The sequence below is a fragment of the Flavobacterium sp. genome, assembly GCF_046293665.1.
In the GTDB taxonomy this organism is placed as follows: domain Bacteria; phylum Bacteroidota; class Bacteroidia; order Flavobacteriales; family Flavobacteriaceae; genus Flavobacterium.
Map to the genome: position 1 here is coordinate 1 of NZ_JBKBOL010000011.1, position 114,331 is coordinate 114,331.

Genomic DNA, 114,331 nt, shown 5'->3' on the forward strand with positions numbered 1-114,331 from the left:
CCCGGCTCTAAACCGGGTTTTATTATTTTATAGAAATTGTATTTTTTATTTCAAACTCCCAACCATATCTTCAGGTTTTACCCAGGCGTCAAAGTCTTCCGAAGAAACATAGCCTAAGCGGACGGCTTCCTCTTTTAGAGTGGTGCCATTTTTATGTGCAGTTTGTGCAATTTCTGCCGCTTTGTAATATCCTATTTTAGTATTTAGCGCCGTAACCAACATTAATGAATTGTCTACTAATTCTTTGATACGCTTATGGTTTGGCTCTATACCTTGTGCACAATGTTCGTCAAAAGAAACACAAGCATCACCAATTAAACGAGCCGATTGTAAAAAATTCGCCGCCATTAACGGTTTGAAAACATTCAATTCATAATGGCCTTGCATGCCTCCAACGGAAATCGCTACATCATTACCCATTACTTGAGCACAAACCATAGTTAAAGCTTCACATTGGGTTGGATTTACTTTTCCGGGCATGATGGATGAACCCGGTTCGTTTTCAGGAATTAGGATTTCACCGATTCCGGAGCGCGGACCTGAAGCCAACATTCTGATGTCGTTGGCAATTTTATTTAAAGAAACGGCCAATTGTTTTAAAGCACCATGTGATTCAACAATAGCGTCATGTGAAGCTAAAGCTTCAAATTTATTTGGAGCTGTTACAAAAGGATGACCGGTGAATTCTGCAATGTATTCCGCTACTTTAACATCATAACCGGCCGGTGTATTTAAACCTGTACCAACGGCAGTTCCGCCTAATGCTACTTCGGATAAATGAGATAAAGTATTTTTTAAAGCCTTTAAACCGTAGTTTAATTGGGCAACATAACCCGAAAGTTCTTGTCCTAAGGTTAATGGCGTTGCATCCATCAAATGTGTTCTTCCTATTTTGACCACATTCATGTATTCTTTTGCTTTGGCCTCTAAAGTATCACGTAGTTTTTCAACACCCGGAATGGTGATTTCTACAACAGATTTATAACAAGCAATGTGCATTCCTGTTGGAAAGGTATCATTTGAGGATTGCGATTTGTTGACATCATCGTTGGCTTTAACCAATTGTTCACCTTCACCGATTTTGAAGCCGGCTAAAACTTGAGCGCGATTGGCAATCACTTCGTTTACATTCATATTGCTTTGCGTTCCTGAACCGGTTTGCCAGATGACTAAAGGAAACTCATCGGTTAATTTTCCGGCCAAAATTTCGTCACAAACTGCTGCAATGGCATCTCTTTTTTCGGTAGATAAAACCCCTAAATCACAGTTGGCATAAGCGGCAGCTTTTTTCAAGTAAGCAAATCCTTCTACTATTTCTTTGGGCATAGAAGCCGATGGGCCAATTTTAAAATTGTTTCTTGAACGTTCGGTTTGTGCGCCCCAATATTTATTGGCAGGCACTTTAACTTCACCCATAGTATCCTTTTCTATTCTGTATTCCATTCTGTTTATTGTTTGTTGTTTATAGTTTTGTGTATTGTTTATGATTATTCTAGCCCCGATAGTAGTGGAAATCCTTTTTATTGTTTTAAAGAAAAGCCCTTTCCCGAAACTTCGGGACGCTCAGGGTGACAAAACAATAAAAATATTGCAACGAATAGCGGGAAACAGCTCCTAAAAAGCCTTGCAAAATTAGTGATAAAAACTATTTAATAAAAATTGATTTTGTTTTTTGGTTAGCTTAAATATTCCGCTTACATTTGCGTATAATTCAAAAAAATTCCGGAAAACATGTTTGAATTTCAACAGTATTTAGGGTTCTTAGCTTTCTTGACCATTTTAACCATTGGTTTTTGGTTGATGATATTTTTAATCACTTTCATTGTTCCTTATTGGATTTTTGGTGGTGTTAAAGAATTATTAGCGGAAAGAAAAGCACAAAAAGAAGCCGAACAAACAGCCTAGTTTTAAACTAGATGTTCATAAAAAAGCCCCGAATTTCGGGGCTTTTTTAATTTATGATCCAGGGAAATCTCCACCGTCATCTTGTTGGCCACCATTTCGTGGTTTTCTTTCTTTTTCGTTTTTCTGAACGTTGAAACGGTAAGTAAATGAGAAATTAATTTGTCTTACTCGCCATTGCATTTCACTATAAGAATCTACTTCGCCGGGAAGATAGGTTTCTGAAATTCTTTTTCTGGAATTGAATACATCACTAACATTTAAAGAAACAGTTCCTTTTTCTTTTAGAATATCTTTACTGAAACCAAGATTCATGCTAAAAATCCCTAAACTTTTTCCTTGGGCTTGTTTCTGAGCGCCATTATAAGTGGCGTTAGTTTGCCAATCAATTTTATATGGTAAAGTTATTTTTGAGGTTAATCGGGTAAACCATGAAGTGGCACTAAAATCAAAATTTTGCACTACTAGGTTGTCATTTAAATCGGTATAAGCATAATCACCATCGGTTTCGTTGTAGAAAAAGTTGAAATTACTGTTCAATTTCCACCATTTGTAGGGAGAATAATTTAAAGTAAATTCAAAACCAACTCTATATTGTGTTGCCAAATTAATAGGAGTAGTGATTATGACAGGAATATCATTTTGTAATGCTCCGTTTGGTCTTCTTACCCATTGAAATGAATCTGAAGTTTTGTTGCCGTAAAGTGACGTGTTGAATGTTAATTTGTTCCAACGTTTGATATATCCTAAATCAATAGCATCAGTAAAAGCAGGATCTAAATCGGGATTACCTTGAAAGATATTTACATTACTGGATAAGTTATTAAACGGATTCAATTGTCTTCCTCTTGGTCGTTGAATTCTTCTACTATAGCTTATAGAAGCGCTGGTTTGTTCTCCAATCTCGTAAGTGAAGAAGGCACTTGGGAAAAAGTTGTCATATTTTTTATTGTTAAAGTCATCGGTTGCCAATTGGTTAACATGAATATTCGAATCTTCCCAACGAGCTCCAAAAAGGAAAGAGAACTTACTGACTTTAAAGCCATAACTGGTATAAAATGCACTAACGTATTCTTTGTACTCTAAAGTATTGGTAAACTGTGGCGCCGGAATACCATCATTAATTACGCTGAAATCAGAAACATTTTTTGAGTAATCTCCTTTGTAGCCGAATTCAAACTGACTTCCTTTTCCGATTGGATAAATATAATCGAGTTGGAATAAATTTCTGCTTTGCTTTTGATTGTTTGTTGTTTCATCCAAGCCCACAATTGAAGTATTGGTAGCGGTATCAGAAATTAAAGCCAAATTTTTATCTGAATTAGATGAGAATGAACCGTCTATCGTCAGTTTGTGACCTTCTTTTTTGAAATTTTTAGTAAAGTTGGTTGAAAATTCTAAATTTTTACTTTTACTGTTTTCGTAATTGATACGGTTTCTGGTGTAATCAAAAACTCGATTGGCATCGTAGTAATTTTGGAATACATTGTCAACGTTATCACCTAAACTTCTTCTGTAATTAACAATGTTGGTCCAAGTCAATGACTTTGATAAGAACCAATCAAAGCCAAAATTACCGTTGAAAGATTCATTTAAACGATCATTTTCACGGGTTTCAAATAAATAATTTCTTGTTGTATTGTCATCATTTAAATACCTTGAATCGGTTTTACCATTTCCTGGACTGTTTCTATTGCTATAGCCTTGAGTCGTAAAAAGATTAAACTCTTTTTCTTTGTAGTTTATCGTTCCGCTCAAACTATTGTTTTTTGGATCTCCAATTCCACCGATAAAAGTTCCGTTGATACCTTGATTTTTGCCTTTTTTCAGAATAATATTTAATAATCCACCACCACCTTCTGCATCGTAACGTGCTGATGGATTGGTGATTACTTCTACTTTATCTATAGCATCTGCCGGAATTAATCGCAAAGCTTCGGTAATATTAATGGCATTTGATGGTCTGCCATCAATAAGAATTCTAACATTGTCATTTCCTCTTAAACTGACATTTCCATCTACATCTACAGAAACTGAAGGAATGTTGTCTAACACATCACTAACGGTTCCGCCTTTTACCATGAGGTCGTTACCAACATTATATACTTTTTTATCAAGTTTAATCTCAACGGTAGTTTTTTCAGCTCTAACCACAACTTCGTTTAACTGAGTTGCGTCTTCTTCTAGAGCAATCGTGCCTAAATTAGTAGTTTCAGTTAGTTTTTTGGCTTTGATTTCGGTTGGTTTAAAAGAAATGAATTCGATGATAATATCAAATTCACCAGCAGCGCCATCAACAGCAAAGTTTCCTTTATTATCGGTAATTCCACCAAAAATTTGTTTTGGGTTTTTAGTGTTTTTTAAGGTGACAGTCGCATACTCGAGAGGCAATTTACTCGTTTTATCTACTACATTACCTGTAATGGTGATTTTTATACGTTCAGGTCTTTGCTGAGAAAATGCAAAAAATGAGCAACAAATTAGTAGTAGGGTTGAGATAATTTTAATTTTTTTCATCTAAAAAGTTTTGATACTTGCTTAAGAATGCAAAAGTACACTTTGGTTTAAGCGACAATTCACAAATCTTTGTTAAAAATATACTGCTGTTTTTTTAGATAAAATTTTCTACTTTTTCAATTGCTCTGCCAATGATAGCCACGTTTCCTTTAATTACGATTGGTCTTTCCATTAAAATTGGGTATTGGGCTATGGCTTTGATGATTTTGCTATCAGACATCGTTTTGTTTTTAAAATGGTCAATCCAAATGGATTCTTTAATACGAACCAATTCTATAGGCTTGATATTTAATTTCTTGACTAGTATTTTTAATTCTTCTTCTGAAAGAGGGTTTTGAATGTAGTTTCTAATTTCGTATTCTGCTTTAGAATTGTCTAAAAAAGTCAAGCAATTTCGCGATTTTCCGCATCTCGGATTGTGAAGTATTTGTAACATCTTTTTTTTGACAAAGTAATAGATATTAATCAAAAAAAGTTAATTTAGGCGAAACAAAAATTTAAAACATATGTTTTTAGAAAACGGATTTTTACCTGAAAATAAATTTTGGAAATATATAATAGGATCAGTGATTATTATTCTGGCTTCGGTTATCGGACAAATACCCTTTGGTATAGCTGTAGCGGTCAAAGCCTTTTCCTCTGGAGAAAGTTATCCGACAACTAATGAAGAAGTAATGGTTTTTTTGGCACCAAACACAACTTTGTTTTTATTATTGTTGTCTTTTGTTTTTGGTTTTGCAGCTGTAATCTTGGTGGTTAAGTATATTCACAAACAAACCCTTTTAGCTGTAACAACTTCAAGGGCAAAGATTGATTGGGGAAGGATATTTTTTTCATTCTTTTTGTGGGCGATTTTTACAGTTGTTTCAACAGTAGTAATGTATTATGCAACGCCTGAAAACTTTGAGTGGAATTTCAAACCCATTCCGTTTTTGATATTAGCGGTAATCGGAATTATTTTGATTCCTATTCAAACCAGCACTGAGGAATATGTTTTTAGAGGATATTTGATGCAAGGTTTTGCGGTTTTGTCGAAGAACAGATGGTTTCCATTGGTATTGACTTCGGTTATTTTTGGCACAATGCACATCGCTAATCCTGAAGTGGAGAAAATGGGTTACATTGTCATGGTTTATTACATTGGTACCGGTTTTTTCTTGGGTATAATTACTTTGATGGATGAAGGAATGGAATTAGCGCTGGGATTTCATGCAGCAAACAATTTAGTTACCGCTTTGTTAGTGACATCTGATTGGTCTGCTTTTCAAACAGATTCGATTTTAAAAGATGTTTCGACACCATCGGTTGGGTTTGAAATTTTGACTCCTATTGTGATTATTTTCCCAATACTATTATTTATCTTTAGTAAAAAATACAAATGGACGAACTGGAAAGAAAAACTAACCGGTAATGTTCTCATTGTAAATGATGAACCCATTCAAAATAACGAAAGTCATGAATAGTCCAACTTACGAAAACGTACACAATCAATTTAAGTTGAATGGATTTCATCTCGACCGAGAAGATTTGTGTCGTGTGGCTTATAGTTTTATCAAAGAAGGTGAAGATTTTGAAAAGCCAGTTGGAGACTTTCTTCTCGATTGGTTTGATGGAAGGGATTATATAGAAATGCAAACTTCCGGGACTACAGGAACCCCAAAAGTAATTTCGGTAAGCAAACAAGCTATGGTTCATTCTGCTTTGGCAACCGGAGATTTTTTCGATTTACAACCCGGAAATTCTGCCTTACATTGTTTACCAGTAAAATATGTAGCCGGTAAAATGATGTTGGTTCGCGCCATGATTTTAGGCTTAGACTTAGAATTTGTTGCGCCTAGTTCACATCCATTGCGCAATAATGAAATCGATTATGATTTTGTTGCGATGGTTCCTTTACAAGCTCAAAATTCAATATCGGAATTAAAAAAAGTAAAGAAAATGATTGTTGGTGGCGCTGCTATCAATAAAACATTGGAAAAACAATTGATAAAATTGCCAACTCATGTCTTTGAAACCTATGGGATGACTGAGACAATCACTCATATTGCTGCCCGAAAATTAGGCGAAAAAGCTTTTACAGTTTTGCCTGGCGTAACCATTTCTTATGACGATAGAAATTGTTTGGTCATTCATGCGCCAAGAATTTCGGATGACGTAATTGTAACGAATGATATTGTTGAACTGGTAAACGAAAATCAATTTGTTTTTTTAGGTCGAATGGATAACATAATCAACAGTGGCGGAATAAAATTGATTCCGGAGCAAATAGAGGAGAAGTTGGCCAATAAAATTCAGCAACGTTTCTTTATTGCTTCCAAACCTGATGTGGAATTAGGTGAAAAAGTGGTTTTGGTTGTTGAAGGCGAAAAACAAAATTTAGGGGATAATTTGTATGAAGAGCTTGATAGATATGAAAAACCCAAAGAGATAATCTTCATTCCGAAATTTAAAGAAACAGATACTGGAAAAGTTATTCGGAAAGAGACTTTAAAATAAAAAAAAAACGCACTAAAATATCAAACTTTAGTGCGTTTTTTTTAGGAGAATTGAAACATTTATTTTTGCATTTTAAAATAGTAATCTGCAGAATGTTTACCACTTCCATAGATAGTATAAAAAACACTTAAGGCTAAGGTTACGGTAGCCAATAATAAATTCATTGCATTCATTTCCCCAATAAAATTGATTAAAACTGCGCCTAGTAAAATAGGCAACTGCGCTATTAAAGCCCAACGGGTTAACAATCCGAAAATAATCATTATGCCACCCATGATATGCGCTGATGCGATGTAATGAAAAGTTAACATACCACCGAGAAAATTACTTACCGGAGCAATCAAATCTTCAAAATCTCTACTGTTACCGATGAAATAAGCGCCTTTATAAATTAAAAATACACCTAGAAGTACTCTGAAAGCGTCAAACCAAATTGTTGAATGAGCATTAGCCCATTTGTTCAAACCTTTTACTGAAGTATCCATAATAAATGAGTTTAAAGTTTAGTCTAATTTACTATTTATTAATGAGATACGAAATAGGTCATCCTATTTTTTTCGTATGCTTATTCAGTCAAAATATAAAAATTATTAGATAATACTTGAATTTGTTTGGTATTATCTACTTTTATATTCGTTGAAGTCCAATCGTTTTTAGGGTAAATTCTGATGGTTTTTTCGTTTAAAGTAATATCAATAGGCATATTAAAGTCTTTATCAACATTGCTCCATTTCGCCTCTAATTTACCTTTTCGGGTCTTCAGTTCTAGTTTAGGAATTGCAGTTTTAGTCAAATAGTGATTAAATATTGGAGTTAAATTCATACCGCTTTCTTTATTAAAGAAGCCGGTCACGATTTTTGTATCAATAATTTTATGTTTGAAAGTATTGGAATAGTCTAAAATCAATTTCCACCATTTTGCATCGTCATTGATGACGTGTCTCAAAGTATTCAAAAGTAAAGCTCCTTTTGGATACATATCGCCTGAGCCTTCACAATTCACCCCAAAATAGCCAATAATAGGTTTGTCGTTTTTAACATTACTTTTCAGTCCGTTGGCATATTGCATGGCTTTTTCATAGCCTAATGTGCATTCAACAAAAACAATTTCGGTGTATTGAGTGAAACCTTCATGAATCCACATGTCGGCAATATCATTCGAAGTGATGCTATTGCCAAACCATTCGTGACCGCTTTCATGAATGGTAATGTAGTCAAAAGTTAAACCAATTCCGGTTCCGGACAAATCCATTCCAAGATAACCTTTAAAATACTTATTTCCATAAGCTACAGCACTTTGGTGTTCCATACCTAAATAAGAAGTTTCTACTAATTTATAACCATCTTCTTTGAAAGGGTATTCGCCAAATTTGCTTTGAAAACAATCCATCATTGGCTTTACTTCTTCAAAATGAGTTTTGGCTTTGGCTTCGTTTTGGCGTAAAACATAATAATCTAAATCCAATCCTTTGTAGTTCTCGTGAAGATGAACATAATCACCAACATTCACCGTAATGTTATAGGTATTGATAGGATTTATAACTTCCCAATCCCAACGAGTAAAGCCATCTTTCAAATCTTCCGAACCTAAAAATCTACCGTTAGAGACGTTCATTAAACCATTTGGCACCGCTACTTTGATACTTGCCCCTCTATCTGGTTCGTCAGTTTGAGAATCTTTGACAGGATACCACAAACTGGCTCCGGTTCCTTGCACTGCCACACCAATCCAATCTTTTCCATTGCTGTCTTTGGAAAATACAAATCCACCATCCCATGGTGCTCGACGGGCAATTATGGGTTTGCCTGAATAATAAAACCTAATTGATTGTTCCGACATGTCTGTCGACAATACAGAAGGAAAATTGACAAAAACTGCATTGAAATCTCTAATGTAATTCAGTCTGCTTTTATTGTAAATTATACTGTCAATAGTCATATTTTCAAATAAATCGACTTGAATTTTTGACGTATTTTCAACAACTTTGAAAGTGATTTCATTGAAGCCTACAATCGATTTTGATTTAGGGTCAATCTTGATATTCAAGTCATATCGCAAAACATCATATGAAGTTCGTTCTGCACGCAATCCGCCTTGAAGCGAGTCTTTGCGGGTAAAATTTTGAGCAGATAGCAATTGAAAACTCAACAAGAATAAGGTATAGTAAATCAATTTTTTCATATAGCAAGTGTTTCAAAATGAGTCTGAAAACCAATTTTTTGTTACAAAATCAAAAATCGACACCAACGCTAATGGTCAATGGCTCTTTTGAAAAAGGATGATTAAAAGTAATGCTTTCTGCATGCAAATGCAAACGATTGGATTTAGTGCCATACAAATCATCACCTACAATTGGTGTGTTTAGTCCCAAATTATGAGCGGCATGCACACGAAGTTGGTGAGTTCTTCCGGTAATCGGGTAGAAGTATACTAAAGTTTGATTTTCTCGGCGTTCAATAACTTCCCAAAGGGTTTGTGCCGGCTTACCGTGTTCGTAGCACACGATTTGATTTGGGCGGTTGTCTAAATCGACACGCAAAGGTAAATCGATTATACCTTTGTCTTCTTTTAAAAAACCATCAAGCAAGGCCACATATCGCTTTTTGACTTTTCTCTTAATAAATTGAGATTGAAGATTTTTATGAATTTCACTTGACTTGGCAATCAAAATTAGTCCCGAGGTCGACATGTCTAAGCGGTGAACCACTAATGGACCGGTTGCCTTTGGATATAAATTTTTAATGCGAGTAAAAACCGAATCTGTAACTTGTTTACCGGGAACTGATAGGAATTCGGCAGGTTTATTCACCAAGGCTAAATACTCATCTTCAAATACAATTTCCAGTTTCTTACCTTCCGCCGAATTCACTTGAAACGGATTATCTTCCATTGGTATGTCTTTGAGCATATGAGAAAGGATAGGTTCGCATTTTCCGGTGCAAGCCGGATAAAATTGCTTGTGTTTTCTAACCTCTGACTTTGGTGATTTTCCCCACCAAAATTCTGCCATTGCAATAGGTCTCAAATTATGTTGGAAAGCATAGTGTAGTAGTTTTGGTGCTGCACATTCTCCGGCACCGGCAGGTGGATTTCCGTTAAAAATTTCACCTAAACTTTTCGATTCTTGATAGCGATTGAAAAAAGCGTATTCGGCAAACAGTTGTTGTTGTAAGGCGGCTGATTTTTGCCTACGTTCTTCTTTGAGTTGGTTGATTTTATTGTTGAAAACAGTCAAAGAGTCATTTACCGCTTGAAGTCGATGATTCCAATATTGGGTCATTTTCTTAAGTAAGATTCCTTCTTCTTGGCTTTCTTTATTGAGTTTTTCCAATGCTTCTTGAGGAAGTGATTTTCGTTTTTCAGCGCGGATTTTTTTACCGAGTTTTATCTTTTCTTTTTGTGCTTGTATTTCTTGTGCTGCTTGTTGTTTGGTTTGCTCTAATTGTTGAATAGCCACTAAAAATTCAGCATCATTTTCAAGCTTCTCAATTTTTTGGTTGTACTGATTGAGGTTAGTTTCTTCTCTTTTAAAGAAACTGTTTTCTTCGAGCATATCGAATACCGTTGGAACAAATAATGGATGGTGATTTTTTTCGGCTAATTTGCCTGAAAAAGCCCAAAGGTAGCCCAATTTACCATCTATGTCTTGCACTACCAGAACACCAAACATTTTACCAATTACCAAACCTTCTTGTCCTGAATCTAAACCAAAATTGTGTTCAAAATCGTTTTGGTTTTCGAGGTAGTTTTGCAACTCATTAGCGGCAATAACACTTAACTCATGCGGTTCATAATAAAATGGAAAAGTGAATTTTTCCGGTAAAGCAATACCAGAGATGTTTTGTTGGAAAGCGATAAAATGAGTTTTAGTTTTCATCGCAGTAAAGCTAAAAAAGGAAATGGAAATGTTCGATGATTTATGATTTATTCCTTCAACAAAAATTTCAAATTTTCTATGGTACGAATTTCAGATTTGTAAAATTGAAGTACTGTTGGTATAACCTTGTCGGAAGTATCTCGAGGCGATTTTTTCACAATTCGGGCGGTTGTTCCATTGAAATTTAGCGTGTAATCTTGGTTTAAGTCGATTGGTTCTGTAGTGAATTTTATAATTTTATTTTCCACTTTCCAAGTACCTTTTCCCTTTTGATTAGTATCATGATTGCCACGGATGTCAACTACTCGGTTAAAACTCGTAAAAACAAAGGTTTGGTCAGGATTGAGTTGTATTTTATAGTCAAGAATAGTACCATCTTTGCCCTCAATTAAGAAGAAATAGCTTCCTGAACAATCTTCAGTTTGAGCATTAATGCAAAGGCTTGACATCATAAGGAGAATAAGTAGCAATGGTTTCATTTTAAATATCTTTAAACTTGTATTACTCCCAAATTGAACTTCTTTTCAATCGGTGCATGATTCGCAGCTTCTATTCCCATTGAAATCCAAGTGCGAGTTTCTAACGGATCGATAATCGCATCTGTCCATAATCTGGCAGCGGCGTAATAAGGAGAAACTTGGGCGTCGTAACGCGCTTTGATTTTATCGAATAACTCTTGTTCTACTTTTTCATCAACCGTTTCGCCTTTGGCTTTTAGTGATGAAGCTTCAATTTGTGCCAATACTTTTGCGGCCTGTGTTCCGCCCATAACGGCGAGTTCAGCACTTGGCCAAGCAAAAATTAATCTTGGATCATAAGCTTTGCCGCACATGGCATAATTTCCGGCACCGTAGGAGTTTCCAACTACAACAGTGAATTTCGGTACAACCGAGTTTGAAACGGCATTCACCATTTTAGCACCATCTTTAATGATTCCGCCGTGTTCACTTTTGGAACCGACCATAAAACCTGTTACGTCTTGCACAAAGACTAACGGAATTTTCTTTTGATTACAATTGGCTATAAAACGTGTCGCTTTGTCTGCCGAATCGGAATAGATTACGCCCCCAAATTGAATTTCACCTTTTTTAGTTTTGGAGACCGTGCGTTGATTGGCAACAATTCCGACTGCCCAACCGTCAATTCTCGCATAACAAGTAATGATAGATTTACCGTAATCTGGTTTGTACATGTCCATTTCAGAGTTGTCGACCAAACGCTTAATGATCTCCATCATATCATATTGTTCGGCTCTTGATTTTGGCAATATGCCGTAAATTTCTTTTTCGTCTAAAGCCGGTTTTTCTGCTTTTTCCCGATTGAATCCTGCTTTTTCATAATCGCCAATTTTCCCGACGATACTTTTAATTCGGTCTAAAGCATCTTTATCGTCTTTGGCTTTATAATCGGTTACACCTGAGATTTCGCAGTGAGTTGTGGCTCCGCCAAGCGTTTCATTGTCTATGTTTTCACCAATGGCAGCTTTCACCAAATAACTTCCGGCTAAGAAAATACTTCCGGTTTTATCCACTATCATCGCCTCATCACTCATAATCGGAAGATACGCGCCACCGGCAACACAACTGCCCATTACGGCGGCAATTTGGGTAATGCCCATACTGCTCATGATGGCGTTGTTTCTGAAGATGCGTCCAAAGTGTTCTTTATCGGGGAAGATTTCGTCTTGCATTGGTAAATATACTCCGGCAGAATCGACTAAATAGATAATTGGTAAGCGATTTTCCATAGCAATTTCCTGAGCACGTAAATTCTTTTTTGCGGTAATGGGAAACCAAGCACCGGCTTTTACGGTAGCATCATTGGCTACAACGATACATTGTTTTCCTTTGATGTAACCCATTTTTACCACAACACCACCCGATGGGCATCCGCCATGTTCAGTATACATACCATCACCAACAAAAGCTCCGATTTCAATGCTGTTTGATTTCGCGTCAAGCAAATAATCAATACGTTCACGAGCGGTCATTTTGCCTTCAGAATGTAATTTTTCGATGCGTTTTTCGCCGCCGCCAACTCTGACTTTGGCAAAGCGAGACTTTAAATCGGTAAGTAAAAGCTTATTGTGATCTTCGTTTTTATTGAAGTTAATGTCCATGTTGTGATGAGTGTAAAAGTGTATTTTTATTCGGATGCTAAACTACGAAAACGTTTTCAATAAGAGAAATTTGGGTTGCATTTGCTTAAATCTTTATGTTAACAAATTGTAAACTTTAATAACGTCTTAATTATGATTTATTAATATTCACTTAACATTGTTCAATTACATTTGCATCAAATTTTAACACCATGTCAATAAATAGTATTTTTCAGTTTTTAGTTCCAAAAGATAAAAAATTCTTTCCACTTTTTGAACAAGCCACAGCAAATTTAGTCTTATTAGCAGAGACGCTTCATGACGCAGTAAATGCACCAAAAGCGGAACGTGAAGATTATTTCAGAAAAATAGAAGAGCTTGAGGCTACTATAGAAGAAATCACGCATAAGACACATTTGGAATTAAGCCGAAATTTTATCACTCCTTTTGATAGAGAAGATATTCACTCATTGATCAAAGCAATTGATAACGTAGCCGATTACATGCATGGTGCCGCGAGTAGAATGCGTTTGTATCAAGTAGAGAAAATCACCAAATCGATTCGTAAATTGACCGAAATTAATTTAGAAGCTTGTCAACTGATTAACCTTGGCGTTAAAGAGTTGAAGGATATGAAAGACCATAAGTCTATCAAAGAGACTTGTAAAAAAATCAACAAATTAGAAAGCAAAGCGGATTCAGTTTTTGATAAAGCGGTAGCAGATATTTTCGAAAACGAAACCGATGTTAAAAACATCATCAAATATAAAGAAGTACTTTCTGCCTTAGAATCAGCTTCGGATAAATGTAAAAGTGTTTCCAATGTAATGGAACAAATTTCAGTAAAACATTCATAAATAGTTTCTAACCAATAACAACGTTTATGGATTTTACTTTATTATTAATTATCATTTTCCTTGCTTTAGTTTTTGACTATATCAATGGTTTTCATGATGCAGCAAACTCTATTGCAACGATAGTAGCGACTAAGGTATTGACGCCTTTTCAGGCCGTACTTTGGGCCGCGCTTTTCAATTTCATGGCCTATTGGGTTTTTGGATTTGGAGTAGCTGATACAGTAGCCAAAACCGCTCATACCAGTAGTATTGATTTAACGGTTATTTTGGCCGGAGTAATTGCTGCAATTATTTGGAACTTAATCACTTGGTGGAAAGGAATTCCATCCTCATCATCACACACCTTAATTGGAGGATTTGCCGGAGCTGCTATTGCTCATGGTTTCAGAGATGTAACTGATCCTGAACATGCCGGATTTAAAATTGTAAACTGGTTAAAAGAGGCCAAAGAAGGAGAATTATTACCTTCAGGTGTATTTATAGTAATCTTGTTTATTGTATTTGCTCCTTTACTAGGGATGTTGATTTCCTATTTTATTTCACTTTGGTTAATGTATTCTTCTAAGAAAAACCTTTGGCCAAAAGTATTGACTGTAGTTTTAATGCTTTTAGTATTATGGTTTTTAGCCTCGGTAATGGTTCCTTATGAGGACATTAAAAAACCAAGATTTGACAGTCATTTTTGGAGTGTAATAACAGAGCCTCATAATATTAAATGGTTCTTGGTGGCTATTATATTCTACAGTTTAGCCATTTTTAACTTGTTGTTCAGTAGTTTTTCTACTGCTAAAGCTGAAAAAGTTTTAAAGAAAATGCAGTTATTATCTTCTGCCGCATTCAGTTTAGGACACGGTGGAAACGACTCTCAAAAAGTAATGGGGATAATCGCAGCAGCAGTTGCGGTTTATATAAAATCTAATCCAAACATTGATATGTCTGCCGGTTGGCTTGACTTAAATGTTGTTTTACCTTCCGAAAAGGACGGTGTTAAAATCGAGGGTGTAATGCCGGGTTGGATTCCATTAACATGTTATACTGTAATTGCTTTAGGAACTTTAAGCGGTGGATGGAAAATTGTGAAAACAATGGGTTCTAAAATTACTAAAGTAACTGCTTTTGAAGGCGTTGTAGCAGAATCTGCCGGTGCATTAACCTTATTTTCCACAGAGCATTTTAAAATTCCGGTATCGACTACACATACTATTACGGGTTCGATTATTGGAGTAGGTGTAACCAAAAGGGTTTCTGCTGTTCGTTGGGGCGTAACTGTGAAGTTGCTATGGGCTTGGATTTTGACTATACCGGTTTCTGCCGTTTTAGCAGCATTGGTTTATTATTTACTAAAATTATTTATCTAAACTTTTAATACATAGAAAAGCCGACTGTCATGGTTGGCTTTTTTTATAACTAGTTCTTATTTGTTATCAAATCATTTCGATAACATCAAATTATTGTAAAACATCAATAAAATAAAGTACTAACAAGTTGCGACTTGTCGGTAATACAACACACAACTTTACATGAAAAAATTACTACTGATTGTTACTTTACTCGTATCAATTTCAACTTTTGCCCAAATCACCATTGAGCAAACCAAACATGATAATGATATCAAATTATCAGCCTTACCTTATTACAGTTTTGGAAAAGGGATCGGAATGACTTCACCCGATAGTTTGTTCCAAATGAACATTCGTTTCCGAATGCAAAATCGTGTCTCTTATATTGAGAATGAAGGAGAAAATGGCGCTTATGATGGACAAATTCGTCGTTTGAGATTGCGTTTAGATGGTTATGTTGGTAATCCAAAATTTTTATATGCCATTCAATTGTCTTTTGCTCCCGGAGATGTAGGCGAAGTAAAAGAAGGAGAAAACATCAATATCATCAGAGATGCAGTAGTTTTTTATCGTCCAAATAAAAATTGGAACATCAGTTTTGGTCAAACCAAATTACCGGGAAATCGTCAACGGGTCAATTCTTCGGGAGGTTTACAATTAACAGATCGAACGATAAATAACGCCAAATTCACTATTGACAGGGATTTTGGATTCCAAGTTCACAATATGAATGAATACAAAGATAAATTCTCCTATAACTTAAAGGCTGCATTATCTACAGGTGAAGGAAGAAATCAAACCGATAATGCCGATGATGGTGTTGCTGTTACCGGAAAAGTCGAATTATTTCCTCTTGGTGCTTTTGCTAAAGACGGAACTTATTTTGAAGGTGATGTCATTAGAGAGAGCAAACCAAAATTATTATTGTCAGGCGCTTTTCACCAAAATAATCATGCCCAACGTACTCAAGGGCAATTGGGTAATGATTTATTCGAAACCAGAACAATGAAATCGGTTTTACTTGATGCGATGTTTAAATACAACGGTTGGTCTGCTATGATGAGTTATATGTCGAGAACTACCAATGAGAATGCCATCACTTTCAATCCGGAGGATATTACTGAAAGTAATTATGTTTATGTTGGTAACGGATTTGATTATCAAGCTAGTTACATCACCAAATCGAATTATGAATTCATTGCCAGATATTCTACTCAAAATGTTGGAAAAGATATTGAAACTTTAACACCAGATACCAGACAATATTCAGTTGGTATTACCCGATATATTTGGGAACACTCTTTTAAATTGCAAGCCGAACTTAATTATGATACGTTAAAATACTTTGATGGTAGTACTAAAAACAATTGGTACTTGCGCTTTCAAGTCGAAATCGGAATCTAATACACCTTAGTATTTAAACTCTTTATTTATTTCCCAATGTTAAGTTTTTGCCTAAAACGAAAACTTAACATTGGGCTATCTTTTTATACACTACTTTTGTTTACGATAAATTAACAAATAAATTACATTAAGTTTAATTTTAAACATAAAACAATGATAGAAAGAAATCTAACGGCTAAAGAAACTACTCCGGAAGTTAATTCAGATTCAGCTAATCAAACTCCAGCCGAAAAGGTTACCAATGTAACAGTGCCAAAACCAGCTACCAGACGAAGAGCTACTACAACTACTAATGCAACGGTTACTAAAACTACAACTCCAAAAAAAGTTGCGACACCAAGAAAAGTTGCTACAACACCAAAAGCTACAACAGCTAAGGTTACAACACCAAGAAAAACAACAGCTCCCAGAAAGGTTACCGTTGCAACTGCTAACAATGACATAATCTCAGAGCCTATTATTAACCAAGAAACACCGGTAATTATGAAAGATTCTGATAAAGAAAAAGCAAAAAAAGCTAAGGCTAAAGAAAAAGAGAAGAAAGAGAAAGCAAAACAAAAAGCCAAAGCTAAAAAAGAAAAACAAAAGGAAAAAGAGAAAAAAGAAAAAGCTAAGAAAAAGGCGAAAGCCAAAAAGGAAAAAGCCAAAGCCAAAGAAAAAGCTAAAAAAGCCAAGGCTAAAGCAAAAGCAAAAAAGAATAAAGACAAAAAGAAGTCTAAAAAGAAAAAATAGTCATTACAAAGCATTCGAACATCGGATGCTTTTTTTATTTAATAGCACCTTAACTTTTGTTTTACTATTTAATCGTTAATTTTATGATTTAATAAATTAATCACTATGAACATAAAAACAATTATCATGGCTATTGTATTGCCATTGTCATTTCAAGGCTTTGCCCAACTTAAAGCGGTAGATTACAAAGACGGTCAACAAGTGTTAAGTGGCTTTGGGATTAAGCCTAAAAGTGAATTAAAAGACAAGCCCGGAGTTCTAGTTTTACCTGCTTGGTTTGGTGTAGATGAACATTCTAAAGAAAGTGCTGAGAAATTGGCCGAATTGGGTTATTATTCTTTCGTAGCCGATATTTACGGAAAGGATAACCGTCCGAAAAACAGTAGCGAAGCCGGTAAAAATGCAGGTTATTACAAAAAAAATGTAGCCGAATACCAAAAGAGAATTCAGTTGGCTTTAGATCAATTGATAAAACTTGGAGCCAATCCCGATAAAATTGTTGTTATGGGTTATTGTTTTGGCGGAACAGGAGCAATTGAAGCGGCAAGAGCCAATTTAAAAGTGCAAGGTGTAGTTTCTTTTCACGGTGGTTTAGGTAAAGATGTTACCAGAGCAACCGAAAAAATTACTACAAAAATATTAGTACTTCATGGAGCAGATGACCCATTTGTTCCAAAAGAAGAAGTAGATAGCTTTCAAGCCGAAATGAGAAGTTCAGGCGCCGATTGGCAAATGGTTTATTATGCGAATGCTGTACATGCTTTTACCCATAAAGATGCCGGAAGTGACAATAGCAAAGGCGCAGCTTACAATGAGTTGGCCGATAAACGTTCATGGATAGCCTTTAAAGATTTTCTGAAAGAAGTATTATAAAATAGATCTTATCCTATAAAAAAAGCCCAAAATAGTTGACTATTTTGGGCTTTCGTTTCTCTATAAAAGTACAAAAGCCGATCTGGAGCGATCGACTAATGCGGTGAGGTGTAACTCCCTTTCGGAATCCTCGTGGCAAATATATAGTTTAATTACGAATTACGAATTATAAATTACGAATTCTTTTCTATAGATTTTAAAAAGTAGTTTAACTAGTTCGTAATTCGTAATTATTTATTCGAGTCTCTTACCAATCTCTTCAAAATAGCCCATTGTTTCAAAGCATCGCGCGCATCTATCGCAGGGTAACCCAAAACCGTTTTCCCGGCTTCGATGTCTCCTGCAACTCCCGAACCGGCGCCAACAATAGCACCATCACCAATTGTGGTATGGTCTTTTATCGAAGCACTTCCGCCAATAATTACACCGTTTCCTAAGGTTACTGAACCAGCCAAACCTGAATTTCCGGCCATGATACAGAATCTGCCCAATTTAGAATTGTGCCCAATTTGCACCAAGTTGTCAATCTTACAACCATCGCCTAAAACCGTCGAGCTGAATTTACCCCGGTCAACACAAGAGTTAGCGCCAATTTCAACGCCATTACCCAAAATCACATTCCCGATTTGCGGAATCTTAACCAATCCTCTTTCCGGACAAGGTCTGAATCCGAAACCGTCTGCGCCAATAGTACAGTTTGGATGTAAAATACAATAACTGCCCACATGACAACGTTCGCGGATTACGGTTCCCGACCAAATGATGGTATTTTTGCCAATGGTACATTCGTCCAAAATAGTTACGTTAGGATAAATAGTAGTATTTTCTCCGATAGTAACATTCGGTCCGATATAACATCCGGCGCCGATTCGCACACCATTCCCAATAGAAACAGAGTCATCAATAATAGCCGTTGGATGAATGTCGACTGAAAAAACCGGCGGAGCAGGAGCAAAGAGTTCCAATACTTGAGACATGGCTAAATCAGCATTTTTTACTTTGATAAAAGCGCGATTATCACCAGGTTCAATAGAAATATCTTGATTGACGACAGCAGCACAAGCTTTGGAGGTTGCCCAAAGTTTTTCATATTTTTTGTTGCCGATAAAAGATATTTCAGTCTCCGAAGCAGACTCTAATTGCTCCGGAGCTGTAATTTTTTGAGCAATACTACCGACTATTTCGCCATGTATTACTTCATTTATTTCTTCAATTGAATAAGAACGCATAGTGGTTTGGGTTGGTTATAGATTCCAAATAACTGAAAACAGTTTTGAATTTCCTAATAATCAAAAACAGAAAATGGATTTATTCCTCTTCTTTTTGTCCCATCATCATCAAATAGGCTTTCAAGAATTCATCAATATTGCCATTCATTACACCTTCAACATCACTGGTTTCATAACCCGAACGTACGTCTTTCACCAATTTATAAGGATGCATTACATAATTCCGAATTTGCGAACCCCATTCGATTTTCATCTTGCCGGCTTCGATATCGCTGCGTTGCGCTTGTTGTTTTTTTAACTCAATTTCATACAATTGCGATTTCAACATTTGCATTGCCCGTTGTCTGTTGTCTTGTTGTGAACGCGTTTCCGAACACTGAATTTGAATTCCGGTAGGTTTGTGAAACAATTGTACTTTGGTTTCGACTTTATTCACGTTTTGTCCGCCGGCGCCACTCGAACGAGAAGTGATGATTTCTATATCGGCAGGATTGATTTCAATTTCGATGGTATCATCAACTAAAGGATAGACATAAACCGAAGCAAATGAAGTGTGGCGTTTGGCATTACTGTCAAAAGGCGAAATTCTCACCAAACGATGTACACCGTTTTCTCCTTTCAGGTAACCAAAAGCATAATCGCCTTCTATTTCTAAAGTCACGGTCTTAATTCCGGCCACATCGCCTTCTTGAAAGTTGAGTTCTTTGACTTTATAGCCTTGATTTTCGGCCCACATCAAATACATACGCATTAACATGGAAGCCCAATCGCAGCTTTCTGTTCCGCCGGCTCCGGCTGTGATTTGCAGTACAGCACTCAAACTATCACCTTCGTCAGAAAGCATGTTTTTGAATTCTAAACCTTCAATATGAGTATTGGTCAATTCATACTGTTCGTCGAGTTCAGCTTCGGTTGCATCGCCGTCTTTGAAAAACTCGTACACCATTTGAAGTTCTTCTGCCATAGCATTGCCTTTCTCAAAATCTTCCACCCATTTTTTCTTAGAGCGCAAGTTTCTGACAATGATTTCGGCTTCTTTGGCGTTGTTCCAAAAGTCGGGTGCAAAGGTTTTTTCCTCTTCGTTGGTAATTTCTATAAGCTTGGCGTCAATGTCAAAGATACCTCCTCAACGCACCAAGGCGTTCTACAATACCTTTTATTTGTTCGGTATTTGTCATAAATAATGTAGTTTTGTGGTTTATTATTGGAAGCTATTTCCCGCTTTCCGTTGCAATCTTTTTATTGTTATGGCACCTTGAGAGTAGTCGAAAGGCTTTTTCTGTAACAATAAAAAGGATTTCCACTGCAATCGGGGCTAGAATCCATCACAAAAATAGACTATTATTTTTTATATGGAAATTAATTTAATCAGCGATACCGTAACCAAACCATCTCCCGAAATGCTTCAGGCAATGTTCAACGCCAAAGTCGGTGATGACGTGTTCAAGCAAGACCCAACCGTAAATGCCTTTGAAAAAATGGTGGCGGATTTATTTGGGAAAGAAGCAGCTTTGTTTTTTCCATCGGGAACGATGGCTAACCAAACGGCGATTAAATTAAATACCAATCCGGGAGACCAAATTATTTGCGATAAATGGTCGCACATTCATTTATACGAAGCCGGCGGTGCGTCATTCAACAGTGGCGTGAATTTTAATTTATTAGATGGAAGTCGCGGGATGATTACGGCCGAACAAGTCGCTAACGGGATTAATGATCCTGATTTTTACCACGCGCCATTGTCGAAAATGGTAGCTATTGAAAACACGACCAACAAAGGTGGCGGTGCTTGTTATGATTTGGAGGAATTGAAGAAAATTAAGCAAGTTTGTGTCGATAATAATTTAAAATACCACTTAGACGGAGCGCGTTTGTGGAATGCAATTGTGGAGAAAAAGCAACATCCGAAACAATTCGGGGAATTGTTTGATACGATTTCGGTTTGTTTTTCTAAAGGATTAGGAGCGCCAATAGGCTCGGTTTTATTGTCTGATGCCGAGACCATGCACAAAGCCTTGCGTATTCGAAAAATATTTGGTGGCAATATGCGCCAATCGGGATATTTGGCGGCAGCCGGAATTTATGCGTTGCAAAACAATATCAACCGATTGACTGATGACCACAGAAGAGCTAAGGAATTAGGACAAGCTTTGCAGCAACTGTCTTGGGTGGCTAAAGTAGAACCGGTGGAAACCAATATTATTGTCTTTTCGGTTCAACCACACATTGATGACAAAGTGGTAATGGACAAACTTAAACAAAAAGGAATAGTGATTAGTTTACTTGGCAAAGGTGCGTTGCGTATGGTTACTCATTTAGATTATCGTCAAGTGATGCATGAATATGTTTTGGAATCGTTAGGAAAGATTGAAATTTAAGTGCTCGACTGTTAATTTATAAGTTTATAACTTTCTTTTAAAACTTAAATCACCGTTGATAGTATGGTTATTTTTGTAGTTGATAAAATTGCATCAATGCCTGAAACTAAATTATTACCGCCAAAAGCTGCTATCATTCCACATACGTTGGAAAAACACGGTCATGTTCGTGCCGATAATTATTATTGGTTAAACCAAAGGGAAAATCCTGAAGTAATTGACTATCTCAATCAAGAGAACGAGTATTACCAACAATCGACAGCCCATACCAAAGAGTTTCAAAAGGATTTATTCGAAGAAATGAAAGCCCGAATTAAGGAAGATGATGAGTCGGTGCCTTATTTCTACAATGGCTATTTCTATATCACACGATTTGAAAAAGGCAAAGATTACCCGATTCACTCGCGTAAAAAAGACAGTTTGGAAGCCCAAGAAGAAATCATGTTTGATTGCAACGAAATGGCAAAAGGGTTTAGTTATTTCAACTTAGCCGGATTGAGTGTGAGTGAAGACAATGTTTGGGTGAGTTTTGGAACTGATACCGTTTCGAGAAGACAATATACTATTCAAATCAAAAACCTTCAAACCGGTGAAATTCTTCCGGTAAAGATTGAAAACACTACTGGTGGCGCAACTTGGGCTAGTGATAATAAGACTTTATTTTATACACGAAAAGACGCTCAGACTTTGCGTTCGGATAAGATTTATAAGCATAAAATCGGCACTACTTCCGACAAAGACAAGTTGGTTTATTTTGAAAAAGATGAAACGTTTGATGTTTCGGTTTACAAATCGAAGTCGAAGAAATACATCATCATTAATTCTAATAGTACGCTAACGACAGAATACCGAACCGTTTTATCGGCTACGCCTGATGCTAAGTTTACTGTTTTTCAGAAAAGAACCCGCGGATTAGAGTATTCGATGTCGCATTTTGGAGACCATTTTTATATTGTAACCAATAAAGACAAGGCTACCAACTTTAAGTTGATGAAAACACCTGAGAATGCAACTGCTAAGGAAAATTGGGTAGATGTGATTGCGCATCGCGAGGATGTTTTATTGGAAGATATTGATATTTTCAAAGATTACTTGGTGGTGGCCGAACGCGCTAATGGTTTGAACCAAATTCGAATCATGCCGTGGAGTGGGAAAGGGGAATACTATTTGCCTTTTGACAGTGAAACCTATACCGCTTATACTACAACCAACCTCGATTTTGACACCGAAATTCTTCGCTATAGCTTTCAATCATTGGCAACGCCATCTTCGGTGTTTGACTTTAATATGAAGACGAAAGTAAAAACCTTATTGAAGGAGCATGAAGTTTTAGGAGGCCAATTCGATAAAAACAATTACAAAGAAGAAAGACTTTGGGCGAAAGCCAAAGACGGAACGCAAGTGCCAATCTCAATGGTCTATCGCAAAGGGATTCAAAAAGACGGCAATAATCCAACGCTTTTGTATGCTTATGGATCTTATGGCGCTACGATGGATTGTTATTTCTCTTCGGTACGATTGACTTTGTTAGACCGAGGTTTCATTTTTGCCATCGCGCACATTCGTGGTGGTGAAGATTTAGGTCGGCAATGGTATGAAGACGGCAAACTGTTGAAAAAGAAAAATACCTTTACGGATTTTGTAGATTGTTCGCAATTTTTGATTGACAATAGGTATACATCACCACAACATTTGTATGCCGAAGGCGGTTCTGCCGGTGGACTTCTAATGGGTGCAATAGTCAACATGGCTCCATCTTTGTACCACGGCGTCATCGCACAAGTGCCGTTTGTGGATGTTGTAACTACGATGTTAGATGATACCATTCCACTAACGACAGGCGAATATGACGAATGGGGCAATCCGAATGTGAAGAAATATTACAATTATATGCTTTCGTATTCACCTTATGACAATGTAGTAGCGCAAGACTATCCGAATATGTATGTGTCGACCGGATTGCACGATTCTCAGGTACAATATTGGGAACCAGCGAAATGGGTGGCCAAATTAAGAGTTATGAAAACAGATAATAACCTGTTGTATTTGGATACCAACATGGAAGCAGGTCACGGAGGTGCTTCGGGAAGGTTTGAAGCCATTAAGGAAATCGCCAAAGAATACAGTTTTTTGTTAGATTTAGAAGGAATAAAAAGATAGTTAAAAATATTTTATTAAATTTGCAACGTTTAGAAGTGTGTAAAACGGCTTCATAAATACGCCTTGACTAATTTATTTTATGAAAGAAAATATAAAAGCTCACGATAATGTGTTAAGTTTAATAGGAAATACTCCTCTTGTTAGACTAAACAAAATCACAGAATCTTTACCGGGAAATTTCTACGCTAAGGTTGAAGCTTTCAACCCTGGTCATTCCACCAAAGACAGAATTGCATTATATATTATTGAAGAAGCAGAAAGACAAGGCATTTTAACGCCTGGTGATACTATCATTGAAACGACTTCGGGTAACACCGGATTTAGTTTGGCCATGGTTAGCATCATCAAAGGATACAATTGTATTTTGGCGGTGAGTTCTAAATCTTCGAAAGATAAAATAGACATGTTGCGCACTTTAGGGGCTAAAGTATATGTTTGTCCGGCTCATGTTTCTGCCGATGACGAGCGTTCTTATTACAATGTGGCCAAGCGTTTACACGAAGAAACTAAAGGTTCAATTTATATCAATCAGTATTTTAACCAATTGAATATTGATGCGCATTACAAATCAACCGGTCCGGAAATTTGGGAACAAACCAACGGAAAAATTACTCACTTGATTGCTTGTAGTGGCACCGGTGGAACTATTTCCGGAGCAGCAAAGTTCTTGAAAGAACAAAATCCAAACATTAGAATTTTAGGGGTTGATGCTTTTGGTTCGGTATTGAAAAAATACCACGAAACTAAAGAGTTTGATGCCGATGAAATTTACCCATACAGAATAGAAGGTTTAGGGAAAAACTTAATCCCGACTGCGACCGATTTCGACGCTATCGATCATTTTATGAAAGTTACCGATGAGGAAAGTGCGCACACCACTCGTGAGATTGCAAAAAAAGAAGGATTGTTTGTTGGTTACACTTCAGGAGCCGTGATGCAAGCTATTAAGCAATATGCCGCTGAAGGTGAGTTTGATGAAAACAGTAATGTAATTGCGATTTTCCCGGATCACGGTTCTCGTTATATGAGCAAAGTATTCAGCGATGACTGGATGAATGAGCAAGGTTTCTTTGACAGCGTTAATGCGGAAGAAGTGCAGAAGGTAGAGTTTATTAAATAGTATGTAGCATTAAAATTTAAGTATTAAGATAAAGAAAACGCGGAGCATTGCTTGGCGTTTTTTTATGAATTTATCTAAAAATAAAGTTTCGTCATTCTAGCCCCGATAGGAGCAAGCTACCGTGTAGCGCGGATAGCGGGAGCAGAGTTCTAAGAAACCCAAAACGTTCTGCTCCTAAAAACAAAAAACGCCTAGCAATGCCCAGCGTTTATTTGTATTCTTAAATCTGCGTTCTGCAGTGTGAAAACTGTGACTGCGACTGCAAACTATTCCTCCATCGTATGATACACGTTCATCACGTCGTCATCTTCTTCTATTTTTTCGATTAGTTTTTCTACGTCGGCCATTTCGGCTTCGGTGAGTTTTTTGGTGATTTGCGGAATTCTTTCGAATCCTGAAGACAAGATTTCTATGCCGCGGCTTTCCAATTCTTTTTGGATGGCTCCAAAACTTCCGAAAGGTGCGTAGATTAAGATTCCGTCTTCATCGGCAAAAATTTCTTCGGCACCGAAATCAATGAATTCTAATTCCATTTCCTCAATATCAATATTGTTGTTTGGGATTCTGAAATTACAAGTATGGTCGAACATAAATTCAACCGAACCTTGTGTTCCCAATGTTCCGTTGCATTTGTTGAAGTAGCTTCTGATGTTGGCCACGGTTCTGTTGTTATTGTCGGTGGCTGTTTCAATTAAAAGCGCGATTCCGTGCGGTGCATATCCTTCAAAAAGTTGCTCTTTATAGTTGGCGGTATCTTTATCGGTGGCTTTTTTAATGGCGCGTTCTACGTTTTCTTTCGGCATGTTCGCCGCTTTGGCGTTTTGTATTACTGCTCTTAAACGAGAATTGGCTTCCGGGTTTGGTCCGCCTTCTTTCACCGCCATTACGATGTCTTTTCCGATACGTGTAAAGGCTTTGGCCATGGCTGACCAACGCTTCATTTTTCTTCCTTTTCTAAATTCAAATGCTCTTCCCATTGCTGATAGAATGTTTTAATTTTTGTGCAAAAATAAAGGTTTATTCGGTTATTGCAAACGATAAAATCTACAAATTGACAACCAATAGTTATTCACTAAGATTTTAATTTCTTGGTATCGGCTAAAATATTTACCGCTTCCAAAATGTGATAGTTTTGCTTGATATTTTTGACTCTTTCGGTGGTAAAACTCTTTAAGTAGTCATCATATTTTTGGCCTTCAATATCAATTGAGTTTTGTTCAACAGTAATATTCAATTCTTTTTCGTTAAGGATTTTGATGTCTTTCCAAAGTTTGTTCATTTTGGTAACTTCTTCAAAAACATGGTCAAAATTCAACTCAATCGGTGGCAAATCATTGTCGTAAAGTGGATTGATTTTGTTGTTTAAAGCTTTAATTTCATTGGCTTCTTTACTTTGCTCTATGCGTTTTTGACTTAACGCAATCAAATCGTCTTTATGGTCATTTTTAAGTCGATTGTACTTGGCAACAACACTAATTTCATCATTAGGTAGAGCCGTTTTGTTGCTGTCTTCTCTTGGCATTTGTTTGTCAAACAACAGTGGAATTTCAATATCAGGAATGATGCCGGTGTATTGATTGCTTTTTCCGGTGATGCGATAAAATTTTTCTAAAGTTAATTTTAGAAACTCTTGATTGTCATCGTCTAAGGGATAAATTCTTTGCATAGAAGCTTTTCCTAAAGTGCGATTGCCAACCAAAATAGCGCGATTGTAATCTTGCATGGCATTAGCAAAAAACTCACTGGCCGAAGCTGAAAACCCATTGACCATGACCAACATTGGTCCGTCATAAATTGTTCCGCGACGCATGTCTTTTAGAATTTCCTTTTTGTTTTTATTGTTGTTCATGACTGCTAATGGTCCGAAATCAATAAACAAACCTGACAATTTAATTGCTTCTTCCATTGAACCACCACCGTTGTTTTGAACATCGATGATGATCCCGTCGATATGGTCTTCTTGGAGTTTGTAGACTTCTTTTGCCACGTCATTACTCGCACTGGATTTTCCGTTTTCGAAAGTAGCATAGAAACTCGGAATTCGGACATAGCCAATAGTTGCATTATCAGTCTTTATTTTGAAACTGAAGACGTTATTTTGGTAATCTTTCATTACTTTTTTATTCAATCGAACACTATAAATCTCACCACTTTTTTTTCTGAAGGTAAAATCGGCGGTTTTGTATTCGTTTGACGTAATGATTTCATCAATTTTTTTCATCGAAGAACAAGCAATTTCATATTCTTCTCCTTTGTGTTTGACCTTTAATAATTGATCGCCTTTATCTATTTTCTCTGTAAAGTAGGCTGAACTTCCGGGCAGTACTTCGTCAACAGTCATTTCGTCTTTTTCGGTCATAGAAATGTAGAGACCAAAAGTCAAATTATCAGAACTCACAGTCGAATAAAAGGAAGATTTATCGCTTTGCGAAAAGTAATCAGTGTGCGGATCAAAATAGGAACAAAAAGCGGAAAGGAAAGAGGAATTGAACTCTTCTTTGGTAAGCTCGTAACTTCTGATTTTGCATTCGCTTTTATCAAAAACTTTTGTTTTACTGTTTGTTGCCAATGTTTCAAAATTGGCCGTAAGTGAATCTTTATTAGTACTCAATTCCGCCACATCACGAAGAATGTTGAATAGGATTCTTTTCTTGTACAAATGCTTTAATTCGGCTTCGTCTTTGGCATACGGAAAAGCATCTTTGGAGAATTGTACTTTTTCAGCACTACTTAAAGGAAAAGGTTCATTTTTGAGGGTTTCTAACAATGTTTTGTAACGCGTTACCGTTTTAGAATAGGCTATGTAGAAATCATCTAAAAAGTTGCAGTTTTTTTCTTTTAGGTAATCGTCAATTTTCAGTTCGTGTTTTTCTAAGGCTTTGATTTCGGGTTCAATAAACAGCCTGTTTTCTTCATCTAATCGACTTAAAAATGTTTTAAAAACATAAACCGATAAACTGTCGTCTATCGGTTTGGCTTTATAATGGTATTCCTGAATGAGTAAGTTGATTCTTGATAAGGTTTCGCAAGTATTTTTTTCCTTCTGACCAAAAAGAAAAAGAGGAAAAAGTCCTATGCACAGTAAGAATCGATTCACTTTAATTATTTTTTATAAAAGGGCAATTTGACCACTTTTGCTTTTACTTTGTTGTTTCTGATTTGGATGTAAATCTCGCTGTCAACCGCTGCAAATTCGGTTTTAACGTAACCCATTCCAATTCCTTTGCCTAAAGATGGCGCCATAGTACCGGAAGTAACTATACCAATATTATTGCCATCAACATCAACGATTTCATAGTCATGACGCGGAATGCCTCTTTCTATTAATTCGAAACCAACTAATTTGCGCGAAACGCCGGCTTCTTTTTGCTTCAAAAGATTTTCCGAATTGGTAAAGGTTTTGGTGAATTTGGTAATCCAACCCAAACCGGCTTCTAATGGAGAAGTTGAATCGTTAATATCGTTACCATATAGACAGAAGCCCATTTCCAAGCGCAAAGTATCCCGTGCAGCTAAACCAATTGGTTTGATGCCAAAAGCAGCACCGGCTTCGAATACTTTGTTCCAAACTTGTTCTGCATCAGCATTTTTACAATAAATTTCAAATCCGCCCGAACCGGTGTAACCTGTAGCAGAAATGATTACGTCTGAAACACCAGCAAAATCAGCCACTTCAAAATGATAATATTTGATTGCAGATAAATCTATAGAAGTTAAAGATTGCATGGCTTCCACGGCTTTTGGTCCTTGAATTGCTAACAAAGAATATTCTTCTGAGATGTTTTTCATGTCAACACCTAAGTCATTGTGCGAGGAAATCCAATTCCAGTCTTTATCAATGTTTGAGGCATTGACTACCAATAAATATTGGTTTTCTTTCATTCGGTAAACGATTAAATCATCTACAATACCGCCGTCATTATTAGGCAAACAAGAATATTGTGCACGACCGATTTCTAAAACCGAGGCGTCATTTGAAGTTACTTTTTGAATTAGCGCCAATGCATTTTCTCCCGTAAGCAAAAATTCACCCATGTGTGAAACGTCAAAAACGCCCACGCCATTTCTTACGGTTTCATGTTCGGCATTTACACCTTCATATTGCACGGGCATGTTGTAACCGGCAAACGGAACCATTTTGGCCCCTAAACTTTCATGAATGTGTGTTAAAGCTGTGTTTTTCATTTTAGATTGTGTTGTAAAGTTTACCGTAAATTATTTAAGCTAATTAATATTTTAATTTGCGAATCTGCGGTTGAATATAATTGTTTAGTTTGTGTTTTATTTTCTAACGAATGGCGGTAATAGTTTTGTAGACACTTCGCCAAAGCCAATTCGCACGGAACTATTTTGACAAAAGCCTTTCATGGTAACGGTATCATTATCGTTGATGAATTTACGTTCGCTACCATCATTCATCACAATTGGATTTTTTCCGCCCCAAGTTAATTCTAACATCGAACCAAAACTATCCGGTGTTGGTCCTGAAATCGTTCCTGAACCCATCATATCTCCTGAATTTACACGACAACCGTTGGAAGTATGATGTGCCAATTGTTGTGACATCGACCAATACATGTATTTAAAGTTGGATTTAGAAACTAAACTTGGTTCTACATTTTCCGGCTCTATGTAAACTTCTAAATTAATATCGAACGCATTCTTTCCTTTTTGTTGTAAATAGGGAAGAGGCATTGGTTCTTGGTTTGGCCCTTTGCATCTGAACGGTTCTAAAGCATCCATAGTAACAATCCAAGGAGAAATTGAGGATGCAAAGTTTTTCGCTAAGAATGGACCAAGTGGTACATATTCCCATTTTTGAATATCTCTTGCACTCCAATCGTTTAATAAAACCATTCCGAAAATATAATCTTCAGCCTCATTCACAGGAATATTTTCTCCCATGATGTTGGCATCAGTAGTAATGAATGCCGTTTCTAATTCGAAATCTACCAATCTTGACGGACCAAAAACAGGAGTGTTTTCGCCATTGGGTAATGTTTGTCCCATTGGTCTGTGTACCGGAATTCCGGATGGAATAATTGTAGAACTTCTTCCGTGATACCCTACCGGAATGTGCAACCAGTTTGGCAACAAAGCGTTTGCCGGATCGCGAAACATTTTACCAACATTAGTGGCGTGCTCTTTACTGGAATAAAAATCGGTGTAATCACCAATTAAAACCGGAAGTTGCATTTCTACATCTTCCATTTTAAAAATGACTATTTCTCTGTGTTCTTCGTTATCTCTTAGTTTTGGATTGTTGCTGTCAAAAATATCTCCAATGCGATTTCGCACTAAACGCCAAGTTTTTTTTCCATCTGAAATAAAATCGTTTAGCGTGTCTTGCATAAACATATCATCCGTCAAATCAATGCCTTCAAAATAATTGAGTTGCTGTAAAGCGCCTAAATCGATAGCATAATCACCAATTCTTGTTCCGATAGTGATGACATCTTCTTTCGTTAAGAAAACACCAAATGGAATATTTTGAATTGGGAAGTCACTGTTTTCAGGGACTGTAAGCCAAGATTTGCGGATGGGATTGTTAGTTGTAATCGGCATGATTGTGTTGATTTAGTTGTTGAAAAATTCGCAATCAAATATATCATTAACTATTAATTTAACAAACGATTTTCGTAATTTTGACCTCAATTTAACGAAATAATTTCAAATGCAACGCGACGAACAAATTTTTGACTTAATTCTTGAAGAACAAGAAAGACAAATTCACGGAATTGAATTGATTGCCTCTGAGAACTTTGTGAGTGATCAGGTAATGGAAGCAGCTGGTTCTGTATTGACTAATAAATATGCCGAAGGCTATCCCGGTAAAAGATATTATGGTGGCTGTGAAGTAGTAGATGTGATTGAACAAATCGCCATCGACAGAGCGAAAGCTTTATTTGGTGCCGAATATGTTAACGTGCAACCACACTCTGGTTCTCAAGCCAATACAGCAGTTTTTGCCGCTTGTTTGAAACCCGGTGATAAAATTTTGGGTTTTGACTTATCTCACGGTGGTCACTTAACTCACGGTTCTCCTGTGAATTTTTCAGGAAAATTGTACTCACCAAGTTTTTATGGTGTTGAACAAGAAACCGGCGTGTTGAATTATGATAAGATTCAAGAAATCGCTACTAAAGAGCAACCCAAAATGATTATCGCAGGTGCTTCTGCGTATTCTCGTGATATGGATTTCAAACGTTTCAGAGAAATTGCGGATAGCGTTGGTGCTTTATTGTTAGCCGATATTTCGCATCCTGCCGGCTTGATTGCTAAAGGTTTGATGAATGATCCAATTCCGCATTGTCATATTGTAACGACTACAACGCATAAAACCTTACGCGGACCAAGAGGCGGAATGATTATGATGGGTAAAGATTTCCCAAATCCATGGGGATTGACTACGCCAAAAGGTGAAATCAGAATGATGTCTCACGTTTTAGACATGTCGGTTTTCCCGGGAAATCAAGGCGGTCCATTAGAACATATTATTGCTGCGAAAGCAGTAGCTTTTGGCGAAGCTTTGTCAGATGAGTTCTTTGCTTATGCGATGCAAGTGCAAAAAAATGCCAAAGCAATGGCGGAAGCTTTCGTAAAAAGAGGTTACCACTTAATCTCAGGCGGAACAGACAATCACATGATGTTAATCGACTTAAGAAATAAAAACATATCCGGTAAAGATGCCGAAATTGCTTTAGGCAAAGCCGAAATCACCGTAAACAAAAACATGGTGCCGTTTGATGACAAATCACCGTTTGTCACTTCTGGAATTCGTGTTGGAACACCAGCCATTACTACTCGTGGATTAGTAGAAAGCGATATGGAAACGATTGTAGATTTAATCGACAGGGTTTTAATGAATTCGACTAATGAGGAATTGTTAGCAGAAATCGGAGACGAAGTAAATGATATGATGAGCGAAAGAGCGATTTTCGTTTATTAATCACTTTCAAATATTTATAGAATTAACCTTCAAAAGTTCGCTTTTGGAGGTTTTTTATTTTACAATGATGTCGTATTTCTGCAACAATCCTTTTAAACCATCACTTGAAAATATAGCTTTTTTAATTTTATTCTTTTCCGGATCAAAAGCATAATCATAACTGGTCGAAAAATCAGCTTTATTGGCGATAGTGTCAATAAATACAGCTCTTCGCAGATTGCAATTGTCGAATAAAACTTCGGTTAAATCACTCGCCATAAAATCGACCGCAATCATACTGCAATTGATGAATTGCATTTTTTTCATTTTTAAAGCGTAGAATTGGGCATAATCCAACAAACAATCTTTGAAGTGAAATTCAAAAATCACTTGGTCGGTCATCGCAAAGTTGACATTGGTAAAATTACATTTGGTAAACCAAACGCCACGTAGCGAAACATAATTGATTTTGGTATCCTTAAAATTACAGTCAAAGAAATTACAATCGACAAAAGTGACAGTTTGAAAAGTGCAATCGGTAAAATCGATGTTGTAAAACGTACAGTTATCAAACTCTTTGAATTTGGTATTGACATCATTAAAAACTTCGTCTCTGAATTCTCTGTCGGTTATATAATCTGAATGCATAAGTGATTTATTGGAGTGTAAAACTACTAAATTTAATGACAATGGCTTACTAACAATTGTTGATAAATTTTAATTACTGAAAATGACTTTTTCGATTACCAAAGGCCGAAAAATGATACATTTGGTTGTACCGAAATATTTGACTTATGAGAATTGAAACCGATCTAAAACTAGGGTTTAAAGATGTAATGATACGACCAAAGCGTTCGACTTTGAACAGTAGAGCGCAAGTGTCTTTAGAAAGAGAATTTAAATTTTTACACAGCACACACGTTTGGACAGGCATTCCAATTATGGCTGCTAACATGGATACAGTCGGAACCTTTGAAATGGCATTGGCTTTAGCCAAAGAAAAACTCTTCACTGCGATTCACAAACATTATAGTGTAGCACAATGGAATGATTTCATAAAAAACGTTTCCTCGGATATTACCGATTATATTGCAGTAAGTACCGGAACAAGTAAAAACGATTTCAAAAAGATTGTAGAAATATTTACTCAAAATCCGCAATTGAATTTTCTTTGTATTGATGTCGCCAATGGTTATTCGGAACATTTTGTAGAATTCCTGCGTCAAGCGCGAAAACAATTCCCTGACAAAGTGATTATTGCCGGAAATGTGGTTACGGGCGAAATGGTCGAGGAACTTTTGTTAGAAGGAGCCGATATTATTAAAGTTGGGATTGGACCGGGTTCAGTTTGTACAACTAGAGTGAAAACCGGTGTTGGCTATCCGCAATTGTCGGCTATTATTGAATGTGCAGATGCTGCTCACGGTTTGGGCGGACACATCATTAGCGATGGTGGTTGCGCAATTCCCGGTGATGTGGCGAAAGCTTTTGGTGCCGGTTCCGATTTTGTTATGTTAGGCGGAATGTTAGCCGGACATACAGAAAGTGGCGGAAAATTAATTGAAATCAATGGTGAAAGGTTTAAACAATTCTACGGTATGAGTTCAGAAACAGCCATGAAAAAACACGTAGGTGGCGTTGCCGAATACAGAGCAAGCGAAGGTAAAACAGTTCAAGTTCCTTTCAAAGGCGATGTGATTGATACCTTGCATGATATTTTGGGAGGCATAAGAAGTACTTGTACTTATGTTGGTGCTTCAAAGTTGAAAGAACTGACCAAAAGAACCACATTTATAAGAGTAACAGAACAAGAAAACACTGTTTTTGGAAAATTGTAAATATGACAGACGGAACCACTTTTTTTAAATTTTGTCCCAATTGCAGTTCAGAAGATTTTGATTATACCAATAATTTTAAATTTCACTGCTATAGTTGTGATTTTGTGTTATATCACAATATCGCCGCGGCAGTTGCCATTATTTTTACATATGAAGACAAAGTTTTGTTTACCGTAAGGAATATTGATCCCGACAAAGGCAAACTCGATTTACCCGGTGGCTTTATTGATCCCGGTGAAACAGCGGAAGAAGCGGCTTGCAGAGAAATTAAAGAAGAAATTGGTTTAGAAATTTCATTAACTCAATTGCAATATGTAACATCTTCACCTAATAATTATTTGTATAAAAAGGTAGCTTATCGAACCATGGATATTTTTTATGAATGTTCATTGGATTCAGAAGAGATGGAAATTACTGCCAAAGATGAAATTCAAGACCTGATTTGGATTAAAAGAAGCGAAATTGATTTGAATAAAATTGGTTTTATTTCCATCAAAGAAGTGATAGAAAAACATTATTTTTTGGAAAAGTAATCATGTAAATTGTGTTAGTGTTTTTCTAAAATAGCTATTTTTGAAATCAATAATTATTTTTCAAATGTCGTCTAAACCCAACAAAATAACCACACTTTTTCGGTTAATCAAACAATCGCTCAAAGGAGAAGAACACGATTATACGCAAGGCAATGTAAAAACAGCCATTCTTTTACTTTCGATTCCAATGATTTTGGAGTTGAGTTTAGAATCGGTTTTTGCTGTAGTGGATATTTATTTTGTTGGGCATTTGCCTAATGCTGATGTGGCTGTCGCGACAGTTGGTTTAACGGAAGCCGTAATTTCTTTGGTTTATACACTCGGAATTGGTTTAAGTGTTGGTGCAACAGCCATTGTAGCTCGACGTGTTGGTGAAAAAGATTTTACTGAAGCTTCTAAATCTGGTGCGCAGGCCATTACGGTTTCTTTACTTGTGGCCATTTTGGTAGCTATTTTAGGTGTTGCATTTGCTTCAGATATTTTGGCTTTAATGGGTGCCAAACCCGAAGTTATAAAGGAAGGAACATCTTTTGCCCAAATTATTTTTGCCAGTAGCCCGGCGATTATTCTATTGTTTTTGATTAACGGAATATTCCGAGGCGCCGGTGATGCTGCCATGGCGATGCGAAGTCTTTGGTTGGCGAGTATAATCAATATTATTTTGTGTCCGCTATTAATTTATGGTTACGGACCGTTTCCCGAACTTGGTTTGACAGGTGCCGCCATTGCCACCGCTATCGGAAGAACGATAGGAGTTTTATACCAATGCTACCATTTGTTCCTTAAAAGTAGATCGATTAAAATATATAAGACTTATTTTAAACCCAATTTGGAGATTGTCAAATCCTTATTGACTATTTCCACGCCGGCAATGTTGCAGTTTTTTATCCAAAGCGGCAGTTGGATTGTTTTGACTTATATTGTTTCAATAACCGGAAGTACTGATGCAAGTGCGGGTTACCAGATTGCTATTCGAAATGTAGTGTTCTTTATTTTACCGGCTTGGGGATTGAGTAATGCTGCGGCAACATTAGTAGGGCAAAATTTAGGAGCAAAACAACCGGAGCGTGCGCAACAAAGTGTTTTATTAACTACCAAGTACAATATTATTTTCATGAGTTTCGTGACTTTACTGTTTGTGTGCTTTTCAGAATTAATCATTAGTTTTTATACAGAAGACAAAGTAATTCTGGCTTATGGAAGTCAGGCACTTCGAATTATAGGATTAGGTTATGTTTTTTATGGTATCGGAATGGTGATGATACAAGCATTGAATGGTGCAGGCGATACTAAAACGCCAACCTGGATTAACATCATTTGCTTTTGGATGATTCAAATTCCATTGGCTTGGTTTCTTGCGGTTTATCTAAATTTTGGTCCACTTGGTGCTTTTATAGCAATTCCTTCAGCAGAAACAGTTTTGGCTTTATTGGCTTTTTATTATTTCAAAAAAGGGAAGTGGAAGACGATACAGGTTTAAGGATTACTTGATTTTTTTAGGTTTTAAATCAAATTTGATTTGCAAGTTTATCAAATATAACTATATTTGCACCCACAAAAAGGCCTCGTGGCGCAACTGAATAGCGCATCTGATTACGGCTCAGAAGGTTACTGGTTTGAATCCAGTCGAGGTCACGAATGAATTCATTCAAACAGAAAAAATGACAAGTTTACTTGATCATTTTTTTGTTTTAAGGGATTATCAAAGCGGAGCTTTGATGGATGTTGCGAAGCAAAATCCAGTCGAGGTCACTAAAAAAATAAAAAGTCTACATGAAAATGTAGACTTTTTTGCTTTATAAAATATTGAAATTGGTTTATTTCAATGCCTTCGTAGTAACATAATACCGCCAAGCAATAATAGCCATTTGCCACTTTTTGGCTTTTGCCAAATCTAAGCCGCGTTTTGTAAAGCTTGGTAAAAGGAGTTTGTTGAGTTTGGCTAAAAATGTATACATGCTCTTTTCTTTGTTGTAAAGATAAAAAAAACCGCCAATTGACGGTTTAATTTTAAATAGGGGATGAAACTAACTTCTCACTCTATTCTTCTCGCTCTCGGCACCATTGGCATCATATTGTTTTTTAGGAGCGAATGATTTCCCGAAACTGTAAGTGAAAGTTAACGCAACAAAACGGGTGTCGAGTTTGTTTCTCCAATTGGCTTCCGTGTTTTGTAGGTTTCTTATAATTCCGTTGTTCAAATTGGAATAGAAAATATCATTACCCGATAGTTTAATCGTGCCTTTGTCTTTGAGTATTTTTTTCTGAACACCAATATTAATGCTTGATCTTGATAAGATGACAAACTGTGCCGAAACAACATCGGTGTGATAGTTTCCGCTTAATTCGGCTGACCAACCTTTTTGAAATTTAAAACTATTGTTGACATTAATACTCCAAAATGTTCCTGACGATTCTAAATCTTCTGTGTATAATTTACTTTTAAAACGCATATGTGTCACTTCGTTATAAATATTACTCGACCACCATTTGTTTAATTCTAATTGCAAGTTTGCGTTAAGACTAAAGAACTGACTTTTTCCTATGTTTCCGGGACGACTGTAATAAATTCCGTTGTTAATTTCGATAGTTTCATTGATATCATCTTTAGAAGCACCATAACTCAAAGTGGTTGAGAAAATGCCTTTGTAGCGATAGGAAAGTTCATAATTATTAGCAAATGACGGATTCAAGAAAGGATTACCCGAATAAAAAGTGAATCGGTCTAACGGACTCACAAAAGGATTCAAATCCTGAAAATAAGGTCGGTTGATTCTTCTGCCATAATTGATAACCAAAGAATTATCGCCTAAAGAATCTAATTTATATTGTACATAAACCGTCGGGAAAAGATTGGTGTAATTTCTCTTAAATTTAGAAGCGGGCTGTTCGATGTTGCCCAATTGATTTCCTCTAGATTCGGTGTTTTCGACACGCAAACCCGTTTGGAAACTGAAACGTTTGTAATTGGTATTGAAATTAACATAAGCCGCATTGATAATCTCGTCGTATTTAAAGTGATTACTGGTAGCGTAATTTGGGATTTCTTGGCCATTAATAACATCCCGGTAATCGGCTATGTTATCGGTTTTGGTATAGCTGACTTTGTATCCGGCTTCAAAAGTACTACCGTTTTTAAAAGGCAAAGTATAATCCGATTTTAAGGAATAAATATCGATATCTGAGGGCAAATCGCCTCTTAATTCATCTTGACTTGAAAGTGTATTGTCAGGTTGATAGATATAATTATTGAACGTTTGCTTGGCAGAAGTGTCATATTTTAAATAATCGACATCAACAGTCAAGCGTTGACCAAGGCTGTCTAATTCATGTCGGAAATTAAAATTAACGCCACCGTTTTTGAATTTTTGCTTTTGTCTGTTATAAGCGATGATGGAAGAATCTAAAACCGAACTAGCATCCGTGATTTCACTCGCAACATCTGAGTTTTGATTGTTATTTCTCAAAATACCACTCAATCCAATGCCAATCGTTGTTTTGTCGGAAACATAATAATCTAAACCGACTCTAGCATTTTTAGATTGTACTTTGGTGTCAATGAAACTATTTTGGTAAAACAAACTGGTAGTGTTTCCGGAATCGTCTTTGAACTTTCTGAAAATGAATAAATCGTTAATTGGATTTTGTTCGGCATAGCCAATGTTACCAAAAACACGCACTTTTTCATTCATATAATTGAAATTGAACCCTTGACGATTGCCGCTTCTTTTTCCTTGAGAAACTCTCGAAGTAAGATTGGCATTAAAACCTCTGGCTTTCGACCTTTTGGAAACAATATTAATAATTCCGGCACCGCCTGCAGCATCGTATTTTGCCGGTGGATTGGTCATCAATTCAATTTTGTCTAATGTGCTTGCCGGTAATGATTTTAAGTAGGCTTCGAGTTCGGCTCCGGATAAATAAGTAGGTTTGTCATCGATAAAAACCTGAACACCCGATTTGCCTTTAAAAGTAATTGTACCGTTTTGGTCTACTGAAATTCCGGGAGATTTTTCTAAAATATCCATTGCATCACCGCCTGCCGCAGTAATAAAGGCATCTACATTCACAACCGTTTTGTCTATTTTGTTTTCTACAAAAGGTTTCTTCTTGGTGATTACTACTTCATCTAATTTATTGAGATCATTGACAACTAATGAAATAGGAGGTAAGTTCCGATTTGGATTAGCAGCGTTAACATTGATAGTTTCGCTTTGGTAGCTTTTGAAACCGATGTCTTCAACTAACAATTTATAGTCGTTTTCTTTTAGATTGGTAAAAGCAAAATTACCGTCATTGTCACTGATTTCTATTTTGGTAACCGAATTGTCTTTGGCTAAAAGTAAAGTAATTTGAATTCCGATTCCTGGCTTTTGGTCTTTGTCAATTAATTTTCCGGTTATGCTGAAACCGTTTTGGGCATTGCTGATTCCCGTGAAAAAAAAGAGCACAATTAGGGCTTTGATTTGATTTTTCATAGATGATTAATTAATGATTGATGATGATTGATGACAAAAAAAAACCGCATTTAACGCGGTTTCTTATTGTTTTAGTTTGATTTGTCGAGTAAACGTTTTATTTGTTTCACTATTTAATCAATTTATTATGCTTTTTATTATTTGCTCAGCCAAATCGCTATCGCCATTGAAACTGAAGTGATAAAAGTCATCATAATAAAATTACTTTACTTTGATTTTTTGAGTTCTTCTCTGGCTTTATCCAGCTCAGCTTTGGCTTTTTGAAGTTCCTCTTTGGCCTTAATCATTTCGGCTTTGGCTTTTTCCATCTCAGCTTTAGCTTTCTCTATTTCAGGTTTAGAAAGATCCATTTCTCTTTTTGCACGTTCTATTTCAGGTCTGGCTCTTTCTATTTCTTCTCTTGCGCGTGCCATTTCTTTACGAATCATTTCTTTGTTTTTCCCCATTTGTACTTTGACATTCGCCATAGCTTCCGCTCTGAATTTTGATACATCTTTGCCGTTTATGGTAACTTTACTTTCGCCTCCATTGTCATCACTGTCAACAGTTATGCTGTATTGTCCTTTTACACCGGCATCATTTAAAGCTTTTTCAATTTCGGCATCATCAGAAAGTACTTTACCGTTAACAATAACCGTTGCCTTTTTGTTATTTCCCTTTTTGATGATAATTTTTGCATTGTCTTTATTCCAGCCGATTGCTTGCGGTGTATCAGGGAGTTCAGGTGTTTCAGGCGCTTCAGGTGCTTCTACATCAATATCGAAATCAAAATTGAAGTTTTTCAAATTCGGTAAACTATCATTGAAGTTGAAAACAAAATTTTCTCCAGATACTACTTTAACTCCGGGAGCGTTGGCATATACTTTAAAGTTTTTGGGTTTGCCAAATCCTATGGATTTATTGTTTTTAAAAAAATGAATTGGAGCAATTGGTTCGTTACTGTCTACATGAGAAACGCCTTTATTGCCATTTTTATCTTTAAATTCAACTTTGATTCCGGTAATTTCTCCTTTGGTATTTCGCTTAATTTTTGAACATTTTAAAGTAATACCATGTTCCTCTTTTAATCTTTTGGTTTCTCTTTTTAGGTCGGCCTCAGTAGCATCTTTGTCGATGATCAATCTAACTTCTTCACGATGTTGCAGTGATTGAGCAATTTCTGTGTCGGATTCCTTTTCTTGTGCAATGGTTTTGATTTGGAATAAAAACACAAAACTGATTAAAACCGGAATTACAAGTGTGTATTTCCATGAATTTCTTTTGTGGGACTGATTGGTGTTTAACATAACGATTCGTTTTTTGATTAATGATTGATAAAAATTATTAGTAATTGATAAGCAGTTTTGATGAGAAATTGCTTTTAAAAGTGCTCTTTGATACACTTTTGGATCCTGTAATTGTTGTACCGCTTTTTGGTCGGCGATGTATTCTAAGTTCTGAATGATGGCTTTTTTGTAGAGCCAAATAAACGGATTAAACCAAAATAATATGCAGAAAATTTTAGCCACCATAACATCAAAAGAATGTTTTTCTTGGCTGTGTACTTTTTCATGTAAAAGGATGCTTTGCAATTCTTCTTCGGTATACAAAGCCGAATTGAAAACAATATAATTAAAGAATGAAAATGGCGCAATGTCATGGTTCAAGTCGACTAACGTAAACTGTTCATTTTTAATTTTTTGCTGTTGGTAAAGCATTTGAAATAGAGACATAAAATTGATCACAATTTTGAGAAGTAAAAGTAAAGCAATTAGGAAGTAACTAACCCAAATAAACTGCATCCAATCAAATGCTTCAACAGCGGTAATTTCTTGAACATGAGGATTTGCATTGGCATAAGCCACCAAATCATCGAGGTTGATTTTTGGTCTTTCAACATAAACAATTTTTTTAATAGAAAACAACGGTAGTAGAAGAGAAGTGAATAGTCCGGCAATCAAAAACCAACGGTTACTATTGAAAAATGTTTCTTTACGCACTAGGAAATGATAGGCTAAATAAAACATAGCCATCAAACCGCTTGATTTTAAAAGATATATAAAAATCGTTTCCATATTACTGTTTTTTCTCGATGATAGCTAAAATCTCTCTTAATTCTTCTGCTGAAATCTTTTCTTCTTCGGCAAAAAAGGACACCAAATTTTTATACGAACTATTGAAGTAATTATCAATTGCTGTATTCATAAAGCGTTTTCTATAATCTTCCATTTTAACAATAGGGAAGTATTGGTGAGTGTTTCCAAAGGCATTGTGACCAACGAATCCTTTTTCTTCTAAGTTTCTTATAATGGTTGAAAGTGTATTGTAATGTGGTTGCTCTTCAGTGATTTCGGCTAAAACTTCTTTAACGAAAGCTTTTTTAAGCTTCCATAATATTTGCATAATCTCTTCTTCCTTGTTGGTTAACTTTTGCATGATTATAGTGTTTAAATCGGTTTATCTAATTTGACAAAACAAACGTATAACTATTTTTATAGTTACGCAACTATATTTATAGTTATTTAACTAAATTTTAAGATTTGAAATTAAAAGAAGGACGACAAATGGGCTTGAGGTAGATAAACTTTAGTTGGCAATCAATAGAATAAACGATAAAAAAGCCTTAAACCATCTTAGTGGATTTGTGTTCATTTTGAATCAAACGGTAAACCCAATAACCACAAATTGTTCCAATAAGTCCGAGTGAGCCCATGAAGAACCAATTTATTTGATACCCAAAATATTGAATGACTTCCATACCCATTTTGGCACTTAGTATATGTGCCAAGCTGAAACTCATAGTGTAAATTGCCATATAACGACCTTCGTGACCTTTTGGTGCCCGACTCAAGGCAACCGCATTTGAAAACGGAAACGCAAACATTTCGGCAAAAGTCATGAATACCATCATGATAGTTAAAATGCCAACCCAAGTATTGAATAGCATCAGAAACATACTTATAGCCATTAGAAGACAACCAAAAGCAACGACTTTTACTTTATTGATTTTCTTTCTTTCAACATAACTTACTATGGGCATTTCGCAGAAGAAGACCAAAACACCGTTCATTGTTAGTAATAATCCGGTTTGGAATTCAGTTAGGCCAAACTGTTCTCTGTGGTACAAAGGAATAGTAGTAAACACTTGAAAAAACAAGATACCCGAAACCAAACAAGTAAATAAAAAAATCCAAAACGGTTTGTCTTTAAAAACGGAATGCGTCAATACTTCGCCCGGATGTTCTTTGTCAGTGAAAGCCGATTTTTTCTTTTCTTTTACTTTAAGCCAAAAAATCAGAATCGCGACGATACAGGTAATACCATCTGCCCAAAATAATCCACGATAGCCAATGTTCATTATGATCAATCCACCCAATGCCGGTCCGGCTGCAAAACCAAGGTTAATGGCTAAACGAACTAAAGTCAGTGCTCGGGTTCTGTTTTCGGGTTTGGCATACGCGCCAATAGAAACAAACATAGCCGGTCTATACATATCAGCCACCGACATAATAGCAAACATACTAATGCAAAGTCCAATAAAACTGGTGATGTATTGAATGACGAAGAACATCAAACCACTAGTGAGCAAACTAAAAATCATGATTTTGTAGAAACCAATTTTATCGGAAAGTTTTCCACCAAGCCAAGAACCTAACATGGAACCAACGCCAAAACAAACCATAATCCAACCAACTTCGCTATAACTGAAATTTAAATCTTCTTTTAAATATTTTGAAAGAAAGGGCAAAACCATAGTTCCGGCACGATTGATAAAGGTGATAATCGTCAGTATCCAAATCTCTCTGGAAAAGCCTTTGAAGTTATCGATATAGCGTTGGAATGCGGTTTTAAGCATGATGGATGAATGACGATGTAAAGTTACAAAGTTACTGAGTTACTGAGTAGCTAAGTTTTTGAGATTACAAACAATTTTTATGCTATTTTTGTTAAAAAGAGTTCTATGAAAAAAATACTTTTCTTTTTGTTATTATTCAATGTTTGTCTGCTATCCGCACAAGAAACGGCAAAAGAATTCCAAGAAACACTCAACAAAGAATATGGAAGTCGTGAGGAAAGTCCGTTGACTGAGGAAGATTTTAAAGTTTTTAAAGGCTTGGATTTTTATCCGATTACCGATAAGTATATAGTAGAAGCCAAGTTTACCAGAACATCGAACGAGAAAGTATTCAAAATGAAAACCACAGGAGCGCGTTTGCCGGAATATGTAAAATATGGCGAATTGGCTTTCAGTATTGATGGAAAAGTCTTCAAATTGAACTTGTACCAAAACATCGATTTAACCAAAAAAGAAGGCTACGAAGATTATCTATTCTTGCCTTTTTCCGATTTGACTTGTGGTAAAGAAAGTTACATTGGCGGACGCTACATCGATATGAGAATTCCTAAGAGTGAAACAGTTATTATCGATTTTAATAAAGCTTATAATCCGTATTGTGCTTATAATCATAAATATTCTTGTCCGATTGTGCCTCTGGAAAATGATTTGGATGTCGAAATTTTAGCCGGTGTAAAGAAGTTTCACGACTAATGCCTTTTTACAACTTACATACACATATGTTTACAAACGACGCCAATACAATTGAATTGGTCAATCAATACCCTTGGGAATTTATTAGTGATATTCCGTTTTATTCTATTGGCATTCACCCTTGGTATATTGATGAAAGTCGTTTGAAAAGTGATTTACAAATCATTGAAACTAAATTACAATTTCCCGAGTGTTTGGCTTTGGGTGAATGTGGTTTAGACAAGCGCATCGAAATCCCAATGGCTTTGCAAATAACAGTTTTTGAAAAGCAAATTGCCTTAGCTGAAAAGTACCAAAAGCCATTGGTACTGCATTTGGTTGCCGCTTATCAGGAATTGGTAGAAATCAAAAACCGATTAAATATTTCTGTCCCAATTATACTCCACGGATTTTCAAAGAATGAGCAAATCGCCAAACAAATGATTGACAATGGTTTCTATTTGTCTTTTGGAAAATATTTATTGCGCAATCCTGAGTTAAAAAAAGTATTTCTTTCGGTACCAAATGATCGATTCTTTCTCGAAACCGACACTATTGACGAAACACTGGAAGAAGTATACACTTTAGCTGCAACATATAAAGAAATGAGTATTGAAGCACTGCAAAATCAAGTAAGAGCCAATTGGGATAAGGTTTTTAAATCATAAAAAGACTGCAAACGCAAGCCTACAGTCTTTCTTAAAATAGAAACTTAAGTTTTCTAATTGAAATGTTTTGCAATAAATTGAGTCAAATTTTCATCACTCATTCTATTCGAAGTACTTTCACTCGAAACAACATTTTTGTATTGAGGTGTTTCGGCTAAAAATTTCATGAACTGCTCTTGAATTTGTCCGGTTCCTGTTAGGTGAATTTCGTCAATATTAGGCATCGTATGCGCTATTTCCTTAAAGAACTTTTGCGTTAAAGAAATTTCTTGGTTGTTTGAAGTACGTTCATTTGAGTTCGCATCGGGACCGCTATTTTTTACATGTCCGATGACTATAAAATCTCCTTCGTTAACTTCTTCTTTTCCTACGATAGTTGCAGTGTGGGAATCCATCCAAACACCAAACTGTTTTTTGTTTTTATCTGACATATTTTACTTTTTCTTAAAGGTAAGTCCTTTTAAGTGTATTGATTTGATTTTGGGTTAAGATTGTGATATGTTTGCAAACATCCATTCTAATTTTACTTATTTTTGCACCTTATTTTTTTAGTCTAAAAAATTTAAACATCTAATTATCTAAGTATCTAAAAATGGCAAAGTGGCAGGAAAGAGCAGAGCTTTTATTTAAAACAGAAGGATTAAACAATTTAAAAAATGCAAATGTACTAGTAGTTGGACTTGGTGGTGTCGGTTCGTTTGCCGCTGAGTTTTTAGCGCGTGCCGGTGTGGGTAACATGACCATTGTTGATGGTGATGTAGTAGATATTACTAATGTGAACAGACAATTACCGGCTTTGCACTCGACTGTTGGGATGCCGAAAGTCCATGTAGTAGGTGATAGGTTGATGGATATTAATCCGGAACTAAACTTGACCCGTTTGGAAGAATTTCTTTCTCCGGAAAGGGCTTTTGAATTGGTTACACCCGAATTTGATTATGTATTAGATTGCATTGACAGCATTACACCAAAACTAAATTTATTGATTGCTTCCAAACGCAAAAAGGTAAAAGTTATCAGCAGTATGGGTGCCGGCGGAAAGTATGAAGCGAGCAAAGTAAAAGTCCGTGACATCAGTAGAACCGAATATTGTCCGTTGGCCAAAAACATGCGCAAACGTTTGAAAGAAGCCAAAATTTCTAAAGGTATCAAGGCAGTTTTCTCGACTGAAATGCCGGATGAAAGCAGTGTAAAGTTGACCGATGGTAAAAACTACAAGAAGTCATTTTATGGCACGAATAGTTGGATGCCGTGTCTTTTTGGATTACACGCGGCGGAAACCGTTGTAAAACATTTGCTAAAAAAATAATTTTAGTTGTCGGTTATGAACTCGTCAACAAGAGAAAACAGATAACTGACAACAGACAACAGATAAAATGATACAAACCGTAATATTCGATATGGATGGCGTAATTGTAGATACCGAACCGGTTCACCATTATGCTTATAATCAACATTTCAAACAATTAGGCATTGAAATTTCACCGGAAATGTATGCTTCGTTTACCGGTAATTCGACCAAAAATATCTTTGAGCGTTTGAAAACGGAATTCGATTTAACTCAAGATGTGGAAACATTGGTGCAAACCAAACGCAATCTATTCAATGACGCTTTTGACAATAAAGAAGATTTGTTTTTGCTGGAAGGTGTTGAAGATTTAATTAAAGACTTGCATGCTAATGGGATGCAGTTGGTTTTAGCTTCTTCGTCGGCTACAGTCACTATCAATAGAATTTTCAACCGATTTAATTTAGACCAATATTTTACCCATAAGGTTTCGGGAGAAGATTTTCCTAAGTCGAAACCGCATCCGGCTATATTTCAGCACGCTGCATTTTTGGCACAAACTCCGGTAGAAAACTGTATCATTATTGAAGACAGTACCAATGGGGTTTTAGCAGCTAAAGCTGCCGGAATTTATTGTGTTGGTTATGATAGTTTTCATTCAAAAATGCAAGATTATTCGAAAGCGGACAAAATTATTACTAATTTTAATGAGTTGAGTTACAATAGTATTCGCCAAATTAAAATTTCATGAAAAAATACTTAATCGCCTTATTGATTCTTTTTATTTCTTTCAGTGTTACAGCGCAACAAAAACCTTTTTGGGATGAAATAAAAGCATTCAGAACTCAAGATAGTATTCAGAAACCGGAAGACGGAATGATTTTGTTTATTGGAAGTTCTTCGTTTAGATTATGGAAAACGGCTAAGGAAGATTTTCAAAATGAAACTATTGTAAATAGAGCTTTTGGTGGTGCCACTTTAGAAGATTTGATTTATTGGCAAAACGACGTAGTATTAAAATACAAACCAAAAAAAATATTCATCTATTGTGGAGAAAACGACATTGCCAGTTCAGATAAAGTAACTCCGGAAATAGTTTTTGATAGATATAAAAAGTTACATACTACATTAAGAAATCATTTTCCCGAAATACCAATCGTTTTTGTTTCGATAAAGCCAAGTATTTTGCGATGGTCTATGAAAGACAGAATGATGGCAGCAAATGTCTTAATAAGTAATTATTTAAAACAAGACCAGAACACTGTTTATGTCAATATTTGGGATAAAATGTTAGAAAATGGCGAACCAATGAAAGACATCTTTATCGAAGACAAGTTGCACATGAATTCAAAAGGTTATGCTATTTGGAAGAAGGAATTATATCCATTGATAAACGAATAGAGCTACTTAAAATCATAAAAAAAGCCAGTTCAAACTGGCTTTTACTTTTCTGTATGGTAGAGATCTTTATTTTTTGATTTCTACATCTACGTCTTTACTGTCAACTTCAACACCATCGCCACTAACTTTTACTGAAGTGCCATCTTTTTCTTGAACAGTATCTTTTACAATTACGGTTTCTTTTTCGATAGTGTTTGTTTCAATTGTTTCCGTGGTTTTTTCTTCTTTTTTATCACAAGACATTACCAATACCATTGACAACATACTTAAGCAAATACCAATATTTTTCATAAATTTAGTTTTAAATTATGTTGAAAGATAGTCAATTAATCCCGGTTAAACTATTAATCATCAATCAATTTGCTTGTGAGACTATTATCCAACCGCTATTTTGTAGGTTCGCAAGCACTTTTCTCTGGCTTCTTTGTGGTCAACAATCGGTTGTGGATATTCCATTGAGTTCAACTCGGGTATCCATTTTTTGATGTACACCAAATCTTTGTCAAACTTCTTGATTTGTTCTGTTGGATTAAAAATTCTGAAGTATGGTGCTGCATCAACACCGCTTCCGGCTGCCCATTGCCAATTGCCTACATTGCTGGCTTGCTCGTAATCCAATAGTTTTTGCGCAAAATATGTTTCACCCCAACGCCAATCGATTAACAGGTGTTTGCATAAAAAACTAGCCACTATCATTCTCACTCGGTTGTGCATATGACCGGTTTCATTTAATTCACGCATTCCGGCATCTACAAAAGGATAACCGGTTTTTCCTTCACACCATTTTTGAAATAAAGTTTCGTTATTCTCCCATTGAATTTCATCGTATTTGGCTTTGAAACTCTTATTAACCGTGTGTGGAAAATGCCATAGAATTTGCATAAAAAACTCACGCCAAATAAGTTCCTTTAGAAAGGTTTCATTTTTACTCTCTAAAGCTTTTGCTACCATTTTTCGGATGGATACAGCACCAAAACGAAGATAGATTCCCAAATAGGAAGTTTTGTTCAACGCTGGAAAATTGCGTGTTGCTTCATAATTATCGATTAAAGAATTTGAAATATCATATGGCGTAACATTTATATTCGACTTCACAAATCCAATATCTTTTAAACTTAAAAAAGGATAGGAGTGAAGTATTATTTTCTCAAGATAATCTTCTGAATTATAGTTGGGTAAATGAATCTTCTTAAAGTGTTCTTTCCATTTATTCGAATAGGGTGTGTAGACTACATAAGGAGTTCCGTCATCTTTAACCACTTCACTTTTTTCGAATATAACTTGATCTTTACTCGTTTTAAACTCGATGTTGTATTCTTTGAATAGATGATACAATTCTAAATCACGTTTGCGTGCGTAAGGTTCGTAATCGTGATTTGTATAAACCGTTGTGATTTGGTTTTCTGTTAGAATTTTATTGTAAATTTCAAATGGATCTCCATGAAATACCGCTAATGATTTGCCAATCTTTTTTAATTGACTTTGAATTGTTTCCAATTGTTGGTGAATAAAAGTCACACGAGCATCATTTTTAGGCAATTGGTCAAGGATATTTTCATCAAAAATAAAGATAGGCAACACTTCTTTACCACTTTGAAGTGCATGAAAAAGGCCGGCATTGTCTTCTAAGCGTAAATCGCGTCTAAACCAGAATATGTTCATAAGTTTAAAAAATCAATATCAATATTTAATTGTTTAAAGGTAGGTTATTGTTCAATTATTTTTATTGTCCTTGACATTACAATTATTATTGATTTACCAATAAAGTAGACATGCCACCATCAACATGAAATATTTGACCTGAAATCCAACTGCTTTTTTCGCTTAGCAGAAAACTAGCCATTTGGGCCATGTCTTGAGAAGATCCGACTCTTTTTAATGGATGACGCTGTGCTGATTTTTCTCTTTTCTCATCGTTACTTAAAAATTTTTCTGCCAAAGGTGTATCGGTTAAAGACGGCGCAATAACATTTACTCTGATTTTTGGAGCATATTCGGCAGCCAAAGCTTTAGCAAAACCTTCGATTGCTCCTTTTGAAGCGGCAACACTGGTATGAAATGGCATTCCCATACTAGCTGCAACCGAACTAAACAATACTATACTTGATTGCTCAGTTGCGGTTAAATTAGGTAAAAGAGTTTGAATAACTTTGACCAAACTGATAAAATTGATTTGTAGATCACTTTCAAAAGCTTCTATTTTTAATCCGCGAAATGGTCGCAAATTGATACTTCCGGGGCAGTAAACCAAGCCGTGAATGATTTCAGGTAATTTTGTATTATCTAAAGTGTCAGTTGTAGCATCAAACGGAATGTGAGTCGCGTTTATCTCTGCCAAACTTTCATTAGTTCTTGAAGCAATATATATGTTCGTTTCGAATTGTAATTCTTTGGCTATGGCTAACCCAATTCCGTAAGAGCCGCCAATCAATAGTATATTTTTCATGTTATGTTGTTTTAAATTCTCCAAATAATTCTATTAATTTTTCTCTCCGATAATCAAATATCTCTTTGAGCTTTGGCTCTACTAAAAATGGATGAACCATTTGTCCCAAAATTCCCATCGGTACTTTATAATCAACAATATCTTCCATTTCAACACCGCCCGGAATTTCTTTTAAGAAGTGTTTGTGATGCCATAGTGCATAAGGCCCGAAGCGTTGTTCATCGACAAAATATTTTTTATCGACAACATGTGTAATTTCCGTAACCCATTTCATTGGGATACCTAAAACCGGCGTGACTATATATTGTATAATTTGTCCCGCAAACATTGGTCTGTCATCACCTGAAAGTGTTTTGAAACCCATATAATTTGGCGTTATGGTCTTTAGGTTTTTCGGATTTGATAAAAACGCCCAAGCTTCTTCAATGGATATGGGTAGATTCTGTTTGGTGTTTAAGGTGTAAACTTTCATCAGATTAATTTTTGGTAAAGATACAAATTGTTTAAGATATCTGTAAAAAGATTAAACAGTATTATTTTCATTTAAGTTTAAATTAACATTTGAAAGCTGAACAATTTGTAATTTTGGGCAAACTAAAATAAACATTATGAGAAAAATTATTTTTATGTTGGCTGTTTTGATTGCCAACTTTACAATTGAAGCTCAAGTAAAAACACCAGCACCAAGTCCGAAATCAACTATAAATCAAACGGTTGGTTTAACTGATGTAACGGTAGAATATTCACGCCCAAGTGCTAAAGGAAGGCCTGTTTTTGGTGATTTAGTCCCTTTTGGTAAATTATGGAGAACCGGAGCCAATCAAAACTCGATGGTTACTTTCAGCGAAGATGTCGTGATAAAAGGAGCAACTTTAAAAAAAGGAAAATACGCTATTTTCACCACACCAAAAGCAGATATGTGGGAAATAATTTTCTACACTGATACTGAAAATTGGGGAACTCCTGAAAAATGGGATGAAAACAAAGTAGCTTATAAAACAAATGTTGATCCTATAACTTTAGGTAACAACGTTGAAACTTTTACCATTGCCATTAATAATTTGACTAATGATAGCGCAACTTTAGATATTTCATGGGAAAAAACTATGGCTTCAATCAAGTTTGAAGTTCCAACCCAAAAAGCCGCTCTAGCAAGTATTAATAAGGTATTAGCCGGTCCAACAGCCTCAGATTATTTTTCTTCTGCACAATATTTTTATCAATCTGAGGGCGATTTAAATAAAGCTTTAGAATATGTAAATAAAGCTATTTCTATGGCAAAAGCGGATAATGTTCCATTTTGGCATTTGAGATTAAAATCCTTAATCCAAGCCAAATTAGGAAATAAAGCCGGTGCAATTGAAACAGCTAGATTATCACTGGCTGGTGCCGAAAAAGAAAACAATGGTGACTATGTTAAAATGAACAATGACAGCATCAAAGAATGGAGTAAAAAATAAATTTAACTTCAAAAATATTCCAGCCACGAATTCAATTTGAGTTCGTGGTTTTTTTATGCCATCACTTTCCGCTTTCCTTTTGCCCCTAATTGCATTAACATTGACAATACTACCGTTAAAGAAGCACCAATGAAATTCAACCATAAATAACCTAATTTTTCTTGTCCGTTTGGATAGATATGAATAGTGTAATAGTAGATAAAGAATATGGTTGTTTGACTGATTACAGCGCTATAGAAGATCGCATTTGCTTTGACAAATTTGATATAGAATCCAACCAAGAAGACTCCTAAAACTGTTCCGTAAAAGATGGAACCAACAATGTTAACCAACTGGATTAAGTTTTCAAACAATGTACCTACGCAAGCAAAAAGAATGGCAATTACACCCCAAAGTAACGTGAAAGCTTTAGTCGCATTCACAAAATGTTTTTCTGATTTTTCGCCTTTTACATTTCGCTTATAAATGTCAATTGCTGTGGTTGAAGCCAAAGCTGTTAATCCTGAAGCAGAAGACGACATGGCAGCTGATAGAATTACGGCTAACAAAAGTCCAATTAAACCTGAAGGTAAATAGTTTAAAATAAAGTAAATGAATACATAATCTTTATCGTTGGTTTCGGCTTTACTGTCGACTTTGGTGATGATTTCTTTGGCTTGATCGTGCAAGTCCTTTTCTTTCCCTGAAAGCGAAATCAGTTTTTGGCGTAGAATTGGATTGTCGAAATTTTGATTCAAATGGTCAATATACAATAAATTGTATTCTTTTTTTTCTTCTGATAATTGGGCTAACTGGGTTTCCAATGAATTGTATTGTTGGGCATAAGCTGATTTTTCGACAGCATCTCGATTTACCGGATTAAAATGCAAAGGCACCGGATTGAATTGAAAAAACACAAAAACCATTACACCGGTCAATAAAATGAAGAACTGCATCGGCACTTTTAAAAAACCGTTCATAATTAATCCCATTTGGCTTTCTCGATCTGACTTTCCGGACAAATAACGGCCAACTTGTGATTGGTCAGTTCCGAAGTAAGAAAGCATTAAGAAGAAACCTCCTGTAATACCGCTCCAAAACGTATAACGGTTTTCAGGATCGACTGAAAAATCAAGAATATTCATTTTGTCATTGGCACCTGCAATATGCATGGCATTAGAAAATGTCATGTCATTGGGTAACAAATGTAAAATCAAGAAAAATGTAATAAACATACCACTCATGATAATAAACATTTGTTGTTTTTGGGTTACGTTTACGGCTTTGGTACCACCGGCAAAAGTGTAAATGATAACTAAAATTCCGATAATAATGTTGAGTAAAGTCAGATTCCATCCCAAAATAGATGACAAAATAATCGCCGGGGCATAAATGGTTAAACCGGTTCCTAATCCGCGTTGGATTAAAAACAAAATGGCTGTAAATGATCGCGTTTTTAAGTCAAATCGCTGTTCTAAATATTCATAAGCTGTGAAAACTTTTAAGCGATGATAGATAGGAATAAACGTCATGGAAATCACGACCATCGCTATGGGCAAACCAAAATAGAACTGCACGAATCCCATTCCGTCATGATAAGCTTGTCCGGGTGTAGAAAGAAAAGTAATCGCACTGGCTTGGGTGGCCATCACTGATAAACCAACGGTCCACCAAGGCGTTTCTTTGTTGCCTAAAATATAATCTTCAACGTTCTTGCTTCCTTTGGTTTTGTAAACACCATACGAAACTATGAAAAGTAAGGTAACCGATAAAATTATCCAGTCGAGTTGTTGCATATCAAAAGAATAATTGCATTAATAAGAAGAAGATTAAAATATAAATAGCATTGGCAATCAAAACCCACGTATAGCTATTCTTCCAAGATGATTTTTTTTCTATTTCCATAATTATTTTCCAATGGCTATCATATTCGCTAATAATCTAAAAGCACCCGAAACACCTTCGGGCAATTCTCTGAAGAAACTCAAACCGGTATAAATATAATTTCCTTTGCCGTATTTGGCTACTAATAAAGCACCATTTTTAGGTTTTTCGCCTTTGTCATTGGCGGAAAGGATAGGAGTGAAGTTGGCATCCCATTCGCTAGGATAATATAACCCTTGTTCTTGTTTCCAGCCTTTGAAATCTTCTGCAGTAATTTTATTCGGATAATTTAGAACAGGATGATTTGGTGCTAAAAATCGAACTTCAGCATCTTCTTCGGTTACTCTGTCACGGGATAATTTTAAGGAATAAGGCGCCATTTGTTTGGTTACCAAATCGTCTAAAGTATTGTATTGTACAATCATCGTTTTACCGTTTTTAACAAAATCCAACAAAATATTTTGTTTGTATGCCAAAATATTTACAACATTATAAGCTCTGATTCCGGTCATAACGACGTCAAAATTCTGTAATCTTTCAGTTGATATTTCCTCAGGCTTTAGGATTTGTACTTCGTAACCCATTTGGGTTAAACTTTTCGGTACTTCATCACCTGCGCCCATGATATAAGCTATTTTTTCATTCTTAGTTTTAATTTTTAAGCGAATACCTTTGGCTTCAGCCGATTTTAAAACCATTTGCTTGTAAATATGTGAATAGTTGATGTCGATTTTTTCTTTGTCGAAGGTTTGTCCGTTAACGGTTACTATGCTTTTAATGTCAATTTCACTGGCTTCATCAGATGGAGAAACGGTAAATACAGCCAGAACTTCTTGTCCTTTTTTGTCAATTGTAAACGGAATTTCCGAAGGAGAAACTTTCCAATTTTGTGGTAGTTCTAATTTAGTGTTGCCTGTTATATTGTCTCTTCCTGCTTTGACTTTAACGACAATGGTTTTGCTTCGGTTATTATTGAAAATATATACTTTTTCAGCAATAGAAGAGGTTGCAACCGGAATAACATCCAGCGGTTGGTATACTTCGCCTTTTACATCGTCATTGTATTTGTAAATGACATAGCGTTCAAAAGGTATGGTGATATCGTTAATACCAATCAGAAAAATAACTTTTACCTGACGCAAAACATCTGGAACTCCAATGTTTTCCTGATTATCTACGCTATACATGCCAACGGTTCCTTTTTGGTTTAACCAATAAGCATTAGTGTAATCAAGGTCATTTGGTAATTCTAATTCAATGGTTCTTGAAACCGATTTATTATTGACAAGCTCAGTTATTTCTTGGGTAATCATGGAATTTGGATAAGTTAAAATTGTATTCCAACTAATTTTAATGGGGCTTCTATTTATTGCTTCTAATTTAACTTTTAACAAACTACCCGGAGTTGCTTCCTGATTATCAGCAACGGCTTCTAAATACAAACCGGCACAAGCAGCGATAATTTTTTTTATTTCTTCTGATTTGATGGTTTTCCAATGCTTGTCTTCTAAATTTTCGATTAAACTGTAGGCTTTCACTAATTCAGGAATACTTGCCGAAGGATTTTTAAAATCGAAGTTCTTTTCTACAGCATATAAAATATCTCCAATAACTTTTCCGTTTTTTACGCGATTCCAAGTGGTATCGATGCCTTCGAACAGATTGGCCTTGTCTTTGGGCATATCGCCTTTAAGGAATTCCAAATATTCATCTTCTACGCCACGTGTTCCGGTTGAACCAAAACCTTGTGACTGATGGCGACTTCTGCTTAGCGCTGCTATTTCCTGATTGGATTTTCCAACGGATTGGTAATAAGTTCCAATTTTTAGATTGATTAAATTGGTTTTGTCTGCGGCTTCAAATTTCTCCCGACTTCCATAAAACCACCAAGAAGTATTGAAAAATAAACGCTTGGGTTGCCAAGTACTGACATATTGTAACTGATTAGGATAAACTGTTGCATCGTTAACTTTCTCAAAAGCTTCAAGTCCTAACATGGCTGAAGCTGTATGATGTCCGTGAGTTGTCCCAGGTGAACGATGATCAAAACGGTTGATGATGACATCGGGTTGGAATTTTCGTATCGCCCAAATTACATCACTTAGCACTTGTTCTTTGTCCCAAATCTCTAGAGTTTCATCAGGGTTTTTAGAAAATCCAAAATCATTAGCTCTCGTGAAAAATTGTTCCCCACCATCAATTTTTCGAGCCTCGATAAGTTCTTGTGTTCTGATTACGCCTAATAACTCTCTTAGTTCTGGACCAATTAAATTTTGTCCGCCATCGCCACGAGTTAACGACAAATAGGCTGTTCTTGCTTTTTTATCATTCGCTAAATAAGAAATCAAGCGTGTATTTTCATCATCAGGATGCGCAGCGATGTAAAGCACAGAGCCTAGAAAATTTAGTTTTTGAATATGATTATAAATTTCAACCGCATTAAGTTTGGCAGGTTGTTGCGCCAAAATAAATTGTGAGGTAAGGAGTAAAAAGGTAATAAATAAGGAGTAAAGCTTTTGCATTAGTTTGACTTTATGGCAATAGCTTCAAATATAAACATTAAATAAAAAGCATCGTTTTATTTAATTAGTTTTTAACAAATAACACGTTATTCAGCACCAACAGTAGCATTGGCAAAACGGCCTTTGGAATTATACGGATACATTTTTTTGTGAACCGATAAATATTCATACGGATTGTCATCATCGTAATCATTGATTGTAACACGGGCTTTGTTGTATAAGGAATAGCCACCATAATTTTTGGGTAATTCAGGTGCAGTTTGCCATTCACCATTTTCCTTATAGTAATAAACCATTTTGAGGTTATCAAAATACGCTTGAATGTTTGGAAAATAGAAATAGCGAATATAACAGTTGGTTTTCTTATCTATTGGCAAGCTTTGTATTTTAGCGGTAGTGTCTTGTGAATAAGAAATACTGGAAACCAATACAATAGCTAAAACGAGCATTACTTTCAGTGTTTTCATGATTTTGTAAATTTGGGGTTAACAAAAACTGATTCAATAATCAGAAACAAATATAATTATTATTTATCCTTTAAAAGTATTTTTTAACGCTGAAATGCATTATTTATATTAAAATTTAAGAATAATACTAATTTAAAGTGTTGGTATTTAAAATATTACGAAAAAAAAGCAAAGAAATTAATCTTTGCTTTTAAAATATAATAATTATGCTGTTTATCTTTTGCCTTTCCCGTGTCCACCTTTACCATTTCCTTTTCCTGGATGGCCTTGGGCTTTGAATTTGGCTTTTCCGGGACTGCTTTTGTAATGTCCTTTGTTCTTCCAATGTCCGTTTCCTTTGTATTTAACTTTATGGGTTTTATATAAAGTATATGGAGCATTTCCTCTGTAATCAGTTAAATAAATTGTGCGTCCACCTCTTAAATCATAACCTCTATAATGAGCGGGTAGCGCGGCTGAACGATGCCATTTTCCGTTTCTTAAATAAATATATCTACTGGCTGGAACATCATAATAAACTTCTATATCCGGAATGTAGTAGTAGCGTACTTCTACTGGTGCTGCCGGTGCCCAAACTGGCGGAGTTCCAACATTGACATTGACTGATACTTGAGCTTGGCTACTTACTGTGACCATTAATACTGCCATCAGTAAAATAAAATTTCTTGTTTTCATGATTCTTCTTTTAAATTAATAATTCTTGTTCTTACCTAACTAATTTTATAGATTATAGCTTAGGTTTGGTGTAGCGGAAATATTAAATTGCCCTTGCACGCTTCAGTATTATATATGCCAAAATTAGTGCCAGAAAGAAGATAGCTCGTTATATGATTTTTGTTAAAATTTATAGAATTAAGTTTTAATCCATAAATTCTTTGTCTTCAAATTTGGGTTTAACAATGGAGATTCCTTTTTGAAGCAATAGATTGTTTGGATAGACAATTCGTTCTCCATCTAACGTTAATAAATCGGTGTGAAAGGCATTGATGTCAATAATTTCACCTTCAATATTAAAATCTTTATCGTGTACTTTAATAATGTCACCAATTTTAAACGGAAAAGAAAAGAATAGAATAATGCCTGAAGTAATATTGCTGAGAATAGACCATTGAGCAAACATGGCAACACCAACAACAGTAGCAATAGAGGAAAGTGTAATTAAGATATCATTTTTTTGTACACCCCAAATTACAATTAGCGAAATCACGGCTAAAATACTAATCAATAAATGAATATATTTGATGACCAAGTTGGTTCTTTTTTCAATACCGGTATGTGATCTTGAATAACTTTTTACCGCTTTGGTGACAATTAATCTCAGAAAAACAACCACTAGAATTACCAATCCTGTAGCAATCGCCTCTTTAATATAGAAATCGAAAAAACTCATAATCTTATAAATGGGTTAAATAAGCATAAACTTTATCAGTTGGCAAACCTACCACATTGGTGTAAGAACCCTCAATTTTTGAAATACCAACCAAACCAATCCATTCCTGAATACCATAAGCTCCGGCTTTGTCAAAAGGTTTGTAATTGTCTAAATAATAACGAATGGCTTCTTCTGAAAGCTTGTTGAAAGTCACTTTAGTCACTTCAAAAATGGTTTCTGTCTTTTCAATGGTTTTAAAACAAACTGAGGTAATGACTTCATGGGTTTTACCCGACATCGATTGTAACATTTGAAACGCATCCTCATAATCTTTAGGTTTGCCCAAAGCTTTATTGTCAAACCAAACTATCGTATCGCTCGTGATTAAAATTTCATTTTCGGCAATTTCTCCTTCGAAAGCATTGGCTTTTAGTATGGCTAAAAAATTAGTAATCTCAACGCCTTGAAGGTTTTCGGGATAAATTTCTTCAATATCTTTTAGTCTGATTTCAAAATCGGTGTCTAAATCTTTCAAAAACTGTTGTCTTCGCGGCGAACCCGAAGCTAAGATGACTTTGTATTTTTTATTCAGCAAATTAAGCATTGTTTTTAATATTGAAATTGATTACTAAAATAGACAATATTCCAAAGAAGATTACCCATTTTAACACCTGACTTAACAAATGAAAATCCTTTTTAGATTTAGCACTCCAAACTTTAACCAGAAAGAAAATCATTGGACTAACAACAAATACTAAACCATAAATTACGGCATAATATAAGTTGTTATTCATCAAATAAGTATTGAGGTACCAGAGTAAAACAACTGTCGCAACAATACCCAATCCGAAAACCACTTTTGCGGTTCGACTTACACCAAGAACAATTGGTAATGTATTCATTCCTTGATTGTAATCGCCATTTACATCTTCCATGTCTTTAACAATTTCCCGAATGAAATTAATGATAAAAGCAAATAAAGCATAATCCAATAGTAATGAAAAATAGATACCCATTTCTTTTTGATTGCTTTCAAAAGTAAGCGGTAATAAATCGTAAACACCTATGATTAAAATACTAATGGCTAACAGAAATGCGACTATAATATTTCCAATCAACAACATTCTTTTAAAAGTCGTAGCATATAAATACAACAGTGTTACTATGATGATAAAAATACCGGCAAATGTTGGTTTCTGAATAATATTAGATAAGTAAAAGCCTATGCCGACTCCGGTTACATTCAAGGCAAAATAGATATTGTAAGCCATAGCTTCTGATATGCTTTTGCCAATAATTACGTTGTTGGGTTTATTGTCATTATCCGTTTCTTGATCCATGACATCATTAATGATATATCCGGCTGCAGCTATCAATACAGTTGATAAAATCAATAATAAATATTGAAAATCACTCAAAAACAAATAAATAGCTTCATGTTTTAGAAATCCATATCTGAAAACAATTTGCATAAAAGCGAGTAGGAGTAAGTTTTGGTATCTTATTAATCTTAAAAAGTTCATTGGATTGTATTTTTATAAATCTGAAATCTGGGTTCTTGAATCTGTGCTCTTAAATCAATCGTGTTTCCCGTTATAATACATATGCCATTTGCCTTGCACTTTCATCACTTGTTCAATCACTTCACGAACTGCACCTTTTCCGCCATTTTTATGTGAAATATATTTAGAAATCGCTTTGATTTCGGCTACGGCATCTTGCGGACAAGTTGGTAATCCTACCAATTGCATCACATGGAAATCGGGAATATCATCGCCCATGTATAAAACTTGTTCGGGTTTAATGTTGTACAATTCGGTGTATTGTTTGAAAGTAGTCACTTTATCCGGCGAAGCCAAATGAATATCAGTAATTCCAAGGTTTTTTAATCGAATGCGAACACCTTCATTATTACCGCCCGAAATGATGCAAACATGATAACCGCTTTCGATAGCCGCTTTCATCGCAAAACCATCTCGAATATTCATAATACGAAGCATTTCGCCGTTTTCAGTAACGTGAACAGAACTGTCGGTTAAAACGCCGTCTACATCAAAAATAAATGTAGTAATCTCGTTCATGATTTCTTTATAACTTTTTCCCATGATCAATAATAGATTTGGTTAGCAATTTATACATTTCTTTTTGGTTGTCATCCGTTAAAAAAGACAGATGACTATTGATGGTTTGTGTGTCGTTTCTTTTGGCCGGACCGGTTTGTGCTTCAGTTGGCGAAAGCGTTAAAATTTTATTCGCAGTTTCTTGAATCAGCGGTTTTAAAATATCAAAAGATAAATTGTTTTCGGTACAAATATCACTTCCTATTTCGTACAAATGATTGACAAAATTCGACACAAAAACCGCCGCAACATGCAACGCCTTTCTTTGTTCTGAATTGACTTGGTAAATTACATTGAAAAGTGATTTGGCCACTGTTTCAAGCGTTTGGTAGTCAGTGTCGTTTTCGGCTTCTAAACAAATCGGAATATTTTTAAAATCGACTTCTTTCGACTTAGAAAAGGTTTGCAACGGATAAAAAACACCTTTGCGATTTTTACTATCTAAGGTAGTCATAGCAACACTTCCGGAAGTATGAGCCACCAATTGATTTTTTAGAGGAATTTGATTGGAAACTTCGGCAATCGCATTATCAGAAACTGCAATAATGGTTAAATCAACAGATTGTAATTGGCTGTAATCGGATACAATTTTATTCGAATTTACAAGGTCATTAACTGCTTCAGGCTTTCGTGAAAACACTTGAACCAACTCAATTTCAGCCTTTTCACTAAACGCTTTAATGAGATGACGGGCAACATTTCCTGAACCAATAATAGTGACTTGAATCATGCGGCTAAATTATCGAAAATTAATTTCATTTTTTATTTTAAATCTAAGAAATACACAAGTCTTAAAAATGTATTAAAACACTAATCAAATGAAGTGTAAATCTATTTATTTAGCCTATTTTTGTACGACTTTTTTAAAAATAATTCCAACTCATGGAAAAAAAATTATACTCTTTTTTATTCTCCACACGTTTAATGGCTGTTTTGTTTCTTGGTTTTGCTGCGGCAATGGCAGTCGGAACCTTTATTGAAAGCGAATACAACACCGATACCGCTCGAATTTTAGTTTACAATGCTTGGTGGTTTGAAGCCATAATGTTGTTTTTTATGATCAATTTCATCGGAAACATCAAACGATATCAATTGTACAAAAAAGAAAAATGGGCAACACTTTTGTTGCATTTGTCTTTCATCTTTATCATTGCCGGTGCTTTTATTACGCGTTACATCAGTTATGAAGGCATGATGCCTATTCGTGAAGGAGAAACTTCTAAACAAGTTTACTCAGACAAATGTTATTTGACGGTTTTTGTAGATGGCGTTTATGATGGTGAAATCAGACGTAGAACTTTTGAAAAACCTTTGTTGCTTTCTCCAATCACCAATAATCATTTTTCGCTTAACGAAAAGTTTGCCGAAATTCCGTTTGAAATAGAATACAAAGACTTTGTTTTTGATGCTAAAGAAAGTATTAAAGAAGACCCAAAAGGCGATACTTATCTCAAACTAGTCGAATCAGGCGATGGTACAAGACACGAACACATGCTCAAAGGCGGCGAAGTACAAAACATACACAATGTTTTATTTGCCTTAGACAAACCTACCAAAGGCGCGATTAATATTGATTCTAAAGCCAATACCATTACATCACCTTTTGATGGACAATTTATGCGAATGGCTGATAAAATGGAAGGTCAAGTGACTAAAGATGTGGTGCAACCCTTGATGTATCGTTCGTTATACAATATCGGCGGAAGCCAATTTGTAATTCCGGAATTGCCTAAAAAAGGAGTGAAGTCATTTGAATCCAGTGGTGATTATAAAGCTAAAAATGGTGAAGATGCGCTCACACTTGTGGTCAAAACTGACGGAAAAGAAGAAGTAGTAACACTTGTTGGTTCAAAAGGGAAACAAGGCGAACCGAAATCTTTTAAATTAGGTAAGTTGGAATTTACGCTGACTTATGGCAGTAAAATATACGTATTGCCCTTTAGCCTAAAATTGAATGATTTCATCGCTGCAAAATACCCCGGAACTGAAAAAAGATATTCTTCCTTTGAAAGTAAAGTTACAGTTATAGATTCTACCGATAAATTTGACGCTCATATTTACATGAATAACATTTTAGATTATAGAGGATTCAGATTCTTTCAAGCCAATTTTGATCCGGATGAAAAAGGAACGGTGCTTTCAGTTAACCACGACTTTTGGGGAACAACTGTAACTTATATTGGCTACTTTTTATTGTTTTTCTGTATGATGGCGATATTGTTTGTTAAAAACACACGCTTTGCAGATTTGAAGCGAAAATTAGAAAATGTAAAAAAGAAGAAATCTAAGTTAATCACTGCTTTAGTTTTGTTGTTTTCCCTAAACGGATTAGCTCAAGAGCACACTGATACGCACAAAAAAGCAATGCCAACGCAGAAGCAAATTGATTCAATCATCAATAAATATAAAGTTTCTGAAAAGCATGCGGCTCAATTTGGTCGTTTGGTAATACAAGACGAAGGCGGAAGAATGAAACCTATCAATACTTTTTCTTCTGAATTGTTGCGTAAAGTGAGTAAGAGTGATACTTACAAGGATATGAATTCTGACCAAGTATTTCTCTCGATGACGCAATTTCCGACCGTTTGGTTTGAAACACCATTGATTTACATAAAAAAAGGGAACGACAGCATTCGCAAAATAATAGGGATCAAACCGGATGAAAAATATGCTTCCTTCCATGCTTTCTTTGACGAAAATTGGAACTATAAATTGTCACCTTATTTAGAAACTGCTTATAAAGCTACGATTCCCAATCAGTTTGAAAAGGATTTTATCGAAACTGATAAAAAAGTAAATCTGCTAAATTCAGCCTTAAGCGGAAAAATATTAAAAATCTTCCCGGTACCAAATGACCCAAACAATAAATGGCTATCTTTTTTGGAAATCAATCACGCAACAGGAAATGCTTTAGACACCATTAAAGGCGCTTTGCCGGTTTATTTAGATGCTTTGATGAAAGCTTCTGACAGTAAAGATTATACTCGTGCCAATACTTTTTTAGTGGGTATGGAAGATTACCAAAAAGTTTATGGTAAAGCCGTTCGACCATCGGATGATAAAATCGATTCAGAGATATTGTATAACAAATACGATGTTTTTAAAAACCTATTTTGGTTGTACATGTTAACCGGTTGTTTGATGTTGATTTTAGTTATTGTGAACATCTTCTTCGAAACTAAAGTTTTAAGAATTGCGGTCAACGGATTCCATATCCTTATCGGATTGTTATTCGGAATTCACACGCTTGGATTGATTGCGCGTTGGTATATTTCGGGACATGCACCTTGGAGTGATGCTTATGAAAGTATGATTTATGTGGCTTGGGCGACGATGTTCTTTACTTTGGCCTTTGACCGAAAATCTAAATTAACAGTAGCTTCGGGAACGTTCGTAGCTTCGATGATTTTGATGATTGCCCATTGGAATTGGATGGATCCGGCGATTGCTAACTTACAACCGGTACTAAATTCTTATTGGTTGATGATTCACGTTGCTGTAATTGTAGCCAGTTATGGACCATTTACTTTAGCGATGGTTTTAGGCGTTGTGTCATTACTATTGATGTTGTTCATCAATGAAAAGAACAAAACCAAAATGGAACTCAATATCAAAGAAATCACTTATATTAACGAAATGGCTTTGACTATTGGTTTAGTTATGTTAACCATTGGTAACTTTTTAGGAGGTCAATGGGCGAATGAGAGTTGGGGAAGATATTGGGGTTGGGATCCAAAAGAAACTTGGGCTTTGATCAGTATCATGATTTATGCGTTTGTAATTCACGCCCGATTTGTTCCGGCATTGCGTAATAAATGGGTTTACAATGTATTGGCGATTTTTGCTTTCTATTCCATTATGATGACGTATTTCGGGGTGAATTTCTACCTAACAGGATTGCATTCTTATGCCAGCGGCGATAAAGTCGTTACGCCTTCGTTTGTTTATTATTCTGTTGCCTTTGTAGTTATTTTGGCTACTTTGTCTTACTTCAAATACAGAAAGTATTTAAGAAAATAAATTGAAAAAATCACCGCAGATTCGCAGATTAAAATAATTCGTGAATTTGCGTGAAATTTTATATTGTGATTGACCTGTAAATAATTAAAAATGAATCACCGCAAATTCGCAAATAAAAAATCTGTGAATTTGCGGTGAAATTTTTTAAGTCACCTTAAATAAATTAAATTACACTTTTCCCAAAGTATACAATTTCTCTAATGTTGGCGATTTGCTTCCGCCTGCAGGTTCTAAGGTGATTCCGAAAGCTTCAGCGCCGGCATTATTTTCTACTTTAAAGATAGAATTGTCAGCCGTAAAGTTTTCTAATAAACCAACGCTTGTTGGTGTTAATGGTTCTAATTTCAAAGCCCAAACTTGATAAACCATGCCTTCCGGTGGTTCCGGTAATCCGGATGCGTCAACATAAACCACTTGTTGTTCTTTGTTCCAGTAAACTTTAGCAGATGCCGTTGGGTCAATGGCCTGTCCACCAAGTTGAATTACAGAGGTTTTAGTATCTCTAATTACATTTAAAACCGTTGTAGTTTCTTTATTTTTCAATTCTAAATCAACTACAGTTTCTTGTAATTTATTTTTCTCTACTTTGATAGTTTCAATCTGTTGGTTGCTTTCATTCAATTTTGAATATTGAAAACCAATTCCAATTAACAAGGCAATAGAAGCGGCCCAACCAATATAAGTTGCCGTATTACTTCTTGATTTGAAGTCGACAACTCTACCGTGTTTCAGTTCGAGTTGTGCTTTAATTTTCTCAAATTGGCTATGTGAAATAAAAGGCGAGAAGCTACTCGAAAGATTAATAATTGCTTTTTCTATCGAGAGAATTTCCGCTTTAACTTCGGGATTCTTATTCGCCATAGCGTTTACTTCATCGTTCTCCGACTCGGTAAGCAAACCATACACATATAGTTCTAATATACCTGATTCTATATAGTCTTTAGTTTCCATTATACATTTAAAAATTTACGTAGGTCGTTCATACACATTCGATTTTGGGTTTTAACCGTACCCAATGGGATTTCTAATTCTTCAGAAGCTTCTTGTTGGGTATATCCTTTAAAAAACAGTAAATCGATAATTTGAATACATTTTGGTTTTAGCTTTTTCACAAAATCTAAAATTCCGATGGTATCGATTCTATTGGTTAGTTTGTTACTGTCATCCAACAGATGTACGAAATTATCAGAAGATAGGTTTTTTTGACTATTGTTAAAACCTTTAGAACGCAACTTGTCGATTGAAGTATTCCTAGTGATGTTAAGCATCCAAGTGTACAATCTCCCTTTGCTTTGATTGTAGGTTTCGATGTTCTTCCAAATTTTCACAAATACTTCCTGAAGCACATCTTCGGCTTCTTCACGATCTTTAATTAGATTGGTGATAATACTAAAAAGACTTTTAGAATACATGTCATATAGTATTGTAAAAGCTTTTTCTTCCTTCCTCAGAAGCAACGGTAATAATTCTTCTTGTGTCATACCTAATATTTTATAATCGTAAAAATAACGAAACTTATTTCACATTAACAAATAATTAAAATAATATCTAACAAATCAATCTTTGTAGAGAACCTAATCAACTGCATTTTCGTAAATGTATTCAGGGAAAATCTGCTATGATTTTTGTTTTGGTTTTTTGTTTTGTGATAGAAATATATTTCTGTCATGTTTGTTGGAAGCCCAATGTTTGCAGAATCATTGGGCTTTTTTTATTTAACATAAACTTTAGCAGTTGTATAACACCAATCGTATTGAATAATGACTAATTTTATCAAAAAATAAAGATGAAAAAAATACTTCTACTGAGTTGCGGCCTATTGCTACTATGGAGTTGCCAAAACAATGCACAAACAAAACCAGTTTTAAATACCTCTGAAAAAAGTAAAACAATGAACACAGAAACAGTGTACCAATTTAAGGTAACCGATTTATATGGCCAAGAATTTGATTTCGCCTCTTTAAAAGGTAAAAAGATATTAATTGTCAACACCGCTTCTGAATGTGGTTTAACACCGCAATACAAAGATTTAGAAGCAATATATAAGAAATATAAAGATAAAAATTTTGTAATCGTTGGATTTCCGGCTAATAATTTTGGTTCTCAAGAACCGGGATCTAATCAAGAAATCGCTAAGTTTTGCGAAATGAACTATGGTGTTACTTTTCCTATGATGAGTAAAGTTTCGGTCAAAGGAAATGACAAATGCGAATTGTATCAGTTCTTAACCCAAAAAAGTAAAAACGGATTACAAGACAGCGAAGTTGAATGGAATTTTCAAAAATACTTAATCAATGAAAAAGGCGAATTGGTCAAAGTATTATCGCCAAGAGTACTGCCAACTGATGCAGAAATCGTAGGTTGGATTAACGAAAAGTAAAATAATAGTTTACAAAAAGTAAAACCTGATGAAGTCATTCGTCAGGTTTTTTGCTTTAAAAATATCGACAAACGTCACTACGCTCGTGATTTAAAGAGTTTTTTATCCGTTCAACGATTTTTGAATACTTGTTGTGTGAATTGTTCATAGCTTTGAATTACGAAATCAACTACCACAATGATCATTATATGAAGAATATTTTTAACCCTGTATACAGAGAGGATTATTTAGAAGGTTATTCAAACGGACTAAATCCTTACCTGAAAACTTCTGAAAACAAAAATGAAGCCTATAATCTTGGTTTCAAACAAGGACGATTAGATTATGAAAGAATGAACGGAAAAGTCGCTTACGGTATTCCACAATTGATAGTCACCAACAAAGTTTTAGAAGATTTCCTTTTAGCCGGAATGTTGGGAATGGATATCGATTCTGATGGTTATACGGCTTTTCAAATTGATGTCATTCAGAAATGGTACCAAAGCGGTGTAGAGAAATACAATGCCAATCAGAGTAATTATTTACTCTCTATTTTAGAAGAAAACGGCATTGAATTGGCCTAACAAATACCCCTGACTTTTTTAAAAACTGATGTAACCCACATCAGTTTTTTTTATTTTGTTTTAAGGCAGTTACCTCAATTTCGATTTTCATTCGATCATCGGCTAATCCCGCAGAAATCATGGTTGCAGCAGGTCGGCTTTCGCCAAAATATTTTCTGAGAATTGGCCAACACTTTTTAAACTCATCTGCTTGAGGAACAATATAAAGCACGCGAACTACATCAGTTATTTCAGCATCGGCGTTAGCTAAAGCAGCAATTATATTTTTAAAACATTGCTCTGTTTGTTCTTCAATGTGCTCCGAAATCGTCATCTTATCATAATCAAATCCTGTAGTTCCGGAAACAAAAACCCAATCGCCTTGAACAACAGCACGGGAATAACCAATTTCTGCTTCAAAAGTCGAACCTGAACTGATTAGTTTTTTTTTCATAAAAAATATTTTAAAGGTTATTCCAACATCAACTGCATAATCTGAGAATGCAGCCAACGGTCAAATTTGAATCCGGTTTCTCTAATCACGGCTACCGTTTCGAAACCAAATTGCTCATGAAAGGTTACACTGCTCTGGTTTTCTGAGTCAATCACAGCTATCATCGTATGTAACTTTTGTTTTTTAGCCAAATCAATAAGATGGGTCATAATCACTTTTCCAATGCCTTTTCCGTGAAAATCATTGGCTACATAAACCGAATGCTCAACAGTAAATCGATACGCATCACGAAAACGAAACTCGCTATAATACCCAAAACCAACTACTTTTTCATCAACAACTGCAACAATCACCGGAAAACCTTTTGCTCGTTTTTCTTCAAAAATGGCGATTTGTTGTTTTAAAGTTCTAGGATTATAATCATATAAAGCCGTTGAGTTTAAAATGTTGTAATTCAGAATCTCAACAATAGCTTGTGTGTCTTCTTTTCTGTAAGGTTTGATGCTAATTTCCATGGAATAAAAAAGTGAACTCAAAAGTAATAAAACTATTCAATAGTATTGAAAAACCTACACAACTTTGTACCTTTGTAGTCCATAAAAAACAACAATGATTTATCCTAAAATACCGTTGGCACAAAGCATTATTGAGATTTGTAATGCCAAAGGAGTTCACGATATTATTATTTCACCCGGTTCCAGAAATGCACCATTGACTATTGGGTTTACCAATAATCCGAATTTTCGTTGCTATAGTATTGCGGACGAACGTTGTGCGGCATTTTTTGCCTTGGGAATTGCCCAACAAACACACAAGCCCGTGGCCGTAGTTTGTACATCGGGTTCGGCATTGCTAAATTATTATCCTGCATTGGCAGAAGCTTTTTACAGTCAGATTCCTTTTATAGTAATTTCGGCCGATAGACCTTTTGATAAAATTGACATAGGCGATGGACAAACCATTCGTCAGGAAAATGTTTTCTTAAATCATTCGCTTTATAACGCCAATTTACGTGAAGAAGCTTCAGAAGAAAACGATGTGTTTATCAATGAAGCCATTAACGTAGCCATTGCGCACAAAGGCCCGGTGCATATAAACGTTCCGTTTGAAGAACCATTATACCAAACGACTAATAAGCTGACAGTTGATGTGAATGTAACGCATTTATTCAAAGCGCATCGTTCAGTTAGAGTGGAAGATATTATCGCTTTTTCGACTTTGTGGAATCACAGCCAGAAGATATTGGTTTTAGTAGGCGAGTGTGCTCCGAATTCAGTAGAACAGAAATGGATAGATCAATTAGCGTCATTTCCATCGGTTGTAGTAATGACTGAAACTACGTCAAATCTGCATCATCCTAGTTTTATCAATAATATAGACACATTGATAACACCTTTTACGGATAAAGAATTCACTGAATTACAACCAAGAATTCTCATCACTTTTGGCGGAATGATTGTTTCCAAAAGAGTCAAAGCTTTCTTGAGAAAATACAAACCAAGACACCATTGGCACATTGATGAGCTCAGGGCTTATGATACTTTTGGCATTTTGACCAAGCATTTTCATGCAAGTCCGAATCAGTTTTTTTTGCAGTTTATGCCGCATTTAAAAGAAGTCAAAAGCGATTATAAAACTACTTTTGAAACCATCCACCAAGACCGAAAAAACAAACACTGCGACTATCTTTCGAAAGCTAAATTCTCTGATTTAAAAGCGTTTGAAGATATTTTATCAACTTTACCAAAAAATATTCAGTTGCAAATTAGCAACAGCGCTGCCATTCGTTACGCACAGTTATTTGATATTGACAGTTCAATACAAGTATTTTGTAATCGAGGAACAAGCGGTATAGACGGCAGTACATCAACCGCGATCGGAGCGGCAGTTGGTAGTGGAAAGCCAACCGTTTTAATCACCGGAGATGTTAGCTTTTTATACGACAGCAACGCGCTTTGGAACAATTATATTCCGAAGAATTTTAAAATTATTTTGATGAATAACGGCGGCGGTGGTATTTTCAGAATTCTGCCCGGTCATCAGGAAAATGAAACATTTAATACTTATTTTGAAACTTCTCATTGTTTGACCGCAGAACATTTGGCTAAAATGTACCAATTCAATTATTTGACGGCAAGCGATAAAACTACTTTATCAAGTGGTTTGAAACAATTATTTCAAAACAACGACAAACCAGCAATATTAGAAGTTTTTACACCAACACGCGAGAACAATAAAGTGTTATCGGGCTATTTTAAAGCTTTGGTCTAAATTTATATCTTTACTAAATGAGCCAAACCAATAAACTAAAAATATTCAACGATCCGATTTACGGGTTTATTACCATTCCCAATTCGTTGGTGTATGATTTAATCCAACACCCTTATTTTCAACGGTTGCGTCGCATTTCCCAAATGGGTTTGTCTTATTTGGTTTATCCCGGTGCACATCATACCCGTTTTCACCATGCGCTTGGCGCGATGCACATGATGCAAAAAGCGGTAGAAGTGCTTCGTTTTAAGGAAGTTTCAATTTCTAAAGACGAAGAAAACGCACTGCTAATAGCCATTCTTTTACATGATATTGGTCACGGACCATTTTCGCATGCGATGGAACACAGCATCGTAGAAGAAGTCAACCACGAAGCGATTTCACTATTGTTCATGAATAAATTGAATGAAGAATTTGGTGGACAATTAAGTTTAGCTATCCAAGTGTTCAAAGGCGAATACCATCGAAAATTCATGCTGCAATTGATTTCAAGTCAGTTAGATATGGATCGAATGGATTATTTAAAACGCGACAGTTTTTACTCAGGCGTTGCTGAAGGAAACATCAATTCCGACCGTTTAATCCAAATGATGAACGTAGTCGATGATGTTTTGGTCATGGAAGAAAAAGGGATTTATTCGATAGAAAAATTCTTAATGGCACGCCGACTAATGTATTGGCAAGCCTATTTGCACAAGACGAGCTTGGTGGCCGAATTGACATTGACCAAAACCTTGCAAAGAGCCAAAGAACTACTTCACAAAGGCGTTGAAATAGAATGTAGCCGTCCGTTAAAGTACTTTATGGAGCACAAAGTTACCCTCGAAAATTTTTCAACTCATGATTTAGATACTTTCTCACAACTCGATGATTTTGATATTATTAGCGCTCTTAAAGTTTGGCAATTACATGAAGATTTTATACTAAGTAGTTTGAGCAAAATGATAATCAATCGCGACTTATCTAAAATCAAACTCAACAGCGAAAAATTTCCTGTAGAAGTGTTGCAAGAAATGTCTAGCCGATTTGCGAAAGAAAATAATATCACCATTCAAGAAGCCAAATATTTCATCTTCAAAGGCAAAATTAAAAATCAGGCTTATAGTAAAGAAGCAGAACCGATTCGCATTTTGAAGAAAGACCGAACAATTGAGGATGTTGTGGAAGCTTCAGACCAATTGAATTTAAAAGCCTTGTCTAAACCGGTGACCAAGTATTTCATCTGTTATCCTAAACTTTTGGACAATATTTAACATTGATTTTTTTTTTATACTTTTGTATCGATGAAACGAACTACCAACATTTTGATCCATTCAATACAAATTACCCCAGGTAAGTTCCATCTTATACCTATAAAAAATAAAAATAGCTAAGATGAAATTTACAGCAGCTCAAATAGCAGGTATTCTTGAGGGTGTAGTCGTGGGTAATCCGGATGCCGAAGTTTTCAAGTTGTCAAAAATCGAAGAAGGTACTGAAGGTTCGTTAACATTCTTATCCAATCCGAAATACCTCAATTACATCTACTCAACCCAAGCTACGATTACTATTGTCAACAATACTTTTGAGCCTGAGAACGAAATCAAAACCACTTTAATAAAAGTCGAAGACGCCTATCAATCCTTTTCCAAGCTGCTTGAATATTATAACCAAGTAAAGCTAATGAAATCAGGTATTGAACAACCAACGGTGATTTCAGAGAATGTTACTTACGGAGAGAATTTATACTTAGGAAGTTTTAGTTACATTGGTAAAAATGTCATTATTGGTGACAATGTAAAAATTTACCCAAATACCTTTGTAGGCGATAATGTAACCATTGGTGATAACACTATTCTTTTTGCCGGTGTGAAAGTCTATTCAGAATCGGTTATTGGATCTAATTGTGCTATTCATTCCGGAGCTATTATAGGTTCAGACGGTTTCGGTTTTGCACCAACCGAAGATGGAACTTATAGTAAGATTCCTCAAATAGGCAATGTGATTTTAGAAGATTATGTTGACATAGGTGCAAATACTACTATTGATAGAGCAACATTAGGTTCAACAGTTATTCGAAAAGGCGTAAAATTAGACAATCATATCCAAATCGCTCATAATGTTGAAATAGGGGAAAACACCGTAATTGCCGCCCAAACCGGTGTTGCAGGTTCAACCAAAATTGGTAGTAATTGTATGATTGGCGGACAAGTTGGGATTGCCGGTCATTTGGTTATTGGCAATAATGTCCGCGTTCAAGCCCAATCAGGCATAGGAAAAAATATAACCGACGGTGAAACCATTCAAGGTTCTCCGGCATTTAATTATGGCGACTATAGCAAATCGTATGTTCATTTTAGAAATCTACCTAAAATAGTAGCCGATCTTGAAGATTTAAAGAAAAATAATAATACAAACTAATAAATAAGCATACCAATGGTTAAACAGAAAACCATCCAAAACGAAGTTTCCTTGACAGGAGTTGGTCTACATACAGGAAAAGAAGTAAAGATGACTTTTAAACCCGCACCGATTAACAATGGCTATACCTTTGTCAGAGTTGATTTAGAAGGAAGCCCGATTATTGAAGCGGATGCCAATTATGTGGTAAACACCCAAAGAGGTACCAACCTAGAAAAACTAGGCGTTAAAATTCAAACATCAGAACACGTACTTGCGGCTTTTGTAGGCTGTGATGTTGATAATGTTATCATCGAATTAAACGAATCTGAACCGCCAATTATGGATGGTTCATCGAAGTTTTTTGTAGAAGCAATTGAAAAAGCCGGTATAGTAGAACAAGATGCTGAAAGATGTTATTATGTAGTAAAAGAAGTTATCTCTTTTACCGATGAAACCACCGGAAGCGAGATTTTAGTAATGCCTTCAGATGATTACCAAGTAACTGCGATGGTTGATTTTGGCACCAAAGTGTTAGGTACACAAAATGCTACATTAAAGAATATCTCCGATTTCAAAACCGAAATCTCTGATGCCAGAACTTTCAGTTTTCTTCACGAATTGGAGACTTTACTAGACAATGGTTTAATCAAAGGAGGTGATTTAAACAACGCTATTGTTTACGTTGACAAAGAAATTTCAGAGAAAACCATGAACAACCTGAAAGTAGCTTTCGGAAAAGATAAAATTTCGGTCAAGCCAAATGGTATACTCGATAACTTAACTTTGCATTATCCAAATGAAGCAGCACGTCACAAATTACTAGATGTGATTGGTGATTTGGCTTTAATCGGAACCAGAATTAAAGGTAAGGTAATTGCCAACAAACCGGGTCATTTTGTAAATACTCAGTTTGCCAAGAAGCTTTCTAAAATCATTAAAATAGAACAACGCAACCAAGTTCCGGTTTACGATTTGAATTTGGAACCGTTAATGGATATTCATAAAATTATGAATATCTTGCCACACCGTCCGCCATTTTTGTTCATTGACCGAATCATTGAAATGTCAGACCAACACGTAGTTGGAATGAAAAATGTAACAATGAATGAAGGTTTCTTCGTAGGCCATTTCCCAGAAGCACCAGTTATGCCTGGTGTTATCATTGTTGAGGCGATGGCACAAACCGGAGGAATTTTAGTATTAAGTACAGTTCCGGATCCGGAAAATTACCTAACATTCTTTATGAAAATAGACAATGTGAAGTTCAAACACAAAGTACTTCCGGGTGATACTTTAATTTTTAAATGCGAATTAATTACTCCAATAAGAAGAGGAATTTGTCATATGCAAGCCAAAGCCTATGCTAACGGAAAGTTAGTAGCCGAAGCTGAATTAATGGCACAAATAGCCAAAAAACAATAATATATGAACCAACCATTAGCCTATGTACATCCTGGTGCGAAAATCGCTAAGAATGTCGTTATAGAACCATTTACAACTATTCACAATAACGTCATCATTGGTGAAGGAACTTGGATTGGTTCCAATGTTACCATCATGGAAGGCGCTCGAATCGGAAAGAATTGCAATATTTTTCCCGGAGCCGTTATTGCTGCTGTACCGCAAGATTTAAAATTTGGTGGAGAAGATTCACTAGCAATAATCGGCGATAATTCAACCATCAGAGAATGTGTGACCATTAACCGTGGTACCATTGCCTCAGGTCAAACTGTAATCGGAAAAAATTGTTTGGTTATGGCAACTGCCCATATTGCACATGATTGTCATATTGGCGATAATGCCATTATTGTAAATGGAGTAGCTTTGGCCGGACACGTAATTGTTGGAAATTATGCCATCATCGGTGGTTTAGCAGCAATTCATCAGTTTATCCACATTGGCGATCACGCTATGATTTCGGGTGGTTCGTTGGTGCGTAAAGATGTTCCGCCTTATACCAAAGCTGCAAAAGAGCCACTTTCTTATGTCGGAATCAATTCAGTTGGATTGAGAAGAAGAGGATTTACCTCTGACAAGATTAGAGAGATTCAAGATATTTACAGAATATTGTACCAAAAAAACTATAACACTTCACAAGCAATGGCCATCATTGAAGGTGAAATGGAAGCTACACCTGAACGCGACGAGATTTTAGATTTCATCCGAAACTCCTCAAGAGGAATTATGAAAGGTTACTCAGGTTCTTATTAAGAAGAAAGAACAAAGAATAAAGAGAATAGAAAATTAAATAAAATAGACAAAAATGGCATCTACATCAGATATTAGAAACGGATTGTGTATCAAATACAACCACGATATTTATAAAATCATCGAATTCCTTCACGTTAAACCGGGTAAAGGACCGGCTTTCGTAAGAACCAAGTTAAAATCGTTAACCAACGGTAAAGTATTAGACAATACTTTTTCGGCCGGACATAAAATTGATACGGTTAGAGTGGAAACTCAAAATTTCCAATATTTATATGCTGAAGGCAATCAGTTTCATTTTATGAATACGGAGACTTATGAGCAAATTACTTTGGATAAAAATATTTTGGATGCTCCGGATTTATTAAAAGAAGGAACAAACGTAATGGTGCAAATTAATACAGAAACCGATTTGCCATTGTCTGTTGATATGCCGGCTTCAATCGTTTTAGAAGTAACTTATGCCGAACCTGGCGTAAAAGGAAATACTGCTACCAACGCTACTAAACCTGCAAAAGTTGAAACCGGAGCTTCTGTAAACGTTCCTTTATTTATCAATGAAGGAGATAAAATCAAGATTGATACCGCTACGGGTTCTTATATGGAACGTGTGAAGGAGTAATTAATTTGAAGATGAAGCGATTTGAAAATTTGAAGATTATTTACTTCATTTTCAAATTCTCAAATTTTCAAATTTTCAAATTCAAAAAATGAAATTCCCAAGAATACATACCTTAAAAGAAATCGCAACCATCATCGACAGTCAATACGTTGGCGCTGATGATTTTGCAGTTCATGGCATGAACGAAATTCACGTGGTTGAACCGGGTGATATTGTTTTTGTAGATCATCCCAAATATTACGACAAAGCATTGCAATCGGCAGCGACTATTGTTTTAATCAACAAAGAAGTCGATTGCCCTGAAGGTAAAGCGTTGTTGATTTCTGATGATCCTTTTAGAGATTTCAATAAGTTAACCAAGCATTTCAGACCTTTTATAGCGGCTAATGCGAGTGTATCGGATTCTGCTGTAATCGGAGAAGGAACAATAATTCAACCCAATTGTTTTATTGGTCATCACGTAACTATCGGTAAAAACTGTTTGTTGCATGCGAATGTAATTGTGTATGACAACACGGTTATTGGTGACAATGTGATAATTCATTCGGGGACGATTCTAGGGGCTGATGCTTTTTATTACAAAAAACGTCCGGAAGGTTTTGACCAATTGCTTTCGGGTGGAAGAGTTATTATTGAAGATAACGTTGGGATAGGAGCGTTGTGCACTATCGATAAAGGAGTTACAGGCGATACGACTATCGGTGCCGGAACTAAAATTGATAACCAAGTCCACGTTGGACACGATACTGTTATTGGTAAAAAATGTCTGATTGCTGCCCAAACCGGAATTGCCGGTTGCGTAATTATTGAAGATGAAGTAACCCTTTGGGGACAAGTTGGTACAACCAGCGGTATAACAATTGGTGCCAAAGCAGTAGTTTTGGGACAAACCGGAGTGAGTAAATCCATAGAAGGCGGCAAAACCTATTCCGGAACGCCAATTGATGAAGCGCGGGAAAAGATGAAACAGTTTGCTTACATCAAGAAAATACCTGAAATTTTAAATAAACTCAAATAAATTATGGGCGCTAAAGCTATCGTTCAAGAATTTTACAAATCAGATGTACTGTTAGACGCGGATAAAGTAAATGCTTTATTGCATCCTGAAGTGGTTTTAGAATGGCACAGTTCTAAAGGTTTTTTGAAGCTTCATAAAGATCAAATCGTTGAATTGAGTACCGAGTTGAGTAAAGCTTATATTCGATCTAAATGCAGAATCTCTCATATAGTAGCTGATGGCAACACCGTTTCTGTTCGGTATTCACATTACGTAAAAACCATTGAAAACCCAAGAGAAGAAATGATGTTGGCCCATTTTATGGTCGTTTGGGAAGTTAAAAACGATAAACTTTTCCGTGGTTACCAAATGAGTCAACTATAGTAATTTTGCAAAAAAAACTAATCACTAATTACTGATTACTAATTACTATTTTCTACTTTTGCATCACACCCGAGGCCGGTAGGCCGAACGGAATGAAATTAAAAAATAAACACAAATAAACAAACACACACATGAGCGTTTTAGTTAATAAAAATTCAAAAATAATAGTACAAGGATTTACCGGAAGTGAAGGAACATTTCACGCTTCGCAAATGATTGAATACGGCACCAATGTGGTAGGTGGAGTAACCCCTGGTAAAGGTGGTACAAGCCATTTAGACCGCCCTGTTTTTAATACCGTTAAAGATGCTGTAGAACAAGCTGGCGCTGATACCTCTATCATTTTTGTTCCGCCGGCATTTGCTGCCGATGCTATTATGGAAGCTGCTGATGCGGGTATCAAAGTAATCATTGCCATTACAGAAGGTATTCCGGTAGCCGATATGATTAAAGCGTATGATTTTATCAAAGGTAAAAACTGCCGATTAATAGGACCAAACTGTCCGGGTGTAATTACACCGGAAGAAGCTAAAGTTGGTATCATGCCGGGCTTTGTTTTCAAAAAAGGAAAAGTAGGGATTGTTTCTAAATCAGGTACTTTAACTTATGAAGCCGCTGACCAAGTGGTAAAACAAGGTTTAGGTATTACAACCGCAATCGGTATTGGTGGAGATCCAATCATTGGAACAACCACAAAAGAAGCTGTAGAATTATTAATGAACGATCCGGAAACCGAATGTATCATCATGATTGGTGAAATCGGAGGCCAATTAGAAGCTGATGCGGCTTACTGGATTAAAGCTGATGGAAACCGCAAGCCTGTTGTTGGATTTATCGCCGGTGAAACGGCACCAAAAGGAAGAACTATGGGTCACGCCGGAGCTATTGTTGGAGGTTCTGATGATACGGCTGAAGCCAAAAAACGAATCATGAGAGAATGCGGTATCCACGTTGTAGATTCTCCTGCTGAGATTGGTAAAAAAGTAAAAGAAGTAATGGGATAATTGGTTCCTTCAATTGCTATAAATAATAGAAAGCCTCGAGAAATCGGGGCTTTTTTACATTGGCACCTTATTTGTTTTCTATATGTAACAAAAAAACATGTAACAATTAGGGTTGTTACACATAAACTTGTTACAAATGGAAAAAATAAGAGCATACCTCAGAAATGAATTAAATCTGACCCAAGAAGAAATGGCAATACTATTAAAGACTAAACGTTTACAATTGGCACTATACGAGTTGGAATCAAGAGAATTACCAAGGATCGCTTCAAAAAGATTAACAGCAATATCGCTCTACATGGCTAATGCCAAATCACCTGAAGCAGAGGATTTTCCAAAGCTAGAAGAAGAAAAAGAAAAATTTCTCGCGAAAGCCTTAGAAGACTGTAAATATTATCAGTTGGGTATCATTAGAAAGCTACCCAAAATGGAAGAAGCTAGTCAATCGGCATTAAAACTACTCCAACTAATTGAATATTTAAAAGGACAGGCTAATGAAGATGCACTGCATCCCGGAGCTATATCAATCTTAAAAGAAAAAGTCCAAAAGAGCCTTGATAAAAACGGTCCGCTAGAATTGCTGAAACTTCAGTTACAACTGCAATTATTGCAACAGGAAGAAGAGTTACTGTACAAGTTAATAGAAAGTAATAGCGTAGATAAATAAGAGTTGGAATAGCAATTAATTCAATTTTTTAACTGCAATTTCAAAAGATAGGATAGTCTTACAGGTATTTTATATATATTTGAGCATCAAACTATTTTTATGAAAAAACTTTACACTCTATTGGTTTTATTGTTTGCTATTTCTACCGCAAATTCGCAAATTGTAAATATTCCTGATGTGAATTTTAAGGCGAAGTTGTTAGGGGCGAGTTCAACTACAGGAATTGCCAAAAATCAGGCTGGCGTAAACGTAGCCATCGATACCAATGGAGATGGACAAATTCAAGTTAGTGAAGCTTCCTTAATTTATCAATTGATGATTAATGGACCAACCTCTATAACTAGTTTATTAGGTATAGAAAATTTCACTAACCTTACCGTATTATCTACTTCCAATACATCCATCACCTCATTGGATGTGACTGCTCTAACTAACTTAACTAATTTATCCTGCACTTCGAGTACATTGAGTAATTTGAATGCTAGTGGTTTGACCAACTTGACCTATCTAAATTGTCCGAATAATCAACTAACAATGCTCAATGTTTCGGGTGATACTGCTTTAGTAACTTTGCTTTGTAATGGGAACCAAATAAACCAATTGGATTTGACCGGTATGTCACAGTTGGAGGAATTTTATGCCTATTCCAATCAATTGACTTCATTAATAAACTTGTCTCATTGTTCAAGCCTTGAGTATCTTGAAGTTTATACCAATTTGTTGGGCAGTTTAGACGTAAGTGGCTGCCCGCTTTTAATTAGTTTAGATTGTTACAACAACAGCATTACCAGTTTGGATTTGAGCAACAACCCTAATTTACTCTTTGTTGAATGTCAAAATAATTTATTGTCAAGCCTCAACGTGCAAGATTGTGCTCAACTATTGACCTTAAAAGCCTCGGTTAATCTTTTGACTACTCTAGATATCAGTGAAACCAGGATTTCACAGTTGTATGTAGATTCCAACCAGTTGACCAGTTTGTATATTAAAAATGGTAGGTTTGAAACGCCGCTCTATCTTTTTAATAATCCTAATTTGGCTTATATCTGTTGTGATGAAAACCAATTGGTATCGATTCGAAATTCAATAGTCAGTGCCGGAATTCCAAATTGTGAGGTCAATACCTATTGTACCTTAGTGCCGGGAGGTAATTTTAGTACCATACAAGGAAATAACCGATTTGATTTTAACGGTGATGGCTGTGATGTCAATGATGTCAATGATGAATTCATGAGATTAAATATAACCAGCGGAAGCGTTACTTCAACTATTTTCAGCAATCCTTCGGGCTTATACACAGTCTATCTTCCTCAAGGAACTTATACTATAGCACCACAATTGGAAAACCCTTCCTATTATACCATTTTTCCGAGTAATTTTTCAGCTACTGTTCCTTTGGCTGTAAGTCCGTTACAACAGGATTTTTGCCTTTCAGCCAATGGTTCACACCAAGATTTAGAAGTAGTAATTGTTCCTTTGATTCCTGCAAGACCTGGGTTTAATGCTACTTATAAAATTATCTATAGAAATAAAGGCACCATAACACTGTCCGGAAACGTAGCGCTTACGTTCGAGGATAGCAAAATTGATTTTGTTTTGGCTAATCCAATGCCCACTACACAAAATTTTGGGTCGTTCACTTGGGATTATAACAATTTGCAGCCTTTTGAAACGAGACAGATTGCCCTGACTATGAATATCAATTCGCCAATGGAAATTCCGGCAGTAAATATTGGTGATCAATTGGATTTTATAGCCAACATCTATCCGCTACAAAATGACGAATACCCTCTGGACAATGAATCAGGCCTTAAGCAAATTGTAGTGGGTTCATTTGATCCGAATGATAAAACTTGTGTTGAAGGCACTTCCATCACACCAAGTATGGTAGGACAATATGTGCATTATGTGATTCGATTTGAAAACACCGGGACCTTTGCCGCTGAAAATGTTGTGATAAAGGACATGATTGATGTAACTAAGTTCGACATGACTACTTTAGTTCCCCTTTATGGTAGTCATCCATTTGTAACTCGTATGATTAATACCAATCAACTTGAGTTTATTTTCGAAAATATCAACTTACCCTTCGATGATGCCAATAATGATGGCTATGTAGCGTTTAAAATCAAAACCAAACCGACATTGGTTATTGGTAATTCATTCTCAAATAGTGCCAGTATTTATTTTGATTACAATTTCCCAATTATAACTGATACTTATACCACAACGATTCAAGCTTTAAGCAATCAGGATTTTGAGTTTAATAGTGTGTTTAGTTTATCGCCGGTTCCGACGAAAAATGTGTTAACAATTACTGCTAAAGAAAGTGTAGTCATGACTTCGGTTAGCATTTATAATACGCTTGGGCAATTGGTTCAAGTGAATACGAATCCAACAGAAACGATTGATGTTTCAGGATTACAAAGTGGAAGTTACTTTATTAAAATTATTAGTGATAAAGGAAACGCTACTGGTAAGTTTATAAAAGAATAATTTTTAAAAAGAAACTCCCGATCATCACGGGAGTTTTTATTTTAATTGAGAAACGGATTCGACCATTTTATATCTGTATACACATTAGTCCCCGATAATGTTCTAAGGAAAGCTATTACCGCATTCACTTCAGGTCCAGTTAAATGCAATTGTTGCCCAAAACCATTCGGACGCAATCGTTGGTCGAGATTGGTATTTCCGGGAGCCAAATTAATCGTGCCGTAATGACCAATCGCCGCTTGTAAAGTCGTAATGACTCCGGTATGCATCATCGGTCCGTTAGTGGTTCCGTCTAATTTAACCAAATCTCTTAAAGACGGCGCTCTGGTATTGGTTATATCAATTCCGGTTCCGTTAATATTGCCAATAATACCATTATTTGCACTAATCGGATTGATATCAAATTCAGGTGCAGCATGACAACCGGCACAACCTAAACCACCCGCAGTTCTGTTTCCGGTGGCATCAAAAACCGGAGGTGATAAAAATAAATTTTTACCTTGATTTTCTTGAGGAGTGAAGTTTATGAATGGTTGCCCATCATTAGCCGCTTGTGCTCTTCCAATGTCATATTTACTGTCGAATGATTGAATACTTCTAATGAATTGGGCTAAAGCCAATTGGATTTTGCTTTCAGTAATTTCTTCTGAGCCATAAACAAACTGAAACAACTCTCTGTAATAACCAATGTTGCTTAATTTTGTGATTAAACCGCTAAAAGGTTCGTCACCATTGGTACCACTAAAACCCATTTCGCCATGGTCTTTGATAGGCATGGTAGTTTGCGTTTCCAAATTGATGGCACGTTCGTCCCAAAAGAACTTGGCTTCGTTGGCAAAACGAGTATTGATTAAACGCATCGAATGTCTTCCGGTAGTGCCGTTAACGCCATTACTGGCAATACTAGTGTCGCTAAAGGCATTGGCTTGTTGGTGACAACTGGCACAAGAAATGGTATTGTTTGAAGAAAGATTCTTATCGTAAAATAAAACCCTGCCCAACGTAGCACCTTTATCTGTTATTGGGTTTCCGGCAGTGTTATCTTTGGTAATATAATTCGGAATAACCTGATTGGCATAATTAGAAAGACTTTCTGGATTGATATTATTTCCGAAAGTAGCGCTAATATTGGCATAAGGATCAATCTCTTCATAATTTGAACTGTCGTCACTTCCGCAAGAAAAGGTGAGTGCTATGACTAATAAGGTGCTGATTTTTTTATACATGTAAATGTTTATTTATTGACCACAATTTTAAACGTTTTGTCCTCTTTTCCACTAGTGACTTTTACAAAATAAGTACCATTGTAAACCGTTGACAAATCCATAATACAAAGTGTGCTTCCTTGCAGTATTTCATTTGTTTGAATTGTTTTTCCTAAGACATCAATTAAAGTAACTTTTAGGTTGTTTTCTACCATATCCGTTTGAATGGCAATGAATTCCTGCGCCGGATTTGGGTAGATTTTGATGTTGAGCTTTGACAAATTAAAATCGGTATTGTCTAAAGTATATTGCGAAGTGGATTCCGTAATAGAAGCCACTAAAGAAGCCGTTCTGTTGCCATAGAAAGTTGGACCAACAGCATAAGGATAAGCCGAATTGTGATTGGCATCTACCGTAGCAAAGTAACAATAGATTCCTTGTGGATATTCGGGTGTTACACAAAAACGGCCATTGTGAACATCTAAATAATCAGAAGAAGCGTTGGCAATAAATTCATAGTCTTCTCTAAAATAACCTAACGGATAAGTCGTGCTCACCGGCGGTCCATCGGTTACATTGGTTCCGTTAGCATAATGTGTTCTCGTCGTAATATTTCTTAATTGGTAACCCGATTTGATTCTGACAATACCACCGGTTCCATCAGCATTGGCATAACCGTAAGCACCATAAATGGGAAATCCATCATACGCAAAACCAATTAACGGTGAATGTTCAGCCGGATTAATAACATATAAACCATCAGAAGGATAAGTATCGCAAATGTTCGAAAGCACCGCCAAATCCAAATTAAAAGCACTCGGATTTTGATGGTGATGGTAATTGCCCATGGCCGGATGCGCTTTGGCGCAATCAAAACCGGCACGCTCTGCTAAAACAGCATCGCGGTTCCAAACGCCATCTCCGGTGCAACCTTGAATTGGTCCGCCACAAATTTGACTCGTTGCATTTCTCCATGAAACACCATCGCGATAATCAAACAGAGCGACTCCGTTTTTGAACAAACCAATGTTTCCTCCGGTAGTATTGGTTGGTGTTCCTGTATTTTGTGTTGGATTCAAAGGAAATCTGAAAATAGCACCGTTTCTACTCGTTGCCAAAGACGGATTACCATCTAAAAACGGACCAGTAATATAGGCCGGAATGCCATTGGTAGTGACATAAACCCAATTGGTAGAATATTGCACGGTTTGTACATTGGCTAAAACAGCATCAATTATCGGAGTTGGATTTCCGGAAACATAATGACGACCGGTAATTCCCGTTGTATTGCGCAACCAAGAAGTAATGGCCGGATTGGTTTGAGCCAATAGCAAACTATTGGTAAGTAAAAATGATAGTAATACAACTCTTTTCATAAGTGGTAATTTGGTTAGTTATTGGTTTAGACGCCATAACTTTTTAATTCTTGCGTCTGTTTTAAATTTATTCCTTCGGGAAGCTAAATCGCTTGTTATACAAGAATTCTTTATCGGTTAGGGTCTGCAAAAATGCCACTAAATCAACGCGGTCTATATCGGAAAGACTCATTGGCTTGGTTAATGCTACCGGTAAGGCTTTGTCATTTCCTAAGGAATTATAATGTTTAACCACTTCGGTCAAAGTCTTGAATCTCCCGTCGTGCATGTATGGAAAAGTAAACTGAATGTTTCTCAAGGTTGGCACTTTAAAACGAAATTGGTCTTCTTTTCGATTGGTGATTTTTATTCGACCTAAATCATTCAAGGTTTCATCAATGGCTAATCCGTTGTTTTCAAATCGGTCGCTGCTGAATAACGGTTCGATATGACACGAAGCGCAATTGGCTTTGAACAAATCATAGCCTCGTTGCTCTTGTGCTGTGAAAGTTTCGGCTTTGCGCATGACTTTATCGTACTTGGAATTGGTTGATATAAGCGATACGGTAAATTGTGCTAAGGCTTTTAACAATCTTTGACTCGTGATTTTTTCATCGCCAAAAGCTTTGGTAAATAAACCTTTGTATTTTTCACTTCGCTGTAATTTAATAATCACATTTTCCAGTTTTTCATCCATTTCAGTTGGATTTTCAATAGGATTTATCGCTTGTACTTCTAAGTTATTCACACCGCCATCCCAATGGAAATTATTGTTCCATGCCAAGTTGATTAAGGCCAAAGAATTTCGGGTACCGATTCGACCTTCGATGCCGTGACTCAAATCGTGGTCAACATGTGTAAAGCCGGTTTGCTGCAAATGGCAACTCGAACACGAAATCGTACTGTCGCGGGAAATAATCGGGTCGTAGAATAAATGGCGACCAAGTTGAAAACCTTCTTCGGTTAAAGGGTTTTTCTTGAAATCGTATTTGGGTTCTGGCCAACCTTTGGGTACTTCAAAATAAATAGGTGTTGTAAATTGGTTGGAAAAAGCCAAGCAAATTAGAACCGGTAATCCTAATAACGAATAGTATTTCCATTGCTTTTTCATTCCAAATAAAACATTTTAGTACTAACATCAGATAAATCCATAGCGGATTTTCCGGGAATCATAATCGAATTGGTTTGTGCCAAATTGATTTCAGCCAAAAAAACAGCAACATCAATTCCTATATTGACATTGCCATTGCCATTGACATTAATAACTTTTTTCCGCATTGCATAATAAGGTTGCAAATAACCGCCTAAATGAAACTGAAATTCATTCTTGCGTGTTTTACAACTCGGACTTTTACCTTCTATTTTCAGGTTAATATAACCGCTTTGCCAAGCCCAATACATGCCTTTAGTTGGATCTAAATCGCCATCCAAAGCGCCGGAAGTATTGGTTAAACTGTCGATACCGATGTTGAAAGTAACTTTTGAAATTATTCTATCATTCTTTTTGGTAATCGGAATTTGTAGGGAATTCGGGTTTTCTAAATCGAGTAGGTGATGGACATTTTTCTCTTTAAAAACTGTTTTGTCGGCATATTGAATTTCGATATTGGAAATATAGAATTTGAAAGTAGTTATGGCAACCGTATCTTTATTGGATGAAATGTATTGCTTGTTGAGTTCCAACGGAAATTGGTCAAAATTCACCTTAAAATTCACGCGCAACGAATCTTTGCTTTGCCCAAAAGTAGCCAAACACAGCAACCAAAATAGTGTTATCCAACTTGCCTTAGTCATGTCTTGGTCTGCGTGGTTTGTTGGGCGCAAAGATTCTGGCCAATTCTTCGGTTAACGTTTCAAAATCTTCTTGTTGTTCGGGTTTGCATAACTTTTTGATATCTTCAAAATGTTTGAAATGGGTTTCTTCTATTTGTTTTTGGTACAAATTCAAAAGCGTAATCAAACTGTCTTTGGTTTTTACATTGATTTCCTTTTCGGATAAACGGGCATACAAGTCGTTTTTTACTTGTCGAATATTATCATCCAATTGGTTGATTTCACCGCGATGCCATTGAATAAGCTTGTCATATTCCTTTTGTTGATTGGCATCAAAATGCAATCTGTCAATGATAATTTCTCTTGGTTTTGGTCTGTCGTGCGACAATCTGTCCGGCATTGTCCTATTCAAAAACAGAAAACTTAATGTCGCTATATTGAGTAATAATAGTCCAATGACTGTTATCGTTAATAATTTTGTTCTTTCCATGACTATTAGTAAAGCTGGTTGCTTTTGTTTAAAGTATTTTCCAGATAAACCTTGGCGGTATTTTCTTTAGATTTACTATTGAGTAAAGCAAAGTTTATAGTGACCAAAACCGCAATAGAAGCGGCAACCAACCAAACAGTTGTTGGTGATACTTTTTCTTGTTGCTTGATTTTTTGTTGAATTTTGGACAATAAATCAGAACTCGGCGCTACTTGTGTCATTCCGTTGGTGCTGTTTAATACATTTTGTATCCAATGTTCTCTTTCCATATTTACTTAGACGTTGGTTAATTTTATTTCTTGCGGTATTGTTTGAATTTTTCTTTTAATTTTTCTTGAAGCGATGCCTTGGCTCTGAAAACTAAGGATTCCACAGAAGAAATACTCAACTGCATAATTTCTGCAATTTCAGGATTGCTCAAATTATCAAGTTTAGATAGGAGGAAAGCGGTCTTTTGGTTTTCGGTTAACGTATTGATAACGGCAAATAGAATGGTGGCTTCCTCTTGGTTTTCCATCAAAATTCCGGGATGTTCAAACGTAGAAATATTTAAGTATTCTTGCTCGTTTTGACTCTTTTTGCCAAATATAAAAAAGCGCTTCTGACTGTTTTTCTTTTTGGTAAAATCCAAACATTGGTTAATGGTTATGCGGTAAATCCAAGTTTTATAAGATGATTTTTGATTAAAATTTTCTAACGAATGGTAGACTTTGATAAACACATCCTGAGTGACTTCTTCCGCATCTTCAATACTTTGCAAATAATTCAATGCCACATTGTACACGAGTGTTTTATGTTCGTGATAAAGTCTTTCAAAAAGAATTTGATGGTTTGGCATTTGCAATTTTAAGATTTCTTTAGGACACTCAGCAATAACAAAGGTTTAAATGTACTGTAATTTTTTCCAACCTATAAAATATTCCTATATTTGACCTTTCATTAAAATTATCAATAAACTCTTTACAATATGAAATTATTAGAAGGAAAAGTAGCCATTATCACCGGCGCGAGTAGAGGAATCGGAAGCGGCATCGCTAAAGTTTTTGCACAACACGGAGCCAATGTGGCTTTTACTTATAGTTCTTCTGCCGAAAGTGCTTTGGCATTGGAAAATGAATTAACCGCTTTGGGGATCAAAGCTAAAGGATACAAATCAAACGCAGCCGATTTCAACGAAGCACAAAAATTAGTAGATGATGTAATGGCTGATTTCGGAAACGTTGACGTATTAATCAACAACGCCGGAATCACCAAAGACAACCTTTTAATGCGTATGAGCGAAGAGGATTTTGACAAAGTAATCGAAATCAACTTGAAATCAGTTTTCAATATGACCAAAGCTGTTCAGAAAATCATGTTGAAAAACCGAAAAGGTTCTATCGTAAATATGAGTTCAGTTGTTGGTGTTAAAGGAAATGCAGGTCAAGCGAATTATGCCGCCTCAAAAGCCGGGATGATTGGATTTACCAAATCGGTAGCTTTAGAATTAGGGTCGAGAAATATCCGTTGCAACGCGATTGCTCCGGGATTTATTGAAACTGAAATGACCGCCAAATTAAACGACGACGTTGTCCAAGGTTGGAGAGATTCTATTCCGTTAAGACGCGGTGGAAGTCCGGAAGATGTAGCCAATGCCTGTTTGTTCTTTGCTTCGGATATGAGTGCTTATGTTTCGGGGCAAGTATTGAATGTTTGCGGAGGAATGCTGACTTAATTAGCAATTACGAATTATAAATTACGAATTACGAATTAGGGATTCTAATCGAGACACTTAAATGACAACAAACACTATTTTATTGATATTGCTTTCTTTAGGAATAGCGTTTGCTGTGTCATTTTACCAATATTTATACAAAGCCAAAAGCCGGTCGAAAGTGACGTTGCTTTTGGCTTTTTTGCGTTTCTTTTCCGTATTCGGATTGTTGTTATTGCTGATTAATCCAATCATTACCCGAAAAACGATTGAAACAGTTAAAACGCCTTTGCCGATTGTGATTGATAATTCTGCTTCTATGGCCGACTTGAAATCGGATAAGCAGGCACTGGAATTATTTGAAAAGCTCAAAGACAATTCAGCCTTAAACGATAAGTTTGAAGTGCAAACCTATCAGTTTGATGAAGACTTTTTGCCTTCGGACGCCATTGATTTTAAAGGAACACAATCGAATATAAATGTCGTAGCGAAAAACTTGAAGAACATCTATAAAAATCAAACCTTTCCGACGATTTTAATCTCTGACGGAAACCAAACTTCTGGTGAAGATTATGTATTTGGGTTTAATCCTTTGAATAAAGTTTATCCTTTGGTTGTTGGCGATACAACAACTTATTTGGATTTAAAAGTTACCCAACTTAACGTTAACAAATACGCTTTTCACAAGAACAAATATCCGGTGGAAGTTTTCTTGAATTATTCGGGAACCAAAAGTATCAATGCTTCTTTTAAAATCACCCAAGGCAATTCGGTTTTAAATGAGCAAACCGTGGCCTTTTCGCCTTCCAAAAAATCAGCCACATTGAATGTTTTATTACCGGCAAATAGCGTTGGTATTCAAATTTTAAAAGCGACTGTTTCTTCGAAAGAACAAGAAAAGAACACTTATAATAACACTAAGAATTTCGCTGTTGAAGTCATCGACCAAAAGACAGAAGTGGCTTTAATTGCTGATATCTCGCATCCTGATTTGGGAGCGATAAAACGTGCTATTGAAACTAATGCACAACGAAAAGTAACTATACTTAAACCTAATCAAGTCAGCAGTTTAGAGAATTACAATATTTTAATTCTTTACCAGCCAACAGTTGCTTTCAAAGCGGTTTTTGAAAAAAATTCCAATGCCAAAATCAACTTGTGGATCATCACAGGAAACGGAACTGATTTTAATTTTTTAAACCAAAATCAGACTCAGTTTGTATTCAAAATGAGTTCGCAGAAAGAAGATTATTTGGCTTCCTATGATTCACAATTCAATCTGTTTGCGTTGGATAATATCGGTTTCGAGCAATTTCCGCCTTTGGAGAATCCATTCGGAACAATTACGGCTAAGAGCAATACCAATACGTTATTATCTTCAACCATTAGAAATATTGCCACCAATCAACCTTTGTTGACTTTTAATGAAGAACAAGGCAAACGTTCGGCTTATTTATTTGGAGAAAATATTTGGAAATGGCGTGCGGATAATTATTTGGCCAAAAAAGACTTTACAGATTTTGATATTTTTTTAGACAAAACCATTCAATTTTTGGCTTCCAACAATGCCAGAAAGTCTTTGGTAGTGAATCATGAGCGTTTTTACAATTCAGGCGAAGGCATTGAAATCACCGCACAATATTTCAATAAAAATTACGAATTAGACGAGAAAGCCAGATTAACCATTGCTGTTACTAATACTAATACGAAGCAAGTCAAAAACTACGATTTGCTAAGAACCTCTAATGCTTTCCAAGTCAACTTAGACGGATTAGCCGCAGGAAATTACAAGTTTACCGTGAAAGAATTGAATTCGAATTCGTCTTATTCCAGCGGATTTGAAGTATTGGATTTTGATATTGAAAAGCAATTCGTCAATCCGGATTGGAATAAGTTAAACCAATTGGCAACACAAACACAAGGAAAAGCTTATCTTCCAAATCAAATTGAGGCGCTAATCAAACAATTGTCTGAAGACGAAAGTTACAAGGCAATTCAGAAAACCATCGTTAAGAAATCTCCTTTGGTGGATTGGGTTTGGTTGTTGGTTTTGTTAGCATTATCGCTTGCTGCCGAATGGTTTATTCGTAAATATAATGGTTTACTGTGATTGTTTTCTAATCCATTTTTCGCCAACAATTACCAGTGCAATTCCGAAGATGTAAGCCAAAATATCTTCCCAAGCAAATGAAGTTCCAATTACCGTTCGGGCCAATCGGTTATCTTGAAGTCCCAAGATTTCTATGATAGCAAAATACTGTAACGTTTCTACCAGAAAGGCAAACAATAAAACACCTATAGCGGTTTTGATTACGGATGCTTTTAAAAATGATTTTACGAAACAATAAATGAGAATAACCACCAAAACATCTCCAAAATAAGGTCTGATGAAATTATCGTGAACAAATAAAGCGATACAAACTTCGATTACAAAAAGAAAAATAGTCAGTAAGAAGTAGGTTTTGTTGAAATGAAGCATAATTATAATTCCATTGTTTTTCGGGTGATGGCAAATAGTTTCAATCGAAGATAATCATAAAAAAGTGCAATAATTAATACTGCCGAGGCTATTAGCAAGGTTTTTATTTGAAGGTAACTGTAAACAAATCCGCCAATGACACATCCTATAAAGAAGAAAGTAATGATTGATAGTCTTAAATAAATATTGGACTTTAACTTCGTTTGTTGTTCCGGTTTTTTATAAAAGAATAACTGCGAAAGTTCAATACCCAAATCAGTGAATAAACCCGTTAAATGAGTAGTTCTAACGGTTGATTGAGACACTTTGGTCACCAATGAATTTTGAATTCCCATGGCAAATAACAACAAGAAAGCTTCCACTTTTCCGTGTAGATTATAAATACTTGACGTTTGGAAGCATAAAGCAATAGAGGTTAGTATTATAATCTCTAGCGCAATAGGAACAACGTGTGCTAATCTTGGTCGCTTTTGCAATACTATTTCAACTATGGTATTCGCTGTAAATGAACCAAACAAAAAGCAAAGTGTAAATACCAAAAACGTTATGGCAATGGCGTAATCCTTGCGCATTATTTCTTCGGCAAAAAAAGCAAAATGTCCTGTGACGTTGGTGGTAAGTATTTTTAAGGCCAAAACTCCTGTAATATTAACTATACCGGCAACCAACGACAATAATGCCGCTAATCGAAGATTGTGAATAAAAGTTCGGGCTTTTCCTTGGTGTCTAAACATAGATTAAAAGTAGTTATAATGTTTGTTTAGACCTTATTCATCTGATTAATTTTTTAAGAAAATAAATTTTCCACCGCCTTGTTCTAAAGTCATTTGTTTGTCGGCTACATTAAATCTCAATTTGATTCCGGCTTGTGCAAATTCGAAAACATTTGTCCCTGTTGCTTCTAATGGAAATTCTCCTTGTCCAGTGGCTTGAGCAAAGAGCTTGCTGCCTTTATTAGTCACGCTGATTCTCATCATCAACTCCTGACTATTGTAGTTGCCTAAATATTTTTCTAAATCGGTCGCGTTCAACTCAAGTATTTTGAAAGTCGGAATATTAAAAGGAATTTGAAAATAAGCACTCAAAACGGCTATCATGATATCGTTATTTCGGTAAACACTTCCGTTTGAGGTTAGTGCTATGGCTAATTTGTTTTCAGGAAAGTAAGTTAACACCGAGCTAAATCCGTCGATGCCACCAGTATGTCCGTATCCGGTTTTGTCATTAAAAGGCATTTCAAAAATACCCATACCATAATCATCTTGTAAGGTTTTCATTTGCTCTAAACTCTTTGACGAGATGATTTTTCCGGCAAACAAATTTTCGATAAAAATGGTTAAATCGGTTGGCGTTGAAACCACTGCTCCGGCTCCTAAAGGAATAGACATATCGGTTTCGGTTTCCAAATTCCAAGTTTCGATGAAAGAGTAAGAACGGCTTTCATTGTCATGAATGTTCGTTCTGCCACCCAAATAGGTGTTTTTTAATCCCAATGGTTTAACAATTTTCTCAGCTAACACTTCTTTTAAAGATTTTTTATAAACCTTTTCAATGATATAACTCAGTAATACATAATTAGAATTACTGTATTCCGCTTTACTGTTAGGTTCAAAAACGCTCTTACTTTTGGCGATGATGGCAACCATTTCAGCTTCGGTTTTTGGCTTGGTATTATAACTCATATACTCGCCGCTATTGGTAAGATTGTAAATACCGCTGCGGTGATTAAGTAAATTGCCAATCGTTATTTTGTTTGCATTAGGAACCGAGGGAAAATAAACATCGATGGTTTTGTTTAAGGTCAGTTTGTTTTCTTCTACCGCTTTAAAGATTAAGCAAGAAGTAAACATTTTAGAAATGGAACCAATACGATATTTTGTTGCTGTAGTAGCCGTTTTATTAGCCAATATATCGGCTTTACCAATGGCTTTGCTGTAAATTACTTTACCGTTTTCACTAACCGTTAAACTTCCCATATACTTGTCTTTGGATGCCAAAATGGTAAAAAGACTGTCAAGTTTAACCGTGTTGAACTGTTGGGCAAAAGCAGCAGGAATGAATAGCAAAAAAAAGAAAAAAGGAGCAAGTTTTTTGGTCATGACAAGTATTGTTGATTTGAAGTGTAAATATATTACAAATAATCAAAAGCCAAAAACGATTACTTATTCAACTTTTTTGTCTTTAGTAAATGGGCTGAAGTTTGATAAAAGGCTATAGTCTCTTTTAGTAAATCTTCCTGTAAATGTTTCATTGGAATTTCATCATAGTATGATTGAAACTCTTCTTTTACATTGGGCTTTGCTTTTGAAACTAACTGAAATTGCTTGACTTTTTTAACCGGAGAGATAATAGTTAAAACATGGTCTTTAATCAAACCTAAATCCTGATAAGTAGCGACAAATGCTCTGGGTTGATAATTTGACTTGAAAACATCTTGACCATAAAACTTGCTTTGATAACTAAAATTAAGTATTCCAAAAAGTGTAGGCATCATATCAATCTGTGACATCAAGGTATTTACATGTTTAGGCTGAATAAATCCTGGTGCATAAATCATAGCCGGAATTCTGTATTTATCCAAAGGCAATTCGGTTTTGCCTGAACTAGAAGCGCAATGGTCAGCCAAAATAACAAAAACAGTATTTTTAAACCAAGGCTGATTTTTGGCCATTTTGAAGAATTGCTTTAAAGCATAGTCGGTATATTTGACACCTCCATCTCTAGATTTTGCTGTGCCTGAAATATCAATTTTGCCTTCAGGAAAAGTAAAAGGTCTGTGGTTACTTACTGTCATTATGTGGTTAAAGAAGGGCTTATTATCTTTAGCCTCCGTGTTCATTATTTGAATGGCTTTACGGTACATGTCTTCATCACACACCCCCCAAATATTGGCAAAAGTAATTTCTTCCGGTAGAAAGCTTTTTTGGTCAATAACGTCATAGCCATTGCCTCCAAAAAAATCACCCATATTATCAAAGAAGGCATCGCCACCATATATATATTTAACGGCATATCCTTTTTGTTTAAAGATATTTCCAGTGGTGAATTTGTTTTTATTGTCTTCGCGTTTAACAACGCTTTCTGCAGCAGTTGGTGGCAAGCATAAAGTAACGGCTTCCAATCCGCGAACGGTTCTGTTGCCTACAGCATAAAGATTGGTGAATTGTAAACTCTTGTCTGCTAAAGAATCTAAGAATGGAGTAATATGTTTTTCGTTGCCATACTCAGTCATAAAGTCTTCGCTTAAACTTTCTACGGTAATCAACACTACATTTTTATGAAGTTCAGCAGCGTCACTTTTGATTATTCGCAAAGTACTTTCACCATTAATTTCGGGGATTTGCTTTTGTAAAATTGTTAAAGCTTCAGTATTTGGAATCGTTTTATAGAATTTGTCGAAATCTAATTCACTATTCATGAACGCATTATAAAATTTAAATATTCCATTGGCTTGTAATTCATTGGTAAAAATATTTGAGCTGTTTTCTTGCTTTGCTAACAAGGGAATTACAAACATTGATACTGTAAAGAAGCCCACATAAATAGCTGAGGCTTTTATTTTTTTTTCAAAAGAGGGTAAATCATTCAAGAAAGGTTTTGAGCGATTTATTATAGCATGAGTGATCAAAGAGGTGATTAATCCAACAACGAGAAATAGCGGGATTACGGGATAAGATTCGATAATATTTCCGATTACAGTATTGGTATAAACCAAATAATCTACGGCGATGAAATTGTACCGAACGCCAAACTCGTTCCAAAAGAAAAACTCACTAACAGCGTTTTGTATAATAATCAAAACAAAGATAAAAATGGCTATCGTAAAAAGTATCAATCGGATTGTTTTTCTATACTTAGGCAAAAACAACAATAAACCAAATAAAACTGTTTTTATTGCAATAAAGCCTATACCTATCTCAGGTAATGAGCCACCGTATTCATTGAGAATGGTACTAAAAAAAGATACATATAGTAATAACAAAACCAATCCTCCAAAGACTAGATATCCACAAGGTTTGTCATATTTTGAATTAGATAAAAACAGTAAATAGAGCCATAAAAAAACTCCCACGACAACAAACACAAAGAAATCAGAGACTAGACCGAGTATAAATATTTTAATGAGATCAAACAATTCAAAACCAGATTGTGTAACAGGATGAAAAATAAGGAATAATCGTAGAATTGCATTGACAATGAGGTATAAAAACAGCAAACTTATAATGGGCGAAGACTTTTTGAAATAGTTCATTTATTATTCAATGATAAATTAATTACTACTAAAACAAGCCATAGTTGAAATACCCTAAGCCTATTGTTGATTTATGAACTCTTTGATAGTTTAGATATAAACCAGTACGCTTTTTGTTGACAATTCACAATGGACAAATTAATTTTCCCTTAAAAACAAAAAGGTAACTTCGGGTCGAAAATAAAAAGCATTACTTTAGCACATCAAACACAATAACTTATGAAGCACATACTAATAGTTGAAGACGAAGAAGGTATTGTTCAATTTCTACAACAAGGACTTGAGGAAGAAGGATATCAAATATCATCAGCCAACAACGGAAAGTCAGGATTAGAACTTTTTCAAAATGAAAAGTTTGATTTGGTTTTACTCGATTGGATGTTGCCTAAAATGACCGGAGTAGAAGTCTGCAAAGCCATTAGAATACAAAATACCAAAATCCCGATTATCTTTTTGACGGCCAAAGACACTGTGCAAGAAACCGTAGAAGGACTTAAAAGCGGTGCGAATGACTATATCAAAAAGCCTTTTAGTTTTGACGAATTGGTAGAACGCATTAAAGTACAACTTCGTGACCAACCCGAAAACGAGATCTTAACGCTTGGTCCGGTAGAAATTAATCTGCAAAAACACCAAGTTACAGTTGATAAGAAAGAAGTTTCGCTTACACAAAAGGAATTCGACTTGCTCCATTACTTAGTTAAAAATAAAGGTTCAGTTTGTTCTAGAACCCAAATCATACAAGATGTTTGGGATATTCATTTCGAATATGATACCGGCGTAATTGACGTGTTCATGAACGCCATCAGAAAGAAACTAAACCTTAAAGTAGAAGAAGATTATATTAAAACCATTCGCGGCGTGGGTTATATAGCTAATGACGAATAAACATGCAACAATTTTCATTTAAAAACAGAATCGCTTCCAATTATATTATTACGACTGCCTTATTGATTTTGGTGGTCTTTTTTGCTATCTATTCTATAGTGCGTTTCAGTGTGTATGTTAGGGTAAATAACGAAATTAAAACCGAAGTAGCCGAACATTTAAAAGAAATTGAAGTCATAGAAAACTGTGTTCTACTAATTGAAGAAGAAGAATGGAAAACAAGTCAGTTTAACAAAGTAGAAGTCAGTCCGGCATTCATTCAATTTGTAGACGAATTGGGCGCTATGGTTGAAAAATCACCTAATTTAAAACAAAAACAATTGGCCTATCAAGCCAAAGCACCGGTAAATGAATTGTTTGATACCAAGTTAGAAAACATTTCGGTTAGACAAATTCAAGTGCCGTTATATCAAGGAACCAAGATTATTGGCTATATGATTGTGGCCATGTCACTAGAAGATTCAATAATGGTTTTAAACAACTTGTTTACCGTGATGCTGATTGCGTATCCTATGATTTTATTGGTGCTGTTCTTAATCGCCCGTTTCATAGCCGGAAGAAGTATAAAGCCGATTAGTACCATTATTGAGACTTCAAATATCATTACAAAGGACAACTTGAAATCGAGAATACCTTTGCCCCAAAACAGAGATGAGTTGTTTACTTTATCGCATACCATTAATAATCTATTAGATAGAGTAGAGAACGCCATAGAACGCGAAAAACAGTTTACTTCTGATGCCTCACACGAACTTAGAACACCTTTGGCAGTAATTAAAGGTACTTTAGAAGTATTAGTTCGTAAACCCCGTAATCCTGAGGAATATAAAGAAAAAATTAATTTTTGTATTAGTGAGGTCAATCGTTTGAATCATTTGGTAGATGAGTTGCTGTTATTGGCCCGTTTTGAAAACCAAAAGCAGACTTTAAAAATGGAAAGAGTTTCATTAAACGCCATTTTTTTGGATGTGATTTCAAGAAACTCAACCATCATTGGCGAGAAAAAAATCAAGTGTGTGGCCAACTTCTCTAAAGATTTTTACGTGACTACCGATGCTTATTTACTTTGCATCATCGTTAATAATATTTTGACCAATGCGGTTAAATATTCTAAACCGAACGATACGATTAATTTCGATATTATTGAAACCGAAAAGGAACTGATTTGCTCTGTCTCAGATCACGGCATTGGTATAGCCGAAGAAGATTTGCAAAAGATCTTTGACCAATTCTATCGCTCAAAATCTAACGAACATCCCGAAATTAAAGGAACAGGATTGGGACTGTCTATAGTAAAAAGATTATCGCTTTTACTCCAAATAGAGTTACAAATTGAAAGCGAAGAAAACAAAGGAACCAAAGTTATTTTGCGTTTTAGCAAATGAGCAGTAAAATGATATTTGTCATTTAAGTGATAATAAATATTCACTAGATTTGACCTAATTCTAAACCAACAAAACTATGAACGACGCACATTTACACTTGTTAGTTAACCATTTTCCAATCATCGGGACGATTTTTGGATTGGGAATTTTAATCGCTGGTATTGTAATGAAAAGCAAGTCAGTAAAAAACACCGCTTTTGTTTTATTAATTGTGGCAGCTGTCTTTGGATTTGCCTCAATGTCAACCGGTGAAGGCGCAGAAGAATTAGTAGAAGACATGCCAAGCGTTGGTCATGACATTATTCACGAACACGAAGAGTTGGCAGAAAAATTTGTTTTGGTGCTTTATGTTACCGGAGCTTTTGCATTACTGTCCTTAATTGCAAGTGTAAAAAAACATTCTAAGGCTACCTTGTTTACTTGGATTACTTTATTATTAACTTTAGTTACGGTTGTTTTAGCCAAAGAAGTAGGAACTTCAGGTGGTGAAATTCGCCATATCGAAATTAGAGCTAATGCTGTTAGCCCGGAAATTGCTGCTCCGGAAAATGAAAGTGAACACGAAGAAAAATAATTGATTCAACCATAATTTGAAAGAACCTAACCGTTAATTCTGTTAGGTTTTTTTATTTTAAAGCGATATAAATTAAGATATTTCAATAAAAAATACGCAATACCGAATATCTGCTAATTTTTGAGAAATGCTTTGTCAAGAAGCGTCAATAAAGTATATTTACGTTTTATGTAAAATGACTATTAAGCATGCGCAGAACTGATGACAATGTAGCGGACGATTTAGAAATCAAGAAAATTATTGAACCCCAACTCAATATTATTTTAACTACTGACGAAGATGATGAAAGACCGGTTTTCATCTCCGGTAACTTTAACAACTGGGAAACCCAAGACAAGAATTTTGAGATGGAACGCGTGGGACAAGGTTTGTACCATTACAAATTCGCCCACGATTTTACTTATCCCGACGAACTTTTATACAAATTTACTCGAGGTGATTGGAGCGAAGTAGAGATAGATAAATTCGGAAACAGAACAGAAAACAGAAGCTGTACACAGCATAACGGCGTCCGAAAAGAACACGTAGCCAAATGGCGTCACAATTGGTTGCCCTTCAAATCCAAGTATTTACCAAAAGTCCATTTGATTTCGGAAGAATTCGAGATTCCACAACTGAATAAAACCCGCCGAGTTTGGGCATTGTTACCTCACGATTACGAAAAATCAACCGAAACTTACCCGGTGTTGTACTTGCAAGATGCCCAGAATTTGTTCAATGAAAAGGCCAAATACGGCAATTGGGAAATCGATAAAAAGTTGGCCGTAATGGCAGAATACAAAATTGGTAAAATCATCATCATTGCCGTAGAACATGCCGAAAAAGAGCGCATTAAGGAGTACAATGTAGGGAATACTGTTTTAGGCACCGGCGAAGGCAAAAAGTACATTCGCTTTGTGACCGAAACTTTAAAGCCCTTTGTTGATGCTAACTTTAGAACCAAACCCGAGCGCGAACATACCGGAATCGGAGGCAGTTCTATGGGCGGTTTAGTCAGCATTTTTTCGGGCATTATGTATCCGGAAATCTTTGGCAAACTGATGATATTTTCTCCATCGTTGTGGGTTGTTCCAAAAATTAAATTGTCATTCTTAGATATGGATGAACCGCAAGACACGAGAATTTATCTATATGCCGGAGGCGATGAAAGTGCAACTATGATTGACCACATTAAAAACTTCAAAAAAAGATTATTAAAGAAAGAAGGTTTCGCCGATAAAATGAAAGTGCGTTTAAGCCTCAACATGGAAGGCAAGCACAACGAAAGATATTGGAGTGACGAATTCCCCAAAGCAATCGAATGGCTTTATTTCAGTACCAAAGAAGAATAAATTATGATGAAGACAAAACAAATAAAATCCCTTGACGGTTTTACCGGAACCATTTTAATTCCGGTGTATGAGACCAATGCTAAAAGTATTGTGCCCATTGAATACCACGGTGTTTCGGTCGCTGCAAAAGTTTTTTACGGCAAAAAAGACACCTATTATTTAGTCGAAAAATACGATTGCACTCATGTCTTTATCGGTTTAGGAAAAGACATTGATTACAAATCGATTAAAACCATTTTCAGGAGAATTGCTTCCAAACAAAAAGAGGTTTTCGGTCAAAACGTAGCTTTGGCTTTTCCGGAAAAATTCAATTCAAATGATGTCGAAGCAGCTGTTTCCGGATTGGTTTTAGGAACTTACAACTTAGGGCATTACAAAAAAATCGAGGCACATCCATTTGCAGATGATAATTTTGAATTGCAATATTTAGCCAAAGGCGATGTAGAAGAAGCGGTAAACAAAGGCATCAAAATCGCCAAAGCACAATTAGAAACCTTCAACTTAGTCGATTTACCACCTAATAAAGTCAACCCGAAATACTTAGCCGATTGGGCGACAGCTGCAGGCAAGAAATATGGTTTCGAGGTTACGGTTTTTGGCAAAGCAAAATCTACTGAAATTGGGCTGCATTCTTTCCTATCTGTTGGAAAAGGCAGTGCCAATGAACCACAATTCATCATCATGGAATACAAACCCGTAAAAGCCAAAAAGCACATTGGTTTGGTAGGCAAAGGAATCACTTTCGATACCGGAGGTTTGAACATCAAAACTGCCGGAATGGTTCAAATGAAATGCGATATGGCCGGAGCTGCAGCGGTTTTAGGCGCAATGCAATTGGTGGCTGATTTACAATTACCTTATCGGGTAACTGCGATTGTTCCTGCTTGTGAGAATTCAGTCGACGCGCATTCGTTTATGCCGAGTGATGTCATTCAGAGCTATGCCGGACATTCGATAGAAATCATTGATACCGATGCTGAAGGAAGATTGATTTTGGTAGATGGATTGTCTTATTTAATCAAAAACTACAAACCCGAAACGGTAATCGATTTGGCAACATTAACCGGAAGTGTCGTTGGTACGTTAGGCTACGAATGCGCCGGATTGTTTACCAATAACGAAGAGTTGTCTAAAAAACTTCAACAATCAGGTGATGCAATTGGCGAACGTTTGTGGCAATTACCACTTTGGGATGCTTACAAACCGGATATTGATAGTGAAATTGCCGATGTCAAAAACTATTCAGGGAAACCGGTTGCCGGAGCAATCTCGGCGGCTAAGTTTTTGGAATATTTTACCGAAGACCACAAATCATGGGCACATTTAGATATAGCCGGAGTGGCTTTTGGCGATAGTGAATTTGCCAAGACCAAACATGCAACGGCTTATGGCGTACATTTAATTACTAAATTTATTGAAAATCTATAGCGTATGGAAAATCCAATCAAGAATTTCATCTGTATTTCTAATTATTTTAAAGGGAATGATTTCTTAATTAATTTGAAAAAACAAGGCAATAAAGTCTATTTAATCACTTCCGAGAAATTGCGTGATAAACCTTGGGCTTTTGATTATATAGATGAAATTTATTTTATGCCCGGACAAGATGTGGATTGGAATCTAGAAGAACTATTAGCCGGCGTGGCCAGTTTAATGCGTGAAAGAAAAATTGACGGTATCGTCGCTTTAGATGATTTCGATGTAGAAAAAGCTGCCTATTTACGTGAAAATCTAAGAATCTCAGGAATGGGACAAACCACGGGAAGGTATTTTCGCGACAAATTAGCCATGAGAATGCGCGCTAAAGATGCGGGTATTCCAATACCTGCTTTTAGTCCGCTTTTCAATGATGAAGAAATCAATCAGTTTGCCGATTCGGTTTCGCCACCATGGGTTTTAAAACCACGTTCTGAAGCATCGGCATCCGGAATTATGAAAGTGCATTCTAAAGAAGAACTTTGGGAAAAGATTCACGGATTAGGGGATAACCGAATCAAATATTTGGTAGAACAATTCAAGCCCGGAGCAGTTTACCATTGTGATGGATTGAATTGGCAGGGAAAAACGTTGTTTTCAATCACGTCTCAATATTTGGCGACACCTATGGAAATTTCACAAGGAGGCGGCATTTTCAGAAGTGCCAATATCCCTTACGATTCGAAAGATGACAAAGCTATCAAAAAACAAAACGAACATGTTTTAAAAGCATTTGGTATGCAGCACGGAGCCAATCATACCGAGTTTATCAAATGCAATGACGATGGGAAGATATACTTTTTAGAAACGGCTTCGCGTGTTGGTGGTGCGCATTTAGCCGAAATGGTTGATGCTGCGTCAGGCGTAAATCTTTGGAGCGAATGGGCCAAAATTGAAGATGCTTTAGTCAAAGGAAAAGAATATAAACTACCCACCATAAAAAAAGGGTTTGCCGGAATTGTATTGACCTTATCTAAATTTGATCATCCTGATTTATCCGGTTTTAATGATAGTGAGGTATGCTTCCGAGTGCCTCTAGAATACCATGCAGGATTGATTGTAAAAAGTGATAATCATGCTCGTGTTCGAGAATTACTTGACGATTACGCTGAGCGATTGATTAGAGATTTTGCTACTGTGGCTCAACAAGAAGCGGTTAAGAAATTGCATTAATAAAATCAACCGCAAATTCACGAATTACAATTTGCGAATTTGCGGTAAAAAATATGGCTAATAAAACCTACACCAAACTCAATTTTCACTCGCATACATTTTGTATCTGGAAAGAAGTGCCTTTTGCCGAAATCAAGGATTTAAAAATCAACTATACCAGTCAATCCGGAAGTCAATATATTTTTACACCTGAAGGTTTGTACCGCATTTCTAATCATTGGGGAAGAGTGGCCAATTGTCATTGGAGATTGATTCCAATGACGGAGTTTAAAAACCAAAATGTGACTGTAGCTTTCGCCCATTGGACAGACTTTTATTCCAATGATGATACTTCGAAGTTGTTTTTTGTCAAAGTAAATTCGGAAACCAAAGAAATTAATTTTTACCACAAACTCACTGCGGAAAACCATGAAAAGGTGGTTTTAAGAAACGCTAAAGAAACCGCCAAAATCATCAGAACTATTAAAGAAGTCTTGACTCAAGAAGATTGGGCGAAGTATTTAAAGTATGATAATTTAGAAACTTTGCGAAAGGAAATTGTAAACGAATTGGTAACAACTTCTAAGACATTTTTAGAAGTAAAGAAAGCTTTTTTAGGTTAATTCTAACTAACAATTTTTATACTCTGTGAATCTTTGAGCTTCTCCGTGTATCTCTGTGAAATATTATTTCCCAAACATCCCAACCGTTCCGCCAACCCAATCTTTGTCTTTGTTGAATTTGACACCTATCATTTCCCCACGACTTAATCGAACCAAATTGGTTACTAGAGTAGGCGATGTATCATTTTTTTTCCAAACGGCTAATATTCTAACTTCTGCTTTAACTTTTCCGTCAGGCGATTGGATGATAGGTTTGTAGTTGACTTTTTTCTGGAGAATGTATAAGTCTTTTTCTGTTACGGCTTCAATGTCTTCACGTTTTACATGAAAAATTACGCCGCTTCCTGAAAAAGAAAATAAAGGTTTTAAAACATAATTCTCTAAATCAGTTGGAATTTCTTTTAAGTCGGAAAGCAAAGTCGTTTCGATAAAATATTTCCCTTTTAAATAGGGTAAGATGAACTTACTGATTCTGAAAAACCAATTTGGATGACCAGCCCATTCTACATCGTAATCTTTAGAAAAATCGAAGTTCAACTGCAAATCGGTGCGCAAATCCAATTCGTCAAAAATGACGCGATTGTAAATGCGTTTGACTTGCGTTTCTTCGCCTTGATTGTTTTTGTAGAAAAGTTGATTTTCCTTTTCGTACAATTCGGTAACACAAACTATCGGGATGCCCAAATCTCTTTGACAATAGTAGAAATCAATCTTAGTGTTTTGCTTTTCCGGCTCAATTTCTAAAAGAATTACATTCTCTTTTGGAAAATCATTACAGATAACTTCTTCTATTAGTTTCAAATAACTATCCGAATTCAATCCGTTAAAAAACGGTGTCAACTCAGAAAGAAAAGGGTAGTGGTTGACAAATTTTTGGGACAAATGATTCTGAAAATTGAATAACGAAGGGAAACCTTGTACTTCAATCAGCTTTGGTATAATTTCACCATCTTCTTCACAAATACCAAAATCAATCGCTAAAAAGGTAGTGTGATTGTCTTCATTTGGCACTTTTCTGTTTAACTCTAAAGCTCTATCAGTAAGTATTTTAAAATCGGTCTTTTGAATGAATTTGATAACTTCCTGACAACCTTCCAACAACTGTTCTTTTAACTCGTTCGGAATAAAAAAAGGAGTTTCACCAATTCGGAACGTCACTTTATAGTCGAAATCTGCAGTGATGTCGTTTTGCATAGCCTCATATTTGGCCTCGGTAAAATTGTCGTTAAAAAGATGGCGGTAGTTTGAATTCATTTTACAAATCTAGTTGGAAAGCGATTTTCTGTGTTTCATCAAGTCGTTGATGGCAATGCGCAAGAAATTCGGGATAATGGTTTCGTTGGTTTTATAGATTTTATCTTCGTCTAACAAGTCTTCCAACATATCGCGGAACTTGGTTTTGCCTTTCATGGCAATAATGTGTTCGCGTCTTTCTTTGTTCTTTAAATTAGCGACAAAGCTCAAAGCATCAGCTTCGGGATGGAATTGCAACCCAACAAATTCATCTGAAAAGCGAACGCCCATAATGGCACGCTCGTATTCAACATGAGTTCTCATCTTTTCTAAAGCGATAATCATAGCGCCTTTTTTACTAAAAATGCTCAGTTTAGGTTGAACCACTTGGTAATCTCGACTATCAATCGCGTAAAAAGGATTATTCAAACCTTCTAAAATCGGGTCACTGCTTCCGGCTTCGGTTTTGTGAATGGTCATTACGCCAAAAGAAGTGGCTTTTCTTTTATTAATCGTGGCCAATCCAAAGTGATGACAAGCCATTTGAAACGAATGACAGATGAACAACATGTGTTTTTTTACTTTTTGTTCTTTATTCCAGTTCCATAATTCATCTATAAAATCGTACCATTTCAAGTCCCAACCATCGCCTTCAAGTGGATTTCCCGGTCCGCCGGTAGAAATATAAATGTCAAATTTCTTAATATCCGGAAACTCTGATTTACCTCTGACATCAAAAACTTGAAAAGTAACTATTTGATTAAATCGGTTTACAATATCAATGATACAACGCATTCCTTGATTAGGTTCTCCGTTGTACATGTCTAAAATTGCTATGCGAATTGGGTTGCTCATTATTTTACAATTTGGTAATGCAAAGATAATTTTTTGTTGTCGGTTCTCAGTTGTCGGTTGTCGGTTTTTTAACAATTAAATTTACAACAGACAACAGCTAACTGACAACGGTTTATAATCCTTTTGTAAATTCACTAGTAATCATATCGACGACTTTGGTTAAATCATGGGTTTGGTTAAAAACAGCCAATTGTTTATCGGCTCCGGTTCCTTCATTTAAAATGGTGTGAACATAATTAATTTCGTCACGACTACCTAATTCATCAACAACATCATCAATAAAATCAAGCAATTCAAGGATTAAGCTTTTAGTATTGACTTCTTGTTGTAAACCAAAATCAATCATATTGCCTTCAACTCCGTAGCGAGCCGCTCTGAATTTATTCTCCTTAATCAAGGCAATTCTGTAAATGTTGAAACTCGTATTGGCCATGGTTAGTTTATATAATTTAGCCACAACGGCTTGAATTATAGCAACAATACACATCGCTTCATCAACAGTCAAACTCATGTCAGTTATGCGGAATTCAATCGTGTCATAGAAAGGATGTAAACGCAAATCCCACCAAATTTTTTTCGGATTATCGATACATTTGGTTTTCACCAATGTCTCCAAATAGTTGTCATACGCTTGAACGCTATCAAAATATTCAGGCAAACCTGTTCGAGGAAATTTATCAAATACTTTAGTTCTAAACGATTTATAACCGGTATTTCTACCTTCCCAAAACGGTGAATTTGTGGACAAGGCAAAAATATGGGGTAAAAAATAAGTCGCTTGGTTCATCAATTGCAAACCAATTTCGCGGTTTTCTATACCAACATGACAATGCATCCCGAAAATTAAATTGGAACGCGCCGCATCTTGCAATTCGTTTACAATATGATGGTATCTTGGATCATCAGTTATGGGTTGGTCTTGCCAACGAGAAAACGGATGCGTTCCGGCACCGCCAACTACCAAGTTTTGCTTAGCGGCTAATTCAACTATTTTACTTCTCAGAAAGCAAATTTCATTTTTGGCTTCTTTTACGTTTTTACAAATATTGGTTCCGACTTCTACGACAGATTGGTGCATTTCAGCTTTCACCTGTTCGTTTAAAATGATTTTGGCACCATCAACAATTTTGGACAAATGCGAACGTAAATCGCGGGTTTCGGGATCTATGATTTGGTATTCTTCTTCTACACCTAGGGTAAATACGGGTAATTTCTTCGTCATATTCTTTAGTTTCAGGTTTCAGGTTTCAGGTTTCAGGTTGTCTCCTCAGCAGAACCAACTTGAAACTTTAAACTTGAAACATTTTTTTTACTTCGCTGCATCTTTAATAAAGTCACCCCAAGTTAAGTTGACTTTACCCGGCTTTTGTTTTTTAGCGAATGCTATGGCCATTTTAGCGGCTTCTTCTACAACCCATTCAAAATTCTCAGCACCAACAGAAGTATATTCGGCGTCAGGAGCCGGATTTCCGAAGTCAATGGCGTATGGGATTCCATCACGCACAGCAAATTCAACGGTATTAAAATCATAGCCCAAACCTTTGCAAAGGCGAAGTGTATAATCTTTAATGGTCGCCATTAGTTTTTTATCTGTATTCGGATTTTCTACTACATATCTTAAGTGGTGTGGATTTCTTGGTTCGTATGGCATAATACGTACTGCTTTTCCGCCTAAACAATAAACGCGATAGTAATCATCGAAGACTATTTCTTCTTGTAAAAGCATAACCAATTGTCCGGTTTCTTGGTGTTTTTGCCAAAATTCTTCTTTGTTTTCTAAGCGATAAACATTTTTCCAACCACCGCCGGCATAAGGTTTCATATAAGCCGGAAATCCTATATAGTCGAAAATTCCTTCCCAATCCATTGGATATTTAAGGTTTCTGAATGATTTTGAAGTAGTGTCGGTCGGATGTTCCGCTGAAGGCAGTATTACGGTATTTGGTAGTGGAACACCTAAAGTATCTGCCAAACAATTATTGAAGAACTTGTCATCCGCACTCCACCAGAATGGGTTATTGATTACGTTGGTTCCGGTTAGTGCTGCATTTTTCAGAAACGCTCGATAGAAAGGAACATCTTGTGAAATTCTATCTATAATTACGGCATATTCACCGCCTTTGTTTTGCACAACTTTGTCTATAGAAACGGCTTCCGCGATGATGCCTTTTTCGTTTTTTGAATTTACTCTTTCGATAAAGGCGTATGGGAATGTATCTTCCATTCCGAATAAAATACCAATCTTTTTCATAACTCTATTGTTTATTGTTTTGTCTTATTTCGTATTCATTTAAAAAAACTTGATTCTGGATAAATAATGTGGGAACATTTCGCGCCAAACCGGCCAATCGTGGTCGCGATCTTGTCGAACATCTAACCAATGCGGAATATCTCTTTGAGAAAGGATTTTACTCAGCTTTAAATTAGCATCAAAACAAATATCCCAATTGGAAGTGCCGAGAATGATATCCATATTCCATAATTCACCATCGTTTAAACCATGTAAATAATCTTCCGGACTATTGTAAAATACATTATCATCCCAATGTCCATCCATAAAACTTTTGATAGAAAAGGCTCCGCTCAGAGAAAACATGTGACTGACATAACCCGGATGTTTGAAAGCAAAGTTAGCTGCATGATAACCGCCAAAACTGCAACCGGCAACGGCTACCTTTCCGGCGTGAGTATTGTTTCTAACACGTTCGACTATTTCGTGGCAAATCATTTTATCGTACCAAACGTGGTTTTGAATGCGATGTACCGGATGAATATTTTTGTTATAGAAACTATCTTTGTCAATGCTGTCAGGACAAAAGATTTGTATTAATCCTTGTTCGATATACCAACGAGCGCTTTCGATTAATCCTTGGTCTTTATTTTCGTGATAACTTCCCATAGAAGTGGGGAAGAGGATGACAGGATAACCGGAATGTCCGAAAACCAGCATTTGGATTTCACGGCTTAAATTAGGCGAATACCACTTAAAATATTCTTCTTTCATAATTGTTATTCGTTTTAACAATTATAATGAAAAATTTGTTGTGAAATATGTAAAACTTTGAATCTTATTAAGTTTTACGATAAAATATTTATTGATATTTAGTTTTTGAAAATTCTCCAAAAAAAACACTAAATACAAATACGGAATTTAATTATTGTTAAGAATAACTCCAATATAAATCCTGTAAGTGCATATAAACAGTAGTTAAAACTGCTTTTGGATGATAAGAATGTCAATAACTAAGCTTGAATCTCAATTAATTGAATTTGGCTTTTAAGTCTTTCAACAAGCATATTCATCATTCGTTTATTCAGATTAGATGAATTTTGAATGTATTCTGCATATTCTTCCAAAGTAAAAAAAGCGATGACCATTCCTTTTAAAGAGTTTCTAAACTTGATGTCACGTTGTACAACATTTTCCACGTAGGCCATTTTCTTTTCGGGAGTTAGTGAAAAGAAAACATTTTTTTGCTTTATGGCGTAGTTGATAAAAACTTGAATAAGCAAATCATTTTGTAACTTTAAAATAGGGCGAAGGGTTTTGTTTTGAAAAACTTCCTCTAGCGAGGATTGATTGGTGATTGTTCCTAAAGATTCTCCTCTTAATTCTAGAACGTTGTTATCTCTGGCTTCCATATTGGGATTGCATTAGTGGTTTTTAGAATGTTTCAAACGAACTAAAGTTCGCATACCTGACTGCCACCGGCAGTCCTCCTCTTAATATCAAATATCTCTGGCTTCCATGGTTTTTTTTTAAAGTTATAAAAAAACCCCTGTCGTAAAACAGAGGTCATTTTATAGTTATCAATAATTAATTGTTAATTAGTTATCTTGAAAACAGCCTTGCGAACTAGTCGTCTTGCGTATTCAGAGTTTTTGTCAACAGAACTATCGATTCCGGCTCCTTTGGCACTTAATCTAGAAGGATTGATACCTGCCTTAACTAAGATTGCTTTTACATTCTCAGCTCTTGTAGCAGCCAACTTCTCATTTTTAGCACTATTACCAACTTCGTCTGCATAACCTGAAATTTCAACAGATGCTGTTGGGTTGTTTCTTAAATAGTTTAATACAAATCCAATATTGTCTGAAGACGCAGGATTTGGTTGTGAAATAGCTTTATCAAAATAAGCGGCAATGTATCCTTCATTGATTAATTGCTCAATCATATTTTTTGATAAGGAAGTATTGTTGTTATTATTCGTAATCGAATTATCAATATATTTTTCTAACTCATCTGGAACTCCATTGTTGTTTTTGTCAACCATTCTACCTTTGGTGTCAACTGCAACACCGGCTAAAGAGTTGTTTTCAACATCTAAATAATCAGGAACGCCATCTTTATCAGAATCATTCATTAGTGTCTCAATTTCCCCAATTCTACTATTCAAATCGGCAATTTCTTTGTCTTTTTTATCTTGAATGATTGCCCAATCACCGTGAATTTTTTGGTTTCCGAAAGAATATGATAAGCCAAGAGTCATTACAACCATTTGTCCTGATAAGTTTTCCGATTTATCAGCATATGATCCATCCCAATTTAAATGTTGTCTGAAATTATTCAACAAACTGATATCACCAACCAACGAAATTGATTTTGATATTCTGAATTGTGGTGAAAACCCAACAATTAAACCTCCATTAAGTTCATCTAAGTCTAAAACATCTGAATGCATTCTGGCTACTTGCAGACCTCCATGCAACAACAAACCAAAACGACCAACCGACTCTTCTAATCCAAACAATCTCACCGCATTAACAACACCTTGAAAACCTACTCTGTACTGGTATGTTTCAAACTCTAAACTTCCACTGCCGGATTGATTGGTGAATTTATCATAGTTTAAATCTAGTTTAAGACCAAACTTTGGACTTAACATATATCGAGCAGCAGCTCCAAAAGAATTGGCTTGAAACCCACCAAAAGATCTAGATGGATCACTAGAATAATAACCGTCAGCATATGGTTTTATCCCTTTAGCTTGTCCGAAATAAACGTCTATTGTCCATCTGTTATAACTATCTCCTAATGTTCCTGTAGTATCAACGGCAACTTGTGCATTTGAAAAGTTGAAGGAAAAAATAGCCGTTAAAAGTAGTAGGTAATTCTTCATATAAGGTTTTTTGCGATTATTAAAAATGTTAAAATCACCACAAATATAAATGTTTACAATTAATAATCAACTTTTTTACTTAGATAAGACATAAGTAAAACCGATTTAATTCTAAATTTGATTGCGAAATATATGAGGTTTGCTTTTGAAATCGATTTCGGTTAATGATTTGCCAATACTGTAACCACAATAATTCAATTTGCTATTTTTGTTTTATTAAAAAATTGATAAACATGAGATTTCACACCAGAAAATGGGTAAAACCGGAAGATTTGAATCCAAACAGCACTTTATTTGGCGGACGATTGTTGGCTTGGATAGATGAAGAATTGGCATTATATTCCATCATTCAATTAGAAAATCCAAAGATTGTCACCAAGCACATGTCGGAGATTAATTTTAGAAGTTCGGCCAAACAAGGCGACATTATTGAAATTGGTATTGATGTAGTTAAATTTGGAGGTTCTTCATTGACTTTGACTTGTCAGGTAAGAAATATGATGACTCGTGAAATCATTATCACTATCGACTCGATAACCATGGTTAGCCTCGGACCGGATGGCAAACCAAAGCCACATGGAAAAACGCAAATCGAATACATTCAGGATCGATTGACCGGTTATTGATCTACAAAGTCACTTTTGCCGGAAGGCATTTCATAAATCTGTAAGTCAAAATATGGGATAGAAGCAAAAATATGATCGAAAATATCGGCCATAATGTATTCGTAATTCTCAAATCTTTTATCGTTGGAGAAAGCATAAATTTCCAATGGAATTCCTTGAGCCGTTGGCTGTAACTGACGACAAAGCAAAATCATATCTTTATTCAAACCCGGATATTGACTTAAATATTGAGTGATGTATTTTCGGAACAAACCAAAATTGGTCATATTCCTTCCATTAATAAGTATCGATTTATCAATATTGTGCATGGCATTGAACTTATCAATTTCATTTTGACGGTGTTGTATATAATTGGAAACCAATTGAATTTTCTTCAATTCTTGCAATTCTTTTTCGTCTAAAAATCGAATGCTATGGGCTTTGATTAAAATGTGTCTTTTAATTCTTCGTCCATTAGAATCTAACATGCCGCGCCAGTTTCTAAAAGAATCCGAAATCATGCTGTATGTTGGAATCGTCGTGGTGGTATTGTCAAAATTTCTAACTTTTACGGTGGCCAAATTGATTTCGATTACATCACCATCGGCACCAAATTTGTCAAACGTAATCCAATCACCAATTCTAACCATATCATTTAAAGAAACTTGAACACTGGCTACAAATCCTAAAATGGTATCTCTAAAAATCAAAATAATAATGGCTGAAATCGCTCCGAATGTTCCCAGCATGGCATTGGTACTGATGTCAAAAATTTTGGAAACAATCATGATAAAACCAAATATCCACAGTACAATCATGATTACCTGAATGTAGCTATCAATAGGTTTGTCGCTGAATGAAGGGTTTGATTTTAAATGATCTCGGAAAGCATTCATGATGGTTTTTACAATCCACAATGTCAATAAAACAATGTAAATCGCAATCATTTTAGCAAAAATACCTTCCCAATACACAAAATTCTCTAAAATAATCGGAACCGATTTGTAGATGAAAAGCAAAGGAATCAAATGAGCTATGTATTTGGCGGTTTTGTTGGAAACCAATAAATCATCAAATTTAGTTTTGGTTCTTCGGGCTATAATAATCATAGTTCGCACCAATACATAGCGGAAAATACTGTAAATGATGTAAACGATAATCAATAGTATTGTAATGTTTATCGCCAAACTCAAATAAGAAGAAAAGGTTTCTCCAAAATCCCATTTTTTGAAAACAGGATAACTCCAACCAAATATTTTCTCAACAATTTTATGCATTTTTTACGTATTTTTTTTCCACATAAAAAGTAGCAAAAGGAAATAGCGAAGCCAATTGAACTATCGCTAACTCTTTCAAACTCCATCTTTGACTTTTAAAAATGGTAAAGGCTAATATCACATAACCAATAAACAGAACTCCATGAGCCATTCCTATTGGAAACAATAAGGTTTTGTACAAATCCAAATTGGTGGGTTTGATGACTAACATATTAAAGAATAAAACTAAATAGGATATACCTTCGGCAATGGCAGTGAACTTGAAAAGCTTGGTCATGTTTTTTTTATTTAGATGCAAAATTAAGTAATAACATTATTAAAGAACCAAAAAGCGATTACTTTTGTTGGTATAAAAATAAGATGAGTAAAAGAGATTTAAAGAAATACCTGAATGAACTTTCCAAAGTACAATTGGAAGAGCAAATTATAGAACTTTATGACAAATTTAGTGATGTTAAAGTCTATTATGATTTTGCTTTTAATCCCAATGAAGACAAGTTGGTTCGAGAAGCTAAGTTTAAAATCTCTAACGAATATTTTCCAGTAAAAGGTAAGAAATCTAAAATGCGCCGTTCTGTGGCTCAAAAATTCATCAAACATTTTATTTCACTGGGCGTTGATTCGTTTATCATTGCTGATATTATGCTGTACAATATCGAAATTGCTCAAACTTTCTCAGCTGAAAGATTAGTAAAGCAAGAATTGTTCTTTAAAAGCATGCTAACTTCTTTTCAACAAGCAATTAGTTTTATGATTGAAAAGGGAATACTCGACGATTTTAAGAATAGAGTAGTGGCTGTCAAAGAAGAAAGCATCGCTCAAAACTGGTTCAATCAGTATGAGTTTTCAGCAGTTGTAGAAAGACTCGAATATTAATTTTTTGTTATTTAGAAATTAAATTGTGTGAGAACTCTTTTTTAGGTGTACTTTTGCAAAATTGTACAAATCACCATGTCTCATAAAGATTTTAATGCCGAAATTGAAGAGAAAAAGGAACTTTACGGTTACCAAAAGGGCGATATTGACAAAATTTTTGAGCGATTAGACAATGGTCCGGAAAACCACCATTTGTTGTACCAATTGCCAACCGGCGGTGGAAAGACCGTAATTTTTTCCGAAATTGTTCGCCGTTATTTATCTCAGCACAATAAAAAAGTAGTCGTTTTGACGCACCGAATTGAACTTTGTAAGCAAACTTCTAAAATGCTTAAAGGCTTCGATGTCAAAAATAAAATCATCAATAGCAATATCAAAGAATTGCCCGATCAAGATGAGTATTCTTGTTTTGTAGCGATGGTCGAAACGTTAAAAAACCGTTTGAACGACGAGAAATTGATGATTGACAATGTAGGTTTGGTAATTATTGACGAAGCGCATTACAATTCGTTCCGAAAATTACTCAGCCAATTCAAAAAATCTTTCATTTTAGGCGTAACTGCAACACCTTTGAGTTCCAATATTAAGTTGCCAATGCACCATAATTATGATGAATTAATTGTTGGCGACACCATTCAATCACTTATCGACAAAGGCTTTTTAGCGAAAGCTACAACTTATAGTTATGATGTTGGACTGACTTCTCTTAAAGTGGGAATCAATGGTGATTATACCGTAAAATCTTCGGATGATTTATATATGAATATGGTCATGCAAGAAAAATTATTGCATGCTTACACTGAAAAATCCTTGGGTAAAAAGACTTTGATTTTCAATAATGGTATCAATACGTCATTGTATGTTTACGACACTTTTAAAGAAGCCGGATATCCCATAAAACATTTAGACAATACAACATCTGCCGAAGATAGAAAAGACATTTTACAATGGTTTAAAAAAACGCCGGATGCGATTTTAACTTCTGTTGGTATTTTGACTACAGGGTTTGATGAACCAACTGTAGAAAGCATTATACTCAATCGTGCCACAAAATCGTTGACGCTTTATTTTCAAATGATTGGTCGTGGTTCGCGAAAATTGCCAAACAAGGATGAGTTTACCGTTATTGACCTGGGCAACAATGCGTTGCGATTTGGTTTATGGAATGATCCAGTTGATTGGCAACATATCTTTAAATCTCCCGAATATTATTTGGAAAGTTTACGTGATGATGCCGAAATTGAATACGGTTTCAAATATACCATGCCTGAAGCAACTAGAAAATTGTTTGCTAAAACAGCCATCATTGACATGGACATTGAAGAAGAATTTAAAAGGAATGCTGCTTTAAATTTGCGCTCCAAAGAAGTGCTTGAAAAATCCATCAACCAACACGCTTTAATGTGTGTTGAAAATACTTCTGATTTAAATGCGGCCCGAATGTTATCTAAAATTTTAAACGATGATATTGAAAGTCGCGTCAGACGATTTGTAAATTGTTTAGGCAAAACCAGCAAGAATTACCGCGAATGGCTAATAGAAGATTATAAAACCAAATTAACTTTAGCTATCGGGAAAAAGTTCAGAGAACTTAATTTATAATTTATCAATTTAAGTTAGATCTTTTAAATTGATGGTTTACAATAATTTAATATTAAAATACTACAATCATTAAAACGTATACTTTTTAAACTATAATTTATATTATGTAAAATAGAATATTTTAAAACTTAGCGGTATATGACTTTCTTTAGTTTTCAAATGTTTTTAACAAACAACCCTATCTTGCCTAAACCTTTACTATTTTTGTAAAAGTCAAAACCATCAGATTAATTTCAAATAACGCTATGAGTAATTCAATTGCTGAAAATATCGCCAATTTTTTAAAAGAATATCCGCCATTTAATTATTTGACTTATGATGAGCTGATTCAAGTCGTAAATAATATTGGCGTTGTGAACTTAGACAAGCAAAAAGTTTTATTCAAAATTGATGACAAACTGCATGACAGTTTTTACGTAGTAGCTTCAGGGGTAATAAATTTATCTGTCATTGCTGATGCTGAAGAAACTTTATTAAATAAGTGCTATGCCGGAGATGTTTTTGGTCTGCGTCCTTTTTTTGCTAAAAACAATTATATGATGACAGCAAAAGCCCGTGAAGACAGCATTGTTTATGCCGTTCCTATTAGTGCTTTCAAGCCTTTTGTAACACAAAACCCTCAAGTTTTAGACTTTTTATTGGAAAGTTTTGCTACTAATACGCGCAATCCTTTTGATAAAGAAAATCGCGGTAAGCTTATTACCGACAACGTATACACTGAAAATCAATCGAATGAAATTCAGTATTTTCAATCATTGGCCTATAACAAAACACCGCTCAAGATTGCCCGTAATATTATTGTAAAAGATACGGCACAATTAATGACAGAAAATCTAATTGACAGTGCCATAATAATAGAGCAAAATTGCCCAATAGGTATTGTTACCGATACTGATTTCAGAACTAAAATTGTTAATGGTCGATTTCCAATTTCAACTACCGTTGACAAAATTATGTCATCACCGGTGATCACGGTACCCGAAAACGTTTCTGTAGCCGAAGCACAACTATTATTGTTAAAATACAATGTCAGTCATTTGTGTGTTACTGCCGATGGTTCTGACAAATCTGAGGTTAAAGGAATTATTTCAGAACACGACTTGATTGTTGCGCAAGCCAACAACCCAGGTGTTTTGATTAAAGAAATAAAGCGTTCATTATCGCCTAAAGAATTAAAATTAGTTCGTGAAAAACTAACCGATTTGATTCAAACTTCAATAGCTAAAAATATTCCTTTACCACATATTTATAACATTACAGGTGAAATCATTACTGCCATTATTAAGCGTTCTGTAGAATTGGCTATACTTGATTTAGGTTCTCCTCCATCCAGATTTGCTTGGTTGAGTATCGGAAGTCAAGGGCGTAAAGAGCAACTTTTACTAACCGACCAAGACAGTATCCTTATTTTTGAAGATGTAGCAGCAGAGAAATACCGAGATGTGAAAGATTATTTCTTGAAATTATCTAAAAGAACTACTGCTATACTGGAAAAAGTGGGTTACCAATTTTGTCCTAATGGACACATGGCCAGCAATATGCTTTGGTGTAAATCCTTAAGCGATTGGATGAAACAATACAATAATTGGATGAAAACACCTGGAGAAACTTCTAATGACATTAGCAGTATCTTTTTTGATTTTGAAATTGCTTTCGGTGAAGGAAAAATAGAAGACACTATAGCTGACTTAATTTTTACAAATACCAAGAATAATGCATTGTTTTTTGATTATTTAGGTAATGATGCCTTACGCAAACATCCACCGCTTAACTTTTTTAAGAAATTCAATTTAGAAGAAGAAGGCGAAAATAAAGGTAAATTTGACATCAAAAACAGGGCAATTATGCCATTAGTTGATGGAGCTCGATTGTTTGCTATTAGTATGAATTTGAGAGGCATCAATAACACGTATTCTCGTTTCAAACAATTGGCTTTAGTTGATCCTAAATTCTCTGAAATCTATTTAAATTGCGCTGATGCTTTCTTGATATTGTCAAAATTCAGAACTTTAGAAGGCTTAAAGAATGATAGTTCGGGCGACTTTATCAATATTGAAGAGTTAACTAAAGTAGACCGCGAAAAACTAAAAAACGCCTTAGCTCCAATGAGAGAATTAGAAGAACTAATCAAAGATAAATTTCAATTAACACAATTCTCCTAATATGTTGGGTTGGATAAAAAATATCAATAAAGAATACCCCGAGTTTTGGAAAACTTACTTAGCTAAGTTTGAAACCAAAACCAACAGGTATGTGATTCTGAATACTGAAACTACAGGCTTAAACCCGAAGAAAGATGTAATTCTGTCTTTTGGTGCTATTGCTGTAATTAATGATGTGATTAAAATTAGTGATAATTTTGAAGTGGTGATTTTACAATACAAATACTTACACGACAATGGCTTGTCTAACGAATTTTTAATCGAAAGTAAGTTGCCTAAACTCTCGGAATACAACGCCATTCAAGCATTAGTTGAATATGTTGAAAATGCGGTTTTGGTCGGTCACCGAATTCATTTTGACATTGAACTAATTAATGAAGCATTAGAAAAAATGGAATGTGGTAAATTAAAAAACGAAGCACTGGACATTGAAATCATGCATCAAAAATTAATGGATATTACCAATAAATCCTTTTCAATAGAAGACTTGGTCAAGCACTACAAACTTCCGGCTAAAGAGCGAAATTCAGCCTCAGATGACGCCTATTCTATTGCCCTATTGTTTTTGAAATTAAAAAACCGTTTGGGTTTTAAATAACAAAAACCTGCTTGGGGAAGCAGGT

Annotated in this window: 108 protein-coding genes and 1 tRNA gene; 51 read left to right on the plus strand and 58 right to left on the minus strand. The window is 35.6% G+C overall.

Annotation, left to right across the window (positions count from 1 at the left end; all coding sequences use genetic code 11):
* Positions 1 to 45 precede the first annotated feature (45 nt).
* Positions 46 to 1,443 (minus strand): class II fumarate hydratase, encoded by a 1,398-nt coding sequence (gene fumC, locus ACK4R1_RS13185; RefSeq protein WP_409687900.1) that lies wholly within the window; start codon positions 1,441 to 1,443, stop codon positions 46 to 48.
* A gap of 288 nt (positions 1,444 to 1,731) precedes the next feature.
* On the opposite strand from fumC, the gene ACK4R1_RS13190 reads away from it, so the two are divergent.
* On the plus strand, positions 1,732 to 1,905 hold the full coding sequence (locus ACK4R1_RS13190; RefSeq protein WP_171223207.1) for a hypothetical protein: 174 nt from the start codon (positions 1,732 to 1,734) through the stop codon (positions 1,903 to 1,905).
* Between the two features lie 51 nt (positions 1,906 to 1,956).
* Here the strand turns inward: ACK4R1_RS13190 and ACK4R1_RS13195 are convergent, their stop codons facing one another.
* Together ACK4R1_RS13195 and ACK4R1_RS13200 are read right to left on the minus strand one after the other, a co-directional pair.
* A complete protein-coding gene (locus ACK4R1_RS13195; RefSeq protein WP_409687904.1) occupies positions 1,957 to 4,419 on the minus strand; it encodes a TonB-dependent receptor domain-containing protein in 2,463 nt (820 codons plus the stop codon).
* Positions 4,420 to 4,513: 94 nt separating this feature from the next.
* Positions 4,514 to 4,855 carry an ArsC/Spx/MgsR family protein gene (locus ACK4R1_RS13200; RefSeq protein ID WP_409687907.1) on the minus strand — a complete coding sequence of 114 codons (342 nt, stop codon included), beginning with the start codon at positions 4,853 to 4,855 and terminating at the stop codon, positions 4,514 to 4,516.
* Positions 4,856 to 4,925: 70 nt separating this feature from the next.
* Here ACK4R1_RS13200 and ACK4R1_RS13205 point away from each other — a divergent pair, with 70 nt between their 5' ends.
* Both ACK4R1_RS13205 and ACK4R1_RS13210 read left to right on the plus strand, forming a co-directional pair.
* Complete coding sequence (locus tag ACK4R1_RS13205) at positions 4,926 to 5,882, plus strand: CPBP family intramembrane glutamic endopeptidase (protein WP_409687910.1); 957 nt, start codon at positions 4,926 to 4,928, stop codon at positions 5,880 to 5,882.
* Positions 5,875 to 6,915 carry an AMP-binding protein gene (locus tag ACK4R1_RS13210; RefSeq protein ID WP_409687913.1) on the plus strand — a complete coding sequence of 347 codons (1,041 nt, stop codon included), beginning with the start codon at positions 5,875 to 5,877 and terminating at the stop codon, positions 6,913 to 6,915. The genes ACK4R1_RS13205 and ACK4R1_RS13210 overlap by 8 nt, the downstream gene beginning before the upstream one ends.
* 59 nt (positions 6,916 to 6,974) lie before the next feature.
* Here the strand turns inward: ACK4R1_RS13210 and ACK4R1_RS13215 are convergent, their stop codons facing one another.
* From ACK4R1_RS13215 to ACK4R1_RS13235, 5 genes are all read right to left on the minus strand, one after another.
* Entirely contained in the window at positions 6,975 to 7,400 is a 426-nt protein-coding gene (locus ACK4R1_RS13215; protein ID WP_409687916.1) for a DoxX family protein, read from the minus strand.
* Between the two features lie 80 nt (positions 7,401 to 7,480).
* Positions 7,481 to 9,097: a M1 family metallopeptidase gene (locus tag ACK4R1_RS13220; protein ID WP_409687919.1), complete on the minus strand. Its 1,617-nt coding sequence runs from the start codon at positions 9,095 to 9,097 to the stop codon at positions 7,481 to 7,483.
* 49 nt (positions 9,098 to 9,146) lie between these two features.
* Positions 9,147 to 10,793, minus strand: a complete 1,647-nt coding sequence (locus ACK4R1_RS13225) for a pseudouridine synthase (protein WP_409687922.1) — start codon at positions 10,791 to 10,793, stop codon at positions 9,147 to 9,149.
* A 47-nt stretch (positions 10,794 to 10,840) separates the two neighbouring features.
* Positions 10,841 to 11,245 (minus strand): hypothetical protein, encoded by a 405-nt coding sequence (locus tag ACK4R1_RS13230; protein ID WP_409687925.1) that lies wholly within the window; start codon positions 11,243 to 11,245, stop codon positions 10,841 to 10,843.
* 38 nt (positions 11,246 to 11,283) lie between these two features.
* Positions 11,284 to 12,912 carry an acyl-CoA carboxylase subunit beta gene (locus ACK4R1_RS13235; protein WP_409687928.1) on the minus strand — a complete coding sequence of 543 codons (1,629 nt, stop codon included), beginning with the start codon at positions 12,910 to 12,912 and terminating at the stop codon, positions 11,284 to 11,286.
* 191 nt (positions 12,913 to 13,103) lie between these two features.
* Between ACK4R1_RS13235 and ACK4R1_RS13240 the strand changes: the two genes are divergently transcribed.
* The 5 genes from ACK4R1_RS13240 (at position 13,104) to ACK4R1_RS13260 (ending at position 18,097) form a co-directional block, all read left to right on the plus strand.
* On the plus strand, positions 13,104 to 13,748 hold the full coding sequence (locus ACK4R1_RS13240; protein ID WP_409687931.1) for a DUF47 domain-containing protein: 645 nt from the start codon (positions 13,104 to 13,106) through the stop codon (positions 13,746 to 13,748).
* A gap of 26 nt (positions 13,749 to 13,774) precedes the next feature.
* Positions 13,775 to 15,106 (plus strand): inorganic phosphate transporter, encoded by a 1,332-nt coding sequence (locus tag ACK4R1_RS13245; protein ID WP_409687934.1) that lies wholly within the window; start codon positions 13,775 to 13,777, stop codon positions 15,104 to 15,106.
* 162 nt (positions 15,107 to 15,268) lie between these two features.
* Positions 15,269 to 16,492, plus strand: coding sequence for a porin (locus ACK4R1_RS13250; protein WP_409687937.1), 1,224 nt, complete (start codon positions 15,269 to 15,271; stop codon positions 16,490 to 16,492).
* Positions 16,493 to 16,645: 153 nt separating this feature from the next.
* On the plus strand, positions 16,646 to 17,224 hold the full coding sequence (locus tag ACK4R1_RS13255; protein WP_409687940.1) for a hypothetical protein: 579 nt from the start codon (positions 16,646 to 16,648) through the stop codon (positions 17,222 to 17,224).
* 105 nt (positions 17,225 to 17,329) lie between these two features.
* Positions 17,330 to 18,097 carry a dienelactone hydrolase family protein gene (locus ACK4R1_RS13260; protein ID WP_409687943.1) on the plus strand — a complete coding sequence of 256 codons (768 nt, stop codon included), beginning with the start codon at positions 17,330 to 17,332 and terminating at the stop codon, positions 18,095 to 18,097.
* A 230-nt stretch (positions 18,098 to 18,327) separates the two neighbouring features.
* Here ACK4R1_RS13260 and lpxD (ACK4R1_RS13265) read toward each other — a convergent pair whose 3' ends face one another.
* Both lpxD (ACK4R1_RS13265) and prfB read right to left on the minus strand, forming a co-directional pair.
* Positions 18,328 to 19,326 (minus strand): UDP-3-O-(3-hydroxymyristoyl)glucosamine N-acyltransferase, encoded by a 999-nt coding sequence (gene lpxD, locus ACK4R1_RS13265; RefSeq protein ID WP_409687946.1) that lies wholly within the window; start codon positions 19,324 to 19,326, stop codon positions 18,328 to 18,330.
* A gap of 79 nt (positions 19,327 to 19,405) precedes the next feature.
* Positions 19,406 to 20,504, minus strand: a protein-coding gene (gene prfB, locus ACK4R1_RS13270; protein WP_409687950.1) for a peptide chain release factor 2 whose coding sequence is annotated in 2 segments (ribosomal slippage) — positions 19,406 to 20,440 and positions 20,442 to 20,504 — 1,098 coding nt in all. Because the reading frame shifts where the segments join, the coding sequence is not laid out codon by codon here.
* 174 nt (positions 20,505 to 20,678) lie between these two features.
* Between prfB and ACK4R1_RS13275 the strand changes: the two genes are divergently transcribed.
* The 3 genes from ACK4R1_RS13275 (at position 20,679) to ACK4R1_RS13285 (ending at position 24,984) form a co-directional block, all read left to right on the plus strand.
* Positions 20,679 to 21,704 carry a threonine aldolase family protein gene (locus ACK4R1_RS13275; protein ID WP_409687953.1) on the plus strand — a complete coding sequence of 342 codons (1,026 nt, stop codon included), beginning with the start codon at positions 20,679 to 20,681 and terminating at the stop codon, positions 21,702 to 21,704.
* A gap of 96 nt (positions 21,705 to 21,800) precedes the next feature.
* On the plus strand, positions 21,801 to 23,864 hold the full coding sequence (locus tag ACK4R1_RS13280; protein ID WP_409687956.1) for a S9 family peptidase: 2,064 nt from the start codon (positions 21,801 to 21,803) through the stop codon (positions 23,862 to 23,864).
* Between the two features lie 79 nt (positions 23,865 to 23,943).
* Complete coding sequence (locus tag ACK4R1_RS13285) at positions 23,944 to 24,984, plus strand: PLP-dependent cysteine synthase family protein (protein WP_409687959.1); 1,041 nt, start codon at positions 23,944 to 23,946, stop codon at positions 24,982 to 24,984.
* A gap of 266 nt (positions 24,985 to 25,250) precedes the next feature.
* Here ACK4R1_RS13285 and ACK4R1_RS13290 read toward each other — a convergent pair whose 3' ends face one another.
* The 4 genes from ACK4R1_RS13290 to fahA all read right to left on the minus strand — a co-directional run bounded on the left by ACK4R1_RS13290 (position 25,251) and on the right by fahA (position 30,549).
* A complete protein-coding gene (locus ACK4R1_RS13290) occupies positions 25,251 to 25,961 on the minus strand; it encodes a YebC/PmpR family DNA-binding transcriptional regulator (protein ID WP_409687961.1) in 711 nt (236 codons plus the stop codon).
* A 95-nt stretch (positions 25,962 to 26,056) separates the two neighbouring features.
* On the minus strand, positions 26,057 to 28,081 hold the full coding sequence (locus ACK4R1_RS13295; RefSeq protein WP_409687964.1) for a S41 family peptidase: 2,025 nt from the start codon (positions 28,079 to 28,081) through the stop codon (positions 26,057 to 26,059).
* 5 nt (positions 28,082 to 28,086) lie between these two features.
* The gene (gcvT, locus tag ACK4R1_RS13300) at positions 28,087 to 29,169 is read right to left on the minus strand and encodes a glycine cleavage system aminomethyltransferase GcvT (RefSeq protein ID WP_409687967.1); all 1,083 of its coding nucleotides are present in this window, start codon (positions 29,167 to 29,169) and stop codon (positions 28,087 to 28,089) included.
* A 96-nt stretch (positions 29,170 to 29,265) separates the two neighbouring features.
* The gene (gene fahA / locus ACK4R1_RS13305; RefSeq protein ID WP_409687970.1) at positions 29,266 to 30,549 is read right to left on the minus strand and encodes a fumarylacetoacetase; all 1,284 of its coding nucleotides are present in this window, start codon (positions 30,547 to 30,549) and stop codon (positions 29,266 to 29,268) included.
* 109 nt (positions 30,550 to 30,658) lie between these two features.
* Here fahA and glyA point away from each other — a divergent pair, with 109 nt between their 5' ends.
* A complete protein-coding gene (glyA, locus tag ACK4R1_RS13310) occupies positions 30,659 to 31,933 on the plus strand; it encodes a serine hydroxymethyltransferase (RefSeq protein WP_409687973.1) in 1,275 nt (424 codons plus the stop codon).
* 54 nt (positions 31,934 to 31,987) lie between these two features.
* On the opposite strand, the gene ACK4R1_RS13315 is transcribed toward glyA, so the two are convergent.
* Positions 31,988 to 32,560, minus strand: coding sequence for a pentapeptide repeat-containing protein (locus tag ACK4R1_RS13315; protein WP_409687975.1), 573 nt, complete (start codon positions 32,558 to 32,560; stop codon positions 31,988 to 31,990).
* Positions 32,561 to 32,706: 146 nt separating this feature from the next.
* Here ACK4R1_RS13315 and ACK4R1_RS13320 point away from each other — a divergent pair, with 146 nt between their 5' ends.
* The 4 genes from ACK4R1_RS13320 (at position 32,707) to ACK4R1_RS13335 (ending at position 35,918) form a co-directional block, all read left to right on the plus strand.
* Positions 32,707 to 33,750, plus strand: coding sequence for a GMP reductase (locus ACK4R1_RS13320; protein WP_409687978.1), 1,044 nt, complete (start codon positions 32,707 to 32,709; stop codon positions 33,748 to 33,750).
* Between the two features lie 2 nt (positions 33,751 to 33,752).
* Positions 33,753 to 34,283, plus strand: coding sequence for an NUDIX hydrolase (locus tag ACK4R1_RS13325; RefSeq protein WP_409687981.1), 531 nt, complete (start codon positions 33,753 to 33,755; stop codon positions 34,281 to 34,283).
* Between the two features lie 40 nt (positions 34,284 to 34,323).
* Positions 34,324 to 35,763 (plus strand): MATE family efflux transporter, encoded by a 1,440-nt coding sequence (locus ACK4R1_RS13330; protein WP_409687984.1) that lies wholly within the window; start codon positions 34,324 to 34,326, stop codon positions 35,761 to 35,763.
* An 81-nt stretch (positions 35,764 to 35,844) separates the two neighbouring features.
* Positions 35,845 to 35,918 (plus strand) — tRNA-Arg (locus tag ACK4R1_RS13335).
* Between the two features lie 182 nt (positions 35,919 to 36,100).
* On the opposite strand, the gene ACK4R1_RS13340 is transcribed toward ACK4R1_RS13335, so the two are convergent.
* From ACK4R1_RS13340 to ACK4R1_RS13360, 5 genes are all read right to left on the minus strand, one after another.
* The gene (locus tag ACK4R1_RS13340) at positions 36,101 to 36,241 is read right to left on the minus strand and encodes an SsrA-binding protein (RefSeq protein WP_409687986.1); all 141 of its coding nucleotides are present in this window, start codon (positions 36,239 to 36,241) and stop codon (positions 36,101 to 36,103) included.
* Positions 36,242 to 36,310: 69 nt separating this feature from the next.
* Entirely contained in the window at positions 36,311 to 38,761 is a 2,451-nt protein-coding gene (locus ACK4R1_RS13345; RefSeq protein ID WP_409687989.1) for a TonB-dependent receptor domain-containing protein, read from the minus strand.
* A gap of 206 nt (positions 38,762 to 38,967) precedes the next feature.
* A complete protein-coding gene (locus ACK4R1_RS13350; RefSeq protein WP_409687991.1) occupies positions 38,968 to 40,815 on the minus strand; it encodes a M56 family metallopeptidase in 1,848 nt (615 codons plus the stop codon).
* Position 40,816: 1 nt separating this feature from the next.
* A complete protein-coding gene (locus ACK4R1_RS13355) occupies positions 40,817 to 41,176 on the minus strand; it encodes a BlaI/MecI/CopY family transcriptional regulator (protein ID WP_284652118.1) in 360 nt (119 codons plus the stop codon).
* Positions 41,177 to 41,363: 187 nt separating this feature from the next.
* A complete protein-coding gene (locus ACK4R1_RS13360; protein ID WP_409687996.1) occupies positions 41,364 to 42,596 on the minus strand; it encodes an MDR family MFS transporter in 1,233 nt (410 codons plus the stop codon).
* A gap of 105 nt (positions 42,597 to 42,701) precedes the next feature.
* Between ACK4R1_RS13360 and ACK4R1_RS13365 the strand changes: the two genes are divergently transcribed.
* A complete protein-coding gene (locus ACK4R1_RS13365) occupies positions 42,702 to 43,289 on the plus strand; it encodes a DUF1684 domain-containing protein (RefSeq protein WP_409687999.1) in 588 nt (195 codons plus the stop codon).
* On the plus strand, positions 43,289 to 43,936 hold the full coding sequence (locus ACK4R1_RS13370; RefSeq protein WP_409688001.1) for a TatD family hydrolase: 648 nt from the start codon (positions 43,289 to 43,291) through the stop codon (positions 43,934 to 43,936). The genes ACK4R1_RS13365 and ACK4R1_RS13370 overlap by 1 nt, the downstream gene beginning before the upstream one ends.
* 53 nt (positions 43,937 to 43,989) lie before the next feature.
* On the opposite strand, the gene ACK4R1_RS13375 is transcribed toward ACK4R1_RS13370, so the two are convergent.
* Positions 43,990 to 44,367 (minus strand): hypothetical protein, encoded by a 378-nt coding sequence (locus ACK4R1_RS13375; protein ID WP_409688004.1) that lies wholly within the window; start codon positions 44,365 to 44,367, stop codon positions 43,990 to 43,992.
* A 161-nt stretch (positions 44,368 to 44,528) separates the two neighbouring features.
* On the opposite strand from ACK4R1_RS13375, the gene ACK4R1_RS13380 reads away from it, so the two are divergent.
* From ACK4R1_RS13380 to ACK4R1_RS13390, 3 genes are all read left to right on the plus strand, one after another.
* A complete protein-coding gene (locus ACK4R1_RS13380) occupies positions 44,529 to 45,245 on the plus strand; it encodes a ThiF family adenylyltransferase (protein WP_409688006.1) in 717 nt (238 codons plus the stop codon).
* A 67-nt stretch (positions 45,246 to 45,312) separates the two neighbouring features.
* The gene (locus tag ACK4R1_RS13385) at positions 45,313 to 45,975 is read left to right on the plus strand and encodes an HAD family hydrolase (protein WP_409688009.1); all 663 of its coding nucleotides are present in this window, start codon (positions 45,313 to 45,315) and stop codon (positions 45,973 to 45,975) included.
* Positions 45,972 to 46,625: a GDSL-type esterase/lipase family protein gene (locus tag ACK4R1_RS13390; RefSeq protein ID WP_409688012.1), complete on the plus strand. Its 654-nt coding sequence runs from the start codon at positions 45,972 to 45,974 to the stop codon at positions 46,623 to 46,625. Before ACK4R1_RS13385 ends, ACK4R1_RS13390 begins: the two co-directional genes overlap by 4 nt.
* A gap of 66 nt (positions 46,626 to 46,691) precedes the next feature.
* On the opposite strand, the gene ACK4R1_RS13395 is transcribed toward ACK4R1_RS13390, so the two are convergent.
* From ACK4R1_RS13395 to ACK4R1_RS13410, 4 genes are all read right to left on the minus strand, one after another.
* Positions 46,692 to 46,916: a hypothetical protein gene (locus ACK4R1_RS13395; protein ID WP_409688015.1), complete on the minus strand. Its 225-nt coding sequence runs from the start codon at positions 46,914 to 46,916 to the stop codon at positions 46,692 to 46,694.
* An 84-nt stretch (positions 46,917 to 47,000) separates the two neighbouring features.
* Positions 47,001 to 48,287 (minus strand): cryptochrome/photolyase family protein, encoded by a 1,287-nt coding sequence (locus tag ACK4R1_RS13400; RefSeq protein WP_409688018.1) that lies wholly within the window; start codon positions 48,285 to 48,287, stop codon positions 47,001 to 47,003.
* An 85-nt stretch (positions 48,288 to 48,372) separates the two neighbouring features.
* On the minus strand, positions 48,373 to 49,071 hold the full coding sequence (locus ACK4R1_RS13405; RefSeq protein ID WP_409688021.1) for an SDR family NAD(P)-dependent oxidoreductase: 699 nt from the start codon (positions 49,069 to 49,071) through the stop codon (positions 48,373 to 48,375).
* A 1-nt stretch (position 49,072) separates the two neighbouring features.
* Positions 49,073 to 49,543, minus strand: coding sequence for an SRPBCC family protein (locus tag ACK4R1_RS13410; protein WP_409688023.1), 471 nt, complete (start codon positions 49,541 to 49,543; stop codon positions 49,073 to 49,075).
* A gap of 136 nt (positions 49,544 to 49,679) precedes the next feature.
* Here ACK4R1_RS13410 and ACK4R1_RS13415 point away from each other — a divergent pair, with 136 nt between their 5' ends.
* Entirely contained in the window at positions 49,680 to 50,531 is an 852-nt protein-coding gene (locus tag ACK4R1_RS13415; RefSeq protein ID WP_409688025.1) for a DUF2911 domain-containing protein, read from the plus strand.
* 53 nt (positions 50,532 to 50,584) lie between these two features.
* Here the strand turns inward: ACK4R1_RS13415 and ACK4R1_RS13420 are convergent, their stop codons facing one another.
* From ACK4R1_RS13420 to ACK4R1_RS13460, 9 genes are all read right to left on the minus strand, one after another.
* Positions 50,585 to 52,306, minus strand: coding sequence for a sodium:solute symporter (locus ACK4R1_RS13420; RefSeq protein ID WP_409688028.1), 1,722 nt, complete (start codon positions 52,304 to 52,306; stop codon positions 50,585 to 50,587).
* Positions 52,307 to 52,417: 111 nt separating this feature from the next.
* Positions 52,418 to 54,916 (minus strand): PIG-L family deacetylase, encoded by a 2,499-nt coding sequence (locus ACK4R1_RS13425; protein WP_409688031.1) that lies wholly within the window; start codon positions 54,914 to 54,916, stop codon positions 52,418 to 52,420.
* An 86-nt stretch (positions 54,917 to 55,002) separates the two neighbouring features.
* Complete coding sequence (locus ACK4R1_RS13430; RefSeq protein ID WP_409688034.1) at positions 55,003 to 55,383, minus strand: hypothetical protein; 381 nt, start codon at positions 55,381 to 55,383, stop codon at positions 55,003 to 55,005.
* Positions 55,384 to 55,596: 213 nt separating this feature from the next.
* The gene (locus ACK4R1_RS13435) at positions 55,597 to 56,058 is read right to left on the minus strand and encodes a hypothetical protein (RefSeq protein WP_409688036.1); all 462 of its coding nucleotides are present in this window, start codon (positions 56,056 to 56,058) and stop codon (positions 55,597 to 55,599) included.
* 184 nt (positions 56,059 to 56,242) lie between these two features.
* Entirely contained in the window at positions 56,243 to 56,773 is a 531-nt protein-coding gene (locus tag ACK4R1_RS13440) for a mechanosensitive ion channel domain-containing protein (RefSeq protein WP_409688039.1), read from the minus strand.
* Between the two features lie 4 nt (positions 56,774 to 56,777).
* Positions 56,778 to 57,359, minus strand: a complete 582-nt coding sequence (locus ACK4R1_RS13445) for a Maf-like protein (RefSeq protein WP_409688042.1) — start codon at positions 57,357 to 57,359, stop codon at positions 56,778 to 56,780.
* A complete protein-coding gene (locus ACK4R1_RS13450) occupies positions 57,352 to 58,278 on the minus strand; it encodes a geranylgeranylglycerol-phosphate geranylgeranyltransferase (RefSeq protein WP_409688045.1) in 927 nt (308 codons plus the stop codon). The genes ACK4R1_RS13445 and ACK4R1_RS13450 overlap by 8 nt, the downstream gene beginning before the upstream one ends.
* Positions 58,279 to 58,332: 54 nt before the next feature.
* On the minus strand, positions 58,333 to 58,860 hold the full coding sequence (locus ACK4R1_RS13455) for a KdsC family phosphatase (protein WP_409688048.1): 528 nt from the start codon (positions 58,858 to 58,860) through the stop codon (positions 58,333 to 58,335).
* Entirely contained in the window at positions 58,844 to 59,605 is a 762-nt protein-coding gene (locus tag ACK4R1_RS13460; protein WP_409688050.1) for a Rossmann-like and DUF2520 domain-containing protein, read from the minus strand. Before ACK4R1_RS13460 ends, ACK4R1_RS13455 begins: the two co-directional genes overlap by 17 nt.
* Before the next feature lie 152 nt (positions 59,606 to 59,757).
* On the opposite strand from ACK4R1_RS13460, the gene ccsA reads away from it, so the two are divergent.
* Positions 59,758 to 62,895 (plus strand): cytochrome c biogenesis protein CcsA, encoded by a 3,138-nt coding sequence (gene ccsA / locus ACK4R1_RS13465; protein WP_409688053.1) that lies wholly within the window; start codon positions 59,758 to 59,760, stop codon positions 62,893 to 62,895.
* A 168-nt stretch (positions 62,896 to 63,063) separates the two neighbouring features.
* On the opposite strand, the gene ACK4R1_RS13470 is transcribed toward ccsA, so the two are convergent.
* Positions 63,064 to 63,846: an anti-sigma factor domain-containing protein gene (locus ACK4R1_RS13470; protein WP_409688056.1), complete on the minus strand. Its 783-nt coding sequence runs from the start codon at positions 63,844 to 63,846 to the stop codon at positions 63,064 to 63,066.
* Positions 63,846 to 64,376, minus strand: a complete 531-nt coding sequence (locus tag ACK4R1_RS13475) for an RNA polymerase sigma factor (protein WP_409665877.1) — start codon at positions 64,374 to 64,376, stop codon at positions 63,846 to 63,848. The genes ACK4R1_RS13470 and ACK4R1_RS13475 overlap by 1 nt, the downstream gene beginning before the upstream one ends.
* Positions 64,377 to 64,681: 305 nt before the next feature.
* On the opposite strand from ACK4R1_RS13475, the gene ACK4R1_RS13480 reads away from it, so the two are divergent.
* Together ACK4R1_RS13480 and ACK4R1_RS13485 are read left to right on the plus strand one after the other, a co-directional pair.
* Entirely contained in the window at positions 64,682 to 65,275 is a 594-nt protein-coding gene (locus ACK4R1_RS13480) for a glutathione peroxidase (protein ID WP_409688059.1), read from the plus strand.
* Positions 65,276 to 65,463: 188 nt separating this feature from the next.
* Positions 65,464 to 65,838, plus strand: coding sequence for a hypothetical protein (locus tag ACK4R1_RS13485; RefSeq protein WP_409688062.1), 375 nt, complete (start codon positions 65,464 to 65,466; stop codon positions 65,836 to 65,838).
* Between the two features lie 40 nt (positions 65,839 to 65,878).
* On the opposite strand, the gene ACK4R1_RS13490 is transcribed toward ACK4R1_RS13485, so the two are convergent.
* Together ACK4R1_RS13490 and ACK4R1_RS13495 are read right to left on the minus strand one after the other, a co-directional pair.
* Positions 65,879 to 66,271 carry a RidA family protein gene (locus tag ACK4R1_RS13490; protein ID WP_409688065.1) on the minus strand — a complete coding sequence of 131 codons (393 nt, stop codon included), beginning with the start codon at positions 66,269 to 66,271 and terminating at the stop codon, positions 65,879 to 65,881.
* A gap of 17 nt (positions 66,272 to 66,288) precedes the next feature.
* The gene (locus ACK4R1_RS13495) at positions 66,289 to 66,786 is read right to left on the minus strand and encodes an N-acetyltransferase family protein (protein WP_409688068.1); all 498 of its coding nucleotides are present in this window, start codon (positions 66,784 to 66,786) and stop codon (positions 66,289 to 66,291) included.
* Positions 66,787 to 66,880: 94 nt separating this feature from the next.
* Here ACK4R1_RS13495 and menD point away from each other — a divergent pair, with 94 nt between their 5' ends.
* The 11 genes from menD (at position 66,881) to ACK4R1_RS13550 (ending at position 79,302) form a co-directional block, all read left to right on the plus strand.
* Positions 66,881 to 68,542, plus strand: coding sequence for a 2-succinyl-5-enolpyruvyl-6-hydroxy-3-cyclohexene-1-carboxylic-acid synthase (gene menD, locus ACK4R1_RS13500; RefSeq protein WP_409688071.1), 1,662 nt, complete (start codon positions 66,881 to 66,883; stop codon positions 68,540 to 68,542).
* Between the two features lie 17 nt (positions 68,543 to 68,559).
* The gene (locus tag ACK4R1_RS13505) at positions 68,560 to 69,795 is read left to right on the plus strand and encodes an HD domain-containing protein (RefSeq protein WP_409688073.1); all 1,236 of its coding nucleotides are present in this window, start codon (positions 68,560 to 68,562) and stop codon (positions 69,793 to 69,795) included.
* Positions 69,796 to 69,916: 121 nt separating this feature from the next.
* Positions 69,917 to 70,942, plus strand: a complete 1,026-nt coding sequence (gene lpxD / locus ACK4R1_RS13510; protein ID WP_409688076.1) for a UDP-3-O-(3-hydroxymyristoyl)glucosamine N-acyltransferase — start codon at positions 69,917 to 69,919, stop codon at positions 70,940 to 70,942.
* Between the two features lie 15 nt (positions 70,943 to 70,957).
* Positions 70,958 to 72,346, plus strand: a complete 1,389-nt coding sequence (locus tag ACK4R1_RS13515; protein ID WP_409688079.1) for a bifunctional UDP-3-O-[3-hydroxymyristoyl] N-acetylglucosamine deacetylase/3-hydroxyacyl-ACP dehydratase — start codon at positions 70,958 to 70,960, stop codon at positions 72,344 to 72,346.
* 3 nt (positions 72,347 to 72,349) lie between these two features.
* Positions 72,350 to 73,135, plus strand: a complete 786-nt coding sequence (gene lpxA / locus ACK4R1_RS13520) for an acyl-ACP--UDP-N-acetylglucosamine O-acyltransferase (RefSeq protein WP_121313714.1) — start codon at positions 72,350 to 72,352, stop codon at positions 73,133 to 73,135.
* A 52-nt stretch (positions 73,136 to 73,187) separates the two neighbouring features.
* Positions 73,188 to 73,754 carry an elongation factor P gene (gene efp / locus ACK4R1_RS13525; protein WP_409688083.1) on the plus strand — a complete coding sequence of 189 codons (567 nt, stop codon included), beginning with the start codon at positions 73,188 to 73,190 and terminating at the stop codon, positions 73,752 to 73,754.
* Positions 73,755 to 73,842: 88 nt separating this feature from the next.
* Positions 73,843 to 74,772, plus strand: a complete 930-nt coding sequence (locus tag ACK4R1_RS13530; protein WP_409688086.1) for a UDP-3-O-(3-hydroxymyristoyl)glucosamine N-acyltransferase — start codon at positions 73,843 to 73,845, stop codon at positions 74,770 to 74,772.
* Between the two features lie 3 nt (positions 74,773 to 74,775).
* Positions 74,776 to 75,135 carry a nuclear transport factor 2 family protein gene (locus ACK4R1_RS13535; RefSeq protein WP_409688089.1) on the plus strand — a complete coding sequence of 120 codons (360 nt, stop codon included), beginning with the start codon at positions 74,776 to 74,778 and terminating at the stop codon, positions 75,133 to 75,135.
* Positions 75,136 to 75,266: 131 nt separating this feature from the next.
* On the plus strand, positions 75,267 to 76,139 hold the full coding sequence (gene sucD / locus ACK4R1_RS13540) for a succinate--CoA ligase subunit alpha (RefSeq protein ID WP_409688092.1): 873 nt from the start codon (positions 75,267 to 75,269) through the stop codon (positions 76,137 to 76,139).
* Positions 76,140 to 76,275: 136 nt separating this feature from the next.
* Positions 76,276 to 76,806 (plus strand): hypothetical protein, encoded by a 531-nt coding sequence (locus tag ACK4R1_RS13545; RefSeq protein ID WP_409688095.1) that lies wholly within the window; start codon positions 76,276 to 76,278, stop codon positions 76,804 to 76,806.
* 99 nt (positions 76,807 to 76,905) lie between these two features.
* The gene (locus tag ACK4R1_RS13550; RefSeq protein WP_409688098.1) at positions 76,906 to 79,302 is read left to right on the plus strand and encodes a T9SS type A sorting domain-containing protein; all 2,397 of its coding nucleotides are present in this window, start codon (positions 76,906 to 76,908) and stop codon (positions 79,300 to 79,302) included.
* 41 nt (positions 79,303 to 79,343) lie between these two features.
* Here ACK4R1_RS13550 and ACK4R1_RS13555 read toward each other — a convergent pair whose 3' ends face one another.
* The 7 genes from ACK4R1_RS13555 to ACK4R1_RS13585 form a co-directional block, all read right to left on the minus strand.
* Positions 79,344 to 80,528: a cytochrome-c peroxidase gene (locus ACK4R1_RS13555; RefSeq protein WP_409688101.1), complete on the minus strand. Its 1,185-nt coding sequence runs from the start codon at positions 80,526 to 80,528 to the stop codon at positions 79,344 to 79,346.
* An 8-nt stretch (positions 80,529 to 80,536) separates the two neighbouring features.
* Complete coding sequence (locus ACK4R1_RS13560; protein WP_409688103.1) at positions 80,537 to 81,883, minus strand: YHYH protein; 1,347 nt, start codon at positions 81,881 to 81,883, stop codon at positions 80,537 to 80,539.
* Positions 81,884 to 81,950: 67 nt separating this feature from the next.
* A complete protein-coding gene (locus ACK4R1_RS13565; RefSeq protein ID WP_409688106.1) occupies positions 81,951 to 82,973 on the minus strand; it encodes a cytochrome-c peroxidase in 1,023 nt (340 codons plus the stop codon).
* Positions 82,970 to 83,656, minus strand: coding sequence for an MbnP family protein (locus ACK4R1_RS13570; RefSeq protein WP_409688109.1), 687 nt, complete (start codon positions 83,654 to 83,656; stop codon positions 82,970 to 82,972). The genes ACK4R1_RS13565 and ACK4R1_RS13570 overlap by 4 nt, the downstream gene beginning before the upstream one ends.
* The gene (locus ACK4R1_RS13575) at positions 83,649 to 84,125 is read right to left on the minus strand and encodes a hypothetical protein (protein WP_409688112.1); all 477 of its coding nucleotides are present in this window, start codon (positions 84,123 to 84,125) and stop codon (positions 83,649 to 83,651) included. Before ACK4R1_RS13575 ends, ACK4R1_RS13570 begins: the two co-directional genes overlap by 8 nt.
* 5 nt (positions 84,126 to 84,130) lie before the next feature.
* Positions 84,131 to 84,394, minus strand: coding sequence for a hypothetical protein (locus ACK4R1_RS13580; protein ID WP_409688114.1), 264 nt, complete (start codon positions 84,392 to 84,394; stop codon positions 84,131 to 84,133).
* Positions 84,395 to 84,417: 23 nt separating this feature from the next.
* Positions 84,418 to 84,963, minus strand: coding sequence for an RNA polymerase sigma factor (locus ACK4R1_RS13585; RefSeq protein ID WP_409688117.1), 546 nt, complete (start codon positions 84,961 to 84,963; stop codon positions 84,418 to 84,420).
* A 129-nt stretch (positions 84,964 to 85,092) separates the two neighbouring features.
* On the opposite strand from ACK4R1_RS13585, the gene fabG reads away from it, so the two are divergent.
* Together fabG and ACK4R1_RS13595 are read left to right on the plus strand one after the other, a co-directional pair.
* Positions 85,093 to 85,839 (plus strand): 3-oxoacyl-[acyl-carrier-protein] reductase, encoded by a 747-nt coding sequence (gene fabG, locus ACK4R1_RS13590; protein ID WP_409688120.1) that lies wholly within the window; start codon positions 85,093 to 85,095, stop codon positions 85,837 to 85,839.
* A 61-nt stretch (positions 85,840 to 85,900) separates the two neighbouring features.
* Positions 85,901 to 87,928 (plus strand): hypothetical protein, encoded by a 2,028-nt coding sequence (locus tag ACK4R1_RS13595; RefSeq protein ID WP_409688123.1) that lies wholly within the window; start codon positions 85,901 to 85,903, stop codon positions 87,926 to 87,928.
* Here ACK4R1_RS13595 and ACK4R1_RS13600 read toward each other — a convergent pair.
* The 4 genes from ACK4R1_RS13600 to ACK4R1_RS13615 are packed head-to-tail and all read right to left on the minus strand — an operon-like array spanning position 87,920 to position 92,132.
* Positions 87,920 to 88,297 (minus strand): DUF2809 domain-containing protein, encoded by a 378-nt coding sequence (locus ACK4R1_RS13600; protein WP_409688126.1) that lies wholly within the window; start codon positions 88,295 to 88,297, stop codon positions 87,920 to 87,922. The genes ACK4R1_RS13595 and ACK4R1_RS13600 overlap by 9 nt on opposite strands.
* Before the next feature lie 2 nt (positions 88,298 to 88,299).
* Positions 88,300 to 89,031: a YoaK family protein gene (locus tag ACK4R1_RS13605; RefSeq protein ID WP_409688129.1), complete on the minus strand. Its 732-nt coding sequence runs from the start codon at positions 89,029 to 89,031 to the stop codon at positions 88,300 to 88,302.
* A gap of 45 nt (positions 89,032 to 89,076) precedes the next feature.
* Entirely contained in the window at positions 89,077 to 90,396 is a 1,320-nt protein-coding gene (locus ACK4R1_RS13610) for a serine hydrolase domain-containing protein (RefSeq protein WP_409688132.1), read from the minus strand.
* Positions 90,397 to 90,455: 59 nt separating this feature from the next.
* Positions 90,456 to 92,132, minus strand: a complete 1,677-nt coding sequence (locus tag ACK4R1_RS13615) for an LTA synthase family protein (protein ID WP_409688135.1) — start codon at positions 92,130 to 92,132, stop codon at positions 90,456 to 90,458.
* Between ACK4R1_RS13615 and ACK4R1_RS13620 the strand changes: the two genes are divergently transcribed.
* The 8 genes from ACK4R1_RS13620 to ACK4R1_RS13655 all read left to right on the plus strand — a co-directional run bounded on the left by ACK4R1_RS13620 (position 92,110) and on the right by ACK4R1_RS13655 (position 99,978).
* A complete protein-coding gene (locus tag ACK4R1_RS13620) occupies positions 92,110 to 92,349 on the plus strand; it encodes a hypothetical protein (RefSeq protein ID WP_409688138.1) in 240 nt (79 codons plus the stop codon). The genes ACK4R1_RS13615 and ACK4R1_RS13620 overlap by 23 nt on opposite strands.
* Before the next feature lie 419 nt (positions 92,350 to 92,768).
* On the plus strand, positions 92,769 to 93,437 hold the full coding sequence (locus ACK4R1_RS13625) for a response regulator transcription factor (protein ID WP_409688141.1): 669 nt from the start codon (positions 92,769 to 92,771) through the stop codon (positions 93,435 to 93,437).
* 2 nt (positions 93,438 to 93,439) lie between these two features.
* A complete protein-coding gene (locus ACK4R1_RS13630; protein WP_409688144.1) occupies positions 93,440 to 94,822 on the plus strand; it encodes a sensor histidine kinase in 1,383 nt (460 codons plus the stop codon).
* A gap of 76 nt (positions 94,823 to 94,898) precedes the next feature.
* Positions 94,899 to 95,396: a DUF2231 domain-containing protein gene (locus ACK4R1_RS13635; protein WP_409688147.1), complete on the plus strand. Its 498-nt coding sequence runs from the start codon at positions 94,899 to 94,901 to the stop codon at positions 95,394 to 95,396.
* A 188-nt stretch (positions 95,397 to 95,584) separates the two neighbouring features.
* Complete coding sequence (locus tag ACK4R1_RS13640) at positions 95,585 to 96,727, plus strand: alpha/beta hydrolase (RefSeq protein ID WP_409688150.1); 1,143 nt, start codon at positions 95,585 to 95,587, stop codon at positions 96,725 to 96,727.
* Positions 96,728 to 96,730: 3 nt separating this feature from the next.
* Entirely contained in the window at positions 96,731 to 98,155 is a 1,425-nt protein-coding gene (locus ACK4R1_RS13645) for a leucyl aminopeptidase family protein (RefSeq protein WP_409688152.1), read from the plus strand.
* Between the two features lie 3 nt (positions 98,156 to 98,158).
* A complete protein-coding gene (locus tag ACK4R1_RS13650; RefSeq protein ID WP_409688155.1) occupies positions 98,159 to 99,376 on the plus strand; it encodes an acetyl-CoA carboxylase biotin carboxylase subunit family protein in 1,218 nt (405 codons plus the stop codon).
* 53 nt (positions 99,377 to 99,429) lie between these two features.
* Positions 99,430 to 99,978 carry a hypothetical protein gene (locus tag ACK4R1_RS13655; protein WP_409688158.1) on the plus strand — a complete coding sequence of 183 codons (549 nt, stop codon included), beginning with the start codon at positions 99,430 to 99,432 and terminating at the stop codon, positions 99,976 to 99,978.
* Positions 99,979 to 100,041: 63 nt separating this feature from the next.
* Here ACK4R1_RS13655 and ACK4R1_RS13660 read toward each other — a convergent pair whose 3' ends face one another.
* From ACK4R1_RS13660 to ACK4R1_RS13690, 7 genes are all read right to left on the minus strand, one after another.
* Positions 100,042 to 101,232 carry a hypothetical protein gene (locus ACK4R1_RS13660; protein ID WP_409688161.1) on the minus strand — a complete coding sequence of 397 codons (1,191 nt, stop codon included), beginning with the start codon at positions 101,230 to 101,232 and terminating at the stop codon, positions 100,042 to 100,044.
* 9 nt (positions 101,233 to 101,241) lie between these two features.
* Positions 101,242 to 102,066 carry a type 1 glutamine amidotransferase gene (locus tag ACK4R1_RS13665; RefSeq protein WP_409688163.1) on the minus strand — a complete coding sequence of 275 codons (825 nt, stop codon included), beginning with the start codon at positions 102,064 to 102,066 and terminating at the stop codon, positions 101,242 to 101,244.
* Between the two features lie 112 nt (positions 102,067 to 102,178).
* Positions 102,179 to 103,288 (minus strand): carboxylate-amine ligase, encoded by a 1,110-nt coding sequence (locus ACK4R1_RS13670; protein WP_409688166.1) that lies wholly within the window; start codon positions 103,286 to 103,288, stop codon positions 102,179 to 102,181.
* A gap of 87 nt (positions 103,289 to 103,375) precedes the next feature.
* On the minus strand, positions 103,376 to 104,317 hold the full coding sequence (locus tag ACK4R1_RS13675) for a RimK family alpha-L-glutamate ligase (protein WP_409688169.1): 942 nt from the start codon (positions 104,315 to 104,317) through the stop codon (positions 103,376 to 103,378).
* Between the two features lie 39 nt (positions 104,318 to 104,356).
* Positions 104,357 to 105,070 (minus strand): esterase family protein, encoded by a 714-nt coding sequence (locus ACK4R1_RS13680; protein ID WP_409688172.1) that lies wholly within the window; start codon positions 105,068 to 105,070, stop codon positions 104,357 to 104,359.
* A gap of 239 nt (positions 105,071 to 105,309) precedes the next feature.
* The gene (locus ACK4R1_RS13685; protein ID WP_409688175.1) at positions 105,310 to 105,708 is read right to left on the minus strand and encodes a glyoxalase; all 399 of its coding nucleotides are present in this window, start codon (positions 105,706 to 105,708) and stop codon (positions 105,310 to 105,312) included.
* 182 nt (positions 105,709 to 105,890) lie between these two features.
* Positions 105,891 to 107,186: an OmpA family protein gene (locus ACK4R1_RS13690; protein WP_409688178.1), complete on the minus strand. Its 1,296-nt coding sequence runs from the start codon at positions 107,184 to 107,186 to the stop codon at positions 105,891 to 105,893.
* Positions 107,187 to 107,419: 233 nt separating this feature from the next.
* Here ACK4R1_RS13690 and ACK4R1_RS13695 point away from each other — a divergent pair, with 233 nt between their 5' ends.
* Positions 107,420 to 107,812 carry an acyl-CoA thioesterase gene (locus ACK4R1_RS13695; RefSeq protein ID WP_409688181.1) on the plus strand — a complete coding sequence of 131 codons (393 nt, stop codon included), beginning with the start codon at positions 107,420 to 107,422 and terminating at the stop codon, positions 107,810 to 107,812.
* Here the strand turns inward: ACK4R1_RS13695 and ACK4R1_RS13700 are convergent.
* Positions 107,806 to 109,068, minus strand: a complete 1,263-nt coding sequence (locus tag ACK4R1_RS13700) for a mechanosensitive ion channel family protein (protein ID WP_409688184.1) — start codon at positions 109,066 to 109,068, stop codon at positions 107,806 to 107,808. The two genes, ACK4R1_RS13695 and ACK4R1_RS13700, sit on opposite strands and share 7 nt — an antisense overlap.
* The gene (locus ACK4R1_RS13705; RefSeq protein ID WP_409688187.1) at positions 109,061 to 109,345 is read right to left on the minus strand and encodes a DUF3817 domain-containing protein; all 285 of its coding nucleotides are present in this window, start codon (positions 109,343 to 109,345) and stop codon (positions 109,061 to 109,063) included. Before ACK4R1_RS13705 ends, ACK4R1_RS13700 begins: the two co-directional genes overlap by 8 nt.
* A gap of 83 nt (positions 109,346 to 109,428) precedes the next feature.
* On the opposite strand from ACK4R1_RS13705, the gene ACK4R1_RS13710 reads away from it, so the two are divergent.
* The 4 genes from ACK4R1_RS13710 to ACK4R1_RS13725 all read left to right on the plus strand — a co-directional run bounded on the left by ACK4R1_RS13710 (position 109,429) and on the right by ACK4R1_RS13725 (position 114,306).
* The gene (locus ACK4R1_RS13710) at positions 109,429 to 109,944 is read left to right on the plus strand and encodes a DUF6155 family protein (RefSeq protein WP_409688190.1); all 516 of its coding nucleotides are present in this window, start codon (positions 109,429 to 109,431) and stop codon (positions 109,942 to 109,944) included.
* A gap of 75 nt (positions 109,945 to 110,019) precedes the next feature.
* Positions 110,020 to 111,546 carry a DEAD/DEAH box helicase gene (locus tag ACK4R1_RS13715; protein ID WP_409688193.1) on the plus strand — a complete coding sequence of 509 codons (1,527 nt, stop codon included), beginning with the start codon at positions 110,020 to 110,022 and terminating at the stop codon, positions 111,544 to 111,546.
* Positions 111,547 to 111,791: 245 nt separating this feature from the next.
* Positions 111,792 to 113,708: a DUF294 nucleotidyltransferase-like domain-containing protein gene (locus ACK4R1_RS13720; RefSeq protein WP_409688196.1), complete on the plus strand. Its 1,917-nt coding sequence runs from the start codon at positions 111,792 to 111,794 to the stop codon at positions 113,706 to 113,708.
* A 1-nt stretch (position 113,709) separates the two neighbouring features.
* The gene (locus ACK4R1_RS13725; RefSeq protein ID WP_409688199.1) at positions 113,710 to 114,306 is read left to right on the plus strand and encodes a PolC-type DNA polymerase III; all 597 of its coding nucleotides are present in this window, start codon (positions 113,710 to 113,712) and stop codon (positions 114,304 to 114,306) included.
* Positions 114,307 to 114,331: the final 25 nt, after the last annotated feature.

Bases quoted from the DNA above. Each gene is read 5' to 3' on its own strand.
- fumC (WP_409687900.1), bottom strand. From the start codon at position 1,443: ATGGAATACAGAATAGAAAAGGATACTATGGGTGAAGTTAAAGTGCCT.
- ACK4R1_RS13190 (WP_171223207.1), top strand. From the start codon at position 1,732: ATGTTTGAATTTCAACAGTATTTAGGGTTCTTAGCTTTCTTGACCATT.
- ACK4R1_RS13195 (WP_409687904.1), bottom strand. From the start codon at position 4,419: ATGAAAAAAATTAAAATTATCTCAACCCTACTACTAATTTGTTGCTCA.
- ACK4R1_RS13200 (WP_409687907.1), bottom strand. From the start codon at position 4,855: ATGTTACAAATACTTCACAATCCGAGATGCGGAAAATCGCGAAATTGC.
- ACK4R1_RS13205 (WP_409687910.1), top strand. From the start codon at position 4,926: ATGTTTTTAGAAAACGGATTTTTACCTGAAAATAAATTTTGGAAATAT.
- ACK4R1_RS13210 (WP_409687913.1), top strand. From the start codon at position 5,875: ATGAATAGTCCAACTTACGAAAACGTACACAATCAATTTAAGTTGAAT.
- ACK4R1_RS13215 (WP_409687916.1), bottom strand. From the start codon at position 7,400: ATGGATACTTCAGTAAAAGGTTTGAACAAATGGGCTAATGCTCATTCA.
- ACK4R1_RS13220 (WP_409687919.1), bottom strand. From the start codon at position 9,097: ATGAAAAAATTGATTTACTATACCTTATTCTTGTTGAGTTTTCAATTG.
- ACK4R1_RS13225 (WP_409687922.1), bottom strand. From the start codon at position 10,793: ATGAAAACTAAAACTCATTTTATCGCTTTCCAACAAAACATCTCTGGT.
- ACK4R1_RS13230 (WP_409687925.1), bottom strand. From the start codon at position 11,245: ATGATGTCAAGCCTTTGCATTAATGCTCAAACTGAAGATTGTTCAGGA.
- ACK4R1_RS13235 (WP_409687928.1), bottom strand. From the start codon at position 12,912: ATGGACATTAACTTCAATAAAAACGAAGATCACAATAAGCTTTTACTT.
- ACK4R1_RS13240 (WP_409687931.1), top strand. From the start codon at position 13,104: ATGTCAATAAATAGTATTTTTCAGTTTTTAGTTCCAAAAGATAAAAAA.
- ACK4R1_RS13245 (WP_409687934.1), top strand. From the start codon at position 13,775: ATGGATTTTACTTTATTATTAATTATCATTTTCCTTGCTTTAGTTTTT.
- ACK4R1_RS13250 (WP_409687937.1), top strand. From the start codon at position 15,269: ATGAAAAAATTACTACTGATTGTTACTTTACTCGTATCAATTTCAACT.
- ACK4R1_RS13255 (WP_409687940.1), top strand. From the start codon at position 16,646: ATGATAGAAAGAAATCTAACGGCTAAAGAAACTACTCCGGAAGTTAAT.
- ACK4R1_RS13260 (WP_409687943.1), top strand. From the start codon at position 17,330: ATGAACATAAAAACAATTATCATGGCTATTGTATTGCCATTGTCATTT.
- lpxD (WP_409687946.1), bottom strand. From the start codon at position 19,326: ATGCGTTCTTATTCAATTGAAGAAATAAATGAAGTAATACATGGCGAA.
- ACK4R1_RS13275 (WP_409687953.1), top strand. From the start codon at position 20,679: ATGGAAATTAATTTAATCAGCGATACCGTAACCAAACCATCTCCCGAA.
- ACK4R1_RS13280 (WP_409687956.1), top strand. From the start codon at position 21,801: ATGCCTGAAACTAAATTATTACCGCCAAAAGCTGCTATCATTCCACAT.
- ACK4R1_RS13285 (WP_409687959.1), top strand. From the start codon at position 23,944: ATGAAAGAAAATATAAAAGCTCACGATAATGTGTTAAGTTTAATAGGA.
- ACK4R1_RS13290 (WP_409687961.1), bottom strand. From the start codon at position 25,961: ATGGGAAGAGCATTTGAATTTAGAAAAGGAAGAAAAATGAAGCGTTGG.
- gcvT (WP_409687967.1), bottom strand. From the start codon at position 29,169: ATGAAAAACACAGCTTTAACACACATTCATGAAAGTTTAGGGGCCAAA.
- fahA (WP_409687970.1), bottom strand. From the start codon at position 30,549: ATGCCGATTACAACTAACAATCCCATCCGCAAATCTTGGCTTACAGTC.
- glyA (WP_409687973.1), top strand. From the start codon at position 30,659: ATGCAACGCGACGAACAAATTTTTGACTTAATTCTTGAAGAACAAGAA.
- ACK4R1_RS13315 (WP_409687975.1), bottom strand. From the start codon at position 32,560: ATGCATTCAGATTATATAACCGACAGAGAATTCAGAGACGAAGTTTTT.
- ACK4R1_RS13320 (WP_409687978.1), top strand. From the start codon at position 32,707: ATGAGAATTGAAACCGATCTAAAACTAGGGTTTAAAGATGTAATGATA.
- ACK4R1_RS13325 (WP_409687981.1), top strand. From the start codon at position 33,753: ATGACAGACGGAACCACTTTTTTTAAATTTTGTCCCAATTGCAGTTCA.
- ACK4R1_RS13340 (WP_409687986.1), bottom strand. From the start codon at position 36,241: ATGTATACATTTTTAGCCAAACTCAACAAACTCCTTTTACCAAGCTTT.
- ACK4R1_RS13345 (WP_409687989.1), bottom strand. From the start codon at position 38,761: ATGAAAAATCAAATCAAAGCCCTAATTGTGCTCTTTTTTTTCACGGGA.
- ACK4R1_RS13350 (WP_409687991.1), bottom strand. From the start codon at position 40,815: ATGGAAACGATTTTTATATATCTTTTAAAATCAAGCGGTTTGATGGCT.
- ACK4R1_RS13355 (WP_284652118.1), bottom strand. From the start codon at position 41,176: ATGCAAAAGTTAACCAACAAGGAAGAAGAGATTATGCAAATATTATGG.
- ACK4R1_RS13360 (WP_409687996.1), bottom strand. From the start codon at position 42,596: ATGCTTAAAACCGCATTCCAACGCTATATCGATAACTTCAAAGGCTTT.
- ACK4R1_RS13365 (WP_409687999.1), top strand. From the start codon at position 42,702: ATGAAAAAAATACTTTTCTTTTTGTTATTATTCAATGTTTGTCTGCTA.
- ACK4R1_RS13370 (WP_409688001.1), top strand. From the start codon at position 43,289: ATGCCTTTTTACAACTTACATACACATATGTTTACAAACGACGCCAAT.
- ACK4R1_RS13375 (WP_409688004.1), bottom strand. From the start codon at position 44,367: ATGTCAGATAAAAACAAAAAACAGTTTGGTGTTTGGATGGATTCCCAC.
- ACK4R1_RS13380 (WP_409688006.1), top strand. From the start codon at position 44,529: ATGGCAAAGTGGCAGGAAAGAGCAGAGCTTTTATTTAAAACAGAAGGA.
- ACK4R1_RS13385 (WP_409688009.1), top strand. From the start codon at position 45,313: ATGATACAAACCGTAATATTCGATATGGATGGCGTAATTGTAGATACC.
- ACK4R1_RS13390 (WP_409688012.1), top strand. From the start codon at position 45,972: ATGAAAAAATACTTAATCGCCTTATTGATTCTTTTTATTTCTTTCAGT.
- ACK4R1_RS13395 (WP_409688015.1), bottom strand. From the start codon at position 46,916: ATGAAAAATATTGGTATTTGCTTAAGTATGTTGTCAATGGTATTGGTA.
- ACK4R1_RS13400 (WP_409688018.1), bottom strand. From the start codon at position 48,287: ATGAACATATTCTGGTTTAGACGCGATTTACGCTTAGAAGACAATGCC.
- ACK4R1_RS13405 (WP_409688021.1), bottom strand. From the start codon at position 49,071: ATGAAAAATATACTATTGATTGGCGGCTCTTACGGAATTGGGTTAGCC.
- ACK4R1_RS13410 (WP_409688023.1), bottom strand. From the start codon at position 49,543: ATGAAAGTTTACACCTTAAACACCAAACAGAATCTACCCATATCCATT.
- ACK4R1_RS13415 (WP_409688025.1), top strand. From the start codon at position 49,680: ATGAGAAAAATTATTTTTATGTTGGCTGTTTTGATTGCCAACTTTACA.
- ACK4R1_RS13420 (WP_409688028.1), bottom strand. From the start codon at position 52,306: ATGCAACAACTCGACTGGATAATTTTATCGGTTACCTTACTTTTCATA.
- ACK4R1_RS13425 (WP_409688031.1), bottom strand. From the start codon at position 54,916: ATGCAAAAGCTTTACTCCTTATTTATTACCTTTTTACTCCTTACCTCA.
- ACK4R1_RS13430 (WP_409688034.1), bottom strand. From the start codon at position 55,383: ATGAAAACACTGAAAGTAATGCTCGTTTTAGCTATTGTATTGGTTTCC.
- ACK4R1_RS13435 (WP_409688036.1), bottom strand. From the start codon at position 56,058: ATGAAAACAAGAAATTTTATTTTACTGATGGCAGTATTAATGGTCACA.
- ACK4R1_RS13440 (WP_409688039.1), bottom strand. From the start codon at position 56,773: ATGAGTTTTTTCGATTTCTATATTAAAGAGGCGATTGCTACAGGATTG.
- ACK4R1_RS13445 (WP_409688042.1), bottom strand. From the start codon at position 57,359: ATGCTTAATTTGCTGAATAAAAAATACAAAGTCATCTTAGCTTCGGGT.
- ACK4R1_RS13450 (WP_409688045.1), bottom strand. From the start codon at position 58,278: ATGAACTTTTTAAGATTAATAAGATACCAAAACTTACTCCTACTCGCT.
- ACK4R1_RS13455 (WP_409688048.1), bottom strand. From the start codon at position 58,860: ATGGGAAAAAGTTATAAAGAAATCATGAACGAGATTACTACATTTATT.
- ACK4R1_RS13460 (WP_409688050.1), bottom strand. From the start codon at position 59,605: ATGATTCAAGTCACTATTATTGGTTCAGGAAATGTTGCCCGTCATCTC.
- ccsA (WP_409688053.1), top strand. From the start codon at position 59,758: ATGGAAAAAAAATTATACTCTTTTTTATTCTCCACACGTTTAATGGCT.
- ACK4R1_RS13470 (WP_409688056.1), bottom strand. From the start codon at position 63,846: ATGGAAACTAAAGACTATATAGAATCAGGTATATTAGAACTATATGTG.
- ACK4R1_RS13475 (WP_409665877.1), bottom strand. From the start codon at position 64,376: ATGACACAAGAAGAATTATTACCGTTGCTTCTGAGGAAGGAAGAAAAA.
- ACK4R1_RS13480 (WP_409688059.1), top strand. From the start codon at position 64,682: ATGAAAAAAATACTTCTACTGAGTTGCGGCCTATTGCTACTATGGAGT.
- ACK4R1_RS13485 (WP_409688062.1), top strand. From the start codon at position 65,464: ATGAAGAATATTTTTAACCCTGTATACAGAGAGGATTATTTAGAAGGT.
- ACK4R1_RS13490 (WP_409688065.1), bottom strand. From the start codon at position 66,271: ATGAAAAAAAAACTAATCAGTTCAGGTTCGACTTTTGAAGCAGAAATT.
- ACK4R1_RS13495 (WP_409688068.1), bottom strand. From the start codon at position 66,786: ATGGAAATTAGCATCAAACCTTACAGAAAAGAAGACACACAAGCTATT.
- menD (WP_409688071.1), top strand. From the start codon at position 66,881: ATGATTTATCCTAAAATACCGTTGGCACAAAGCATTATTGAGATTTGT.
- ACK4R1_RS13505 (WP_409688073.1), top strand. From the start codon at position 68,560: ATGAGCCAAACCAATAAACTAAAAATATTCAACGATCCGATTTACGGG.
- lpxD (WP_409688076.1), top strand. From the start codon at position 69,917: ATGAAATTTACAGCAGCTCAAATAGCAGGTATTCTTGAGGGTGTAGTC.
- ACK4R1_RS13515 (WP_409688079.1), top strand. From the start codon at position 70,958: ATGGTTAAACAGAAAACCATCCAAAACGAAGTTTCCTTGACAGGAGTT.
- lpxA (WP_121313714.1), top strand. From the start codon at position 72,350: ATGAACCAACCATTAGCCTATGTACATCCTGGTGCGAAAATCGCTAAG.
- efp (WP_409688083.1), top strand. From the start codon at position 73,188: ATGGCATCTACATCAGATATTAGAAACGGATTGTGTATCAAATACAAC.
- ACK4R1_RS13530 (WP_409688086.1), top strand. From the start codon at position 73,843: ATGAAATTCCCAAGAATACATACCTTAAAAGAAATCGCAACCATCATC.
- ACK4R1_RS13535 (WP_409688089.1), top strand. From the start codon at position 74,776: ATGGGCGCTAAAGCTATCGTTCAAGAATTTTACAAATCAGATGTACTG.
- sucD (WP_409688092.1), top strand. From the start codon at position 75,267: ATGAGCGTTTTAGTTAATAAAAATTCAAAAATAATAGTACAAGGATTT.
- ACK4R1_RS13545 (WP_409688095.1), top strand. From the start codon at position 76,276: ATGGAAAAAATAAGAGCATACCTCAGAAATGAATTAAATCTGACCCAA.
- ACK4R1_RS13550 (WP_409688098.1), top strand. From the start codon at position 76,906: ATGAAAAAACTTTACACTCTATTGGTTTTATTGTTTGCTATTTCTACC.
- ACK4R1_RS13555 (WP_409688101.1), bottom strand. From the start codon at position 80,528: ATGTATAAAAAAATCAGCACCTTATTAGTCATAGCACTCACCTTTTCT.
- ACK4R1_RS13560 (WP_409688103.1), bottom strand. From the start codon at position 81,883: ATGAAAAGAGTTGTATTACTATCATTTTTACTTACCAATAGTTTGCTA.
- ACK4R1_RS13565 (WP_409688106.1), bottom strand. From the start codon at position 82,973: ATGAAAAAGCAATGGAAATACTATTCGTTATTAGGATTACCGGTTCTA.
- ACK4R1_RS13570 (WP_409688109.1), bottom strand. From the start codon at position 83,656: ATGACTAAGGCAAGTTGGATAACACTATTTTGGTTGCTGTGTTTGGCT.
- ACK4R1_RS13575 (WP_409688112.1), bottom strand. From the start codon at position 84,125: ATGGAAAGAACAAAATTATTAACGATAACAGTCATTGGACTATTATTA.
- ACK4R1_RS13580 (WP_409688114.1), bottom strand. From the start codon at position 84,394: ATGGAAAGAGAACATTGGATACAAAATGTATTAAACAGCACCAACGGA.
- ACK4R1_RS13585 (WP_409688117.1), bottom strand. From the start codon at position 84,963: ATGCCAAACCATCAAATTCTTTTTGAAAGACTTTATCACGAACATAAA.
- fabG (WP_409688120.1), top strand. From the start codon at position 85,093: ATGAAATTATTAGAAGGAAAAGTAGCCATTATCACCGGCGCGAGTAGA.
- ACK4R1_RS13595 (WP_409688123.1), top strand. From the start codon at position 85,901: ATGACAACAAACACTATTTTATTGATATTGCTTTCTTTAGGAATAGCG.
- ACK4R1_RS13600 (WP_409688126.1), bottom strand. From the start codon at position 88,297: ATGCTTCATTTCAACAAAACCTACTTCTTACTGACTATTTTTCTTTTT.
- ACK4R1_RS13605 (WP_409688129.1), bottom strand. From the start codon at position 89,031: ATGTTTAGACACCAAGGAAAAGCCCGAACTTTTATTCACAATCTTCGA.
- ACK4R1_RS13610 (WP_409688132.1), bottom strand. From the start codon at position 90,396: ATGACCAAAAAACTTGCTCCTTTTTTCTTTTTTTTGCTATTCATTCCT.
- ACK4R1_RS13620 (WP_409688138.1), top strand. From the start codon at position 92,110: ATGGCTATCGTAAAAAGTATCAATCGGATTGTTTTTCTATACTTAGGC.
- ACK4R1_RS13625 (WP_409688141.1), top strand. From the start codon at position 92,769: ATGAAGCACATACTAATAGTTGAAGACGAAGAAGGTATTGTTCAATTT.
- ACK4R1_RS13630 (WP_409688144.1), top strand. From the start codon at position 93,440: ATGCAACAATTTTCATTTAAAAACAGAATCGCTTCCAATTATATTATT.
- ACK4R1_RS13635 (WP_409688147.1), top strand. From the start codon at position 94,899: ATGAACGACGCACATTTACACTTGTTAGTTAACCATTTTCCAATCATC.
- ACK4R1_RS13640 (WP_409688150.1), top strand. From the start codon at position 95,585: ATGCGCAGAACTGATGACAATGTAGCGGACGATTTAGAAATCAAGAAA.
- ACK4R1_RS13645 (WP_409688152.1), top strand. From the start codon at position 96,731: ATGATGAAGACAAAACAAATAAAATCCCTTGACGGTTTTACCGGAACC.
- ACK4R1_RS13650 (WP_409688155.1), top strand. From the start codon at position 98,159: ATGGAAAATCCAATCAAGAATTTCATCTGTATTTCTAATTATTTTAAA.
- ACK4R1_RS13655 (WP_409688158.1), top strand. From the start codon at position 99,430: ATGGCTAATAAAACCTACACCAAACTCAATTTTCACTCGCATACATTT.
- ACK4R1_RS13660 (WP_409688161.1), bottom strand. From the start codon at position 101,232: ATGAATTCAAACTACCGCCATCTTTTTAACGACAATTTTACCGAGGCC.
- ACK4R1_RS13665 (WP_409688163.1), bottom strand. From the start codon at position 102,066: ATGAGCAACCCAATTCGCATAGCAATTTTAGACATGTACAACGGAGAA.
- ACK4R1_RS13670 (WP_409688166.1), bottom strand. From the start codon at position 103,288: ATGACGAAGAAATTACCCGTATTTACCCTAGGTGTAGAAGAAGAATAC.
- ACK4R1_RS13675 (WP_409688169.1), bottom strand. From the start codon at position 104,317: ATGAAAAAGATTGGTATTTTATTCGGAATGGAAGATACATTCCCATAC.
- ACK4R1_RS13680 (WP_409688172.1), bottom strand. From the start codon at position 105,070: ATGAAAGAAGAATATTTTAAGTGGTATTCGCCTAATTTAAGCCGTGAA.
- ACK4R1_RS13685 (WP_409688175.1), bottom strand. From the start codon at position 105,708: ATGGAAGCCAGAGATAACAACGTTCTAGAATTAAGAGGAGAATCTTTA.
- ACK4R1_RS13690 (WP_409688178.1), bottom strand. From the start codon at position 107,186: ATGAAGAATTACCTACTACTTTTAACGGCTATTTTTTCCTTCAACTTT.
- ACK4R1_RS13695 (WP_409688181.1), top strand. From the start codon at position 107,420: ATGAGATTTCACACCAGAAAATGGGTAAAACCGGAAGATTTGAATCCA.
- ACK4R1_RS13700 (WP_409688184.1), bottom strand. From the start codon at position 109,068: ATGCATAAAATTGTTGAGAAAATATTTGGTTGGAGTTATCCTGTTTTC.
- ACK4R1_RS13705 (WP_409688187.1), bottom strand. From the start codon at position 109,345: ATGACCAAGCTTTTCAAGTTCACTGCCATTGCCGAAGGTATATCCTAT.
- ACK4R1_RS13710 (WP_409688190.1), top strand. From the start codon at position 109,429: ATGAGTAAAAGAGATTTAAAGAAATACCTGAATGAACTTTCCAAAGTA.
- ACK4R1_RS13715 (WP_409688193.1), top strand. From the start codon at position 110,020: ATGTCTCATAAAGATTTTAATGCCGAAATTGAAGAGAAAAAGGAACTT.
- ACK4R1_RS13720 (WP_409688196.1), top strand. From the start codon at position 111,792: ATGAGTAATTCAATTGCTGAAAATATCGCCAATTTTTTAAAAGAATAT.
- ACK4R1_RS13725 (WP_409688199.1), top strand. From the start codon at position 113,710: ATGTTGGGTTGGATAAAAAATATCAATAAAGAATACCCCGAGTTTTGG.